The following is a 113727-nucleotide window of genomic DNA, read 5'->3' on the forward strand; positions in this document are numbered from 1 at the left end:
AAAACCAGCAAATCCAGTGCCTCCAATTGTGAGTTTTCCCGCAAGGCGGCTGCGCGCGCCTATGGGATCAGCCGCGCCCAGGTCACCGCCCTATTGGCCAAGGCAGAACGCCTGACCATCTTGAAGAGGGACGGATCCCGCATACTTCTGAGCGATGGGACATTGCAGAATGTACAAAGGGATATCGCCCATCAACTGGCATTCATTGTCGTGTGGTTAGGGATTTTGAGGGCCTGACGATATCAGCGATTGTTCACGATAGCGACGCCACTAGGAAAACCGATGCCGCCGGGTTAGAAGAAGCGATACCGGATGCGTGACATGACCCTGCCAGAAAAGACCCCAGCCGTGGATGCCACAATCGAGGATCGCTCGCTTTTGATCCGCGAATCCCTGCGCAATGCCATCATCGACCGGCGGCTGGCGCCGGGAACCAAACTGTCGGAAGCCGAGGTTGGGGCACTCTTCGATGTCAGCCGCACCGTGGCGCGCGCCGCGTTGCAGATTTTGGCCTTCGAGGGGCTGGTGAAGACCGAGCGTAACCGTGGGGCCTTCGTTTCCACGCCTTCACCGGAAGAAGCGCGCCAGATTTTCGCCTCGCGCCGCCTGATCGAACCGGGCATCATCGCGGCGGCGGTGGAGCGCATCACGCCGGCAGATATTGTGCGGTTTCAGCATCACCTCGTCGAAGAGGCGCAATATATGAATGAACGCGGCCCGGCGGCACGCCGGGCGGAAATAAAGGCCTCGGGCGATTTCCATCTCATGCTGGCGGCCCTGTCCGGCAATGTCATCCTCCAGCGGTTTATGGATGAGCTGGTCGCCCGCTCCTCGCTGGTCGTCGCCCTTTATGGCCGTTCGGGTATTTCGAGCTGCGGCCACAACGAACATCTCGCCATTCTCGAGCTTGTCGCAAAGGGCGATGCAAAAGGCGCTTCAGATCTCATGCTCCATCACCTCGATCATATCGAGGCCGATCTCGATCTGCAGCCGAAGCAGGGTGTCAGCCTGCGAAATGCGCTGGCACCGCTCCCCTGATCGCCGGCGGAATCGATGGCGGACAATGTCCGCCGCTCCCGCACGAGTGCTCTAGTTGGCCTTGAAGCGGTCGAAGGCTGTGAGGTGCTTGACCGGGGGATCGGCCTCCCAGCGGTAAATCTCGGTCCGCAGGAAATGCAGCTCCTCGTCGAGCTTTTCTTCGGCCACTTCCACCCACCAGGCTTTGGGTCGGCCATCGGAGCCATCTGACCAGCGGTAGCCGCGCTTTTTCAGATGATCCTTCATGTCGAAGGGGCTGTTTTCCGCATAAATGCGGACACGGGAGCGCTGGCTTGCCTGATGCAGTTCTGCGAAGGGCGCTTCGCCCTGCCCCGCACGGGCATGACCCAGCACTTCCAGAAGCGCAAAACAATCATCGACGGCGCGATGGCCGTCGTGGAAATAGCCGGACTGCCCGATCAGATAGGCAAGTTTGCTGCCCTCAAAACCGCGCGCCCGCCAGTCGATCTCGGAAACCGAACAGGCCCATGCCTTTTCACGGAAAATCGGTGAGAAAGCCTCGCAGAACGGGCGGTCGAAGCCGGCATTATGGGCGATGATCAGATCCGCCCTGGCAACAAGTGCGCTCAGGCGGTCCATGTCTATTACCTGTCCTTCGACCATCTCGTCGGTAATACCGGTCAGGCGCGTGATCTCTTCCGGGATAGTGACGCCGGGCTGCCGCAGGCCACCATAAACACCGGTAACGTCGCCGATCGCGCCGTGATCGTCGAATGTGAAGGCGATGACGCCGATCTCGATGATCTCGTCGGTTCGATGATTAAGGCCTGTGGTTTCGGTATCGAGGATGATGCCCTGACGCGGAAATTCCGGCCGCGGTTTGTCGACGACCGCGCGTGGCATGAGCCGGCGTGAAACACGGTAATTGCCGGTGGATTCAAGATATCCGGCAAGCGTCTCATCATCCGCAACGTTTTTCTGCACCGTTTCGCGGCCGGCCGCTTTTCGCCCCCGTTCACCCTGGGGGAGACGCGCTGCCGCGGAACCGAAAAAATCCAACTGGGAGCTCATTATGCGCCTGTCCGCCGTATCCGGAAATCGTGATTTAAGTAGTCCAACATATGTGCAGAGGCTCACGGTAACAACAGCGGTTGCTGTCATCCACAGAAACTGACCCACACAGGTTGCGGGTTGCACCTTCTCGTTGCGGTGTTAGAAGGGAAATACCGTTCCGTGTTCAAGGAGAGAAAACGAATGCCGATCCCATCGCTTTCCAACCCGAAGACGCTCGCTGACCAGAGCCGGTTGAAGCTGTTTCCGCTGCAAAGCGGCCCGCAATTTGCCAATGTGAACATTTCCACCGGCGCAAGCGGCATCGTCTTCACCGGTTATACGAGAGATGCGAGTGCGGATAACGACGCCTTCTCCTGCTGCGGCAGCTATACGCTGCGCAACTCCGTCCACGCTGCCATTGCCGGCATGACCAGCGACAATTGCACGCTGTTTGCTCTTAAAAGCGTCATCAATCAGCGCCCCTGCCTCGCCGTCGGTGGTTTCGATGCCGAAGGCAAGCCCGTCCGGCTGTCGCAGACGGAATTTGAACAGGTCACCAGACCGCTCTTTAATTTCGCCGACAAGGTTTCGCCGATCCTCGGCAGCGAACCGGCACCTGGCATCCAGGTGCGCAGCGGCGACGCCTCCTACAATTATCAGGTCGATGCGCGCAGCGGCCGTTTCCGCTTCACCTATAAGGACAGCATGAACGGCGGGCTTTTCGGACCTTCCGCCGACGGCAATGTTTCGCTTGAGCACGACGGGCACCGACTTGCCAGAATAAGCGCGGGCGGCAGCTACAGCCAGTCCGACAATTCGATCAGCGGCTCCGCCTATCGCGACATCGATTCCCGTGGTTTCGATGCGACTGTGCGCAGCGGGCAGGCTTCCGCCATGTTCGGAAGAACCTATACGGAAAACGCCATCACGCGCAAAATCGGCATTGGTTATGGCAATACCTCATTGCGCCGTGAGGACACGCCCGGCGGAACGATCAAGGAAAGCCTCGAACACAAGCTGGAAAAAGTCACCCTAGAAGTGTCCCGCACCCGCGACCGGGCGAAAGGCACCGAATATATGCTGACGATCAAGATGCAGCTGTAAGGCCTGCCCAGGCCGGGGCGGCTCGGACATGCACGTCCGCCGCGATCACGGCCTGCCGGCTTTAACATGATTATTTAAGTTAAGTATTGAATTCGCATCTGCCACGGGGTATCGCCTGAAGTCCAATCTCCAGGTCGGTCATGACGCAGCGCGACGACAAATTCCTTTCGGCATTCCTGAAAACCCAGACGGATATCAAGCGATATCTGACGCGGATGACGGGCTCGCGCGAGGATGCCGAGGATCTTGCCCATGAGGCATGGATCAAGCTGGCGAGAAACAGCTCGAATGCATCCGCAGCACCAGTGCCTTATCTGAAGCGCATCGCCAGGTCGCTGGCCATCGATCATGGGCGGGGACGCAGGCACCGGGCCACGACCGAACAGATCGAGGATGCCCTTTCCATTCAAGACGAGCGCCCGGGTCCTGACCAGCAGGTGATCGACCGCGACCAGATCCGGCAGCTTATGCGGGTCATCGGTGAACTGCCGGATAGACAGAGAAAGATGCTGGTCGCGGCGCGGCTGGAATTTCGTCCCTATGCCGAGATCGCGGAAGAGTTCCATGTCTCCACCCGCACGGTGGAAATGGAAATTAATCGCGCCCTCAGCTACTGCATCGAGAAAATGGGACATGAGCGGCGCAGATAATTTTCGGATTTACCGTTTGTGATCGTTAGAGCTAATGAGGTTCATGTGAAATTCCGGTATCGGGGCGTATTTTTGATAGGGGTTGCGTGTTGAACGAAGGATCCGATGCGCTCAGGAAGAAGGCCACGTCCTTTATCGTCAGGCTGTGCTCCGGCGCGGCCACGGTTGAGGATACAGAGGCGCTCCGCCACTGGCGCAGCCTCAGCGCCGATCATGAGCGCGCCTTCGTCGAGGCCTCGGCGCTCTGGCGCGATCTTGGCCCGGCCCTGGAGGCGCAGGCGAAGCCCCCCGTGAAAGCCACATCCAGACGATCTTTTCTGGTGGGCGGCAGCCTTGCCGCCGGCCTTGCAGGCATTGCCATCGCCCTGCCGGAACTCGGTTACCTGCCATCCATCGGCGCAATGCTTGCGGATTTTTCGACTGGCGTCGGCGAGCAACAGAATGTCAGCCTGCCGGACGGATCGACCGCCTTTCTCGATGGCGGCTCCGCCCTGTCGCTGGACAGCGGCGAACGGCAGTTCGATCTCACGGCGGGTGCAGCGGTTTTCACCGTCCAGCAGGCGGCGAACATTCCTTTTGTGGTCAAAGCCGGCAATGGCCGCGTGCAGGCCTCCGGCGGCGCCTTCAGCGTCACCCATAATGCCAGCGGCGTGACCGTGGAATGCCTGTCCGGCCCGCTCAGCGTCCACTGTCTTGGCGATGCGCAGCTGCTTCCCGGAGAGGCAATCGTCTATTCGGACGCTGGCCTTGGGGAAAAATCCGCAATCGACCTCGAGACGGCATCGGCATGGCGTGAAGGCATGCTGGTCTTCAACAACCGTCCGCTGGAAGACATCGTCGCGAGCCTGAACCGCCACCGGCGCGGCAGGATCATCATCACCCGTCAAAGCCTGCGCTCCCTGCACGTCTCGGGCGTCTTTCAGCTCAACCGGCCGCAGGACATTATCGCCCATCTTGAAGAAACCCTGCATCTTCATGCGGTTGGCGCAGGCGGAATCCTGCTGCTCGTCTAAGCCCTTTCGAACCGGAGACAGCGCTGGATTCCGGACGATCCGAAAATATTACAAAAAAACTCCACAAATCTTTTCGGGTTCATGCGCCTCGGTCGTCTTCCCTATCAGAGGCCGCAGCAAGGCGGTGAAATGGAAGGGAATACGGGGATGACTTTATTGGCGACGGGACATAAATCCGGTGGTCGCGAACGGCGTTTGAGGCTCGCAGCATTCTGCGCATCACTGGCCTGCTCCGTATCCTTAGTTGCCCATACCCAGGCCGCTGCGCAGGAGCTGCGCCAATTTTCCATTCCCGCCGGGTCCCTCGATGTGGCGCTGACGCGTTTTGGCGCCGCGAGCGGCATCCAGATTTTCTACGACGCATCCTTGACGAGAGGGCTCAAAACCTCCGGAGCAGCCGGCTCCCTGCCGCCGCGGGAGGCACTCGGCAGGCTGCTTGACGGCACCGGCCTCAGCTTCCGCTTCACCGCACCGGATCGCGTGACGGTCTCCAATGCCTCACAGGCACCGGAGGCAACCTCTGCGGATGGCTCGCTCGTTCTCGAAACGATCACCGTCACCGGCAAGACCGGACGATATGGCAGCCCGGACGCACCTTATGGCAACGATGCCCCGACCGCCTTCATTTCGGGCGAGGATATCGAGCGCTTCCGCGGCTCAAGCCCGGCCGACATGTTTCGTGGCACGGCCGGCGTCATGTCCGGCGAAGCGCGAAACGGCGCCGGCGCCATCGACGTCAACATTCGCGGCATGCAGGGAATGGGCCGCGTCGCCACGACGATCGACGGCGCCGAAAATTCCGTGACTGTCTATCAGGGTTATCAGGGCGTCTCGAACCGCACCTATGTCGATCCCGATTTCATCGCCGGTGTCGACATTACCAAGGGGGCCGATGCTGCTTCCTTCGGCAATGCCGGATCAGTGGCGATGCGAACGGTCGGCGCCGACGACATCGTCAAGCCGGGCGAAAAATGGGGGCTGAAGGTCAAGGGCGGCTTCGGCACCAATTCATCAAGCCCGACCGAAGGCGCATTGAGCGGCTATAGCTATCAGTCCGGCGCAGGCACCGCGACACCGTCCGCTGACGGCATGGACAGGCCCGCCTTCCTCAAGCCGACGACCGGTTCCGGCAGCGTCATCGGCGCTTACAAGGGCGAGGACATCGATGTCGTCGCCGGATATGCGCATCGCCGTCAGGGCAATTATCACGCCGGCAGCCACGGTCCTGTCGCTTCCCCGAAAAACATCGGCGACACGAAATATTGGGGCGGCACTTTGCCCAACACGATGATCAATGAAGGTCTGGTCAACTATCGCGGCGGCGAGGAAATCCTTAATACCGAGCTGGAAACCCAATCGCTTCTGGCGAAGGTCACGGCGCGTCTGTCAGACGATCAGACATTCCAGATCGGCTACATGGGATACAGAAGCGAGGCCGGCGACCGGCTTGCATCACGGCTGACGTCGAATACCGGACAGGCGCAGCAGCAGGAACAGACCGTCAGCACCAGCCTCGACACATTTACCGCCAGATACAACTGGGACCCCGAAGACAATGACCTCATCGACTTCAAGTCGAATTTCTATTTCAACCATCTCGAAGTCCGCAATCCCGTGCGCGGCGGGCGTGGCCTGACGCCAGAGAAGATCGGCCTGCCATCAGGCTTCCGGGTCGGCACCGATACCAATATGTGGGGAGCGGAGATTACCAACCGCTCGCAGTTCAGCCTGGATTACGGCGATTTCGACCTGAATTACGGATTTTCCTACCGCGCCGAAGACACCAAGGGTAGCAACCACACCGCCGTTCTGGAGGGCTGGCTGACCCCGCGCGACGCCATTCGCCATGAAGGTGCGGCCTTCGCCAAGGCAGCTTACAAACCGGTGGACTGGCTCACCCTCAATGGCGGGTTGCGATACTCCCATTATTGGGTCGAAGACAGGTTCGATCCCTATGAGCGTTATCAGGCGCGGGACAAGCCGGTTGGCCTGAAAGTGGATGACGGCGGGTTCAGCCCATCTGCCGGAGTGACGCTGGAACCGTTCGACAATACCCAGTTCTACATCAATTATTCGAATACGCTGCGCTCGCCATCCATCATCGAATCCGTCTCGGCCTTCAACAGCGTCATCGCGAATTCGGGTGTCCTGCCGGAACGCTCCAGCAACTGGGAAATCGGCACCAACATCATTCGCGACGGCATCCTCTCCGACGATGACACCGCCATGATCAAGTTCGGTTATTTCAACTGGGATGTTAAGAACTACATCTCGCGCACCGTCGTGACCGAACCACAGTTGACGCTGAATATCGGCAATATTCCACGCGCCAAGTTTTCCGGTCTCGAACTTTCCGGCCGATACACCAATGGTGGATTTTCGGCAGATCTTTCCGCCAACTACTTCCTGAATGTCGAATATTGCCGCACGACCCAGACCTGCGACAGCAAGTCTCTCTATGGCGACTATGCGACGAACCATGTTCAGCCGGAATATACGGTCGACCTGACGCTTTCGCAGAAATTCCTCGAGGACCGGCTGACGGTCGGGGGCCGCATCTCCTATGTCGGCCCGCGCGCCATCGGCCACGGCGACGTCACCGCGCAGGGTGCGTCGGAATTCATCGCGCTTGTCGACTGGGAACCCTATACGCTGGTCGATCTGTTTACCGAATACAAGATCAACGACAACATGACCGCGAGCCTGCGGGTGGAGAACCTGTTCGACCGTTTTTATGTCGATCCGCTCGGCCTCGTCACGCAACCCGGTCCCGGCCGCACCATCTATGCCAGCCTTACGGCAACGATCGGCGGCGGCGAGGCCCTGCCCGGCCTTTCCCCCTTCAGCCGCCCGACGGACGCATCCTTCGTGCGTGACTGGACCGGCTTCCATGTGGGTGCCCATGCCGGCGGCGATTTCCTGAATTTTGCAGGAAATACGACGTCGCTGGATGGCACATTCAACGATGCGGCCGCACGGGAATCCGCCGATTTCAACCTGCGTGGCGGTGCGTTTGGACTACAGGCCGGTTATGACCGGCAGCTGGAAAACGGCTTTGTCGTCGGCGTCGAGGCCGATTACACCAAGACCTATCTTCGTGGCCTCGAAAAGTTCGGTTCCACCGATCCGGTGCTGGCAAAGAGCGGCCACGTGGACGCAACGACCAGCTACGATATCGACTGGACGGCCGGTCTGCGCGCAAAGCTCGGTTACGCCGTGAATGACAGGCTGCTCGTTTACTCCACCGCCGGCCTTGCGCTGGCGAAAGAAACCCAGTGGCGCGACCAGTATATTTCAGACGGCGCGAGCGGGACCAATCCTCTCGGCTCCGAAACGACGGCATTCTTCGTGGAAAAGGCTTCCGGAACACGTGCCGGCTTCACAATCGGCCTCGGCGCGGAATATGCGCTGAACGACAATTGGTCGATCCGTGCGGATTACAGCTACAGCCATTTCCGCGCCAAATCGTTCAAGTTCAAGAACGCCCGCGCCGGCACCGGCAAGGATTATCGCACCAGTGAGCAGACGGGCACGGAGATGGTCGATCCCGGCTTAAAGAATGATCCGAACATGGCTTGGCTCTGCGATTCCATGCCGGAAGTCTGCGAGCCCTATGAATCACCGATCTACGAATATGTGGACCATGTGGGGACATCCGGAATTGCCAACGGCCGCAATGCCTCGAACTCGCTGAACATGCATGCCATCAAGGTTGGGCTGAACTATCGCTTCTGAGGAAACTTTCCACAAGCTTTCGAGCCGTGCGCCTACCTGGCGCGCGGCTCACCGAAACATGAGATTGCTCACGAAGCCGGACGATTGAGAATGGTTTCGCAACTCGCCGGATTGCCGATGATCTCACTGGTCTTGATGATGGAGCCGGCATCCGCAGTGATCTTGATGATGCAGTCGCGGCGGTGTTCCTTGATTTTCATGCCCTCCGTCTGCGTCATCTGGGTCTGTCCATCCACGGACTTGTATTCACGCCGGTTGCTGAGCCCGGCATAGGTCTCCACATCGACCTTCAGCCAGTAGGATTCGGTTGCGCCGTTGTCGATAACCACCTTGTTGGGTCGACCAAGCCTGGCAATGGCCGCATCCCGCGGCTGCCCCACGAAGGCTGCGACTGTGCGGGAAATATCGGTTTCTCCGGTTGAGGTGCAGGCGGTGACGATGATCAGCGCAGCCGCCAGACATCCGGTTTCAATCCATCTCATTTTCAATCGTCCCCTCGCAAAATATCGCCAGCCGCATAGGTTGCCTACTGCCGCTGCGGCGCAAATCTAGGGTCAATGATTTTATGCTGAAAGGCGCGCGGACCGAAATCCCGATCAACTTGTTATGATCGACGGGTGTTGCGCTTCTCTATCTGTTGCGGAACACGGTGCAGGGGACGCCGGCCTGCCGGATCTCTCCGCAGAGCCTGTTGGCTTCGGCGCGGGTCTCACGACCGATGCGGGCGGCATAACGCGGGCGCGAGCCGAAATTCCCGCCTCTTTGCCTGACGATGAGGGCACGTTCCGCATTGAGGGGTTCCGACAATCCGCCGATCGCGCGGGTGAACAGCCGGTTCGCCACCGCCGGATTGTAATGCGCCGCAAGCTGCACACCCCAGGGCGCCCAGTCAGCCGAGGAAATGAGAACGGGATCGTTCATGGTGCGGGTGTCGGCCAGACGCAGGCAGGCATCGAGGAAGGACCGGCCGTCATCCAGCGCCGGGGCGGCCTTTTCCGGCGGGTTGTCTTTCCAGTTCTCGACAGGATATCCGGTGATGGCAAACACGTAATCGCGGGTTTCCATTGGCAGGCGGCCGGTGGCGATGAAGGTTCGCAACCCCGCCTCGCCGGCATTATAGGCCGCGGCGGCAAGCCCGAAATTGCCGAATTGACCATTCAGCTCGGAGAGATAACGCGACGACGCCTCAAGCGCGGCAATGATGTTGAAACTGTCCTCGAGACCACGCAGCCTTGCCGTTCCGGGCATGAACTGGGCGATGCCCTCGGCCCCTTTCGGGCTGACCGCATCGGCGCGGAACAGGCTTTCGCGCCAGATCAGCCGGGCGAAATAATCCGGCGGGACGGCGTAACGCCCGGCCAGCACCTCGATGGCATGACACAGATCGCTATTGTAGCTGCCGACCCGAATGCACAGTTCCGGCGCAACGGCATGGCTATAGGCACAGGCATTTTTCCCCTCCGCCGGCTTCTCAGCCCGGGCGGCACCGCCGGCTGTCACCAGCAGGCAGAAGACGAGAGCGACACGGCCTGTCCATATCCCTGTCCATATCCCTGCCAAGCAAACGACCCCACACTTCCAGACGCAACGCACCGATCATCGGGCAATCGCGAAAATATGCCCCGAGCTTCGGCCTTGTTCAATGGAAGTTTCGGTTTCACGCTGTCGATACGCATCCGCGCTATCAAAGGGCTCGGCGCAAAAGATCCAGCCGGCCCGATTGCCGGACCGGCTGGACGCTCTGATTTTACCCGCTCTGGCAAGAAGCCTTCTAGAACTCCTGCCATTCATCGTGATTGAGGGCAACCGCGGCGGAACCACGCGCCGCAACGGGCAGGGATACGGGACGACGGGGAGGAGCCGGTGCCGGCCTCACCTCCGGGCTGCTGCGCAGGGAGGATGCCGAACGCGGCGCTTCATCGAACCTGAATTGCCCCAGAAGTTCGAACAGGGCGGCGGCTTCCCGTGCAAGGCTGTGGCTGGCGGCAGTCTGCTCCTCCACCATCGCAGCGTTCTGCTGTGTGCCCTGATCGACGGTATTGACCGCCTGATTGATTTCGGCAAGTGCGGTGGACTGTTCGCGAGCGGCTTCGACAATCGCCACGACATTGCTGTTGATATCACGAACCTGCGCCGCGATTTCCTGCAGCGCCGATCCCGCCTTGGTAACCAGACCGACGCCGTTTTCCACCTGCGAGCCCGAGGCATTGATGAGGCTCTTGATTTCCTTTGCAGCCGTTGCCGAGCGCTGCGCGAGTTCGCGCACTTCCTGCGCGACGACTGCAAAACCCTTGCCCGCTTCACCGGCACGCGCCGCTTCCACGCCGGCATTCAGCGCAAGCAGATTGGTCTGGAAGGCAATCTCGTCGATCACGCCGATAATGTTCGAAATCTCGCGGGACGATTTTTCGATCTGATCCATGGCGCCGATCGCGTCGCGTACCACCTGGCCCGAATGTTCGGCATGGTCACGGGCACGGGCGACGATCGTGCCGGCCTCTTCGGCGCGGCGGCTGGAATCGTTGACGGCAGTGGTGATCTCCTCCAGCGCGGCGGCAGTCTCCTCAATCGAAGCGGCCTGCTGTTCCGTGCGTTTGGCAAGATCATCGGCAGCGGAGCGTATCTCGTTGGAGCCCGAGGAAATCGCGCCGGCATTTTCAGATACCAGCGTCATCGCTCTCTTCAGCTTTTCCGAGGCTGCATTGAAATCCGTCCGCAATCTCTCAAGCGAGGGGATGAATGGCTTGTCAATGCTCTGCGACAGATCGCCATCAGCCAGGTCAGTAAGACATTGCGCCAGCTTTTCGACATTCTCGACGCGGCCGGTCACGTCGGTCGCAAATTTGACGACCTTGAACACCTTGCCGTTCAGATCGAAGATCGGATTATAAGAGGCCTGAATGAAGACCTTGCGGCCGCCCTTGCCGAGGCGCATGAATTCATCCGCCACGAGATCACCGCCGGCAAGCCTTTCCCAGAACTGCTTATAGTGCGCCGACTGCGTATAGGCCGGTTCGCAGAACATCGAATGATGCCGGCCCTGAACCTCCGGCAGTGAATAACCCAGTGCCGCCAGAAAATTCTCGTTGGCCGTCAGGACATCGCCATCAGGTGAAAACTCGATGATGGCCTGCGCCCGCGACAGGGCGTCGATCTTGCCCGCATCTTCCGCCGCCTTCAGCTTGCGCTGCGTGATGTCGGTGGCGATCTTGATCACCTTCACCGGCTTGCCTCGGCGAAACACCGGGTTATAGGAGGCCTCGATCCAGACCTCCCTGCCGCCCTTGCCGATGCGCTTATATTGCTGCTGGTCGAACTGACCGGCTGAAAGTTTTGCCCAGAAGGTCTTGTAGTCCTGCGAAGACACAACGGCGGGCTCGACGAACATGCTGTGATGCCTGCCGATGATTTCCGCCAGCTCGTAACCGAGCGCACGACAGAAATTCTCGTTGGCGGTCAGAATTTTCCCGGAAAGGTCGAATTCTATAATGGCCTGGGATTTGGAAAGCGCGGCAAGAACCGCGAAAGCATTGGCACCCCGATCAAGAAAACTCACGCACAATCCTCCGATGTCAGACAGATGATTCCCTATCAAAATCATTCAGTAATATTACTGTTACAATATTAAATAATATTTAAGGATAAACTTGACGTCCGTCGCGCGGGTTGCAAAATTCAGACTGAATTTAAACCGGCCATCTTTTCTTTCCCCAGCCCCATCACCCGCGTCAGCGCCATGGGACCGGCATAACAATCATGCATTATCGCTGTTTATACTCCGGGCATCACGAATCGGATAAGGCTGCCCTTCGCCGATACGTTGCGGCCTGCCACTGTTTTCGGGAGAAACCATGATCGACGTCGCAACCGCACTCGCCGTGTGGGTCTATATTGCCGGATTTCTATTTTTGACGGCGCGGCTGGCGCGGCAGACGGGAGAACCGATCTGGCTTTTCGCAAAAGGCCGCGAGCGGCAGGCCGTTCCCGCCATGCTCTTTCGCCTCGCTTTTCTCCTCGGCGCCCTGCTTCCGCTCGTTACCCTGTGGCTGGAGCCGCAAAATCCGGTCTGGCTTCTGAACCGCAGCGATCTTGGTGTCGCATTCCGGATTGGCGGCATGGCGATGGTGCTGGCTGGCGGCCTGATCGCGCTTTATGCGCAGAACCATATGGGCAGGTCATGGCGCATCGGCGCGGCCGAGGGCCATCTTGGCGCAATCGTCGATAGCGGTCCTTTCGGCCGCTCCAGAAATCCCGTCTTTGTCGGTCAGATCGTGCTGTTTACCGGGCTGGTGCTGGTATTTCCATCGGTTCTGCAGCTTGTTGTCGCCATCGCTCTTGTCATCGCCGTGTCGCTGCAGGTGACTATTGAAGAACGTGTGCTGACGAAGGAGCTTGGACCGGCATATGACGCCTATCGGCGCCGGGTGAGGCGCTGGCTGTAACGACAGTCGAACCTGAGCCGTGGCGTGGCCTTCAGCTTTTTCGGAACATTCATCCGCCACAGGCATTTTATGCCGAATGGGGGGCCGGCCACGGGCCGGCAAATTTCCTTGCCTGTTCAGGCAAGATGAAGATCAGTTCCAACCTGGAGGAGCACGCAGATGAAAAAGAACACGATCTGTATCTGGTACGACAAGGACGCCGAGGCCGCCGCCAGATTTTACGCCGAGACCTTTCCCGACAGCGCGGTAACCGCGGTTCACCACGCGCCGAGCGATTATCCTTCCGGCAAGAAGGGCGATGTGCTGACGGTGCAGTTCACCGTCGCCGGCGTATCCTGCATCGGTCTCAACGGCGGTTCTGCCTTCAAACAGACAGAGGCCTTCTCGTTCCAGATATCGACCGAAGATCAGGAAGAAACCGACCGCTACTGGAACGCCATCGTCGGCAATGGTGGCGAGGAAAGCGCCTGTGGTTGGTGCAAGGACAGATGGGGTGTGTCCTGGCAGATCACCCCACGCGTGCTGATGGACGCCATGGCCGCTGGCGGCGCTGAAGCCAAACGTGCCTTCGAGGCGATGATGGACATGAAGAAGATCGACGTCGCCGCCATCGAAGCCGCACGCCGCGGTTGACGCCAACGGACTATTCAGCAGCAAGTAGCGAAATTAACTTGATCCCGGAAACACCCGAAACATAAGGGAAAATCCGATTTCATGAAATTAATCGCCTTTCCCCGCCGCGCAGATCGCCCTGCGCGGCAAGTCATCATAAAACGTTCAACAAAGTGTAAGCGATCCGTCAAAGACGGCTGTTAGCAGAGCCCGTGGCTTCGTGCTGGGAACATGATGTCCTTGCCGATCATGCCATCATCCATCAACGGGGCTCAACTCATGAAATCTTCCGCTCTGACCTCTTTCGTGGCCGGCGTCGCCATTGCTGCCGCCTTCGGCGCCACGGCCGCCCATGCAGAAAAGACCAAGTTCGAATTCTGGTACGGCCTTTCCGGCGATCTTGGCGATCGCGTTCAGGAAACCTGCAAGAAGTTCAACGATTCGCAGGCTGAATTCGAAATCGTCTGCACCTCGCAGAACGATTACGACGCCACGCTGCAGAACACCATTGCCGCTTACCGCGCCAAGAAGCAGCCCGCCATCACCCAGATCTATGACGCCGGCACGCTGGACATGATGCTGTCCAAGGCTTTCGTTCCCGCCAAGAAGCTGATGGCCGACAACGGCTACAAGATCGACTGGGACAATTATTTCCCCGGCATCGCCAACTATTATGCCACCGCTGCGGGCGAGCTGAATTCTTTCCCCTATAACTCCTCGACCGCGATGTTCTATTACAACATCGACGCTTTCGAAAAAGCCGGCATCACCTTCAAGCCGGACACCTGGGAACAGGTTCAGGAAGCCGCCACGAAGCTCAAGGCTGCCGGTTTTGAATGCCCGCTGGCCTTCAACTTCGACACCTGGATGCTGATGGAGCAGTTCTCCGCCATCCACAACCAGCCGATCGCCACCAAGGGCAACGGTTATCAGGGCCTCGACGCCGAACTGACGATCAACAAGACGAAGTTCGTCGATCACGTCAAGTTCTTCAAGAAGATGCAGGACGAGAAGCTGTTCGTCGTCAAGACCAAGCAGCTCGGCATGGACATCCTGCCCGCCTTCACCTCGCAGACCTGCCAGATGTTCATGACCTCGATCGCCAATCACGGCACCGTCGCCAAGACCATGCCGGAAGGCGTGAAGTGGGACGTTGCCATGCTGCCGGTCTGGAAAGGCACCGAGCGCCATAACTCGCTGGTCGGCGGTGCGTCGCTGTGGGTCATGGCCGGTCGCCCGGATGCCGAATACAAGGGTGCAGCCGCATTCCTGAACTTCATCGCCCAGCCGGAGATGGTTCAGTGGTGGTCGACGGTCACCGGTTACATCCCGGTCACCAAGACCGGCTTCGACGCCATGAAAGCCAATGGCTTCTATGACAAGGCTCCCTATAAGGGCCGCGAAAAGGCAATCGAAAGCCTGACATTCACGCCGCCTTCGGAATATACCCGCGGTATCCGCCTTGGCGGTTTCACGCAGATCCGCAAGGAAGTCGCCACCTCGCTCGAAGCCATCTTCATGCAGAATGCCGACGTCCAGGCTGAACTCGACAAGGCCGTCGAGCGCTCCAACGCTGGCCTGCGCCGCTTCGAAAAGACCTATGCCGGCGCGAAGCTGAACTAAGTTTCCTAAAATTTCCAATGGCTTGCCCGAATCGCTTCACGCTTTACGGGCAAGCCCGCCCATTTCTCCAGTATTGCCGGTTTTTTATGGAAAAGCGCGCCGTCTTCAAAAGCACGTGGTTGCCCGTGCTGTTCGCCCTGCCGCAGCTTCTGCTGATCTTCCTGTTCTTCTATTGGCCCGTGGCAGCGGTCATCAACTGGGCCTTCACGCTGGAGCCGCCCTTCGGCGGCGCTGCGGAATTTGTCGGCCTTGCCAATTTCGAGGAGACCTTCCTCGATCCACTCTATTGGCAATCCGTGCTCGTCAGCATGGTTTTCGCCATTGCCGGCCCCTTCTTCACCATCCTCATCGGCCTCGTTCTGGCGCTGTGCGTCGATCGTGCGCTGCCCGGCTCCGGCTTCTTCCGGGTGCTTTATATCCTGCCTTATGCCATCGCGGGTCCTGCCGCCGGCATGGCCTTCCGCTTCATCCTGTCACCCGAGCGTGGTCTCGCCGCCTCCCTCAACGCCTGGTGGCCGGACATCTGGAACCCGGCCAAATATGGCGAACACGCGTTGATCCTTGTCATCGTCATCTTCATCTGGAAATGGGCGGGTTACACCTTCATCTTCCTGTTCGCAGGGCTGCAATCCGTGCCGCGCTCGCTGACGGAAGCGGCCGCCATGGACGGTTCCGGCCCCATTCGCCGCGCCATAGACATCCAGGTGCCGCTGCTCGCACCTACCCTGTTCTTCCTGACCGTCATCATGATGACCGAGGGTTTCGTCGGCGCCGATACGTTCGGCATCGTCGCCACCACCACCGAAGGCGGCCCCAACCGCGCCACGGAGGTGATGGTCTACCGCATCGTCAGCGAAGCCTTCGAGGGGCTGAATTATTCCGGCGCCTCGGCGCAGAGCCTCGTCCTCATCGGCCTCATCATGGTTTTCACCTTCATCCAGTTCCGCTTCGTCGAGCGGCAGGTCCATTACAAGTGAGGCGGCGATGATCCAGCGCACCCCCTATGCCGACGCCCTGACCTATATCCTGATGGTTGCCGGCTTTCTTCTGCTCATCGGCCCCTTCGTCGTCATCATCGCCGGAGCGAGCCAGACGATAACCCAGGTCAACAGCGTACCGTTTCATTTCATGCCGCAGGGCGAGTTTCTCGCCAATGCCGAGACAGCCTGGAAACGCGCCAATCTCGGCAATGCGCTGTGGAACAGCATGATCATGGCGACGCTCGTCACGATCGGCAAGGTGGCCCTTTCGGCATTTACCGCCTTCGCCATCGTCTTCTTCCGCTCGCCGCTCAAACATCTGTTCTTCTGGACGGTGTTCATCACCCTGATGCTGCCGCTCGAAGTGCGTGTCGTTCCCACCTATTCGGTGGCCGCCGATCTTTTCCAGCCGTTCCGTTCCATTCTCGGCCTGTTCGGCATCGAGGTGACGGTGGAGTGGAACCTTCTCAACTCCTATGCGGGCCTCACCCTGCCGCTGGTCGCCACCGCCACCGGCACCTTCCTCTACCGACAGTTCTTCATGACCATCCCGGACGAGCTGGCGGAAGCCGCGCGTATGGATGGTTCGGGCGCGATACGCTTCTTCGTGGAGATGCTCCTGCCGCTGTCTCGCACCAACATGGCGGCGCTCACCACCATCATGTTCGTTTATGCCTGGAACCAGTATCTCTGGCCGCTGCTGATGGTCACTGACCCTTCCTACAAGACGGTGATGATGTCGCTGCGTGCGCTTTTGCCCGCCGAAGACGGCACGCCGGACTGGAACGTCACGCTCGCCGGCTCGCTCATCATCATCACACCGCCGCTTCTCGTCGTGGCCTTCCTGCAACGCTGGTTCGTCCGCGGTCTCGTTTCGTCCGACAAGTGACGGCGCGCGGCTTTCAACAACAAGGTTTCCCATCATGGCTCAGATCGATATCCGCCAGGTCCGCAAATCCTACGGCAAGACACCCACCCTGCATGGCGTGGATCTCTCTTTCGAATCCGGCGAATTCGTCGTTATCCTCGGCCCCTCGGGCTGCGGCAAATCCACGCTTCTGCGCATGATCGCCGGGCTGGAAGACATTACATCAGGTGAAATCGCCATTGGCGGGCGCGTCGTCAACAAGCTCGAGCCGCGCGAGCGCGGCTGCGCCATGGTGTTCCAGAACTACGCGCTTTATCCGCATATGTCGGTCGCCGGCAATATCGGTTATGCGCTGAAAGTCGCCGGTGTCGCCAAGGCCGAGCGCCTGCGCCGCATCGAAGAAACCGCAAAGATCGTCGGCCTTACCGATTTTCTGGAGCGCAAGCCGGCCGCCCTTTCCGGTGGCCAGCGCCAGCGCGTCGCCATGGCCCGCGCGATCATCCGCGAACCGCAGGTTTTCCTGTTCGACGAGCCGCTCTCCAACCTCGACGCCAAGCTGCGCGTTACCATGCGCGCCGAAATCCGCAAGCTGCACCAGCGCCTGTCCGCGACCTCGGTTTTCGTCACCCATGACCAGGTGGAAGCGATGACGCTGGCCGACCGGCTGGTGGTGATGAACAAGGGCAATGTCGAACAGGTCGGCCATCCGCTCGATATCTATCATCGCCCCGCCACCACCTTCGTCGCGTCCTTCATCGGTTCCCCGGCGATGAACCTGTTCACCACAAGGGTCGAAGTCGAATCGCCTGCGGTGATGCTGGGCGGCGCGGCCGTCAAACTCTTCCCTGAAACCGGTCTCGAACTGCGCGGCCGCGACGTGACGGTGGGCATTCGCCCGGAACAGTGCCTTGTCAGCACGGAAGAAGGCCCAGGCGTACCGGCAATCGTCGATTTCGTCGAAGAGCTCGGCTCCGGCCGCATCGTGCATGCCGAGATCGCCGGCGAAACCTTCTCCGCCGCAATCGGCGAAGACCTTTCTGTCAAACCCGGCCAGCGCATCCACCTCACCATGCCGCCTGCGCACCTGCATTTCTTCGACCCTGCCACCGGCAAGCGGATCGAAACGGAAGGGGCAACCGAGACCAGTAACCTCGGCAAGGAGGCATTGCTGGCAGTCTAGAAGACAAGGCCTTTCGGCTTAGCCCTTCACGCCTGACGAAATCATGATGGCCTCCGTCACGCGGCGCTGGAAGATGACGTAAGCGATGATGACCGGCAGTGCAGCCAGCATCGCAACGGCCATCAGGCGCGCATAGGCGACACCGAAGGCGTCGTTGACCTGAGTAATGCCGACGGGGATCGTCATCATGTTTTCCGAGGTGACGACGAGGAAAGGCCAGAAGAAGGCATTCCACACGGAAATGAAGGTCACGATCGCCATGGCGGTCGTGATCCCCCAGTTGAGCGGCAGATAGACCCGGAACAGGATCGTGTATTCGCCGCCGCCATCCAGCACCACCGCTTCGCGCATCTCCTTCGGCACGCTGTCGAAGAACTGCTTGTAGACGATGATGACGATGGGGGTGATGAGCTGCGGCAGGATGATGCCGGCCCAGGTGTTGATGAGGTTGAGGTTCTTCATCAGGATGAACTGCGTGACGACAAGTGTCTGCGCCGGCACCATGAAACTTGCCAGCACGATGCCATAGAGCAGCCGCCGTCCCGGAAAGCGTATCTGCGACAGCGCATAGGCGCACAGCATCGAAATGAACAGGACGGAGACCGTGACGATGACGGCGGTGCCGATGGAATTGACATACCAGGTCAGCAGCCGCGTGTTGAATATCGCGTTCACATAGGCGCCCAGCTGGAACTCATCCGGCAGCAACGATGTATTGCCGGCAACATTCTCATCGGAACGAAGCGACGTGACGAAACTCCAGTAGAGCGGAAAAATCCACACCAGCGCCGCCGAAAAGGTCAAAAGGGTGAGAACAATATTCTCAAGTTTTCGGGTCGGGCTCATGAGTTCCTCCGGATGCGCAGCAGCTGGAACTGAAGAACGGAAACGATGACAATCAACAGGAAAAGCACGGTCGCGACGGCCGAGGCGTAACCGCCATTGTTCATCTGGAAGGCCTCGCGATAGACCTTGAGGAGGAGCACGAAGCTGGAATTGAAAGGGCCGCCGCCGCTCAGAAGGTAGATCTGGTCGAATATCTTCAGTTGCAGGATCAGTTGCAGCGTCAGGACAAGTGCCGTCACGGGCCACAGGAGCGGCCAGGTGACGCGGCGGAAGCGTTGCCAGGTCGTCGCGCCATCCAGCGCCGCCGCTTCATAAAGCTCGGTCGGAATATTGCGCAGGCCGGCAATGAACAGCAGCACGTTAAAACCGTTCGTCCACCAGATGGTGACGACAGCGACCATCGGCATCACCCAATAGGGGTTCTTGAAGACGGCGACGGGCTTGCCCGCCAGCAGCGAAATGACCGGCTGGAGAACACCGAACTGCAGATCGAGCATCCATGCCCAGATTTCCGTCACCACCGAGACCGGCAGCACGTAAGGCAGGAAAAACAGGCTCATGGCGATTGTCTGCCCGATACCCGACAGCCGGCTGACGGCGAGTGAAATCATCAGCGCGATGATGGTGGTCGGCACCACGGTCAAGAGAACGAAATAACCGTTGTTCTTGAGCGAGGTGACAAACAGCCGGTCGCCCAGCAGCTTCGCGTAGTTCTCAAACCCAACCCAGTTTCCCTCACCGATCAGCGGCGCATCGGTAAAGCTGATGCGCACCATCTCGATCAGCGGATAAAGGAAGAAAGTGGCGAAGACGACGATGAATGGCGTCACCATCGACAGCGCGATCAGCGACTTCTTCCGCCGGTTTTCAATCATTGCCATGGAATGCCTCCGGGCCTCTGCGCATGCGCGATGCCCTCCAGCCATTGGGGCCGGAGGGCAGGCGTGGATTACTTGAGTTTGCCCTGAAGTTCGGACTGGATCTGCTCGACGGCTTCCGCGCTGCCGACAAAACCCTGAATGGCCGGCGCGATGACGTTGAGTGCCGCGTCATAGGCCGGAGAGGCAACCCCGGTAATTGTGGTCTTGGGGTCAAACACCGCCGCCTCCGCCAGCGTGGCATAGGTGGCGTTCGGCTGCATGGCCTTATATTCGGCACTTTCGGTGATCGATTTATAGGCTGGAATATGCCCGGCATCGGCCCAGCTGATGGCGTGTTTTTCCATCCAGCCGATCACCGTCATGACTGCGGCACGTTTTTCGCCGGAAACCGTCTTGTCGCCTTCATTCGGGATGGCGAAAGCATGGGAATCCGCCCAGGTGGCGCGTTTGCCCATCAAAGGCGGCACTTCCACCGCACTCCATTTGAACCCGAGCTTGCCGTTCTTTTCCAGATCCTTGTAGGTCGGCACTTCCCAGACGCCATTCAGCTGGAAGGCGGATTTGCCGGCGGAAAACAGCGCCACCGAGGCCTCATATTCCGCCTGTTCCGGCGCCCAGCCGTTTTCCCGCCATCTGGACAGGGTGTCTATGGCTTTTGCGGCCTTTTCGGCATTGTCGCCGGCCAGAACCTCCTTACCGGTGACGAGTTCGCCACCCTGCTGCGACAGCAGCGTGTAAAACACCCGCCAGACCCCGCCTTCACCGCCCGACTGATAGGTGATCGGCGTTTCGACGCCATTTTCCTTCGCCCAGGCGAGCGCCTTTTCGAAATCCTCGATCGTCTTGATGCCGGTCAGCTTGCCTTCGGCATCGAGATAGGGAGAGCCCTTCAAAAGATCGGCGTTGTAATAAAGGACAAGGGCGTGAATATCGAACGGCACGGCGTAAAGCTTGCCGTCCTGCGTGGCCGCCTCCACCGGCGCGCTGAAGAAGTCTTCCGTCTTCAGCCCGGCATCCTCAAGATCCTTTGCGGTGATTTCGCTCAGCACCTTTTCTTCAAGGCCAAGCGGCGCGCGCGACAGGTGATAGGTCATGATATCCGGCCCTGAACCGACCGCGGAGGCCGTTCTGACCTTGGTGTAAAAGGGAACGCCCCATTCCAGCGTCGTGCCCTTGATCTGGATATCGGGATGTTCCTTGTTGAAGGCCTCGATCAGCGCTTTCATGCGCACGCCGTCACCACCGGCCAGAAAGTCCCACCAGATGATATCCTGCCTGGCAAGCGCCGGCATGGCGGTCAAACCCAGAACCGTGCCGATAAGCAATGTCTTGATCAATCGCATCGTTATTCCTCCCGTTTCTTGAAACACCCCGTCAGGGGATGGTTTGCTGCATCGAAAGGCGCCTCCTCGCGCCTATCGCAACCTTTGGCCGTCGCCGTCGAAAACCAGGATCCTGTCGGGCGAGGCGCTGAGCGAGACGGACCGGCCATCCAGCTGTTCCCGGGAGCCCTGCCGCTGCACGATAAGCTCCTTTCCCGCCCTGGTGCGGGTGTAGAGGTAAGACAGATCGCCAAGCTCCTCGGCCACCTCGACGATGACAGGCAAGACGCCTTCATCCGTGATCGCCAGATGTTCCGGCCTGATGCCAATCTCGAGCCGCTGGCCGGGCGACACCGGCTGCGACAACCGCGCTTCGAGAGGCCGCTCACCGCCTTCGAGCGCCAGCGTCACCTGGCCATCACGCTGCTCCACAACATCGGCCTGCAGGAAATTCATCGCCGGCGATCCGATAAAACCCGCCACGAAACGATTGTCGGGATCGTCATAAAGCGTGAGCGGCGCGCCCGCCTGCTGCACGATGCCGCCCTTCAGCACGAAAATCCTGTCGGCAAGTGTCATCGCCTCCACCTGATCATGCGTGACATAGATCATGGTCGCGCCGAGCTTGCGGTGCAGCCGGGTCAGTTCCAGCCGCATCTGCACACGCAACTCGGCGTCCAGATTGGACAGGGGTTCATCGAACAGGAACACCTTCGGCTGCCGCACGATAGCGCGGCCGATGGCCACACGCTGCCTCTGGCCACCCGAAAGCTGCGAAGGCCTTTTGTGCAGATGCTCGTCAAGCTGCAGGATACGGGAGGCCTCGCCCACCCTCTCATTCACCTCCGCCTTCGGCCGGCGGGCAAGCCGCAGGCTGAAAGCCATGTTCTCGAACACCGTCAGATGCGGATAGAGCGCATAATTCTGGAAGACCATGGCCACGCCGCGATCGGCCGGTTCGACCGCGGTAACATCGCGGTCGTCAATGGCGATGCGCCCGCCGCTGGTTTCCTCAAGCCCGGCGATCATGCGCAACAGGGTGGATTTTCCGCAACCGGAAGGCCCCACGAACACCGCGAAGCTGCCGGTCGGGATTTCCATCGAGACGTCCCGGATCGCTGCGAACGATCCGAAGGACTTGGCGATATTGTTGAGACGGACACCCATCACCGCCTCACTGAACCTTCAGGCGCAGCACGTGATAGGACAACGCCGGCACGGAGCCTTTGAGCGCGCCATCCTCGACGGCAACGCCACTGCCCGGTACCGGCACGACGCGGTCGGGCTGGTCGGGGCCGTTTCCGACCCGCAGGTCATATCCCGCCATCGCAAGATGCAGGCTGAGGCTGGCTGATGAAAATCCGTTGAGGCTGACATTGATATCCGCCGCCTCGGTGAGATGGCGGTTGAGGACGAACAGCGTCACCACGCCTTCTTCCTCGCTGAAGACCCCTGCAACATCGAGATATTTGACATCGTCAGCCGCGTTGCAGTCGTAAGTCGGGCAATCGACCGCGACATTCAGCGCAACACCACGGCCATAAAGCGAGGCGAACTGATAGGGATAATAGATTGTCTGACGCCAGGCCGGGCCGTTCTTTTCTGCCCGGATCGGGGCGATGACGTTGACGAGCTGGGCGATGCAGGCGATGCGCACGCGGTCCGAGCGGCGGATGAATTCATTGAGCAGACCGGCAACGAAGAGAGCATCCTCGAAATTATAGGTCTCTTCCAGCAGGGCGGGCGCTTCCGGCCAATCCCAGCTCTTGATGCGTTTGCTGTCGTCTTCGCGGATGTGATACCAGACGTTCCATTCGTCGAAGCAGATGGAAACATCGTTTTTGGCGCGCTTCTTGGCTTTCACATAATCGATGACGCCGGCAATGGTCTGGATGTAACGCCCGGTTTCCTCGATCTTGCCGAAATAATTCAGCGTGTCGCGGCTGTTATTGCCGAAATATTTGTGCAGCGAGATGTGGTCGACATTCTCGTAGCATTCTTCCAGCACTTCGCGTTCCCACTCGGGATAGGTCGGCATGCCATCATTCGAACTGCCGCAGACGATCGCTTCAATTGTCGGGTCGAAGCCTTTGAAAGCCTTGGCGGTTTCGTTGGCCAGCCGGCCATATTCCACCGCCGTCTTGTGGCCGATCTGCCAGGGGCCGTCCATCTCGTTGCCGAGGCACCACATCTTCACGCCATGCGGTTTCTCGGTGCCGTGGCTGCGGCGCAGATCGCTAAGCTCGGTGCCGCCGGGAAAATTCACATATTCAAGGAAGTTGCGGGCATCATCCAGACCGCGGGAACCAAGATTGACCGCCAGCATCATCTCGATGCCGGCCATCTGCGCCCAGTCGGCGAATTCATTGATGCCGATCTGGTTGGTTTCCTTTGACCGCCAGGCAAGGTCCAGACGAATAGGCCGCTTGTCGCGCGGGCCGATACCGTCTTCCCAGCGATAGGCGGAAACGAAATTGCCGCCGGGATAACGGATGGCGGGAATTTTCAGGTCCTGCACGAATTTCAGGACATCCCTGCGAAAGCCGTTCTCATCCGCCTGCGGATGGCCGGGCTCGTAAATCCCGCCATAGATCGCACGCCCCATATGCTCGATGAAGGCGGAATATAGGCGATCGTCGATACGCCCAATCCGGAAATCCCGGTGGACTGAAACCCGCGCTTTCATAGGCTCTCCTCCCTGCGCATTTATATCTTAAAATATGGTATGAACCATATTTGATAATATAGTTGCCGAGGGAATCCGCGCCTGTCAACCGCGAAAATCATACTTTTAAAATTTGAAGGCTCAGTCTGCCGTGCGCAGGCGCAGGACGATGTCCTGATCGTAATTTCCGAAACCCCGGCCGAAGATATTCAGCCCGCCCGGATGTTTCGCGTCGGCCTTGACTTCGATGCGCAGGCGGATGGAACGATGGCTCACCAGATCGATATCCGCCAGCGTCACATCCGAAATGCGGGTACCATCGACATAGGTTCCCTGCGCGGTGATGCGCCAGGTTTTGAGCATGCCATATTGGGAACCGGAGAGTTTCCACCAATCGGGCGTGAACACCCCTCGCTTGTCACCGAAGTCACCCGGCGAGGTCCACACGCCGATTTCCCTGCCGTTGACGGAGAGGGTTATGTCCGACGGCCAGTTGCTGTGCGTTCCCGGCACCTCGGAACTGACCTCCATCGAAAACTCGATTTCTTCGACGTTTCGGCCCTGAATCTTGGCATTATTGGGGAATTGATATTCCACGAAGCCGGATGTCAACCATAAGAGCGCCGTCTTCATGCGATCAGGATCCATGAAGGTATCGGGCACATCCAGAAGCCCGATAATACCATCAGGCGAACAAATGCCGCAGGGTGCCGTCACCGAACTCTGGGTATAAAGACCAAGCGGCATGGCCACCGCAATGTAATTGGAAGCCGCCGGCGCCTCGGGTCTTCGGAAGGAAACGATGAGTTCGTCGCAGGTGGCGAAGCAGATTTTCTGGCTGCCCTTGCGCGCCTTGCGCGTCTCGGTTCGCAGCAGCCCCGCCTCTTCAAGAACGGCCACACCGGCGGAAACGGTGGACTGGGGTAACTCCAGCCGCTGCGCGATCTCGTTGACATTCAGACCGCTCGTCTCATGCAGCAGCTTCAATATCTGCACGCGGATCAACGAAGCAGCCGCTTTCAGGACATCGAATTCTTTTTCAGCATCAACCAGGAGGAAATTGGGGGCCATTCTCTAATCTTCAGATTTATCGATCCAGATCAGGATTTCTGGCTTAAATACCCTATACTTGTCCAGTGTTGTTTATCGTTCAGGCACATCTGAAAGTTAAAGGCATGAAAAAGGCATCGCCACGCAGCCTTGAGACCACGTGGCGATGCCCCTTTGTCGTCAACCGCGCTTGCGCAGGGTCCGCGTGCCGGTGTCGACAAGATTCTGCGCCGCTTCATCCACGCTGGCGCGACCGAAGGCGAGCGAATCGGCAATCGGACGCATCACGCCACGGTCGAACTCATTGGCACCGATGGGGGCGGGCTCCGGATAGGCATCGGTCTTTCCGGACAGGCTTTCGATATAATCCACCGATTTGCGCTCAGTCTCATTGAGGCTCGGCAATACTGCCTCACGCACCTTCTTTGCCGGCGGCACGCCGCGTTCCACGCCAAGTACCTTGCCGGCCTCCAGATCGTTGACGAAGAAGTTGATGAACTTCGCCGCCGCTTCCGGATTGGTGGAGGTGGACGAAATGGACCAGATAAGTCCCGGCCGGTAATAATGCCCGGTCGGCTTGCCGGCCCCCTCACCCGGCAGCATGCCGATGGACAGCGTTTTCTTGTTGAGCGCCTGATAACCCACAAGCTGGTTGGAATAGGCAAAACCGGTGGCGGAATTGCCAAGCGTCAAGGCATTGGATTCGATGGTGTTGTCATCACGCGTCTGGATATCGGCGGAAACGCAGAGCTTGTCCTCACGCAGCTTTTCCCAATAGGCGAACCATTCCTTGGCGTCTTCCTTGTTGAAGCCGATGGTGCCATCCTGAAACAGCAGCTTGCCGCGCTGGCGAAGCCAGACATCGAAGACGTAATGATAACGCGCACCATAGGGAATGGCCCAATAATTGCGCCGCGCCGGGCCGTTCTTCTTGAAATCGCGCGCCAGTTCCGCAAGCGCCGTCCAGGTGATCTGCCCTTCCGGCATGGAAACGCCGGCTTCCTTCAACGCCTCGGCATCATACATCATGCAGAAGGAATTAAGCCCGAGACCGACACCGTAAAGCTTGCCGTCGATGCGGCAAAGATCGATCTCGCTCTTGCCGAAGCTGGAAAGATCAAGCGCCGAGCCGACGAACTGATCTAGTTCCATGCAGGCGCCACGGCCGGAATAATCGGCGATGGTGGATGGTTCCAGCTGGAAGATATCGGCGACATTGCGTCCAGCCATCGAGGTCGCAAGCTTGGTCCAGTAGTCGGAGCCGGCGATCATTTCGCCGCTGACCACCGTTTGCGGATCGGCCTTCTGGTAAAGGGCGATAACGTCATTGGTGCGCTTGTTGCGATCGGCTGATCCCCACCACACGCAACGAAGACGGGTGGTCTCGGCCGCCAGCGCGCGGAAACCGCCCGCCGCAACCCCAAGACCGGCCAGCGCCGCCGTCACCAAAAATCCACGTCTGTCGATAGTTTGCATCTGCTCCTCCCGCGTTTTGCAAATTTTTCACTGACTACTTAATTCTTGCAAATTTTCTGTATTTGCAATATTTGCATCATAATAGATTTTTTTGCAAGCGCAGGAGACGACATGAACGATACGCCCGACATCAGCCGCCCGCGCCAGTCGGATATCGCCCAGCGCGCCGGTGTCTCCATCAGCACCGTCTCTCGTGTTCTCGCCGGGGAAAAAGGCATCAGCGCTTCGATCCAGACCAAGGTTCTGGGGGTTGCGGCGGAGCTCGGTTATCCGCTGCGGCCGGTCACCAGCCAGGCCGGCGGTGTGCCGCTGGAGGGCAAGAAGGTTCTCGCCCTGATGTCCGCCGAAAGGGCAACCGGCGATATCGGCGCTTTTTATCACGATATTTTCGACATGCTGCGCAGCCTTGCCCAGACGGACGGGTTTGAACTCGATATCCGGCTGTTGCACCAGAAACAGGTGGATGACGCCCTGACACAGCGGGTCTGCGAAGCGGACGGCCTTCTTGCCATCGGCCTCGACCCTGAAGAGGAGATCATTCACCGCATCACGCAGGGTGTGCTGCAGCCGGTTCTGGTCAACAGCGCCGACCCCTCGATGACGCTGGATTGTGTTTCGCCCTCCAATTTTTACGGCGGTGCAATGGCAGCGCGGCGGCTTCTGGAACTCGGCCACCGCAAGGTCGCCTATATCGGCCCGCACCACCGCCACACCATACGCGAGCGCATGCGCGGCTTCCGCCACACCATCCTTGAGGAAGAAGGCACGACCTATGAGGAATTCCTGCTCTCCACCGTGGATAGCGGCTTCGGACAGGCGGGTGATGCGGTTCGCCAGCTACTGGCCAAGAACCCTGACCTGACCGGCATTTTCTGCATGAACGATGCGATTGCGCTCGGCGCGCTGGGGGCGGCGCAGGAGCTTGGCCTTGCCGTGCCGGACGATCTTTCCATCATCGGCTTCGACGACCTGCCCTTTGCCGAACTCTCCACCCCTCGCCTCAGCACCATCCGCGTCGACCGCCGCGAAATCGCCCGCGAGGCAGTGGAACTGATGCGCCGCCGGCTGACGGAACCTTCCGCCAATGCCCGGCAGGTGCAGCTGGGTGTGCAGCTGGTGGAAGGACAGACCGCCGGACAGGCGAAAAAGACGGGAAAGGCGATACGTAATGCATGATGCGGCAAACAATGATCCGATGACCCGTTTCAATCCGCTCTATGGTAATCCGCTCAAAACCCGCGCCGATGTCAGAAAGGCGCTGGATGACAGTTTCGCACCGCTTCTGCCCTATTTTTCGCAAAGCGGCGCAAGGGTGACACTCAGCGGCACTGCCGCGCATTTTGACCGGGCGGCGGCCGATCTGGAAGGATTTGCCCGGCCGCTCTGGGGCATCGCGCCGCTGGCGCTCAGCGGCGACAGTTTTGAGCATTGGCCGCTTCTGGCAAAAGGCATCGCCAACGGCACCGATCCCGCCCATCCCGATTATTGGGGCGACGTGCGCCAGAAGGATCAGCGGCTGGTGGAACTTGCAGCTCTGGGCTTTGCGCTTCGGCTTGCACCGCAACATCTTTGGGAACCCCTCTCCGACGCGCAGAAAGACAATGTCCGCCGCTATCTGCTGACGGCGCGCGAGCGCAATTATGCCGACAATAACTGGAAATTTTTCCGGGTGATGGTCGACATGGCGCTCGATCATCTGGGCGTAGATTTCGATCGCAGCCTGACGGAGACCTTCCAGACGGAGCTGGACGGTTTCTACATTGCCGACGGCTGGTATCGTGACGGCGATTATCGCCGCATCGACCACTATATCGCCTTCGCCATGCATTTTTACGGCCTGATCTACGCAAAACTCAGCAAGCCTGGTGATGCTTACGCCGAACGTTACCGCGAACGCGCCCGCCTGTTTGCCGGCGATTTTGCCAACTGGTTCGATGAGGATGGCGGGGCGCTGGCCTTCGGCCGGTCCATGACCTATCGTTTCGCCTGTGGCGGTTTCTGGGCCGGCCTTGCCTTTGCCGATGAAGAGGCTCTGCCCTGGGGCGAAATCAAGGGGCTTTATCTGCAGCATCTGCGCTGGTGGGCACAAAAGCCGATTGCCGATCGCGACGGCGTTCTCTCCATCGGTTACGCCTATCCGCAGCTGACCATGTCGGAAAGTTATAATTCGGCCGGTTCTCCCTATTGGGCCTTCAAGGCCTTCCTGCCGCTCGCCTTGCCGGAAAGCCACCCCTTCTGGCAGGCGGAAGAAAAGTTGCCCGAAACCTCCACCAAACCGCGGCCGCTCCTTCATCCCGGCATGGTGATGATGCGAACGAAAGGCAACGTCACGGCACTTTCCAGCGGGCAGGAAACCCTGTCGATGCGCGGCGGGTCGGAGAAATATGCCAAATTCGCCTATTCCTCCCGTTATGGTTTTGGTGTGGAGGTGGATGAGCGCGGCTTCAGGACCAATGGTTTTGACAACATGCTGGCCTTCTCTGATGACGGTTTGCATTACCGGGTGCGCGAAACCAACGAAAAGGTTCTGCTGGCGGGCGAAAACCTGCGGGCGACATGGAAAGCGTTCCCGGATGTCGAGGTTGAAACGACGCTGGTTGCCGCCGGCGACTGGCACATCCGGCTGCACCGGATCACCTCCGGCCGGCCACTTTCCGTCACCGAAGGCGGCTTCGCCATCAATCGCAATGACGGCGACAGCGATGCCGTAACCGAGACAACCGGCCATGCATCGGCTGATTGCGGCACCGACATCTCCGCGATCATCGATCTCGGCTCCGTCATATCCCGCCAGGGCATCGCACTGAAGGCGCTACCCAATACCAACCTCGTCAATGCCAAAACCACGGTGCCGCAACTGCGCGGCGACATTCCAGCCGGCGAAACTCTGCTTGCCTGCGCCGTCTTTGTGGGGCTGGCCGGACCTGAAAGCAAAAAAGCCCTGGCAGCTATTCCCGTTCTCCCTGACATCAGGGCGCTCGACCGCCTGTTTGCGGAACGCGGCGTCCCGGTCAGCAGCATGGCGGCGACGGGAGAGCCACGATGACGAGCCCGCTTCCGCGTCTCAGCCTTGCCATGGACCCGGAGCGGACGCAGCATGTGCTGACACCACAGGCGCTAGAAAGACTGTCGCAGAGCGTCGATATCATCGACATCAACCGCATCCGCGACTTTCACGATCCATCGATAAAAGACCAGCTGGAACGGACGGATATTCTCCTGACCGGCTGGGGCTGCCCCGATATTGGCGCACGGGAACTGGCGTTGATGTCACGGCTGAAGCTGATTTCCCATGCTGCCGGCACGGTGAAATATTTCCTCTCGCAGGCGGTCTTTGAGCGCGGCATCACCGTGTGCAGTGCGGCGGAGGCCAATGCGCAGCCGGTCGCCGAATTTACGCTGGCGATGATCCTGCTTGCCGGCAAGCGCACATTCAGCTTCCGACGCATTTATGGAAACGATCGCGGACGGGAAAACGTCGATCACCTGCAATCGCAGGCCATCGGCAATCTTGGCCTGACGGTCGGCGTGGTCGGCGCATCGCGCATCGGGCGTCGGGTCATCAATCTGCTGAAACCCTTCGATCTCGACATCATCCTTTTCGACCCGTTTTTAAGCGCTGCGGAGGCGGAGCGCCTTGGCGTGCGGCTGGTATCGCTTGATGCGCTGATGGCAATGAGCGACGTCATTTCGCTGCATGCGCCGTCGCTGCCGCAGACCCGGCATATGATCGGCGCGGAAGCACTCGCCCGGATGAAGGACGGCGCAACCCTGATCAACACGGCGCGCGGCGCGCTGGTGGATGAGGAAGCACTGCTGACTGAGCTAAAAACCGGGCGTATCGAAGCCGTCATCGATGTGACCGATCCGGAAGTGCCGCCGCCGGACTCTGCCTTCTACAGCCTGCCCAACGTCTTCCTGACGCCGCACATCGCCGGCGCCGTAGGCCTAGAACGCGCCAGGCTGGGCGACATGGCAATCGCGGAAATCGAACGTTTTTGCCAGGGCGCGGCACTTGAACAGCAGGTGCGGCCGGAACATCTGGAACTGATTGCATGAGAATTTTCGAGCCGGGCCTCTGCTCCGTCACCTTCCGCTCCCTGTCGCCGCAGGCGGTCATCGACCTTGCCGTCGCAAACGGCATCAAGGCAATAGAGTGGGGCGCGGATATCCATGTGCCGTCAGGCGGTCTCGAAAACGCCAGGGATGTGGCCGAGCGGACCGCTAAAGCGGGCCTGACCGTCTCTTCCTACGGCTCCTACATCTTCGCGCCGGATTTTACGCGGCAAGATTTGACCGCCGTTCTCGAAACTGCCAAGGCCCTCGGCACCGGCCATATCCGCATCTGGCCGGGCCGACGCAAACGGCCCTCCACCGACTACTCTCCCGCCGAGCGCCGCAGGGCCACCGAGGCGCTGGCAGAAATCGCCCGCCATGCGCAAGATTACGGCATGACGATCGGCCTCGAATATCACCCCAATTCACTGACGGACACCCTGCCCTCGACCCTGCAACTGGCGCAGGATTTGGCCGTGCCTAACCTGTTTTTCTACTGGCAGCCGGCACCCGGCCTGCCGCTCGAAAAGGCTCGCGCTGAAATATCGGCAATCGGCTCACGCATCTGCCATCTGCACGTCTTCGCCTGGCTTGCCGACACCAGCCGCCTGCCGCTTGCCGACCGTGCGGATTATTGGCGGTCGTGCGTCGAGGCGTTGCCGGAGAGCGGCTGGACGAAGACGGCTTATGCGATGCTGGAATTCGTCAAAGGTGATGATGTCGGCCAGTTTGCGGAAGATGCGGCGGCGCTCAACCGGATTCTTGGCAGATCATAGATCTCGCGCGGCTACCTACGCAGTAAAAATAAGCTCTATCCCTTCACTTCACATAGTGAAATTTATGCACTATATTTCTTTAGTGTCACGGGTGATGCATGGGCAAGCTTGTTCAGATCGGGAACATCATCATACGCGTCTACGCGAACGATCACTTGCCGCCGCATTTTCACATCATAACACCGGATGCCGATGCGCTCGTAGACATCGAAACTCTGGAAATTCTGCGTGGCAAGCTGCCCCGCAGGGCCGAAGCCGAAGCTTTGGCGTGGGCGAAAACCAACCGGAGCCTGATTGTCGATGAATGGAATCGCACAAACCCGCGTTTTCCCATTGTAGAAAAGGAAAACTAGCCATGACACCGCGCGTCAAAGCCGTAGTGCCTAATCTGCCCAGCTTTCTCATCATCGACTGGGTCGATGGTAGCCAATCAACCGCCGATCTGACCGGATGGATAGCTACCGGAGGAGAATTGCTAAATGCGCTCCGCTCGGCAGATATCTGGAACACCGCGACAGTCACCGACTATGGCGCCAGCGTTGAATGGGAAGGCGAAGATCTGGCGATCGATGCCTATCATCTCTACCAGATCGCAGAAGACCAGCGGGACTTCGATGTCGAGGATTTACGCAAATGGCAGGAGGAAATCGGCCTTTCCAACAATGAAGCGGCGGATTTTCTCGGTGTCACTTTACGGACTTGGAACAACTACCGTGCCGGTGCACCGGTAAGCCACGCGGTCAAGATGCTGCTGCGGGCCACCCAGCGCGACCCGCTTCTGATGCATGCGCATTTTCGTCCCCGCCGGCCCGGACGCCCGAAACACGCCGCTTAGGACACACCGGCCACCCACTCACGAAATGCGAAGGTTAGCTGACTATATCCGCCGCCCATCCGCCCCGAACAGATGTGTCTTGGCCAGATCGAACGCAAAGGGAATGGTCTCGCCGATGCGGATCTGGCGCTGGCCGTCCAGCAGCACGGTGGCCGGTTGGCCGTCCGGGGTATTGGTGTAAACCACCGTCGAGCCGCCGAGATGTTCCACGAGCTGGATGGAAGCTTCGCCGAGCGAGGATTGCGCCTGCGGGTTGACGTGTTCAGGGCGCACGCCAAAGGTCAGCGGTTCGCCTTCGCCGGCCGCAACCGGCTTTTCCAGCACGATGCGCTGCCCGGCCACCTCGATGGTGCGGTTGGAACTATCGCCTGAAATCACTTTGGCGGAGAGGAAGTTCATCTTCGGCGAGCCGATGAAACCGGCCACGAACTGGTTGGCTGGATTATTGTAAAGATCGAGCGGCCGGCCGACCTGCATGATGCGGCCGTCGCGCAGCACAACGATCTTGTCGGCCATGGTCATGGCCTCCACCTGGTCATGCGTCACATAGATCATGGTGCTGCCGAGCGTCTGGTGCAGCTTGGCGATTTCGACGCGCATCTGCACGCGCAATTCCGCATCAAGGTTGGACAAAGGCTCGTCGAACAGGAAGATTTTCGGCTCGCGCACGATAGCCCGGCCAATGGCGACACGCTGGCGCTGGCCGCCCGAAAGCGCCTTCGGCTTGCGCTGCAACAACGGGCCGATCTGCAGGATATCGGCGGCCTTCTGCACCCGCGCCTCGACTTCCGGCTTCTTGTAGCCCGCCGTTTCCAGCCCGAAGGCGAGGTTCTTGTAGACACTCATATGCGGATAAAGGGCATAGGACTGGAAAACCATGGCGATGCCGCGCTTGGAGGCGGCTGTTTCGTTGACCCTTTCGCCATCGATGCGAAGATCACCCTCGGAGATTTCCTCCAGTCCGGCAATCATGCGCAAAAGCGTGGATTTTCCACAGCCCGATGGGCCGACAAAAACGGTGAACTCACCCGGCTCGATCTTCAGATCGATACCATGAACGACCGGAAAAGCGCCGAACCGCTTGACGATTTTTTCGAGCGTAATGCTGCTTGCCATGCTGTTTCTCCCGACTGTCGCGCCGCATGCAGGGCGGCAGCGACAGTGTTGATTGTCTTAAAATGCGTTCCCGATCCGGGTTCCGTTCAGCGTTTCATTCCCGTCGTGGCGATGCCTTCGATCAGCAGCCGCTGGAAAAACAGGAAGAACAGGAAGACCGGCACCAGTGACAGGTTGGACATGGCGAAAAGCGAGGTCCAGTCCGAGCTGCCGGTGGAATCCACGAAGGATCTGAGGCCGAGCTGCACGGTGTAGGTGTTGATGTCGTTCAGATAGATCAGCGGACCGAAGAAATCGTCCCAGGTCCAGATGAAGGAAAAAATGGCGGCCGTGGCCAGCACCGGCAGCGATAGCGGCAGCATGATCTTCCAGTAGATGCGGAAGGGCGAGCAGCCGTCCATGACAGCCGCCTCGTCCAGTTCACGCGGTATACCGCGGAAGAACTGCACCATCAGGAAGATGAAGAAGGCGTCCGTCGCCAGATATTTCGGCACGATCAGCGGCAGCGATGTGTTCACCCAGCCCATTTCCAGAAACAGGATATATTGCGGGATGAGCACCACGTGATAGGGCAACATCAAGGTGCCGAGCATCAGCGCGAACCAGAAATTGCGCCCGCCGAACCGCAGCCGGGCAAAAGCAAAGGCCGTGAGCGAGCAGCCGACCACGTTTCCTATGGTGGCGAGCACGGAGATAAAGAAGGAGTTCCAGAAGAACTGCCCGAAACTCACCTGCAGCCCCGTCCAGCCGCGAATATATCCGCCGACATCGACCGCCGAGGGAATGAGCGAGGAAGAGCCGAACAGCTCATCCTGCGGCCGGAACGAACCTGATATCATCCACAGGATCGGATAGAGCATCGCGAAGGAGGCGATGATTAGCGCCGTGTGGAGCATCACCGATTTCAGCGGCGTGCGTTGCGGGCCTTGTCCCGGCCGGGGAGCGGTAACAGCATCAGTCATCGTAATGTACCCAGTATTTCGCGCTGAGGAACGAGAAGGCCGTGAACAGCGAGATGATGATCACCAAAATCCAGGCAAGCGCCGAGGCATAACCCATGCGGAAGAAACCAAAGGCTTCCTGATAGAGGTAGAGCGTGTAGAACAGTGTCGAGTTGATCGGCCCGCCGGTACCTTCGGAAATGATGAAGGCGGGCGTGAAGGCCTTGAAGGCGTCGATCGTCTGGATAACGGCGTTGAAGAAGATCACCGGGGTCAAAAGCGGCAGGGTAATGCGGAAGAACTGCCGCACCTTGCTTGCACCGTCGATTTCGGCGGCTTCATACATATCCTGCGGGATTTGTCTCAGACCCGCGAGGAAGATGATCATCGGCGAACCGAACTGCCAGACCGACAGGATGACCAGCGTGTATATCGAATAATCCGGATTGGAAATCCAGCTCGGCCCTTCATAACCGAAAGCCTGCCAGAGGATCATGTTGACGAGACCGTCAGAGGCGAATAGCTGGCGCCAGAGCACGGCAATCGCAACGCTGGAACCCAGCAGCGACGGCAGATAGAATATCGCCCGGTAAAGCGTCAAACCCTTGATGCCGCGATTGAAGGCAAGCGCCACCAGCAGCGCGAAGATGAGCTTCAGCGGCACCGACAGCAGCACATAGGTAAACGTCACCTGCATGGCGGCTGCAAATTTCGGATCATCGGTGGCGATGCGCACATAATTTGCCGCCCCCACCCAGTCCGGCGACTGCAACAGGTCGTAATTGGTGAAAGACAGGTAAAGCGACGCGAGCGCCGGACCCAGCGTCAGGCCGAAGAAGCCGATCAGCCAGGGCAGGAGAAACAGGTAGGCGTGAATATTGCGGTCGAACATCCGCTTCACGCTGCCCCGCTTCGGGAGAGCCGCGCCACGGCTCTCCCCCACAAGAGTTTCAGATCGAAATGCCATACGCCATCACTTCCGTTTGATAACGGTTTCAGATTCCTTGACGAGACGGTCACCGCCCTCTTCCGGCGAAATCTTGCCGAAGCCAACTTCTTCCGCCGTGCGTTTCAGGACGAAGGCGAACTCACCCGCACCCGGAGGTGGCGCCGGCGGCAGATCGCCGACGCCGGGGGTAATCTCGGCAATATATTCCACCATGCTCTTGCTGACCTCATCGAGCTTGGGGGTCAGCGCGTTGCGCATGGCTTCCGAGGCCGGAACGCCACGTTCGACGCCGAGAATATCGATGCCCTGCGGGTCGGCGACCAGGAAGTTGATGAACCCAACCGCCTGCTCGATGCCGGCGCTGCCATTGGCGACGCTGATGAGCATGGAAGGCTTCAGATAATGGCCGGAAGGGCCATCCTTCGTGCTCTTCGGATAGGAGCTGATGGCAAGCTTGGCCTTGTTGAGCTTCTGATACCCGACGAACTGGTTGGAATGGGCGAATGCGGTTGCCGCCTTGCCCGTCGTCAGCGGGTTGGTTTCGATATTGAGCTGGTCGAGCGCCTGCACATCGGCCGGCACACAGGCGCCGCTCTTGCGCAGATCCGCCCACAGGGTGAACCACTTGGTCGCATCCGTCGGATCGAAACCAATGCCGCCATCCTGTGTATAAAGCGATTTGCCGTTCTGCCGCAGCCAGTTTTCAAAGCTCGGCTCCACGCCGCTGGCATCGGCCGTGGCGTAATAACCGGGCTTCGGCTTGTTCTTGCTCAGCTTGGCGGCGTTTTCGGCAAACTCCTCCCAGGTCTGGCCGATAGACGGCGGCGTCGCGCCGGATTTTTCCCAGGCCGCCTGATCGAAGAAAACGGCACTGGAATTGACGCCGAGATTAATGCCGTAAAGCTTGCCATCGACTCGACCGGAATCGATGTTCATCTTGCCGAAATCTTCGATCTTCAGGCCCTTGCCGATATATTCATCTAGGGGTGCCAGCGCGCCGCGACGGCCATATTCGAAGATGTAACGATAATCCATCTGGATAAGATCAGGCGCATTGCGGCCCGCCACCTGCGTGGCAAGGCGCGGCCAGTAATCACTCCAGCCGGCAAATTCACCGGCAATGTCGAGATCGGGCTTGACCTGTTTATAGGCCGATATCGCCTTGTTGGTGCGATCGGCGCGTTCCTGCGACCCCCACCACAACATGCGAAGGCGCGCGGCCTGCGCCTGCGCCGACCCTCCTCCCAATGTTGCAAGCGACAGGGCCGCAAGCCCTGCTGAAAGCACACCTCTCCTGTGAAGCATCATGGGCATTGGCAACTCCTCCCTATTGACTGCCAATTGATGATGAACGTAAACGACACTTGCCGTTTTATAACTAATTGGTTACATGGGAACACTGATCGCAAACATTGTCAAGCGGGTGTTGAAATGGAAGAAACCACGAAAAACCATCAACCCGATCCGGCTCCGGAAAAAGCGCCTGCCCCCAAGCGCAAACGCGCCACCGCACAGGTTCGCAACCCGGAAAGAACCCGGGCCGCCATCCTTGAAGCCGCCCGCCGCGAGGTGGCCGCCAAGGGGCTGGCAGGCGCAAGAATAGATGTCGTCGCCCGCCGCGCCGGCACGAACAAGCGCATGATCTACCATTATTTCGGTGACAAGGATGCGCTTTATCTCGCCGTTCTGGAAGACGCCTATCGCCATATTCGCCACACTGAACGGCGGCTCGATCTCACCCGCAAGCCCCCATCGGAAGGGTTGCGGGAACTTGCGCTTTTCACCTGGCATTATTTTCTCGACCACCCGGAATTCCTGAGCATCCTCGCCACCGAAAACCTCAATAAAGCCCGCTATCTCAAGCAATCTCCGACGATTGCAGCCATGCACTCGAATTTCATTTCCGAGCTTGAGGACGTGCTGCGGCGCGGCAGCGATACGGGCGAATTCCGCGACGGTCTCGACCCGATCGACGTCTATCTGACCATAGCGTCGCTCGGCGCGTTCTATTTGTCGAACCGGTTTACGCTGTCGACGATCTTTCAGCGCGACCTGACCGACCCTGCCGAGCTGGAACGCTGGGGCCAGCACATCGTTGATACCCTGCTTGCTGCAGTGCGGCCGATCTGAACCAGCAGAACCGGATTATCCTTTAACAACAGTGACGACGCGCCATTCGCATCCGCGAAGCGCGTCGTTTCCTTTTGCGACGCGGCACAAAGCCGTTATTCCGGCCACCGCCACGGCATGTGATTTTCCTGCCAAAAACATCTTGACAGATCGCATCCTTCACGACCACAAATAACCAAATGGTTACAAATTGCCATGTTTGACGGAAGCGGCTTTCGGGAAAAGGCCGCCTTGGGAGGAAATTCATGAAACGTATCGGCGTCATCATGCACGGCATCACCGGCCGCATGGGTTACAACCAGCATCTCGTGCGCTCCGTTCTCGCTATTCGCGATCAGGGCGGCGTCCTTTTGAAGAACGGCGAAAGGGTCATGCTCGATCCCATTCTGGTCGGCCGCAATGGTGCGAAGATCGAGGAAATCGCCAGGAAGCACAATGTCGCCCGCTGGACGACCGATATCGATGCGGCGCTGGCAAACCCTGACGATACCCTGTTCTTCGATGCCGGAACGACGCAGATGCGCGGCAGCCTGCTGGAGAAAGCCATCAAGGCCGGCAGACACGTTTATTGCGAAAAGCCGATTTCCGACACGATGGAAGAGGCGCTGGCGATTGCCCGGCTGGCCGAAAGCGCCGGCATCAAGCACGGCGTGGTGCAGGACAAGTTGTTCCTGCCCGGCCTGCGCAAGCTGGCCATGCTGCGCGACAGCGGCTTTTTCGGCAAAATCCTCTCGGTGCGCGGCGAGTTCGGTTACTGGGTTTTCGAAGGCGACTGGCAGCCGGCGCAGCGTCCATCGTGGAATTACCGCCTGAAGGATGGCGGCGGCATCATTCTCGATATGCTCTGCCATTGGCGTTATGTGCTCGACAATCTGTTCGGCCCGGTGAAATCGGTGAGCTGCCTTGGCGCCACCCATATTCCGGAGCGTTTCGATGAGCAGGGCAAAGCCTATAAGGCGGATGCGGATGATGCGGCCTATGCCACCTTCGAGCTGGAAGGCGGTGCTATCGCCCACATCAACTCCTCATGGGCGGTGCGGGTGCGCCGCGACGATCTCGTGACCTTCCAGGTGGACGGCACCCACGGCTCGGCAGTGGCGGGCCTGACCAAATGCTTTACCCAGCATCGCACCAACACGCCGAAACCGGTGTGGAACCCCGACCAGCCGCAAACCATCGATTTCTACAAAACCTGGCAGGAAGTGCCTGATAACGTCACCTATGACAACGGCTTCAAGGCGCAGTGGGAAATGTTCGTGCGCCATCTCGTCGACAACGACCCCTGGCCCTACGGCCTCATGGAAGGCGTCAAGGGCGTGCAGCTGGCGGAACTGGGGCTGAGATCGTGGAAGGAACGCCGCTGGCTCGACGTTCCCGCCATTTCCTGAGGAGGCTGACGTGAGCGAACTCAAGCTTCCGAAGGAAGACCGCAGCATCGAGGTCTACAGCCTATCAGGCACGCCGGTCGCGGTTGAAAAACGCAGTGCGGCGGATTTCAACCGCGTCGCCTTCGCCGCCGCCCATGTGGTGGCCGATCCGTTTGCCGATAACGACCCGTGGCTTAACCCCGCCATCAACTGGGACGCCACCCTGCGCTTCCGCCATCGCCTGTGGGACCTCGGCCTCGGTGTCGCCGAGGCCATGGACACGGCGCAGCGCGGCATGGGGCTGGCATGGCCGCAGGCGCAGGAACTGATCTCCCGTTCGCTGAAGGAAGCAGCCAGTCGCAAGGATGCGCTGATTGCCTGCGGTGTCGGCACGGACCATCTGAATGGCAGCGGTTACGATCTAAACCAGATTATCGATTCTTACCTGGAACAGCTTGATTTTGTTCAGGGAGAAGGTGGGCGCGTAATCCTGATGGCAAGCCGCGCGCTGGCCGCCGCCGCCGGCTCGCCGGATGATTATCTCAAGGCCTATGCCAGAGTTTTATCCCATGCCGACCAGAAAGTGGTGATCCATTGGCTGGGCGAAATGTTCGATCCGGCGCTTGAGGGTTATTGGGGTTCTGCCGACCACATGGAGGCGATGGAAACCTGCCTTGCCATGATCGAGGAGAATGCCGACAAGATCGACGGCATCAAGATTTCGCTTCTTTCCAAGGAAAAGGAAATCATCATGCGCCGCCGCCTGCCGGCAAGCGTGCGCATGTATACCGGTGACGATTTCAACTATGCCGAACTGATCGCCGGTGACGAAAAAGGTCACTCGGACGCACTGCTCGGCATTTTCGACGCCATTGCGCCTGCCGCCTCCAAGGCGCTCGCCAGCCTGAAGCGCGGCGCGGACAATGAATTCTTCGACATTCTGGAACCGACGGTGGCGCTGTCGCGCCATATCTTCAAGGCGCCGACCCGCTTCTACAAGACCGGCGTGGTGTTCCTCGCCTATCTCAACGGGTTGCAGGATCATTTCACCATGGTCGGCGGGCAGGAAAGCACCCGCTCCACGCAGCATTTCGCCGAACTTTTCCGGCTGGCGGACAAGGCCAATGTGCTGGCCGAACCGGATCTCGCCACACATCGCATGAAGGCATTTCTGGCCGTCAGAGGCATCGCTTGAGGCGAGACGTTGGAGTAAAGAAGGGGAGATACAAAGATGAGTCTTGAAGGCCTTTCCATCAATTTCGCCACCGTGCGCCAGGGCGGCGCTTTCGGTGCCATTGTTGATGCCTGCCTTGCGCATGGCATCACCGCCATTTCGCCCTGGCGCGAACAGGTGCACGGCGTCGGGCTTGCGGAAGCCGCCCGCATTGTCGAGCAGAACGGCCTGCGCCTTTCCGGCCATTGCCGGGGCGGCTTTTTCCCCGCCCCTGATGCGGAAGGCCGCCGCCGCGCCATCGAGGACAATAAACGCGCCGTCGATGAAGCCGCCGCCATGAAGGCCGATTGCCTCGTGCTGGTCGTGGGTGGCCTGCCCGCCGGCTCACGGGACCTCAAAGGCGCGCGACAGATGGTGGAAGACGGCATGGCCGAGCTTCTGCCCTATGCGCGGGACGCCGGCGTGCCACTGGCCATCGAACCGCTTCACCCCTTTTACGCCGCCGAGCGCGCCTGCTTCAACACACTGAAACAGTCGCTTGATCTCTGCGACCGGCTGGGGGAAGGCACCGGCGTTGCCATCGACGTCTACCACGTCTGGTGGGACCCGGAACTGGAGGAACAGGTGGCGCGTGCGGGCAGAAACGGGCAAATTCTCGCGCATCATATCTGCGACTGGCTGGTGCCCACCACCGATCCGCTCAATGACCGCGGCATGATGGGTGACGGCGTGATTGACCTGAAGGCATTTCGCGCCATGATCGAGGCCGCCGGCTTCCACGGCCCGCAGGAAGTGGAAATCTTTTCGCATCGCTGGCAGGCGCGGCCGATGGACGAGGTTCTCGCCACCGTGGTCGAGCGCTTCAAGACTGTTTGTTGAGATATCCGGGAGAGAGACAATGCCTGAAAGGGTGAAACGCAAACGTTATGCGCTGGTCGGAACCGGCAATCGCGGCACCACCATGTGGGGCCGCGAACTGCTGGCCGGCTGGAGCGACTATGTCGAGCTGGTCGCCATTTGCGACCTGAACCTGATGCGCGCCGAACGCGCCCGCACCATGATGGGATCGAGCGCACCGCTCTACGACGATTTCGACCGGATGATGCTGGAACAGCGCCCGGAACTGGTGATCGTCTGCACGCCTGACGACACGCATGACGACATCATCATCCGCGCGCTCGAAGGCGGGGCCGATGTCATCAGCGAAAAGCCCATGACCACCACCCCGGAAAAGATCGATCGCATTCGCGCGGCGGAGGCCAAAAGCGGCCGCCGGGTCGACGTTTCCTTCAACTATCGTTTCTCTCCCACCGCCGCGCGTATCAAGGAACTGATTGACGAAGGCGCCATCGGCACGGTCACGTCAGTCGATTTTCACTGGTATCTCGATAATCAGCACGGCGCGGATTATTTCCGCCGCTGGCACGCCTTTACCGAACATTCCGGCAGCCTGTTCGTGCACAAGGCCACCCACCATTTCGATCTGCTGAACTGGTATCTCGATTCCGACCCTGTGGAAGTGAAGGGTTTCGGACAGCTGCTGCATTATGGCAGGAACGGTCCGTTCCGCGGAACGCGCTGTCGCACCTGTCCGCACAAGGATGAGTGCGATTATTTCATGGATCTCGGCGCCGATCCCTTCCTCGATGCGCTTTATGAAGATCCTTCGAGCATTGACGGTTATATGCGCGATGCCTGCGTTTTCCGCGAGGAGATCGATATCCCGGATACGATGAGCGCCTCGATCCGTTATGCGAGCGGCGTGCAGGTTTCCTATTCGCTCAATACCTATATGCCGATCGAAGGTCATCATATCGCCTTCAACGGCCATAAGGGCCGCATTGAAATGCGCCAATATGAAAAGCAGCCCTGGACGGAGCCACCGGCGGACGAAATACTGCTGGTGAAAAGCTTCGGCGGCGGGGTCGAGCACATCTGGGTGCCGCATGAGCCGGGCGGCCATTATGGCGGCGACAACCGCATGCGCGACATGATCTTCAAGCCGGGTTCGAACGACCGGCTGCGGCAGCGGGCCGGTTCGCGGGCCGGTGCGATGTCGGTTCTCTGTGGCGTGGCGGCGCTGAAGAGCGCCCGCGAGGGCGGCTCCGAAGCGGTGAAATCACTGCCGCTCTAGAGAATCTTCGGCGCGCGGCCCCTTCGATAGTGGGACGCGCGCTGCAACTGGCAAAAAGAACGGACGATATTCCGCAGATTACGCGCTTCTTCCTTACCGGTAAGATGATCACCGGGGGAAGAGAGAGTGAATTATGTCCAGTTTTGAATCCTTCGTTCCGCTTATCATCATCGGCTTCAGCCTCTTTGTTTTCTTCAAATGGGTTGGGCGCGACATGAACAGGGACGAGAAAAAACCGCGATCCCGCCGCTGACGGCTTGGCACCTGCCCACAGCCGGGCACTGCTGCGGAACCTCGCGCTTCTCCCGGCGTTTTCCCTGCAAAGGAGAACAAGCCATGACGCAGCAGAAAAAGCCGAAAACAGACGAAAAAGGCCCTTCCAAGGCCAGTGACATTCCGCCTGCCGGCCCACACGCCAAACCCTCCCTCACCGATTATGACAAGACGCCGGGCGCGGGCAGCCTGCCGGACAGCGACAACTCGAAGGATGTTTCGCCGGGCGCCGGTTGACACGTATTCCGTGCGGCGTGCGGCGGTAAAGCATCGGAGAAAATGTTTTAAAATAATTACTTACAAGAAATACTAAGATGAACTAACGTATTTTCCGCCGCGCCCTCGTTGCAAAATTGAAAATTCCGGCTATATTTGCCCAATCGACCATTGCTTGTGACCGACGCTCCAGCCTCCGTGCTCTCGTTGGATTTCCTCTCAAATAATCGATCCAATCCCGCAAGGTATCGCGGGAACCACAACGATTGCTACGAAAGGAAATCGTTATGAACACTGGTACTGTAAAGTGGTTCAACGCCACCAAGGGCTTCGGCTTCATTCAGCCTGACAACGGCGGCACGGACGTTTTCGTTCACATCTCCGCAGTTGAGCGCGCTGGTCTGCGTTCGCTGAATGACGGCCAGAAGGTCACCTACGACATCGTTCAGGACCGTCGCTCGGGCAAAAGCTCCGCCGACAATCTGCGCGCTGCCTGATTTTTCATTCGCGCCGCTGGCGTCAATACGACAGCGGAGCGGAATGATTCTGAGAGGTCGGGTTCAGCCCGGCCTTTTACTTTTTTTGGCCATGGGAGGCCCTCATGCGCAAAAATCTTTACCGCTCCGGCGATGCGATTGTCCTCAAGGCGGGCGTCCTTGGCAGCAATCAGCCCAGCGGGCCTGGCCGGATCATTATGGTTTTGCCGGAAACGCAGGGTTTGGTTCGTTTCAGGGTTCGTTTTCAGAACGAGAACTTCGAACGGAACATTGCATCCGATGAAATCGATACCGCTTCGTCCTCATCAAAAGGACTGGACGCGGAAAGTTTAGCACCCCGTGCTTCGGGATCCAGCTGGATCAACTCGAACACGATCAAAGTCAGAAAATAGCAGCAACGGCTGCTTTAAGGAGATATTTTGCAGGTCATCGTCAGAGATAACAATGTCGAGCAAGCGCTTCGCGTCTTGAAGAAGAGAATGCAGCGCGAGGGTATTTTCCGCGAAATGCGTGCTCGTGAAGCTTACGAAAAGCCGTCGGCAAAGCGCGTTCGTGAAGAAGCCGAAGCCGTACGCCGCCACCGCAAGCTGGCGAGAAAAAAGATGCAGCGCGAGGGACTGCTGCCGGCTCCTAAAAAGGCTGCCCGCACCCGCTAATTGCTAATCCTGCCTTCCCGCAAAGGAGAACGTCATGACCGAACCCAAAGAGGCTGTTTTCAAACCCGAAAAACTGTCCTCTCAGGATAAGGCATCGATGACGGACAAGGCGGCAAGACAGATTATCACTGCCGAATCCGACCAGCGTGCGCGCAAGACGGAACGGCTTCGCCAGCTTCGCGAAGCGCAGGAGGCGGCAACCGCCGCCACTCCGCACCCACCCGCCAAAAGGCCATCCGGTAAAAAATAGCGCTGCTGCGCATTTTGCCGCCGTCCACTCGAAAAACCTCTTGAACCTTATACGCAACAGGCGCACCTTTCGCCTGTCAGCAACCTGTCGAAGGGCGCTGGTGATTGAGGGTAGACAGCCCTTGCCCCAAACGAAAGGAGGACGTCATGTCTTCCGAGTTTTATTCACCAAGTCTTTCACGCAACCTCGTCCGCACCGGCGGCACGGGGTATCGGGAAAATGCCTCGCTGCGCCTGCTGCTGAACGCAGCTGAAGAAACGGCCATTCGCCAGGATCGCGACGCTTATTTTGCAGCCTTTCCGGATTTCGGCGTCCAAACCGACGTGTCGAAGAGAACCGTTCCAGCGGGCCGCATCCGCCTGTCCAAACCGACCCTGTCCTTCGGGAAACATTCACTCTCGGGACCTTGCCTGTCCTGACGGTGAAACCGCTTCCCACCCCTGCCCGCCTTGAGCGACGATGCCCAGGCGTCACATCAGATACTGCTTCAACACGAGGAGAACACCATGGCCAAGGGTCAATTGCGCAGCAACAAGGAAGTCCGCAAACCGAAGAAGGACAAGACCAAAGCCGCGGCGGCAGCACCGACCGGTTCGCAGGTCAAGTTCGCAAACGCCACGACGGCGGACGGCAAGAAGAAATAACGAGGAGGTCTCAGCTGGCCGCCGGCAAATTATAGAGGGTAAAACATCCTTTTTGCTGCCGGACTTGTTTTGGCCACATTGCCCACCTATATAGCTCATATGGCAACTGCTGGTGAGCGCGAATGAAATTGTCGTTCGCAGTTGTTTTTGTCGCTTTAGACTTTTGACCACGGATGTACTGGCACTGGTGTTGAAAGCGATATGAGGAAGGTCGGTGCAATATTGCCCCGGCCTTTTTTGTTGCCCGCAATACCGCAGATTACAAATATCTCCGAACGGGTCACCGGCATTCGAATTAACTTGCCTATCAGCCCCAAAGGGCGCACGATTCCCCATCGGTAATTTATGGGCGTTACCGCCGTCAGGCTGATATGCCGTCCCAAAGCCCCCGTCCTGCGCATGTCGTTGACCGACAGGACCGTTTTGCAATTTTACACGACATGCACGGCAGCATCGTCCGGGACACCGGAAATGGTTTTCTTTGGAAGAGCCCGTCGTTTCAAAACGTTGAAGCGTCCTTTGCACAGCGTCCGGATGGACGCGTGACGCTCCGGCTTTGTGTACTCCACAGAAAGGAGGACGTCATGTCTTCCACATGCAACAATTGCATCATCTCATCAAGAGACCTGAAAATGCTTCAATCGGTGCTCGAAGGTCTCGGTTATGACCACCACCTCGTCGATGATGAGGCCCTTCTTTATAATAATGCGGCTCGCAAGGTGATCCAGCTGTTTCAGGACGGATTGACCGACCCTGCCGATCTTTCCGAGGAAATGCTTTTTCTGTTCGGCGTTCACAAGCATGAACGCGTGAAAGCCTGGAAGCCGCTGCCGCGTTACGCGATCCAGGGTTTACCGCCGCTTTACCGGTGAGGAAAATGCTGCCTCGCGCCTTGCAGGAAGAGCAACCTTCAAAATCACCGATGAAAATAACGGCTTGGCAAATGCTGTATATCAGGCAAGACTGAAATGGAGCGTCCTGCGTGCGTTCAAGCGCAACACGGGACGCTCCCCGTATGGAATTTGCAGCATCGGACATTGGGGAACCGCAACTGGCTTGCGGCGATGCCCGAGCGGGGTTTCATATCGGCAAGTTTTGCGTCTGCGTGGAGGGTGGAGTATGACGTATGACTGGAGCGGCCGCAGGATGCGGCGCATGCGAGCGGCGAAACTGACGATCATCAGCCTCGTCGCGGCTTTCGTGCTGACGGCTCCGATCTTTGCCCATTACTGACGCCGTAGAAATTTAGCCTTTGATCAAACCGTCCGGCTGATTTCGGGCGGCTTTTTTCAGACGGTTCTTCAGCCATTTTTGAACGGGTTGATCATAATTCACCGTCAGCCACCATGACAGGCAGGTCGTCCCGACCAGGAAAGCGATGCCGGCCGGCAACGCCATGTTTGTCCCATCGACCGCGGGCATCAGAAGCTCCGTCCAGGCCAGAAGCGGAATATGCAGAACATACACCGCATAGGACGCCGTGCCCAAAAACACCGACACCAGCGCCGTCCTGCGCCCCGGAACCGTCTGGCTTGCAACGAACAAAAGCAGCGGCCAGATGAGCAGCACGACCGTAAGATCGAAAAACGGCCGAAGCTCCCGCGTCATCGGCACGGCGAGGATGAAGCAGACCAGCAGAAGACAAAGAGCAGCCTGTACCGGCCGCAGCTGCGGCACGCGGTTACGGTAACGATAAATCAGCACGCCGACGAAAAACGAGAAAAATACCCGTCCCATGCCGGCATACATTTCATGCCAGCGAAAACCCGCATGCAGCCGGCCAAACTCAGCGGCGGCCACCATCAGCACAATGGCGCTGACGGCCAGCACCGCAGCCGTCTGTTTCGTCGTCGCCCGCACGCCCCAGCGGGCATAAAACGCATTCACCACTAGCTCATTGAACAGCGACCATGCCGGGCTGACGAGAAACAGCGCGCCGTTGAGGGTGAGCGTGAAGGGAGCGGGCAGAAAAAGAAGCCCCGTCACCAGAGCGAAAGCCAGCTCGCCGGGATCGATATGGCGATGGAGATCATCGATCGGCGTTGGCAGGCCCAGCACATAAAGACAGATGAAATAGGCAGCCATCAGGGCCAGCCCCAACCCGTAAAGCGGATAAAGACGCGCAAAGCGCGCCTTCATGAAAAAACCGGGGGCAATCGACCCCTCGAGCAACTTCCTGCTATAGGCATGCGCCAGCACGAATCCGCTCAAGGCAAAGAATAGATCCACCGCAAGATAGCTCGACGCGGTGCTTTTTCCGAAAAGCTGCTCGGCGTGACGGTGAACGATGAAGAGGGCAGCCACACCCCTTATGCCGTCGAGCAATATGAAGCGTTCCGGGGACGATTGGACCATGGCATTGAGGCTCGGTGGGGCTGAACGATATTATTCCACAAAAACGAGGTTTATCGCGCAACGGTTCATCGCTTCCAGTCACAAACTGTTTAACGCAGCATACATTGCGCAATATTATGAAACACGTCCCCTTGGCCGACACTCTTCCGCAGACGTTAAAGGCATGCTACGTCCGGATGTCATCGATGCTTTGCCCCTTTGACTTTGCGCATCACGCCCCGCGAAAACCGGCTTCGATTTTTGTGAGGGATGCTCTGGCGCAAATTCAGATCGGGCGGATCGGAGACAGGCAACTTTCGCGGAGTCCCATTATGTCCAGCATTGCAGACCGTATCAGAAAAATCATCGTGGACCAGCTTGGCGTAGATCCCGCCACGGTCGTCGATGACGCCAATTTTGCTGACGATCTCGGTGCTGATTCCCTCGAAGTCGTCCAGGTCGTCATGGAAATCGAAGAGGAATTCGGCGTGGAAATTCCCGATTCCGCCGCAAACACCATCCTGACCGTGGGTGACGCCATCCGCTTCATCGAAAAAAACAAGGCTTGATTTGAGGCTTGGTTTTGGGGCCCGCCCGGCAGCGGCGGGTTTAGCCCCGCTAACAGCGCCGCAACGGGTCGAGTTTCGACGCAGGCGGCGCGGCCTGTGCCAGACCGTGATATTCACCAGAGCGACGTCTAGAAATACGGCCGGGCGTCATCCTCCCGGCGTATCTTTCGCCGGGCGCAAAAGATATATGATAAAATTAGTCATGTTTATTGCCACGGGGTGATTTTTCACCTATGCAGCCCGGGATCGCTCAATCCTTCCGACCGGGAACCCGCCTCATGTGGAGCAAGCCCACGTCCCGCGCACTCATCGATGATGCCGTACAGCTCTATTATGAGGAACTGTGCAAGGCCATGAACCGGCGTGGACACACGACTGCCATTTCGCAGGAGATCGTCCACGATCTCTACGTGCGGCTGACCGGCAAACCCCGGCTCCCGGAAAATACCTCGCTCATCCGCGCCTTTCTGGTGCGCGCCTGCGCCAATCTCGGCATTGACCGGCGTCGCCGCGAACAGTTCGAGCGCAGGCTGTTTTCCGGCAGCATGGAAGAAGCCCTTATTGCCCCGCAGCCGGTCACCGATGCGGACAGCCTGGCCGACCGGGAACATCGCCTGAAAGTGCTGCGCCGCGCCGTCATGTCCATGTCGCTGCAGCGCCGGCAGGTCTTTCTTGCCAGCAGCATCGGAAACCTGAATTCGGTCGATATCGCCGCTCGAAGCGGCATCAGCAAGAACATGGTCGATCGTCATCTGCGCAAGGCCTATCTGCATTGCCTGGAATGCCTGGAGGAAACGCTGTGACGGGATTGGCAAAAAGCGCCTCGACGTTGCGCGAAGAGGCCGTCGACTGGTTCCTGCGACGGCGGGAAAGCCCGGACGACCCCATGCTCGCCGCGCATTTCGATGCCTGGATCGCCGGGGATGAACGACATGCCAAGGCCTATGAGCGTGTCCGATGTCTTATGGGCGACGCCGGCGCCCTTCTGGCGGGTGATCCGGCGTTTCTGGCAAAGGCAACGCGCAGGCGCGGCAGCGGCAAAGCCAAAGCGGCAGCGGCGGCCATTGCCGGCGTCTCGCTGCTTTCCGCCTTTTACCTCGCCGACATGCCCATGCGTCTGCGTTCCGACCATATGTCCGGCACGGCGGAACGGCAGGTCGTCACCACTCAAGATGGCTCGACCATCACCCTGAACGCCCACTCCGCCATTGCACTCCGTTTCTCCAAAGAGGAGCGGCGCGTTGTGCTGCTGCGCGGGGAAATCTTCGTGGAAGTCGCTCCCGATGCGGCGAGGCCTTTTTCAGTCGAGGCGGCAGGCGGCGCGACCACCGCGCTCGGGACGGCCTTCGACGTCGATATGCGCAATGAAGCGACGAGCGTGACGGTGCTGGAACACAGCGTGCAGGTGGAAGCGGGCAAGCAGGGCCAGAATGGCCGGGTTCATGAAAACCAGCGCGTCGATTATTCGCCCGACGGCCAGCTTGGCAGCATCGAAACGGTCGACCCCTCCTCCGTTGCCGCATGGCGCAACGGCCGCTTCATCTTCGAGGACAGGCCGCTTGCCGAAGTGGTGGAAACCTTCGAGCGTTATCTGCCCGGCCGCATCGTCGTGACGCGGCCGAGCCTGCGGCAAAAGCGGCTGTCGGGCAATTTCGACCTTTCCAACCCAAATGCCGCTCTTGCGGATCTGGCCGCCGCGCTTGAAATCGGCGTCGTCAAAGCCGGCCCTTATCTGACGGTTCTTTATTGAGTGAAATTTCTTCGCCGGGGGTGTCCTTAAAAAACGGGCCCATTCGTTCGTGGAGCAGAACAATATCTGCCGCCCCGGAGAGGTGCCCGAAATGACCAGACCACAATCCGCTTTTCGCCACAGGACACGCGCCCGCGCATCGTTGTTTTCGCTTTTGCTTGCCAGCGCGGCCGTGGCTGCTATTCCCGCACAGGTCTCCGCACAGCAAACCCAGAAGGTTGCGATCAACCTGCCCGCCGGCAACATGGCGACCGCGCTCAATCGTCTCGCCAGCCAGTCCGGCCTGCAGATGGTCTATGACGCTTCTGTCGCCAGGGGCCTGAAAAGCGCTTCCGTATCTGGAACCATGACGCCGGCCGAGGCGCTGGAGCGGCTGCTTTCGGGAACCGGCATTCGTTACCAGTTCATCGGCGAAAAAACCGTCCGTATGGAAATGGCCAACCGTTCCGCCACAGCCTCCGAGAGCGGTGAAAGCACCGTGCTTCAGCCAATTACACTCAAGGGCGGACGCGTCTTCAACGGCGATGCCCCAAGCGTGGTCGAGATCGATCAGGCCGCCATCGAGGCCGCACAGTCCAACTCCCTGCCGCAACTTCTTCAGAAAACCCCGGGCGTCAGTTCCAGCGGTGGGGTGCGCTCGCAAGGGCAATCCACGTCCATTCGCGGCTTTGCCCGGCAGTCCGATGTGCGGCTGCTGCTGGATGGCGCACCGAAGAATTTCGAGCGTTACGACCAGGGCACCGTCTTCATCGACCCGGAACTGCTCAAGCGCGTGGAAATCCAGAAAGGCGCGACATCCGTCCGCTACGGCAATGGCGGTTTCGGCGGCACCGTCATCATGGAAAGCAAGACAGCTTCCGACATGCTGAAGCCGGGCCAGAGCTTCGGCGCATGGGGCAAGACCAGCTTCCAGTCGGCCAACAAGCAGAAGCTCGGATCGGCGGCGATTTACGGCAAATCCGATTTCGGCGGCCCCGTGACCTATGACGGGCTTGCCTCGGTGATCTGGCGCAAGAGCGACAATATGCGCGTCGGCGGCGGTCAGGTCTATGACGCTTCCAACGACAAGATCACCTCTTTCTCCGCCAATGCCGGTGCTGCCTATGACGGCCATGAGCTGCGCGCTTCGGTCATCTACGGCAAATCTGGCGATTACGGCCCGCTTGCCGCCAATCGCGGTGATCTCGGCCTGACGGCCTATTCCATCAAGACCTATGGTTATGATCTGGCGCGGCTGAGGGCACTGGCCTGGCGTGACATGGAGGATTTTTCCTCAACGCTGAAATATTCCTATGACGGCGACAGCGACCTTGTGAATTTCAAGGCAATGGCGAGCTTTTCAGCCACCAGCCTCGATATGACCCGTCCGGCCATTCCGGGTTTCGTTCCGACAGGCTCGCTCGGCGGCATGCAGGACGACACGAAATATACCGACTTCAAGCTGGAGGCGGAAAACACGTCCAATTTCGAGCTCGGCGGCGTGTCCCACGTCGCCAATTATGGCGTGCAATATATGCGCCACGAGCGGGACTCGTGGATGTATGACATCGCCAACCGCACCAGCGCCCAATATAATTACGGTCGTTATGCCTCATGGATCAAACCGGAAGGCAAGCAGGAAACCATCGCCGCCTTCTTCCGCGACGAGATCAGCCTGACCGACACGTTCAAGGTAACGCCGGGCATCAGGTTCGACCATATCCGCTCGCAAGGCGTGCCCAATGCCGCGCCGCGTTACAACACGCCGGCCGCCGGTCACGATTATTCGGCCGTGTCCCACAGCGGCGCGACGCCGGCTCTCAGCATGCGCTGGGAAGCGGTGCCCGGCACCACCTTCTTTGCCGACTGGGCCTATGCCATGCGCGCGCCGGTCATTGACGAACTCTATTCAAGCCAGAGTCTCGCAACCACGGCGTCGGGAACCTCGCGTAACCTGAAGGTGGAGCGCAATAACAACTTCAATCTGGGTGTTTCCCAGCGTTTCGATGACGTGTTCCAGAACGGCGACAGCCTGACGGCCTCGATCGGCGGCTTTTACAACAACGTCACCAATCCCATCACCCGGCGGTTCGGCAGCGCCAACCTTGCCCGCGTCAAGAATGTGCCCTTCTACTGGAACACACCGTCCTACAAGATTTACGGCCTCGATTTCTCGGCAAGTTACGATTCCGACTACGTCTTCGGCAATCTCGGCCTCTCCTGGATGAACGGTTCCCGCAACGGCGCGATCAACGACGTCTATGGTCCCGATACCTATATGAATGACCTGTCGCCGCTGACCGCCAACCTTCAACTGGGTTACAAGCTGCCGGACTGGGATCTGGCGCTGAGCTGGAACGGGCAGTTCGTGGCCCATCAGGAGCGTACGCCCGTCAATCAGGGCACGGGCTCTTTTTATGCCCGGCCGGAAAGCCTTGGTTACGCCGTGCATGGCATCGCTCTCGACTGGACACCGAAGGAAGGCATGATGGCCGGGCTGGAAGTGCATGCCGCAGTCGAAAACCTGTTCGACAAATATTACTTCCCTTATCTCAGCGATGGCATCGCTGCCCAGCCGGGCCGCAATTTCAAGCTGTCGATCAGCCGCAAATTCTGATCCCCATAAAAGGCGGAAAACCAAGGGGCGGAAACCGTTTCCGCCCCCTCGCCCGTTTTTCAGTCCACAAGCAGACTTTCAGCGTAGGCCATCATCAGCGGCCCGACGCCTTTGGCGTCATCGGAGACAACCGGCTCGGTCAGGTAATAGTTCGGGGTGCCATCACGATAATTGCCCTCGAAGCCGCCAAGGCCGGCGACATGGACGATGCCGGTAAGGTGGACGACACCCTCCCCGTCAGCCTTGAGCCGCGTCTCCAGCAATACATCAAGCGCGCGACGGCCAGCCGCGCGGGCGGCATTCGCCTCTTTACCTGATAGAAGCCGCAGCCGGCTCGCCCGCAGCAAGGCATAGGCGAACATGGCGGAGGCGGAGGTTTCCTCGTAATTGCCGGCAAGGGCCGGATTATCGAGCACCTGCATCCACAAACCGTTTCGCGTCTGCCGCGCAACAAGTCCGGCCAGAAGCAGACGCGTCTTTTTCCGAAGCTCCGCCGTCCTGTCATCATCCGGCAGGATGACCAGCGCATCCACCAGCGCCATGGCAAGCCAGCCCACCGCACGCGCCCAGATGGCCGGCGATTTGCCGCTTGCAGGATCGGCCCAGCGCTGGTCGCGGCTTTCATCATAACCATGGACGTAAAGTCCGCCGGCATCGGCCGTCAGCGCAAGCGCGGTTGTGAATTGCCGAAGCGCATCATCGATCAGTTCGGTGCGGCCAGTTGCCTGCGCATATTCAATCTGGAAAGGCAGCCCCATATAGAGCCCATCCAGCCAGACCTGATGCGGGTAACGCTTCTTGTGCCAATAATTGCCCGCCTTGATGCGCGGATGGCTGCGGAGCTGGCCTGCCAGATGTTCTGCGGCAGCCAGATAACGCGCCTCACCCGTTTCCGCCGCCAGCGGAAAGAGGACGCGCCCGGCGAGAACATGATCGATATTATATTCCTCCGGCACGTAGCCGGCGAGCATTCCATCGGCCGATATCTGGGCATCAGCCAGACGATGAAGATGATCGCTCCAGCGCCGGTCCCCGCTCGCCTGAAACAGAAGCTGCAGCCCCCGATAGATACATCCATCCTCGTAACACCAGCTACCACCCTTGTAGTGCCGATATCGTTTCGAGAATTGGTCAAAATAATCAGTGGCCTTCATAAGTTTTCTCAACAAGATTACAACGTCTGCCAGCCCGATATGCCAAGACCCTTCAGTCAGGGATGATGGGTTTGCCTTCCCATCATCTCAACGGAAATTATGCCGCAGCGAATGGTGGCAGCTTGAACAGGGCCTCAGGATTATCCACCAGTGCACGTTGGCGCGCAGCGTTATCCGGCAGCCAGCCAAGAACCAGCTCCGCAAGCCTTGCATCATCCGGATAGGCTGAGGTCTCCCTGATGGAGTTATGTGGCCAGTTGGTGCCCCAGACGATGCGTTCCGGCGCATGGGCCGCAATCACCCGCGAAAAGGCGGCGACGTCTTCATAGGGCCAGCTCTCACGCGAACTTTCGTAAACGCCGGCAAACTTGAACCAGAGATTGCCGCGATCGATGAGTTTTAGAAGTGCTGCCATTTCCGGGCCATCGGTTTTGATGCCCTTGAAGAACTTGCCATGGTGATCAAACACCCAGCGCGAGCGGATTTTCTGAAGGCGCGACAGGTGATCGAGCAGCGTATTGCCATCAAACTGCACCGCCACCATCCAGTCTGCGGCGTGCGCCCGCTCATCCACCACTTCCAGTTCGGACAGGTTCACCGCACCACCCGGCAGGTCCATGATGCGCGCCCCGACGGTACCGGCAGCGGTGAGGATTTCCATGTCCTTTTCCGTGGTGCTCGCATCGATGATGACCACCGCGCGGGCCGCCTCGCCGATTTCAGCAACGCAGGCAAGCGTATTGGCATTGTCGCGCTGGTGGGCATTGCCCTGGGTGATGATGACCCGGTCGATGCCGAGCCATTGCATCAGCTTGCGATAGTCGGCGGGACCGGGAAGCGAGCCCGGCGGCAGGCCCGGCCCGCCCGGCAAGGCGGGGTAGCCGGGCAGATAAAGATGCATCTGCGTATCGACAGCGCCCTTCGGAAAAGCAGGCTTCGGCGCTTCACCCGTCAGCTGGCGTTCAAGCTCACTCATGCGTCCGGCATCCTGAATTCGGTGAGGGCATCACGGTTGATTTCTATGCCGAGACCCGGACCATCGGGAATGGCGACAACGCCATTGATCGCCTCGATCGGCTTGCTCAGAACCGCCTGCCGGAACGGATTATAGGTGCGGTCGAATTCCATGATTGGTTCGATGGGGTTGACGCGCACCGGATCGGGCGTCATCGCCGCCATGAATTGCAACGCGGCGGCAATCTGCACACCGGTGCCCCATACATGCGGCACGATGCGCACGCCATGCAGCGTGGCGAGCGTGGCGATCTTCTGCGTTTCGGAAAAACCGCCGCAGCCGCAGAGATCGGGCTGGAGAATATCCACGGCACCGGCGGAAAGCGCCTGCCACATGCCATAACGCCCATGCCAGGTCTCACCGCCCGCAACCGGGATCGGCTGACCGGCCCGCACGCGGGCATAGGCATCGAGCTGTTCGGGAACAACAGGCTCTTCGAACCAGTCGATGCCATATTCGGCAGCGCGGTTGCCGAGCATGATGGCTTCGGTGACGGTATAACCGTGATTGGCGTCGATCATCAGCCGCATATCCGGCCCGATCGCCTCGCGCACGGCGGCGATGACCCTGAGGTCTTCTTCAATGCCGAAGCCGATCTTGATCTTGCAGGCATGAAAGCCTTCCGCCCGCCGCTCCGCCATCTCCGAGGCATTGTCGGAAACGCGGTCGACACCATCACGCTTGAAGCTGCCGGTGGCATAGGCGCGCACGCTTTCGCGCCAGCGCCCGCCAAGCAGCATCGAGATGGAAGCACCGTAGTGTTTGCCCTTGATATCCCAGAGCGCGATATCGATGCCGGACAAAGCGGTGAGGCTGAGGCCGCGCTGGCCCTGATCGCGCAGGGCATTATAAAGCACGGCCCAGAGCTTCTCATTCTCACGCGGGTCCTGGCCGATGAGCCAGCCGGCGTAAGCCTGAACCACGGCGGCGTTCGGTCTGGCCGGGCCGAGGCATTCACCCCAGCCGACCGTTCCGTCATCGCATTCGATCTCCACCAGAATATGGGCGCGGCGGTCGAAGCGCATGGAAGCGCTTTCAAACGGCGTGTCCAGCCGGTGTTCGAGCAGATGCGTGCGCACCGCAGTGATTTTCATGGCTCCCCTCCCGTTATGCCGTGATCAGGCCCCCGTGTGATCAGGCTTTACGCTTGTGCGTGCCGATCAGGGCTTCGAGCATGCCGATTTCCTCATTGGTCAGGTCCTTCAGCGGCGCACGCACCGGACCGGCATTGAAGCCCTGCAGGCGAACACCGGCCTTGACGGCGGAGACGGCATAACCCTTGGCGCGGTTGCGGATCGCCATGAACGGATAGAAGAAATCCGTGAGGATACGTTCGCAGGTGGCGCGCTCGCCGGCGCGCAGCGCCGCATAGAACTCATTGGCAAGGCCGGGTACGAAGTTGAAGACCGCCGAGGAATAGGTGGTGAAACCGGCGCCGAGATAGGCTTCGGCAAACAGTTCCGCCGTCGGCATGCCGCCGAGATACATCAGGCGGTCGCCCATCTTGGCGGTGATCTGGCGCACGAGACCGATATCGCCGGTGCCATCCTTGAAACCGACAAGGTTCGGGCACTCGTCACAAAGACGCGCCAGCGTATCGGCCTGCAGCACAGAATTGTCGCGGTTATAAACCATGACGCCGATGCCGACCGACTGACAAACCTTCTTGATGTGGGCATAGAGCCCTTCCTGCGGCGCATCGATGAGATAATGCGGCAGAAGCAGGATGCCATCGGCACCGACCTTTTCGACCGAGCGGGCAATGTCGACGGCGATCTCGGTGCCGTAACCGCAGCCCGAAACGATGGCGGTTTCGCCGGCCACTTCCTTGGCGGCGGAAACGATGGTGGGGATTTCATCCGGCTTCAGCGAGAAGAACTCGCCCGTGCCGCCGGCGGCAAACAGCACCGGGGCTTTATAACCGGCGAGCCATTCGACATGCTCCCTGTAGCTATCGGCCGCAAAACGACCCTCGGCATCAAAATGGGTGACCGGGAAGGACAAAAGACCGGAGCCGAGCGCCGTCTTGATTTGTTCAGGGTTCATCATCGAAATTCCTCTGCAAGTTCACTGACTGAAAGCCACCTAAGCCGCTTGCCGCATCTTTGTCAACAACTCATCATACATCTTGTATGATGAATTTCGAAAATCTGTCACAGATTATCGCGCCAGCCAGCCACCATCGACATTGAGAATGGCGCCATGCACGTAATCCGCCGCCGGCGACGCCAGAAATACCGCCGCGCCGGCAATATCCTGCGAGTGCCCCCAGCGGCCTGCCGGAATGCGCTCGAGAATGGCCTTGTTGCGGGCGGCATCCGCACGCAACGCCTCGGTATTGTTGGTTTCGATATAACCGGGTGCAATGGCATTCACATTGATGCCCTTGGCGGCCCACTCATTGGCCAGAAGCTTGGTGAGACCGGCGACGCCATGTTTTGCCGCCGTATAGGACGGCACGCGAATGCCACCCTGAAACGACAGGAGCGAGGCGATATTGACCACCTTGCCGGAGCGGCCTTTCGCCAGCAGCTCTTTTGCGAAAGCCTGCGTGGTGAAAAACAGCGCCTTCAGATTGACGTCCATCACCTCATCCCAGTCGAGTTCGGAAAACTCGACGGAATCGGCGCGGCGGATGATGCCGGCATTGTTGACGAGAATATCGAAACCGGCGTCAGCAAAACTGTCCTTCGCCGCCAGCGGATCGGCAAAATCGATGAGCAGCGCACTCGCATTGCCGCCATCCTTTGCGATGAGATCAAGGGTTTCATCCGGCGCGCGACGGGCGGCGCAGACCACCTCTGCGCCAGCGGCCGCGAGACCCACCGCAATCGCCTGGCCGAGACCGGTATTTGCGCCCGTCACAAGCGCCTTGCGCCCTTCAAGCGAAAAGGGGTTTCTCATTTCAGATCCCCCGGCTGAATGAAGTCCATGTCGGTATAATCGACATTGTCGCCCGCCATGGCCCAGATGAAGGTGTAAGAGCCGATACCGGCGCCCGAATGGATGGACCAGGGCGGCGAAATCGCACCTTCTTCATTGGAAATGAACAGGTGGCGGGTCTCCTGCGGCTCGCCCATCAGATGCAGCACACGCGACTTTTCATCCATGCCGAAATAGAGATAGGCCTCCATGCGGCGGTCATGAATATGCGAGGGAATCGTGTTCCAGACCGAGCCGTCCTCCAGCATCGTATAGCCCAGCACCAGCTGGCAGCTTTCCATGACCAACGGATGAATGAACTGGTTGATGGTGCGCTTGTTGGAGGTTTCCGTCGCGCCCAGCTTGACTTCCTTGCTATTGGCAAGCGTGACGAGCTTGGCCGGCAGGCTGCGATGCGCCGGGCAGGAGGTGATGTAGAATCGGCCAGCGCCATCAAAGGTGACAGCACCGCTGCCGGCACCGAGATAAAGCACATCGCCGCGATTAAGCGTGTAGGTCTGCCCGCCCGCGCTGACGGTGCCGCTCTCGCCGATATTGACGATGCCCATTTCGCGCCGGTCGAGGAAGGACGGCGTCTTGGTTTCCTCCACCTTGTCCAGCGTCAGCGCCGCGCCATTTGGCACCGCACCGCCCATGACGAACCGGTCATAGTGTGTATAGATCAGCCTGATTTCACCGGAACGGAACATGTCGTTGGCGAGGAAATGCCGGCGGAGCCCTTCGGTATCCAGCGTCTTTGCATATTCCGGGTTCACGGCCTGCCTTGTTTCGACGGTCAACATCAAACTCATCCTTCATGATTGTTGCGTATGGCACATAATATATGTTATCCGCTTTTTGTACGATCTGTATGACAAGGTCAAGAGGCACGCCATATCTCGACCGCGTTGCAGACGGCAAAGCTCAGGGAGAATGGCAATGAAACGGCTTCTTGTTACCGGTGCGGCGGGCCAGCTTGGCCGCGTCATGCGTGAGCGCCTCGCACCCATGGCCGAGCTATTGCGTCTTGCCGATCTCTCCCCGCTCGATCCGGCAGGGCCGAACGAGGAATGTGTGCAATGCGACCTTGCGGATGCGGATGCCGTGAATGCGATGGTTGCCGGTTGCGACGGCATCGTTCATCTGGGCGGCATATCGGTGGAAAAGCCCTTCGAGCAGATCCTTCAGGGCAATATCATCGGGCTTTATAATCTTTACGAGGCCGCCCGCGCCTACGGCCAGCCGCGGATCGTCTTTGCCAGTTCCAACCATACGATCGGTTATTACCCGCAAACCGAGCGGCTCGGCCCCGACGTTCCCGTGCGGCCGGACGGACTTTACGGCGTCTCCAAATGTTTCGGCGAAAACCTCGCCCGCATGTATTTCGATAAATTCGGGCAGGAGACGGCGCTGGTGCGCATCGGCTCCTGCACGCCGGTGCCCAACAATTACCGCATGCTGTCCACCTGGTTTTCCCACGACGATTTCGTGTCGCTGATCGAGGCGGTGTTTCGCGCACCCGTTCTCGGCTGCCCGGTCGTCTGGGGCGCGTCGGCCAATGATGCGGGCTGGTGGGACAATTCGCATCTCGGCTTTCTGGGCTGGAAGCCGAAGGACAATGCCGAGGCCTTCCGCCAGCATATAGCCGAGACGACCCCGCCGCCGGACCCGAAGGATGCGTTGGTGCGGTTTCAGGGCGGCACGTTTGTCGACAACCCGATCTTCAAGCAGAGCTGAGTGATCAGCGGGATTGCAAGCCGGGCCGCGAATAACGTATCGAGGACTTCCGGAAGCAACCCCGCATCCTTTTTAGAACGGCGACACAGATGACAAAAGCGACAACCTCCGAACCGGCAGCTCCGCAAGCCAAGACGCTTGTGGTGAAGGTTTCGGAGGAACTCCGCAGCCAGATCGCCAAGGGCCGTTACAAGACGGGCGACCGCCTGCCATCGGAAGCGCAGCTGACGCAGGAATTTGGGGTGAGCCGCACCGTGGTGCGCGAGGCCATCGCCTCGCTGCGCTCCGACGGTCTGGTCGAGCCACGTCAGGGCGCCGGCGTCTTCGTGCTGGAGCCCGCACCCGTCGAGCGGCGGCCGTTTCACAATATCGATCTCGCCCGGGTTTCCTCGCTGATTGAAATGCTGGAACTGCGCACCGCCGTGGAAGGCGATGCCGCCGGTCTTGCTGCCATTCGCCGCTCGCCGGCGCAGGAAGAAAAGATCATCGAGGCCTTCGATGCCTTCCGCGCCAGCGCCGCCAGGGGCATTCCGACAGCCGAGGCCGACTTCGCCTTTCATCTTGCCGTGGCCGAAGCGACCAACAATCCCCGCTTCAGCGAGTTTCTGCAGGTGCTTGGCCCAACCGTCATTCCGCGCCGTGCCGTAGCTGATAATGGCGCAGAAACCGTGCTTTCACCCGCCGATCTCAGCCGTCTCGTCGGCGAGCATGAAGCGATCCTGATAGCCATACAGGATGGCAACGAGGATGCGGCGCGAAGCGCCATGCGCAACCACCTGAAAAGCAGCCAGACGCGTTATCGCGCCATGCTGCGCGCACCGCGCTGAGACGACCGGCCTCAACCGCATTCAAAGACCAAGGAGAACGACATGCAGCAGCTTCCCAAATTCCCCACCGTTTCGCCCGATGACGGCGTGGAACGCACCGTGCTTTCCGAAGCGCCCAAGCTGATGGTCGTGTCATTCCGGTTCAAGACCGGCGCGGAAGGCAAGCTGCACAGCCACCCGCATGTGCAGTCCACCTATGTCGCCAGCGGCAGTTTTCGCTTTTACCGCGACGGTGACGCCTATGACCTGCAGAAAGGCGACAGCCTTGTCGTTCCCGGCCATATCGAACATGGCTGCCTGTGTCTGGAAGAGGGCGAGCTGATCGACTGCTTCACCCCGCGTCGCGACGACTTTCTCTGAGCCGGCGCTTAGTTCGCGGATAAATCCCTGAGAGTGCGTGGCAGGTTGTTCATGCACTCCGCACCTGATGATGTGACGAGGAACTGATCCTCGATCATCAACGCCCCCAGCCCTTCGCCATAGAAGGGCGCTTCAAGTGCGACCACCATGCCGGGAAGGATGATTTCCGGATTGTCATGGGAAAAGAATGGCCATTCCTCGATACCGACCCCGCCGCCGACGGAATGGCCGAAATGACCGCGATAATATTCGCTGAAGCCGTCCTTGCGCATGGAAGCCAGCATGGCGGCGTGCACCGCGCCGAATGTATTGCCGGGACGGAGCGCTTCCAGTCCACAGGCGAAGGCTGCCTCCAGCGCCCTGAAAATATCGGCAGCAAGAGCCGAGACCGGCCCCCATGCGAAGGTTCTTGCGCCATCCGACGAATAACCGTCTACCAGCGTGCCGACATCGGCCTTGATCAGTGCGCCCGGTGTGACTGCCGCCGTCATATCCGACAGGGCCGGACCGACGGAAATATAGTCCCAATGCCCGCTCAGCGAAAAACCGGATTTTGCGGCATGTGCCTGCGCGCCGGATTTCCAGGCGGCGGAAAGTTGAACAAGCGCTACTCCCGGTCGAACGGCGGCTGCCATCTCGACCAACCCGGCCTCGGCGGCGGCTGCCGCCTGCTTCAGAAGTCTGATCTCGCGTTTGGATTTCACCGCCCTCAGACGTTTCAGCACAGTCGAACCATCAATCCAGTTCACGTCGGGCAGCGCCTGCCGCAGCGCTGAAAAATCGGCGGCGGGCATGAATTCAAGGTCCGCACCAATGCGCGCCGCAGACAGCCCGCGCTCCCGCAAAAGATCGGAGAGCAGGCCGAAACAGGCGGCACGATCGAATGTCTCCGGCCGCGGCCCACCAGAATTGTTGCGGCGATAAGCATCATCCACCTGCGCGACAGTTTCCACACCCGAAAGATCGACCATATCGATCCAGATGCGATGGCAACGCAGATCGATATCAGGCGCCGCCTTCCCGACGAGCGGGGCGGCATGATCACTGACGACAGCGGCAATCCCCGCCCCGACATCGGCCGGCACCAGCGCGATTGCCGAACCCGCCCTGCCCCACATGGTCGCCACGCCGGCATGCGCACCGACGGCATAACGAAAGGCTTCGGGCTGGAACAGCACCAGCGCGTCGATATCCGCCTCCCGCATCAGCTGCTGCGCACGGCTTCGGTCGATATCGCTCATGGGAACCCCGGTGATTGTTTGGCGGCAGGTTTGTGAACCTACGCTTTAGCAGTCACCGGGAGAGGAAAGAAGGCGGAAGATGACATCTCCACCCTGAGAATCGTCAGTGGAAGCGAGCGCTTACCGCTTGTTTCTTCTCCCTGCCGGGGAGAAGTCCGCGGCAGCGGGATGAGGGGGCGACGGTAGAGATATTCGTCAACGTTACCCCCTCATCCGACCCTTCGGGCCACCTTCTCCTCCTCGGGGAGAAGAAATATGCCGCAATGCCTTGCCCTATCCGAACGAGCGGCGGATAAATCCGCCGCTCATTGTCGTTCAAGCCTCCAGCCACTTCACCTGCTCACCGGTCAGCACGATATCAAGTGCCGAAAGGCTATCCTCCAGCTCGGCGATGGTGCGCGGTCCGATCAGCGGGATGACAGGGAAAGGCTGCGCGATGACATAAGCGAGCGCGATGTGGATCGGGTGGCGGCCCAGTTTCTGCGCAAGCTCGATTGCCCGATCACGGCGCACGAAATTGCGATCTGAATACCAGACGCGGACGATTTCCTCATCGTCATGCTTGTCGCGCCCTGCCCGGTCGGTGAAGAAACCGCGCCCCTGGCTGGACCAGGCAAAATTGGGGATCTGGCGCGATTGCAACCATGCCTTCCATTCATCGTCAGATGCCGCAACGCAACCCGCCCAGATGGGATCAAGCATTTCGGCAAGCGAGAAGTTGTTGGAAAGCGCGCCGGGCGCCTGTTTGCCGTTCTTCTGCGCGTAAGCCGCGGCCTCGTCCATGCGCTCGCGCGTCCAGTTGGAACCGCCGAAAATGCCGCGAATGCGCCCGCGCCGAACTTCGGCATCCATGGCATCGACGAACTCGCCGACCGGAATGTCCAGATTATCGCGATGCATGAAATAGGCATCGACATAATCCGTCTTCAGCCGCTCAAGCGACTGATCGAGCTGCTTTGCGATCATGTCAGGATAGCAGAGCGGCGAATGCGCACCCTTGCCGATCAGAACGATCTCCTCACGCGGCACCTTGCGGCTGGTGTGCCAGTCGCCGAAAATCGCCTCGGTCCTTCCTGCGCCATAGACATAGGCCGTATCGAAGAGATTGCCGCCCGCCTCATAGAAGGCATCCAGTGTCAGCGATGCGGAAGCGAAATTGGGGAAGAATTCGAAACCGAGCGCGACCACGGAAGCGGGTTTGGCAAGGCCCGGAATCTGCCGCTTCGGCACTGCGTTTCCGGCCACGACCTTGCCGCCGGTAATATTGGCAACGCGCGACGTTGCCTTTTCGACGCTGTATTCCAGCCCGACGGAAGCCCGCCATTGATCCATGACACGCAGATTGCCGAGGCTGTCGGCCCAGGCCATGCCGGGTGCATCAAATTCCTTTTTGCCCTGCCGTATCGCTTCGCCCGCCGCATCGACCTCGAAGGAATAAAGCCAGCGATCCTCCGGCAATTCGATGGTTTCGACCTTGTCGCCCCTGACGATATCGATCCGCCCGGTGCCGCCCTTGTGGCCGGCAGCAAACCAGAAATCCTTGACCTCGATGCGCCCTTCCGAGCCGATGATGCGCAGCACATTATCCTGCGCCGCCATGATAGAGCATGAGACTTCGGCGACGATGCCGTTTGCGAATTTCAGTACGGCGGAGGCCCATTCATCGACGCCCGACTGGCCGAGATGGGCGGCGCCCGCCACCTTTTCCGGCTCGGCAAAGGGTTTTCCGTCCACGGCGCCGGCGATCATCCGCACCATGGAAACCGGATAACCGCCGACATCCAGAATGCCGCCGCCCGCCATTTCATTGGCGAAAAGCCGGTGATCGGCCCGGAACGAGCCCATGTTGAAACCGAAGCTGGAGCGGATGATGCGGATATCGCCAACCGCACGGCTCTTGACCAGTTCCAGCAATTTCGCCGTCTGCGGGTGCAGGCGATACATATAGGCTTCGCCCGCGAAGACGCCGGCCTTTTTCGCCTCGTGGAAAATGGCGTCGGCATCATAGGCGGAAAGCGCGATGGGCTTTTCCACCAGTACGTTTTTACCTGCCCGGATCGCCTTGATCGCCCATTCGGCATGGCCGGTATGGGGTGTGGCGACATAGACGGCATCAATATCGGGATCGGCCAGCAACGCGTCGTATCCATGGATGATGCGCGCACCGGGGAAGGCCTCCGCAAGGCCGGGCTTGTCCGGGTTGCGGGTGGCGATGGCCTCTAACCTGCCGGTGCGGGAATGGGCTATGCCATCAGCAAAAGTCCTGGCGATAGTGCCCGGGCCGATGATGCCCCAGCGGATCGGTTGTTCGGTCGTCATGAAATCCTCGTCCTTCATATCAGTCTTGGGTGCTTGGGAAAGGGTTCAGCGCAGGCGTTCGCCCTTGCTGTCGAAAAGAAAGGCCTTGCGGGCGGAAAGGCCGACCGTCAGCCGGTCGCGATTGCCGACATCGCGCGATTCCGGCCGTTCGATGATCAGCTGCTCGCCGCCTTCGGTTCGGGCATAGACATAGCTGGTATTGCCGAGATGCTCGGCGACATCGACATGAACGGTGAGATCGGCATCACCTTGCCCCGCATCGCAAAAATGCTCCGGCCGGACGCCAAGCGAGACCCTGGTGCCGTCGTTCAAACGGTGTCTTATCGGCAGGTTGAGCCGCACCGCCGGATCGCTGTCGAGCGCGAGCGTGACGTTCTCCGCGCCGCTGCCAATGATGGTAGCGTCGAGAAAATTCATCTTTGGCGAACCGACGAAACCGGCGACAAAACGATTGGCGGGGTCGTCATAGAGATCGAGCGGCGCTCCGACCTGTTCGATATTGCCCGCCCGCAGCACCACGATCTTGTCGGCCAGCGTCATCGCCTCGGTCTGGTCGTGGGTGACGTAGATCATCGTCGTGCCCAGCTGCTTGTGCAGCCGCGAGATTTCCACGCGCATCTGCACCCGCAGTTCCGCATCGAGGTTCGACAAAGGCTCATCGAACAGGAAGACCTGCGGTTCGCGCACGATGGCGCGGCCGATGGCGACACGCTGGCGCTGGCCGCCGGAAAGCTGTTTCGGCCGGCGCTCCATCAGCTCGTTGATCTGCAGGATTTCGGCGGCGCGGTTGACACGCTTTTGCGTATCGGCCTTCGGGTTGCCATTCATCCTGAGGCCGAAGGAGAGGTTTTCGGCCACCGTCATGTGCGGATAAAGCGCATAGGACTGGAATACCATGGCGATGCCGCGGTCTGCCGGATCAGCATCGTTGACCGTCCTGCCGCCGATGCTGACATCGCCATCCGATATGTCTTCCAGCCCGGCGATCATGCGCAGCAACGTGGATTTGCCGCAGCCGGAGGGGCCGACGAAGACGACGAACTCACCATCGGCAATATCGAGGTCGGCGCCATGGATGACTTCGAGCGCGCCATAACGCTTGACGACGTTCTTGAGCGAAAGTTCCGCCATGCGGCCTCCCTTACTTGACTGCCCCGGCGGAAATGCCGGCGATGAAATGACGTTGCAGAGCCACGAAAACCAAGAGGATGGGCGCTGTGAGCAGCACCGCCCCGGCCATGATGCCGCCCCATGACACTTTGGTGAGCCCGATGAGGGTGCCAAGCGCCACGGGTGCGGTCATCATTCCTGGGCGGGAATTGATGAGAAGCGGCCAGAGGTAATTGTTCCACGAGGCCAGGAAGAGAATGATGGACAGCGCCGCCATGGTGGGGCGCGCCAAGGGCAAAGCGATGCGCAGGAAGATCTGCCACTCCTTGACGCCTTCCACCCGTGCCGCATCGAAAAGCTCGGTCGGCATCATCGAGAAGGATTGCCGCATGAACAGCACGCCGAGCGAGTTGAACAGCGGCGGCACGATCAGCGCCACCCAGGTATTGGCGAGCTTGAATTCACGCGCCACCATGATGAATTGCGGAATGACGACGACCGCGAAAGGCAAAGTGATGGTGCCGAGAATGATGGCGATTACCACCCCGCGCCCGGCGAACCGGTAACGCGCCAGCGCCCAGCCGGCCATCGAGGTCAGGAACACCGAAAGAACCGTGTAGATGACGGCGACGGTGATCGAGATGAACATGGCCCGCAGGAAATTGGTATCGGCCTGCAGGTTATTGAAATTCTCGATGAAGTTGGTGGAGGGCACCAGCACGATATCAGGGCTGAAAATGCCGTAATCCGGCATGGTCGAGAACACGAACATCATCCACAGCGGAAACAGCCAGATGATGGCAAGCGGTGTCAGCGCCGCGTGCAGCGCGATCTTCTGCCAGAAAAGCGATCTCGATTTCGATCTCATTTCGGCTCCCTCCCGACCCAGAGATTGAGAAGTGAAATGGCGATGGCGAGCGCCGCCATGGTGTAGGCAATGGCCGAGGCGTAACCGAAATTGAGCGAGGTGAAGCCCTGGCGATAAAGGAACAGCCCCAGCGTTTCCGTGCCGCCGCCCGGCCCGCCCCTGTTGGTAATGAGGAAGGGTTCGGCAAAAAGCTGCATGGTGCCGATGACCGAGAGCACAACGCAGAACAGGATGATGGGTTTAAGCAACGGCAGGGTGATATAAAAGAACTGCTGGCGCTTGCTGACCTTATCCAGCGTCGCCGCTTCATAGACATCGCCAGGAATGGATTGCAAGCCGGCCAGAATGATGATGGCGTTATACCCCGCCCAGCGCCAGGTCACCGCGATGATGACGAGCGCCATGGCAGCATTGGCATTGTCGAACCACGAGATGGGCGAAAGACCAACTGATGTGATGAGCTTGTTGATGATGCCGAAATCGGCGCTGAACATCAGCCGGAAGACAGCCGCATAGGCCACCTCGCCGACAACGACAGGCGCAAAAAAGGCAAAACGATAAAGCGGCCGCGCCTTCAATAGCGGCGAGTTCAGCAGCACCGCCATGACGGTGGCAAGCGCGATCATCACCGGCACCTGAATGACCAGAATGATCAGCGTATTATAGAGCGCGTTATAAAAGGCCGGATCGGAAACCAGCCGCCCCCAGTTCATGGAAGGCGCGAACCGCCACGGGTTTATGCGCGTATTCTGGAACGACAGCATGAACGAGCTGATGATCGGCCAGACCCAGAAGGTGGCGAAAATCAGGAGATAGGGCGCAAGGAACGCATAAGCGATCCTGTTCCTGGACGGCATGACGACCTCCATATGCCGGGCGATGGCCGGATAAATGGAAAAGCTTCAGAAAGAGCGCGCCCCTATGAGGGGAATGCCTTTGCAAAACGGCGCGGCCTATTTCTTCTCCCCGAGGGGGAGAAGGTGGCCCGAAGGGTCGGATGAGGGGGCTGGCTCTCCGGATATCGCTACCCTCGCCCCCTCATCCCGCTGCCGCGGACTTCTCCCCCTCGGGGAGAAGAAACTTGTGGCACCCGCTCGGCCCTAACCGCTGGCTTACTCCGCGACGGGCAGCCCCGTCGCCGTTTCGATCTGCTTTGCGGCAAGCCCGGCCCCGCTTCTGGGGAAGTGCCGTCGCAAAACGGTGCGGCATATTTCTTCTCCCCAAGGGGGAGAAGGTGGCCCGAAGGGTCGGATGAGGGGGAAACGTTGCCGAATATCGCTACCCTCGCCCCCTCATCCCGCTGCCGCGGACTTCTCCCCGGCGGGGAGAAGAAACGCGTGGCACCCGCTCGATCCACAAACAGCCGCCGGCTTATTCCGCCACCGGCAGACCCGTCGCCGTTTCGATCTGCTTGGCCGCGTCATCGAGCGCCGCTTTCGCATCGGGATAACCGCCCGCGAAATATTTCGTCTGCGTCGCCTTGTAGATCGCATCCGCATCCGACTGGAATGCCGTGCCGCGGCTCGGTACGATTTTCGGCAGGGTGGCGAGAATATCTGTCCACACCGCCTGCCCGCCCCAATAGGGCTGCTTTTCCTTGACGAAAGGATCGTCGATGGCGGACAGCAGTGAGGGGACGAGACCGAAGGATTTCAGCATCGTCACCTGCCCTTCATTGGTGGTGAGCGCGTAATCGATATATTTCCACGCGGCTTCCTTGCGCTCGGATGTCGAGCTGATCGCCAGCGAAGAGCCGCCGAGATTGGCGGCATGCGGACCATCCGGCGTCAGGCTCGGCATCAGATACACGCCCCATTTGCCTGAAAGATCGGGAGAGCCGGAACGCACCGTGCCTTCATACCAGGCGCCATACATCTGGCTTGCAGCCTTGCCGGCCGTATTGGCCTGGATCTTTTCATCCCAGATCGCCGCCGTGATGATGCCCGCATCCTTCATTTCCTTGACCTTTTCAAGGGTCGCGACACAGGCAGGCTTGTTGATGGTGATGTTCTGGCCATCGGTCGAAAAGTAACCGCATCCCTGCTCATTGGCGATCATGCGAAACCATTCGCTGTCGCCGTTGAAATCGGCCTGCGCCATCACGGTGCCGGGATTGGCGGCCATGACCTTCTTGCCGGCGGCGATGAAATCATCCCAGCTCTTGATGGTGGCCGGGTCGACACCTGCCTTCTCATAGAAGTCGCGGCGATAAAAAACCGCTACAGGGCCTGAGTCCCACGGAACCGCATAGGCGACGCCGTCAACCTCCAGCTCCGTGCGCTTGAAATCCGGGAAAAGCGCCTGTTTCTCAGGCGTGTAGCCAAGCTCGGTCAGATTGGCGAAACAATCGGGAAAGCGGCTCCAGAACAGTTCCGCCTCGAAATTCTCGATGGTGACAATATCCGGAAGACCATCGCCACCGGCTGCGCAGGCGGCCAGCGTCTTGTCAAAAACCTGATTGTTTCCAAGGTCTTCAACGACGATCTTGATATCCGGATTCTGCTTGTTGAAGCCCTCTACCGTGGATTTCAGCGCGGAAGCCGCGACATTCCAGCTCCAGATGGTGACGGTTTCGGTTTGCGCGAAAGCCGGGGCTGCGAGAAGCAGCATGGCTGTAGACGCGCCAAGAAATTTCAAGCACATTGAAAACCTCCCTTTTTCAATTGCCGTTCTTCAGCGAACATGGGCACATTACCGGCGGCAGGAAATCTGTCTCGTAAAAAGGGAACATCGATTTGGCGGAAAGTAAGATTGCTGAAAGAGCCTTCTACCAGCCGGGTGCAAGCAGCATCGAAGGCATGCCGACAACGCTGCAGCTTTTTCACAATCACCCGCCCATCATGCTCAGGCCCCACTGGCACGCGCAGGTGGAAGTGAATTACGTGATGTCGGGATCGGTGCATTATCGCATGGGCGGCCACGACCTGACGCTCGATGCCGGCCAGATGTGCATTTTCTGGGGCGGCCAGCCGCACCAGATGGACCATTCCTCCGACGATTCCTTTTACGCCGGCGCGCATCTGCCGCTCGTGCATTTCTTCCGCATGCGGCTGCCCGCCGCCGTTTCCAGCCTGCTGATGGGTGGTGCGACGATGGTGAGTGCTGAGACCGACCGGGCGGATGCGGAAAATTTTGGCCGCTGGTTCCGCTACGTCACTTCGGGGGATCCGGCGAAAGCCCAGCACGCGGTAGAAGAACTGCTGCTGCGGGTGGAGCGGATGTTCCTTGAACCCTACTCCGTCATGTCATCCGCCGCCGATGGCAAACGCAGAGAGGATGACGAGGGCATGGCGCCCTCCATCGGCGTGGTGCGCATGTGCGATTTCATCGCCGCCAATTTTCTCGACGATATCGACGCGACGGAAATTGCCCGCGCCGCATCGCTTCACCCGAAATATGCGATGAACCTGTTCCGCAAATCCACCGGCATGACGCTGATCAAATATCTGACCCTGCTGCGGCTTTCACGCGCACAGGCAATGCTGATGACGGGTAAGGACAATATCCTGCAGATCGCCATGGAAAGCGGCTTCGGCTCCGTCAGCGCCTTCAACAAGGCGTTTCGCCAGATCGCAGGCATGTCGCCTTCGGATTTCCGCCGCGATACGCGGGCGACAGCGGCTTAGGGTACCCTCATTCCTGTGCTCGTCACAGGAATCCAGCCGATGCGCGTCTGCGCGGCGAAAAGAGTCCTTCCAGCCCAAGGACTTGGGCTGGCTGGATCCCTGTGACGAGCACAGGGATGAGGGTGAGTGAGCACCCCAACCCTAACCACCCATCTCTTCGAAATCGGAAAAAGCAGCACTGCGCTGTCGCGCCGCGTGACGATAGGCTCGTGGCGAACTGCCCAGCATCCGCCGGAACATGGTCGTAAAGGCCGGGATGTTTTCATAACCCGCATCCAGCGCCACATTGGTCACCGCCTCCCCGGCAGCGAGCCTCGGCAATGATGCGAAAATGCAGGCCTGCTGGCGCCAGGTGACGAAGCTTACCCCCATCTCCCGGCGGAACAGGCGCGTGAAGGAGCGGCGGCTGATGCCCATGACTTCGGCCCAGTCATCGATCTCCACCCGCGCCACCGGCTTTTTCAGGAAGTCACGGCAAAGCGCGGCCAGACGCTGGTTATCGGGGAAAGGCAGCCCCAGCGGCCGTTCCGGCAGGCGGTTTACCTCATCCAGCAAAAGCGCCCGCACAAGACCCTGCCGGTGGAAAGCCGACGGCTGGTGCTCCTCGGCCAGCAGTTCCGAAATCAGGCTGGAGGCGAGATCGGTTATTTCCACCACCCTTGGCGCACCGGCATGGAAAAGGTCCGGGTGCACATAGATCGAGTGCATCTCCACCGTCGAGATGGTTTCCGCTTCATGTTGCAGCCCGGCGGGAATAAGCAATCCATGACCGGGCGGTATCATCCAGCGGCCATCCGCGGTGCTGACCAGCACGACACCCCGTCGGGCGCACCAGATCTGCACGCGGCTATGGCTGTGGGGCGGGGTCCGGTGTCCGGTGGGGTAAACACGGCAAAGCGCCAGCACCGGCTCATTGGTGCCGTCGATCAATTTCAGACTGCGTTCATGCTCGTCAAGCGTCAGTCCCGAAGGTTGCCGCGATTTGATTTTTGCCATTTGGCCCACTCACAAAGAAAATCGTCCAGAACACAAATGCAGGCCAGAAACAATATGAATAAAAGCGGGAAGAAATAAAGACATGTTTCCCGTCTTCCGCCGGGAGCCAAAGAGGACTTCATCATGGCCACTGTCACCAGCGCCAGCACCAGCTTCAACCCGCAACGCACGGCGTTTTCAATCATCGCAGCCGCCAGCTTCTGCCATATGCTGAACGACATCATGCAATCGCTGCTGACGTCGCTTTATCCGCTGCTGAAAGCCAATTACGCGCTCGACTTCATGCAGATCGGCCTGCTCACCTTCGCATTTCAGGTCACAGCATCGCTGCTGCAGCCGGTTGTCGGCATGGTGACGGATCGCTGGCCCATGCCATTCTCGCTGCCGGTGGCCATGCTGTCCACCTGCGCCGGCCTCATCACGCTTGCCTTCGCCCATAGTTTCGAGGTTCTGGTGATCGGCGCCTGCCTCATCGGCATCGGTTCGGCGATCTTCCATCCGGAAGCCTCCCGCGTCGCACGTCTGGCATCCGGCGGTCGCCACGGTCTGGCGCAATCCTTCTTCCAGGTGGGTGGCAATACCGGCACGGCCATCGGCCCGCTGCTCGCCGCCTTCATCGTCATCCCGCTTGGCCAGTCCAGCCTCAGCTGGTTCTCGCTGATTGCGCTCGTCGGTTTTGGCGTGCTTTCCTGGGTCGGCGTCTGGTACACCCGCCACCGCCGCGCAACCGTCGGCAAGGCGCCGGCCAGCCGCACCCTTCCCCTTGCCCGTGGCACAGTCATGATGACGCTTCTGGTACTGGTGGTTCTGACCGCCACCAAGAATGCCTATCTCGCCAGCCTGTCCAGCTACTTCACCTTCTACACCATCGACAAGTTCGGCCTTGGTGTTCAGGATGCACAGGTTCTGCTGTTCCTCTTCCTCGGGGCTTCGGCGCTCGGCGTGTTCTTCGGCGGCCCGATCGGTGACCGTTTCGGCTCGCGCGTCGTCATCTGGTTCTCGATCCTCGGCGTCATTCCCTTCGCGCTGCTGCTGCCCTATGCGAACCTGTTCTGGACCGCCATTCTCGTCGTCGTCATCGGCTTCGTGTTCTCCTCCGCCTTCTCGGCCATCGTCGTCTTCGCGCAGGAACTGGTGCCGGGCCGCGTCGGCCTCATCGCCGGCATGTTCTTCGGTTTCGCCTTCGGTTTCGGCGGCATCGGGGCTGCGGTTCTCGGCATCTATGCGGATAAGGAAGGCATCGAATTCGTCTACCGCATCTGCTCCTATATGCCGCTGCTCGGCCTGTTGACGGTGTTGCTGCCAAAACTGCCGAGCCATCGGTAAAGGCCTTTCGCTGCAAACGTTTCATCGCGGCAGTCACCTGTGCTAATCAGCAGGTGACTGCCGTAATCCGTTCAGCGAAGACTTAAGCCATGCAAATCCCGATAAAATCGATCCTGGTCTTTCACGCCGCCGCAAGGGCCGGCAGCATTTCGAGGGCGGCGGAAGAGCTGAGCGTGACGCCTTCGGCCGTTTCGCAGCAGATCCAGCTACTGGAAGGCCAGCTTGGCACGACCCTGATGGCCCGCACCGGCCGCAAGGTGACGCTGACCGAGGCCGGCGAGCGGTATTTCTCGATGATCACCGCCCAGATCGAGCAGATTTCCGACGCCACCGACAGCATTCGCGGCTTCCGTTCGGTCACGACGCTGACGATCAGGGCGACGCCGACCATTTCCAACAAATGGCTGCTGCCGCGCCTCGGTTCGTTTCTGGAGGAGCACCCCGAACTGGAAGTGCGCCTTGACGGCACCAACGAGCCGACCGATTTTTCGCAGGAACTCGTCGACATAGAGCTGCGCCACGGCGATGGCCGCTGGCCGGGTCTCTTCGTGGAAGGGCTGGTGGAGGAGGAATTCCTGCCGGTCTGTTCACCAAACCACCCGGGCGCGGGTAAATTTCTGCCCGAGGAATTGCAGAGCCAGCGGCTGATCCATTCGGTGAAGGCGCAGGCGCAATGGAACCACTGGTTCCCGCTGGCCGGCGTGACAGCCGAAAAGCGCTGGCGGCGCGTCCTGTTCGATCGCAGCCACATGGCCATCGACGCCGCCGTTCTCGGCATCGGCGTGGCGCTGGAAAGCACCTTGATGATGGAGCGGGAGCTGCAGGACAAAATGCTGGTCCCGGCCGTGGCCGATGCGCCGCGTATCAAGCTCGTCACGCAATGGATCGTTTGTCCGCATTCCCACCTGCGGCAGAGAAAAGTCATGCTGTTTCTGGAGTGGATGCGAAAACAACGCGACGAGTGGCAAACCCGTCGCGTTGTCTGATGTTTCAGGCTTTCCGTTTCCGCGTCAGTAAAGACCCATCAGCCTGATCGGCGCCAGCGTCAGATCCGGGAACAGCACCAGGGCCAGGATCGCGGCGACAAGAATGGACATCGGCGCAAGCGATCCCTTGATCACATCCTCGATCGACATTTTCGCCACCTGCGCCACCGCAAACAGGCATACACCAACCGGAGGCGTGACGAGCCCAAGCGTCAGGGTGATGACCATGACGATCAGGAAGTGGATCGGATCGACCCCAAGCAAGACGGCCGGCGGCATAAGCACCGGGATCAGAATGAACATGGCGGCAATCGCATCCATGAACATGCCGACGACGATGAGGAACAGGAAGATCAGAACCATCGCCATGGTCGGCCCGGTGCTGATATGGCCAAGGAAAACCGCAACCTGCGCCGGCAGGCCATCAAAGGTGAAGACCCAGGCCGCCAGTTTTGCCGTCGCCGCGATGAACAGGATCGAGCCGGAGGTCCGTGCCGTTTCCATGAAGATGCCGAGCAGCGCCGAAAAAGGGATCGTGCGGTAAAGTATGACGGCCAGAAACAGCGTGTAGACAACGGCAATGCCGGCCGCTTCCGTGGGCGTGAAATAGCCATCGACAATACCGATCAGCAGGATCACCGGCGTCAGCATCGGCAGGATGGCCGCAAGGCCGGTCGTCACCACACGCCGGACATTGAAAGGCGTGGGCGGATTGAACCCATTTCGCACCGCATAGATGTGATTGTAGACCATGAAGACGAATGCGAGGAACAATCCCGGCACCAGCCCCGCCACGAGCAGGGTTCCGATGGAGGCATTGGCGACGGAACCGGCGATGACGATGAGGATCGATGGCGGGATGATCGAGGAAAGGGTGGAGGTGCAGAGCGTCAGGCCGACGGCATATCCCTTTGGAAAACCGTGGCGCTCCATGGCCTTGATCTCGATGGCGCCGATCGAAGCGATATCGGCGACCGACGAACCGGAGACGCCGCCGAAAATCACCGACGAGGCGACATTGACGTGGCCGAGACCGCCGGGAAGCCAGCCGACAATCGCCTCGGCAAAGTCGAACAGCCGTTCGGCGACCTTGCCCCGTTCCATCAGGACGCCGACAAGAATGAAAAGCGGCACCGCAACCAGAAGGAAGGAGTTCATGCCCGAAAACATGGTTTGCGCCAGAAGGTCCATCGGCATCGACGTATAAAGCGCGATGGACGCCAGGCTGGCGAGACCAAGTGCAACGGCAAGCGGAACGCCGAAAGCGCTCATGAGAAGGAAAAGTCCAAGCAGCGTCAGGCTCATGGCCGTTTCTCCATATTTCCAACCACCAGATCGGCATCGGCGAGAGGCTGCAGGCCTTCCGGCAGTTCGATGCGGTCGCGATGCTGGCGCAGGGATTCCACGATGGCGGCAATGCCGAGAGCCGCGCTGAGCGGAATGATGATGCCGATCATCCACATCGGCGTTGCAAGCGTCGCGGCGGCTTCATTCATCACATATTGCTGGCGCACCAGCGTCCAGCCCGTCCAGATCATCAGGCCGAAAAAGACGACCGACGACACGACGTAGATGGGCAGCGCAAGACGCCGCACACAGGCCGGCATCAGCGCGATGAACACCGTTACCCGCGCCATGTCGGCGGTGCGGAAGCTGCCCGCCACGCCCAGGAACACCATCCATATGAAAAGATACCGTGTCGCTTCCTCGGTCCAGGAGACCGGAGTGCCCCACATTCGGGTCGACACCTGCAAAAGCACGACGGCCAGAACCCCGATAGCGGCCAGACCGGCCAGCACGTCGGTCGCCAATCTGATGACCCTGCCGAAAAATGATGACGTTTCGTCCATAAACCTGTCCTCCCAACCGGACCGGCTGCGCGCCGGCCCGGAAGACCTGATGGCCTTACTTCTTGCCGACGGCGGCAATGGTCTTGTCAAAGAAAGCCTGATCCTTCACCAGCCCGGCAAAGACGGGATAGAGGCCCTTTGAGACTTCCACGAACGCCTTCTGCTGCTCCGGCGTCAGGCGATTGATCTCCATTCCGTGTTTCTGCAGTTCGGCGATCGTCGCTTCGGCGCTCGAGGCGTCATTTTGCACCTTCCACACTTCCGCTTCCTTCGCCGCCTCCTCGACGGCCGCCTTGTGCGCATCGCTCAGGGCGTTGAACTTGGCGGGGCTGATGCCCAGAACCCAGCCGTCACCCATATGGTTGGTGACCGAGACGTATTTCTGCACCTCGTAGAATTTCGCCGACAATGGGACATTGATGGGGTTTTCCTGGCCGTCGACGACCTTCAGCTGCAGGGCGTTATAAACCTCGGCAAAGGCGAGCGGCGTCGGTGCGGCGCCCATCTTCTTGAAGAATTCCACCCAGAGCGGATTGTTGGGAACGCGGAACTTCAAACCCTTGAGATCATCCGGCGAGGTTATCGGGCGCTTGGAATTGGTCATCTGGCGGAAGGGGCGCGGCCACAGATCCACCGCCTTGATGCCGATCTTTTCCAGCCCGGCAATCAGCTCCTTGCCCTGCTCACCTTCCAGATAGGTGCGAAGCTGTTCTTCATCGTCAAAAAGATAGGGAATGGAAATCGCCGAAAAACGCGGGTCGAAATTCGCATAAAGCGATGTCGCCAGAAGCAGCATGTCGAGCGATCCGCCAGCCAGCTGCTTGACGGCGCCCGATGGATCACCGCCGTAAAGCGAGCCGTTCGGGAAGACCTTGACGGTGACTTCGCCATTTGTTTTGGCGGACACCAGCTCGGCGAACTTGTTGGCCGCGAGCGTAATTTCGGAATTGTCCGGATCCGGCGTCGAAAGCGTGAGCGTTTCCGCCTGCGCGATCGATGCAACCAGCATGGTGGCGGCAAGAGCCAGCCCGTAAAGTTTTGAAATTTTCATGTGTTCCTCCCTTTGTTGTCTCTAGACTGTTTCGAGCGTTCCTCCGAACGCATTCATGCGCTTAATTTCAAGGATCACACCGCTGTGATCAAGCTCGCCCGCGCCATGCTCGACCATGGAACGGAACAGCCGGTCAACCTCCTCGCCGACCGGTAATCTGAGGCCACGGCTCTTGGCGAAAGCCAGCGCCGTGGAGGTATCCTTCACCTGATATTTCGCCGGCCCGCCGGGGCGAAAGTTGCTCTCCACCATGCGTTTTCCGTGCTGCCGGAAGACGGTGGAGTCGGCAAAACCGCCAAGCAGGGCCTCGCGCACCTGCGCCGGGTCGGCTCCCCCCGCTTCAACCAGCGTCAAGGCTTCGGCGACGGCGCAGATTGTCGAGGCGACGATCAACTGGTTGGCAAGCTTGGCCAGAGAACCGCAGCCCACCGGACCGACATGGGTGACGCGGCCAAGGCAATTGAAGAGTGGCCGCAATGCATCCACATCCCGCTGCTCACCGCCGGCCATGATGGCGAGCGTTCCTTCGATCGCTCCCTTTTCTCCGCCCGAGACCGGCGCATCGATATATCTGATGCCGCGGGCCTTGGCCGCTTCCGCCTGTTGCCGTGCGCTATCGACTGGGATGGAACTCATCACCAGCAGGATAGCACCGGGCTTCATGGTGGAAACGACGCCCGAGGCACCGAGCAGCACCTCGTCGCAGACCGGCCCGGAACTCAGCATACAGAGCACGACATCGGCTTCGGCCGCAGCTTCGGCAGCCGTTGCCGCCGGCTGCACACCCTTTTTCGCCAGAACCGCAGCCTTGTCAGCGCTGCGGTTCCAGGCCTTGACGGAAAACCCGGCCTCCGCCAGACGCCCCGCCATGGGGGCACCCATGATACCCGTTCCGATAACGGCGATCTGGCGAATGTCAGCCATCGTTTCCATCTTTCAGAGCCATTGCCGGTTTAAAAAACGTACCGGCAGTTCTTCTTCGATGAGGGCGGGAAAAGCCGCGCGGAACCGGTCGAGATGCGGTGTTTTCAGATGGTCGTCGAAAGCCTCTCTGCTGTCATAGACCTCATAAAACACCACATTGTTTCCGGTTTCCGGCCGCACCACGTCGAATTGCCGGCAACCCGGTTCGTCCTCGACCGAATGCTTGGCGTCATCGCGCGCGGCGTCGAGAAAGGCATCCATCGCATCGGGCTTAACCCGAAATTCCGCGATCACCACGAAGGCTCCCTTTGACATGTCCTCTCCCCCGCCCATCAAGCCGCGGCGTCTTTTTGCGGACGGAAGCGGTTTTCCATGTCTTGACGCAGCTTCACCACATCAAGGTCATTGATGAGCTCCACATCGTCGAAACTGACGATCTGGTCCTTCTTGATGGCGCGCTTCAGCTTGACATTGTGGGCAAGGCCAATCGGCAGCGCCTTGATATCAAGGCTGCGGGTGGCGGGAATGGCGTTTGCCCAGACCGCGTAACCGCCCTCACCGTCCAGCATTTCGCCCGGCTGCATGTCCTTCTTTGCCGTGGCGACGGCATCACCGCGGAACTCCTTGGAGCAACCGGTGGCCTCGTTGCGCAGGACGGCGGAAAGCACGCTGATCGATGTTTCAAGGCCGATGATGTGGAACGGACGCCACATGGAGGCGTACCAGCCCGACGGATCGGTCAGCAGGCCATATTGCTTGAAGCAGGCGCGGGCATATTCATTATGCGCCTTGAAGGTGACGAAAACACCGTAGCGGATGTTGTTGAACACCTCGCGCCCATCCGGCTCCTGGCTCGCGGCGATGTCCACAAGACCGGAGCGCGCCATGCGGCCGCCATCGGCAGCGGGGCGGAAGACGCGGGCCAGATCGTGCAGGCCGGCGGGCGGGAAGGCCAGACCGTCATCCGGGCAATCCAGCCCCGTGCCGTTGGCGACGGCCGCCATTTCGATGGCCGCCTTGGTGCCGTCGGTGAAGGAATTGTACATTTTCGGATTGAAGTCGCCCTTGGCCACTTCCTCGTCCGTCCAGCCGAAATAACCCCAGACCGTGTCCGGCGTCGAATAACGGTAACGCGGCTCGAAATTCATGCCCTTGCCGGCGGAGACGACCTCGAAACCGGTGGCGCGCGCCCAGTCAACCAGCTCGCAGATCAGCGCCGGCTGGTCGCCGTAAGCCATCGAATAGATCAGGCCCTTGGCGCGGGCCTTTTCGGCAAGGATCGGCCCGACCATGACGTCGGCTTCGACATTGACCATGACGACGTGCTTGTTGTGGTCGATGGCGCCCAGTGCATGGCGCGCACCGGCCAGCGGATGGCCGGTGGCCTCGATGACACATTCGATTTCGCCGCAGGCGAAAAGCTCGTTCACATCGTCGGTCACATAGGTCTTGCCGCTTTTCAGCGCATCGGCGCAGCTCGTCGCGTCATAACGCTCTTTCGGCCAACCGACGCGGTCAAACGATTCCCTCGCCTTGCCGACATTGAGGTCTGCGACGGCGACCATGTGGAAACCGGCGATGCGCTGCGCCTGCGCCAGCACCATGGAGCCGAACTTGCCGGCGCCGATGAGACCGACCCTGACAGGTTTGCCACCGGCTGCACGCGCTGACAGAAGAGAATAGAGATTCATGTTTTGACATCCTTCGCTGGGGAAATTGCTGGCGAGAGTGTCCAGTCTGCCCGGCGAAGGCCATGCGATACCGAGGCTGCGAAGGTGTGACCTTCGCGGCGCTGGCCACATGACGTTTCTGCGTTCCTCCCGGATCCCGGCACGCCTTTGCGCCGGCTCTCGCGGTCGCCTCCCAAAGCAACCTTGGGAACAGAGTAGGAGCGTTCAAATATTAGTTCTATTTAGAAAATCAGATTTTTTGTTTAGTTTCTCTAACAAGTCATCAGGCCGATTTACGCAGCATCAGATCGGCGCTGAGCAGGATGCGTTCCCGCATCCGGGTGGCGGCATCATCCGCCTCTTCGTTCAGCTTCTGCAACAGAAGCTCGATCGACAGCCTGCCGATCTCGTTATAATTCTGCGCCACCGTGGTAATCGGCGGGCAGGCATAACGCGACAACGGATGATCGTCATGACCGGCAACCCTGAGATCGTAATCCGCGCCGTGACCAACCTTGATGCCCTTCTGGAAAGCGGCGGCGATGACGCCGAAGGCGATACGGTCATTGGCGCATAAAATGGTGCGGGATGGCAAATGCCCTGCCCCATCCAGCAGCCGGCTCGCTTCATCAAAAGCGAAACGCTCGAAATCCCAGGTGACGATGCCGGGCACATCGATCACATGCGGTTCGAAACCAAGACGCTGCATCGCCTCCTCATAGGCCGTGCGGCGTGTCGCGGCATTGGTGTTGACCTGCGGCATGTCGAAGAAACAGGGCGGCTCGCCCGAACGGCAGAGATAATCCACCATCAGCCCGACGCTCTGGCGATTGTCGGTGCCGACAAAGGCCGATGTCTCATCCAGCGGCGAATCGACATAAACGATGGGAATGCTGGCTGCGAGTTGCTCCAGCGTCGCGCGATGGGATTTGACGCCAAGCGGGGCGATGATCGCACCGGCGACATTCATCGACTTGAAGGTGCGGATGGCCCGGTCTTCGATTTCCGCCTTGCCATCCGAAGACAGCACGAAGGCAAGGAACCCAGCCTCATTGGCGATCAGTTCGATACGGCTCGTCAGCGCCATATAAAACGGGTCTGTGGAGTTCGGAATGATGATGCCGATGATATTGGAGCGGCGGCGGTTGAGGTTGACGGCGAAGATATTGGGCCTGAAGCCCGATTTCTTCAGCGCATCCTCGATGGTGTCCCGCGTCTTCTTGCGGACCGAGGCCGGATCATTGAAGTATTTCGAAACGGTCGGGCGGGAAAGGCCGACGAATTCCGAAAACTCTTCCATCGTCCTGATAGATTTGGCCAAAGTGCTTGCCCCCATGAAATATTACATGTGGTACTTTATATCGACCGGCCTTCGCACGAAAAGCCGGTCGACTGCGGTTATCAACCACCAAACGATCATTCGGCTGCAAATTGCACTTTCATCGTGGCCGGATCGGATGGTTTCTTCGTAAAGAACGGCAGCATCTCCGAAAGCGGCAACCGGTGCGAGACGAGCCGCGCCATGACATCGCCATCCGTTTCCAGAATGGCGAGCGCCTGCGGTATGTTACGGTTCAGCGAATGCGAGCCGACAAGCTTCAGCTGCCGCCGGAAGATTTCGAAAGGCGCCACCGAAATGCGGGCATCCGGCGCGCAGACGCCGAAAAACAGCGCGGTGCCGCCATCCGCAACCAGCGGGATCATCGCTTCCGCAACGGGGGCAATACCCGTCGCATCGGCCACAAGATCAAAAGACTTCTGCTGCCGCAGGAGCGCTTGCGAGCCGGAAACCGCCACCTTGAGCCCGAGACTTTCGGCAAAGGCCAGCCTGCTTTCATTGATATCGGCCATCGTTACCGTAGCAATGCCGCGTGCTTTCAGCGACAGGGCCAACAGCAGGCCGATGGGACCGGCACCAAATACAAGCGCACTCTCCGGCACCACGCCACTCTCACCGACGCCAGCGCTCCGCATGCCGTTGACGACGCAGGCGAGCGGTTCGGCCAGCGCTGCGACATGATAGGGCATGGAACCGATGCCGTGCAGGTGATCCGCACGCACCACGCTGAATTCCGCGAAACCGCCATTGTGGGAAACGCCATAAGCCTTCAGCGTGCTGCAAAGATTGGTCAGCCCCTTCCTGCAACTGGCGCAGGTGCCACAGGGCAGATTGGGGTCGACCACCACCCGGTCACCGGCCTTGATATCAGTGACATCGGAAGCCACGGCCGCAACTTCACCGGCATATTCATGGCCGGGAATGACGGGAAACGCACCGTCACCATAACGCGCGTGCAGCACATCGATATCGGTGTGGCAAAGCCCCGAAGCCTTGACCCGCACAAGCGTGTGGCCTGGCGGCAGATCGGCGACGGGGAGTTCCGCCAGCACGGCGCGTCCCTTCTCGACGAATTGAATGGCATGCATGGTCATCTCCAGCTTTTCAGCTCATCCAGTTGCCGCCGTCGACATTATATGTCTGGGCGAGAATATAGTCGCTGTCGGCGGAGGCGAGGAAAACCGCCAACCCCTTGATGTCATCAGGCGTCGCGAAACGGCCGATCGGCACGGATTTGGCCACCGCCGCCTTCTTCTCGCCGGGCTTCAGGCCTTCCCATTTGGCGAATTCCGCATCGACCACTTCCCAATGCTCGCCATCCACCACGCCGGGTGCAATGGCGTTGACATTGATGCCGTGCTTGACGAGCGCCAGCGCCGCCGACTGCGTGGCGGAAATGATCGCCGCCTTGGAGGCGCAATAAAGCGTCACGAGCGCCTCGCCGCGCCGTCCGGCCTGGCTCGCCATATTGATGATCTTGCCGCCGCGCGCCCGCTCGATCATCACATTCGAGACCGCCTTCATCATGAACAACGGTCCCTTGAGATTGATGTCGAAGACCCGCTCATAACTCTTTTCGGTAATGCCGTTGATCGGCGCCATGTCGAAGATCGCGGCATTGTTGACGAGAATATCGATACCGCCGAACTCCTCATCCACCGCCTTCACCACGGCGTCGATCTCGGAAAGATCGGTGACATCCAGCTTCACGGCCTTGGCGGCAGGGCCGATGGCGGCGGCGGACGCCGTCGCGCGGGCGATATCGATGTCAGCGATGATGACCTTTGCGCCCTCAGCAGCGAAAGCCTGCGCGAAACCAAGGCCGATACCGCGGGCGGCGCCGGTGATCAGCGCGACCTTGTTCTTCAATCTCATGTCGATCTCCGTGATGCATGGCGGGGAATCTGGCCATGCCCGTTTGTTGTTAGATGCTTTTCCTCACTCGCCTCATTCCTGTGCTTGTCACAGGAATCCAGCCGACGCGCGTCTGCGCGGCGAGAGAGTCCTTCCAGCCCAAAGACTTGGGCTGACTGGATTCCTGTGACAGGCACAGGAATGAGGGAAGAACTGGCCCTTAATCCCCGCCCATGCCGCCCGCTGCCAAAAGGCGAACGGGCGGCACGCCGGGAGGACGCGGCTACTTGATGTAGCCCGCGCGGGTCATGTCACGTTCGACCTGCTTCTGCGCGCCTTCGAGCGCCGCATCGACGGTCTGCTGGCCGGAAAGGGCGGCCGCGATCTGCTGGCCGACAACCGTACCGATGGACTGGAATTCCGGTATGGCGACGAACTGCACGCCGGTATAGGGCACCGGATCCTTGGTCGGCTTGGACGGATCTGCCGACATGATCGCCTTCAGCACCGTATCCGCAAAGGGTGCGGCCTTCTTGTATTCCGGCAGCTCGTAGGTGGATTTGCGCGTGCCCGGCGGCACGGCCACCCAGCCTTCGCTTTCACCAACCGTCTTCACATAGGACTTCGAGGTCGCCCATTTGACGAAGGACTTGGCGGTTTCAAGCTTCTTCGTGCTGTTGGGAATGGCAAGGTTCCACGACCACGACCAGCTCGAACCGTTCGGCGTTACCTCGACCGGAGCACGGGTAAACGCGGTCTTGTCGGCGACCTGGCTCTGCTTGGGGTCATAAACGCGGCCCGCCGCCGAGGTGGCGTCGATCCACATGGCGCAGCGGCCGGATGAAAACAGCGTCTGGTTTTCGTTGAAGCCGTTGGCGGCCGCACCGGGCGGGCCGTAAGAGGTCATCAGCGCCACATAATCCGCAATCGCCTTTTTCCACGGCTCGCTCGTCAGCTGCGGTTTCCAGTCCATGTCGAACCAGCGGCCGCCATAGGTATTGATCATGGTGCCGAGGAAGGCCATGTTTTCGCCCCAGCCCGGCTTGCCGCGCAGGCATATGCCATATTGCTGTTTCGACTTGTCGGTCAGCTTGGCGGCGAAATCCTTGATCTGGTCGTAGGTCGGATTGTCAGGCATTTTCAGGCCGGCGGCGTCGAACAGGTCCTTGCGGTAAAGCGTGAACGAGCTTTCGGTGTAGAACGGCACGGCGTAAAGCTTGCCGTCCACCGTCAGGCCCTTTTTGATCGGGTCGAGCAGATCGGCATAGTCATAATCGTCGCCGAGATCGTCGACCGGCGCCAGCCAGCCCTGCTTGCCCCAGATCGGCGCTTCGTAACCGCCGATGGTCATGATGTCGAACTGGCCGCCATTGGTGGCGATATCGGTGGTGACACGTTCGCGCAGAACATTCTCTTCCAGCACGATCCAGTTGATCTTGTTGCCCGTTTCCTTCTCCCAGGCGCTGGAAAGCTTCTGCATGATGATCATGTCGCCATTATTCACGGTGGCGATGTTGATTTCTTCCGCCTGCGCCAGCCCGGCCAAAAGGCCCGCTCCCACCACAGACGACGACAGAATTCCAATGAATTTGCTCATGAGACCCGCTCCTCCTTTACGGATGTCCACGCATAACAATACATGCGTAAATTTTTTATCTCGCAAAACCACACCGATTGTCAACATCCAAAATAAATGATGGCGCCGCCATGCTGGCTCGAAATGTATACAATACTTTGTTTATAAAAACATATTTTTACGATCATTTATTATTTCACCTATTTCTCTTGCTGCATTGCAGCAGATTTTTCATCAATTAATATCTTGACGCGCGTAAACTTTAATTGATATTCGAAAAATCAACAGACCGAAATGCACCCGCCCGGCAGGACGGCAGCACACGCTTATGGAGGAAACGATGAGGCAGGCATCTGCACTGGCGCCGCAGACCCAGGGCCCGACCATCACGGCCGGGGAAATCCTCGTGGAGATCATGGCGACGACGGTGGGAAACGGCTTTCTCGAGCCGCAGACGCTGATCGGCCCTTTCCCGAGCGGCGCACCCGCCATCTTCATCGATCAGGTGGCGCGCTGCGGCGGAACCGCCGGCATCATCGCGGCAGTCGGTGACGATGATTTCGGCCGCCTCAATGTCGAAAGGCTGCGCCGTGACGGCGTCGACGTCTCGGCCATCGCCACTATTCCAGATCGCCCGACCGGCAGCGCCTTCGTGCGCTACCGCGAGAACGGCGCGCGCGACTTCGTTTTCAACATCGCCCATTCAGCGGCCAGTGAAACGCTGATGACGGTCGAGGCGCAGGCTCTCATCAAGAAGGCGGGCCATGTTCACGTCATGGGATCGGCCTTCGCGATAGCCGGCATTGGCGAAATCATTCTCGAAGCCATCAAGAGCGTCAAGGCACGCGGCGGCTCGGTCTCCTTCGATCCTAACATCCGCAAGGAACTGGCGCAGGGCGATGCCGGCCGCAGGCTGATCGACGATCTGCTTGCCGTCACCGATCTCCTGCTGCCGTCAGGCGAAGAACTTCAGGCAGCCTCCGGTCTGGACGATGAGGAAGCGGCGATAGAAAAGCTGCTCGCCTCCGGTGTCGGCGAAATCGTGCTGAAACGCGGTGCGAAGGGCGCAAGCCATTTCAGTCGCGCCCATGGGCGCATCGACGCCCCCGGCCTGAAGGTCACGGAAATCGATCCGACCGGTGCGGGCGACTGTTTCGGCGCAACCTACCTCACCTGCCGCCGCCTCGGCATGCACCCCGGACAGGCGCTCGCTTATGCCAACGCCTCCGGCGCCCACAACGTCATCCGGCGCGGCCCGATGGAGGGTGCTGCCAGCCTTGCCGAACTCGACGCCTTCATCGCCGCGCAATTGTCGGAGGAAGTCCCATGACCGCCATTCTGGAAAATCTAGCCGCCGCGCGCCGCGCCGGTAAACCTGCGGGCATCACGTCTGTCTGTTCGGCCCACCCCGTTGTCCTGCGCGCCGCAATCCGCCGCGCCGCCGCCAGCAAGACAGCTGTGCTGATCGAGGCGACCTGCAATCAGGTCAATCATCTCGGCGGTTATACCGGCATGACGCCGCTGGATTTTGTTGCCTTCGTCAACAGCATCGCCTCGGAAGAAGGGCTGCCCGCCGAACTGCTGATCTTCGGCGGCGATCATCTCGGCCCCAACCCCTGGCGCCGGGAAAAGGCCGAGGACGCGCTGACAAAAGCCGCCGTCATGGTCGAAGCCTATGTTTCAGCTGGTTTTCGCAAGATCCACCTCGATGCATCCATGGGCTGCGCCGGTGAACCGGCGGCTTTAGACGACGTGACGATTGCCAACCGCGCCGCGAAACTCGCAGCCGTCGCCGAAAAGGCCGCCACCGATGCCGGCCTGCCCAAACCGCTCTACATTCTCGGCACCGAAGTGCCGGTGCCCGGTGGTGCAGACCATGTGCTCGACACGGTTGCACCGACCGAACCACAGGCGGCGCGCAACACCATCGATCTGCACCGCGAAATATTCGCGCAGCACGGCCTTTCGCAAGCCTTCGAACGGGTTATCGCCTTCGTCGTACAGCCCGGCGTGGAATTCGGCAGCGACAATGTCGTCGCTTATGATCCGCAGGCAGCGCAGAGCCTGAGCGCCGTGCTGGACGGCGAACCGCAACTGGTCTTCGAAGCCCATTCGACCGATTACCAGACGGAGACAGCACTTACCGCACTCGTGCATGACGGATATCCGATCCTCAAAGTTGGCCCCGGCCTCACCTTCGCTTACCGGGAAGCGCTTTATGCACTGGACATGATCGCCTCCGAAATGGTCGGCACCTATGGCGACCGGCCGCTGGCGCGGACCATGGAAAAATTGATGTTAAGCGCACCGGGCGACTGGCAGGGCCATTACCATGGCGACGACATCACGCTCCGATTGCAGCGCCATTACAGCTACAGCGACCGCATCCGTTATTACTGGACGCGGCCGGAAGCGCTTGCAGCCGTTTCCGCCTTGCATAAGGCGCTGGATGGGAAGACAATTCCCGAAACCCTGCTGCGCCAGTATCTCGGTGAGTTGCCGCTCGCGGCAGTTGCGGGCAGGACGATGGAGGAGGTTCTGGTCGCGGCGGTGGATCAGGTGCTGGCGACCTACCATGCAGCGACGGGCGAAGCCCGCCACTAGAGCGGCTTTCCGTCCTTCCAGACGCACAAAGGACGCTCTAGCCCTTTTAATCTGCGCATCGTTACGCACGAAAATCGAATACGATTTTCTGCCCGATGCACCAAGACAATCGTTAAATCCGGCTGCACCGGCGGGCAACGCCGCGGCTATCGGTCAGGGAGGGGACTACCAATGGCAACCCGAAACACGAGCGGTCTTGCGCGGGTGATGCTAGCGCCATCGGTGCTGTTATTGCTGGTGTGGATGATCGTGCCTCTGGCGATGACCCTGTGGTTCTCGTTCCAGAACTACAATCTCCTCAACCCGACCAATGTCAGCTTTGCCGGTCTGTTCAATTACCAGTATTTCTACACCGACCCGGCCTTCTTCCAGTCGATCTGGAACACGCTTTTGATCGTCAGTGGCGTGCTGTTGATCACCGTCATCGGCGGCATCGCCATTGCGCTCTTGCTCGATAATGACATTTTCGGCCAGGGCATCGTCCGCATCATGATCATCTCGCCATTCTTCGTCATGCCGCCGGTGGCCGCATTGGTGTGGAAGAACATGATCATGCATCCCGGTTACGGCGTGCTCGCCGATCTCTCACGCTTCTTCGGTTTCCAGCCGGTCGACTGGTTTGCGCAGTTTCCGCTGCTGTCGATCATCATCATCGTCGCCTGGCAATGGCTGCCTTTCGCGACGCTGATCCTGCTCACGGCCCTGCAGTCGCTCGATGGCGAGCAGAAGGAAGCGGCCGAGATGGATGGCGCCAACTTCGTCAACCGCTTCGTCTATCTGACCCTGCCGCATCTGTCGCGCGCCATCACCGTCGTCATTTTGATCCAGACGATCTTCCTGCTTGGCGTCTACGCGGAAATCCTCGTCACCACCAATGGCGGGCCGGGTTATGCCTCGACCAACCTCGCCTTCCTCATCTATCGCACCGCACTTCTGGGCTACGACGTCGGCGGCGCATCGGCCGGCGGCATCATCGCCGTCATCCTCGCCAATATCGTCGCCATCTTCCTGATGCGCGCCGTCGGCAAGAACCTCGACCGGTAAAGGGGAAACATCATGGCCCGCAAGACAACCACTCGTGCGAAGATCGGCTTTTCCATCGCGGCCTGGGCCGTGGCGCTGCTGCTGTTCTTCCCGATCCTCTATGCCTTCCTCACCTCGCTCAAGACCGAGCCGGAGGCAATCGCCGGCTTCAGCCTCATTCCCTCGGGCACGCTTGAGAATTACGTGACGGTCCAGACCCAGCGCGATTACTTCAAGCCGTTCATGAACTCGGTGGTGCTGTCGCTCGGCTCGACGATCATCGCGCTGATCATCGCCATTCCCGCCGCCTGGGCCATGGCCTTCTCGCCGACCAAACGCACCAAGGACATTTTGATGTGGATGCTCTCCACCAAGATGATGCCGGCGGTGGCCGTTCTGGTGCCGATCTATCTGATCTTCCGCAATGCCGGCCTGCTCGATACCCGCATTGGGCTCACCGTCATGCTCACCTTCATCAACCTGCCGATCGTCGTGTGGATGCTCTACACCTATTTCCGGGAAATCCCCGGCGAGATTCTTGAGGCAGCCCGCATGGATGGCGCATCGCTGTGGAACGAGATCGTGCATGTGCTCACCCCGATGGCGGTGCCCGGCATTGCCTCGACGCTACTTTTGAACGTCATCCTTGCCTGGAACGAATCCTTCTGGACCATCCGGCTGACGACCACCAATGCAGCCCCGCTGACGGCCTTCATCGCCTCTTTCTCCTCGCCGCAGGGGCTGTTCTGGGCAAAACTCTCGGCCGCCTCGATGATGGCGATCGCCCCCATTCTCGTCATTGGCTGGTTCTCGCAGAAACAACTCGTGCGTGGCCTGACCTTTGGCGCCGTGAAATAAGGAACGACAAACATGGGCAGCATTTCCCTTCAGAACGTGTCCAAGCTCTTCGGTGAGGCGAAAGTCATCCCGTCGATCGACCTCGATATCAACGACGGCGAGTTCGTCGTCTTCGTCGGCCCCTCCGGCTGCGGCAAGTCGACGCTTCTGCGGCTGATCGCCGGGCTGGAAGACGTCTCCGGCGGCAAGATCGTCATCGACGGCAATGACGCCACCGAAAAGGCGCCGGCCGAGCGCGGCCTTGCCATGGTGTTCCAGTCCTATGCGCTTTATCCGCATATGAGTGTCAGGAACAACATCGCCTTCCCGCTGAAGATGGCCAAGCTCGACAAGGCGGTGATCGACAAAAAGGTCGAGGATGCCGCCCGGGTGCTGAACCTTACCGATTATCTCGAACGCCGGCCCTCGCAGCTGTCGGGCGGCCAGCGCCAGCGTGTCGCCATCGGCCGCGCCATCGTGCGCGAACCGAAAGCCTTCCTGTTCGATGAGCCGCTCTCCAACCTCGATGCGGCGCTGCGCGGCACCATGCGACTGGAAATCTCAGAACTGCACAACACGCTGAAGACGACGATGATCTACGTCACCCACGACCAGGTGGAAGCGATGACCATGGCCGACAAGATCGTTGTCCTCAACCGCGGCAATATCGAGCAGGTCGGCTCGCCGATGCAGCTTTACCGCACCCCCGCCAACCTCTTCGTCGCCGGCTTCATCGGCTCGCCGCGCATGAACCTCATCACCGGCGACTTCGCCCGCAGCAAGAACGCCGCCACCGCCGGCGTGCGACCGGAGCATCTGGCGCTGTCGAAAGAAAGCGGGCTGTGGCAGGGCAAGGTCACCGTCGCCGAACATCTCGGATCGGATACCTTCCTGCATCTCGAGGTGTCAGGTATCGGCCCGATTACCGCAAGGACCGATGGCGAGTTCGAATGCAGGCATGGCGATACCGTCTTTATCACCCCGGACGAGACAAAGATCCACAGGTTCGATGACAAGGGTGGGGCGATCTAGGTGCTGGCTTTCACAAGGTTTTTCATTCACAGCGGACCCGCAGGCGCGTGAATGGAAAATCTTGTGAAAGCTCACTTCCAGCCGGAGCCTCCACAATAGACGACCGAAGGGCAATCTGATGCCACGGTTGGCGCGTTTGCGAAGGTTCTCAACGTCTCCAGCTTTTCGTCGTTCCGGCTTTAGCCAAAATGACGGAGGGGGCATACAACGGCACAGGAAACCCTCCCGCCGAGTACTATGCCAAACCTCACGCCTCCCCGACCCTCACGCCACTCCTGTCGAAGACATGCAGCCTTTCCTGCGGGAAACCGACCCGCAGGGACTTGCCCGGCTGCAACAATGCCCGGTCCGACGAAAACAGCTTGAAGGGCAATCCATGCACGGTGAGGTGCAGGATGACGCCGAGGCCGGTCGGTTCGACGAGATCCACCGTCGCCTCAACGCTGCTTTCGGCGGGTGAGACGGTGACATGTTCCGGCCGGATGCCGAGCGTAACCGGCTCGCCATCGGCAAGCTTCACATCACGGCCGAGCGCCAGGCGCGTGCCGTCACCCAGCACGACGAAACTGCCGCCATTCTCCCGTTGCAGCCGTCCTTCGAGGAAATTCATGCCCGGCGAACCGATGAAACCGGCGACGAAAAGATTGGCGGGACGGTCGTAGAGATCAAGTGGCGCGCCGATCTGCTGCACGTGGCCGGCATTCATGGCGACGATACGCGAGGCGAGCGTCATGGCCTCGATCTGGTCATGGGTGACGTATACCGAGGTCGCGCCGAGATCGGCATGCATGCGCTTGATTTCGGCGCGCATCTGCTCGCGAAGCCGGGCATCGAGGTTGGAGAGCGGTTCATCGAATAGGAAGGCTTTCGGCTGGCGCACGATGGCGCGGCCCATGGCGACGCGCTGGCGCTGGCCGCCGGAGAGCGCCTTCGGGCGACGGGCGAGATAGGGATCGAGGCCGAGCTTTGCCGAAGCACCTGCCACCGCCGCCGCGATGGTTTCCTTGGTGCTGCGGCGCAGGCGCAGGCTATAGCTCATATTGTCGGCGACGCTCATATGCGGATAGAGCGCATAGGACTGGAAGACCATGGCGATGTCGCGATCCTTCGGCCGACGATCATTGACGCGTTCGCCGTCAATGGACAGGTCGCCGGATGTTATCTCTTCAAGCCCGGCGATCATGCGCAGCAGCGTCGATTTTCCGCAGCCGGATGGACCGACGAGGACGATGAACTCGCCATCCCTAATATCAAGATCGACGCCATGCAGCACGGCGAGATCGCCATAGGTCTTGCCGACATTCTTCAGCTCGATGGAAGCCATGGGATTATCCTTTCACCGCGCCAGCCGTCAGGCCCTGCACGAGATAACGTTGAATGAGCAGGAAGAAGAGGCAGGCCGGTATGAGCGCCAGAACGCCCGCCGCCATCATCTGCCCGAAATCCACGGAGAATTTTGAAACGAAGGTCAGAAGGCCGACCGGGAAAGTGGCGCTCTGGTTGCCGGAAATCAGCATCAGTGCAAACAGAAGCTCGCTCCACGCGGCGGTGAAGACGAAACCGAGCGTCGCAGCGATACCCGGCAACGTCAGCGGCAGGATGATCTGGCGGAAGGCCGTAAACCGGCTCGCCCCGTCGATCATCGCCGCCTCCTCCAGATCCTTCGGAATGCCGTCGAAGAAGGACTGCATGAGGAAGGTGGCGAAGGGCACGTTGAAGGCGGTGTAGACGATGACCAGACCCGTCAGGCTGTTGGTGAGGCCGAGCGGCGACAGCATCTTGAAGATCGGCGCGACCAGCATGACCAGTGGGAACATCTGGGTGATCAGCATCAGGGCGATGATCCAGTATTTGCCCTTGAAGCGGAATCGCGACAGGGCATAACCTGACAGCGAGGAGAGTACCGTAACGGCAAGCGCAGTTGAGCCGGCGACGATGACGCTGTTCTTAAAAAACGTCGGGAAAGCACTGTTTTCTATGACGAAACGATAGTGATCCCATGTTGCCCGCGATGGCCACATCCTGACGCCTTCGCTGTAAAGCAGGTCATTCGGCGTCACGGACACCTTGAGCAGCCAGAACAGCGGAAACAGCGCGAAGGCGATATAGGCGAGGATGGCGAGGCGATGCGCAAGGGTGAGAAATATCCTTGATGTCATCGGTCAATCCTTCTCGATCAGGCGCTGGCGCAAAAGCACGATCAGCATGGAATAGGCGAGCAGCAGCACCAGAAGCACCAGCGCAATGGCCGAGGCATAACCGAAATCCAGACGCCGGAAGGCCTGGGTGAAGATGTAGCTGGCGACGATCTGCGTGCGGTCGGCCGGCCCGCCATTGGTCATGACGATGATGAGATCGGCGAAATTGGCGATCCAGACGGTGCGCAACAGAATGGTGATGGCGATGGTGGGCGCCAGGAACGGCAGTGTGATGGAGGTGAAACGCTGCAGCGGGTTTGCCCCGTCAATTTCCGCCGCCTCGTAAAGATCGCGCGGGATAGCCTGAAGCGCGGCCAACAGGGTAATGGCGAAGAAGGGAATGCCCCACCAGACATTGGCGATGATCGGCCCCCACATGGCAAGCTGCGGATCGGCGAGAATATTGTTGGGTGCGGATAACAGCCCGAGCGACACCATCCAGTGTGGCAACGGCCCGATGACCGGGTTGAACAGCCATGCCCAGTTGAGGCCCGCGAGAAAGGTCGGCACCGCCCATGGCAGGAATACCAGCGCCTGCGCCAGCCCCCTGCCCGCAAAGGGTTTATCGAGCAGCAGCGCCAGAATGAGACCGAAGAAGAATTGCAGGAAAACCGAAGCGCCGGTCCACCACAGCGTATTTTTCAACGCCCGGTAAAAGGCCGTGTCCTGCGACAGAGCCTCAAGATGTTTCAGGCCAACGAAACCGCCGGAAAACGGATTGAGCAGCTGCACATCGCGAAAGGCATAAGACAGGCCAAGCACCAGCGGCACGAGCATGACGGCGACGATGAGCACCAGCACGGGCGCGCTGTAAAGCCACGGTTCGGCCCAATCAGCAAAGCGCCGCATCGCGGGCTTGCCAGCCGGTTTGCGCGCGGCCACCGGCCCGGCGCCATGGGCATAGGACATTGTATCGCTCCCTGATCGGACGACGGAACGGATGGGTTTCCAGCCTTTCGGCCGGCCGATCCGAAAAATTTCTATGAAAAGGCCTGTCGCAGCGAAGGCCGGCAAGACCCGCCGCACGGGCATTTGCGCCCGCGCAGCCGGTCAATGTCGTTACTTCGAGGCCAGGAACTTCTGCTGCGCCTTGGTCATGTAATCAGCCCATTGCTTGGCGAGGTCTTCCGGCGTGATATCGCCGAGCAACGCTTCCTGCGATGTCTTGATGACAAGCGAATCCTTGAAGAAGGCGAATTCCTCAAGATAGGTCGGCATCGTTGTCGGCACGGCGTTCTTGTCCGCCAGCTCGTCGAACCAGCCCTTGAACTGCTCGCTGGCATAGAAGGGGTCCTTCTCCGCCGACTTGTGCACCGGCAGCGCACCGGTCTTCTTGTTCCACTCGATATTGCCTTCCGGCCCTTCGAGCGTCTCGATCAGCTTCCAGGAAAGGTCCTTGTTTTCGGATTTCGACATCATCGACCAGCCTGCGAAACCAATCGTCGGGAAGGTCTTGCCATCAGGTCCCTTCGGCATGGTCATGACGCCGAAATCTTCCGGCTTCATGCGCTGGGCAATGGCGATAAGCGCATCCGGATCCTGATCGAGGAAGGCGCAGGTGCCGGAATAAAAGCCGGCAACGATTTCGTTGAAGCCCCAGTTGACGCTGTCCTTCGGCGCGTAACCGTTCTTGTAGAGGTCGATCACATAGGTCAGGCCCTTCACCCAGCCGGGGCTATCGAAGGTGGAGGTGCCGTCCTTGGTGAAGAACTCGTTCGAGCCTGCCATGGATGCGCCGAACATGACCCAGCCGTTGAGGCCACCCGGGCCGCCGCGAAGGCAATAACCGTATTTGCCGGGAAGTGCCGCGACCTTCTTGGAAGCATCGGCGAATTCGTCAAGCGTCTTCGGCGGCTCCTTCACGCCGGCTTCGGCCAGCAGTTTCTTGTTGTAGAACATGGCTCTCAGATAAAAGCCGTAGGGCAGCATATAGGCCGTGTCCTTCACGTCACGGCCGAGTTCCAGCGTGCGCTCGCTCAGGCCCGCGGTGTGTTCCCACTTTGCGAGATAAGGCTCGAGGCTTTCGAGCATGCCATTATTGGCGTAAAGCGACAGCCATGTGTCGGGCATTTCCATCACATCAGGCACATCACCGGCCGAGACCATGGTGGCGAATTTCTGGAAAGCTTCACTCCACGGCAGAGAGATGATTTCCACCTTGGTGCCGGGATTGGCCGCCTCGAATTTCGAGACGATGCCCTTCAGCGTTTCGGTGCGTTCCGGGCTGGTGATGACTTCCACCAGCTTGAGGGTCGTGTCCGCCAGCGCCGTTCCGGTCATCAGGGCGGTGAAGATTGCTGCTGTTACCAGTTTTTTCATGTCGTTCTCCCCTTTTTTGTCGTCAGTTTAAAAACACGTCAGGCGGCGGAGGCCGCCTTGATCGCGGGTTCGAGATCGTTCCAGAGGGCTTCCGTGCCCTCCAGCCCGACATGCAGGCGCACCGAACGCGCGCTGATGCCGAAGGTATGGGCGGAGTTTGGCTGCGCCTTCTGTTCGAGCACCACTTCGCCGGGGACGATGAGGCTTTCATGCCCGCCCCAGGAAACACCCAGTTTGAAAAGCTTGAGGCGGTCGGCAAAAGCGCGCACATCCACCCCGTCCTTGAAGATGAAGGAAAACAGGCCCGAGGTACCGTGAAGGCCGGGCGGCAGGCGGTTCGCCAGCCCCGGATGGCAGACCTTCTCCACCACATCCAGCGCCTGCAGGCGGGTTGCGATGTCCAGCGCCGAGGCCTGATGCGCCTTCATGCGCAGCGGCAGGGTGCGAAGCCCGCGAATGAGCAGCCAGGCATCGAAAGGCGACATCTTGCCGCCGAGATAGGGATAGGTCTCCGCCCGGATGCGGTCGATCATCGCCTTCGATCCCGCCACCACGCCGGAGACCACATCGCTGTGACCGCCGAGATATTTCGACGCCGAATGCACGACCAGATCGACGCCGAGCGAAATCGGCTGCTGGAAGACCGGGCTTGCCCAGGAATTGTCGATGACGGTGACGGCACCATGTCGCTTGCCGATGGCGGCGAGCGCGCCGACATCATGCGCTTCCATCACCCAGCTCGTCGGGCTTTCCATGTAGAACAGCTTCGCGCCGGGCATCGCCTTTTCAACCGCCGCTTCATCACGGCCGTCGACATAGACCACCTCGATATTCATGCGCTGCATGAAGGTGCCGAACAGGCGGAATGCATCGGGATAGACATGGCGCACGGCGACGATCCGGTCGCCTGGCGAAACGAAGGAGAGCACGGTGGAGGAAATGGCCGACATGCCGCTTGCAAAACCGAGCGCATCTTCGGCCCCTTCGAGCTTCGCCAGCATCTCCTCAAACAGCCGCACGGTGGGGTTCAGCCCGCGCGTATAGACCGGCCGCACCTTTTCGCCGCGATAGGTGGAAACCATTTCGTCATAGCTGGAAAAGGTGAAAAGCGAGGTCTGCACGATGGGCGGCACCACGGCCTCGAAGGCGTGGGCCTCGTCATGCGCAACGATAAATGAGGCGGGATCGAAGAGATCGTTGCCATGGTTCATTTCGACATGTCCTTGATATCCTCCTCGACGACGGCGAGGATTTTCAGTGTTTCTTCACGGGCGGTCTCCGCATCGCCGGCGGCGATGGCGTTGAACAGCGTGCGGTGAAAGGGGAAGGAGCGGCCGGCGAAATCCGGGCGGTCGAAGGGTTTCGACCAGAAACGTTCGAAACCTTCGCGCATCTGCTCCAGAAGCTGCTTGAACAGCGTATTGTGGGTGGCGTCGTAGATCGACAGATGGAAGGCAAGGTCGGCCTTGCCGGAGGTTCCCTCGGCGAGATGCACCCGCTCCATCTCATCGAGCCGCGCTTCCATCGTGGCGATGTCTTCCGGAGTGCGACGGCGCGCAGCGGCCATGGAAGCTTCCACCTCGATGCCGCGCCGTACTTCCAGCGTCATCAGCAGCGCATCACGCAGGCTTTCGGCATCGATGGAAATCGGCATATGCACGGTGGCGGCGGAAATCGGCTTCAGCAGATAATTGCCGCTGCCCTTGCGGCTGTCGATGACGCCGAGCGCCTGAAATTTACGGATAACTTCGCGAATGGTGGACCGCCCGACACCCAGCGCCGCCATCAGCTCCCGCTCGGCCGGCAGCCGCTCCCCGGCCTTCAGCCCGGCCCGCTCCACATAGTCGGAAAGCGCTGCCTCGACCTGGCGCACGCGGTCGCTCGGCGGAATAGGCTGCATCAGTTCCCGGCTGGACCTGTCCAAGACGTACCCTCTAAATTGGTCTGACATCTTACCATTTCAAAGGGCGGATCGATTGTCAACGGGCAACGCGAGACGTGCACCGGGAAGATCGCTGCCCATGCTCGTTCGTATTGGAGGTGCGGGGGGAAATTTCAGCGGATCGCAAAAAGGCGAAGATTGCCAGCACGACGTGGATGACAAAGGCCGAAAGCCTCTCTTTCGTCATGCTCGGGCCTGTCCCGAGCATCTGCTCCGTCTCGACTAAACGAGACGTGTGTGGATCCTCGGGACAGGCCCGAGCATGACGCCGCGTGCAGGGAAAGGTTCAACAAAAGGCAGAGGGTGGCCTTGAGCCACCCTCCTTTGATTCATTGAGTTCACGCAACTTACTGCGTCAGAACCGCTGCCTTGATGGTCTGGATATTGTGGTTGATCATGTCGATATAGGTCGCGGCCGGACCATCGGCGGTGGAAAGCGCGTCGGAATAGAGCGTGCCGCCAACCTTAAGGCCAGTTTCGCTGGCGATCTGGTCGATCAGTCGCTTGTCGGTGATGTTTTCGACGAAGATCGCCGATGCCTTGTCGTGTTTGACCTGATCCACGAGCTTGGCGACATCGGCAGCCGAAGCTTCGGATTCCGTCGAGATGCCCTCGGGCGCAAGGAAGTTCAGTCCATAGGCGTGCTCGAAATAACCGAAGGCATCATGCGAAGTGATGATGACGCGCTTTTCCGGCGGGATGGCGGCAATCTCGGTCTTCACCTTTTCATTCAGGGCGGCAAGCTTGGCGATATAGGCATCGGAATTGGCGGTGTATGTCGCGCAACCGGCCTTGTCGACTTCGCAAAATGCGCCGGCAATGTTCTTCACGTAGATTTCGGCGTTCTTGATCGACTGCCAGGCATGCGGGTCGAATTCACCGTGGTGATGGTGACCTTCATGGCCGTGGTCGTGATCATGGGCCTCTGCGGTCTCCTGGCTGTGGCCGGCTTCTCCCGCCTTGTGGTCGTGGCCTTCCTCTTCTTCCGCTTCCGGATGGGCATGGCCGGCCGGTTCTTCGGAAAGCTTCAGCGGTTCGACACCCTTGGTCAGTTCAACGACAGGCGCCTTGGTGCCGCTGGTGTCGATCAGCCGCTTCAGGAAGCCTTCAAATTCCAGGCCATTGACCAGCACGACGCCAGCCTTGCTGACGGCAACGGCATCGGCCGGACGTGGCTCATAAACATGCGCATCGCCATCCGGACCGACCAGCGTCGTGATCTCGACGCGGTCACCGCCGACATTTTTGGCGAAATCGGCGATGATCGAGAAGCTGGCCACGACCTTTAATTCGGCGGCGGACGCCTGGGCCATCAGGACCGGGGAGAGGGTAAGAAGGCTTGCGCAGGTGGCAAGACGGAAGGTTCTGAACATGAAGGTTCTCCTTTTTTCGAACGCTGTTTTCAGGCCGTTCTGTGGCGGCCGGAACCGAGAAGATCGCCGAGCACGCCGCGCGTGCCGACGAGAATGGAAAGCGCGTAGATGACGCCCGCGGACAGGATGATCGCCGGGCCTGAGGGCAGCGACGCGTGATAGGACAGGATGAGGCCGGCAAAGCAGGACACCATGCCGATGCCGATCGAGATGAAGCACATGGGCGCCACGCGGTTGGACCAGAAACGGCTGGCAGCGGCGGGCAACATCATCAGGCCCACCGAAAGCAGCGTTCCGAGCGCCTGAAAGCCGCCGACCAGATTGAGCACGACGATGGCAAGGAAGAGGAAATGCACCGGGCTGCCCCAGTTGCTGACCGAGCGCAGGAACAGGGGATCGAGGCATTCCGCCAGAAGCGCCCGCCAGAAAGTGATCATCACCACCAGCGTCACGATGCAGATGCCGCTGATGAGGCCAAGCGCCTCGTTGTTCAGCGCCAGAACGGTGCCGAACAACACATGCATGAGATCGACGCTGGAGCCGCGCCATGAAACGAGCAGCACGCCAAGCGCCAGTGAAATCAGATAAAAGGCGGCAAGCGAGGCATCTTCCTTCTGGACGGTGAAACGCGATACCGCGCCGGCGCCCAGCGCCACCATAAGGCCGACCACCAGCCCGCCGATCGTCATCGGCAGGATTTCCAGCCCGTAAAACAGAAAGCCGACGGCCGCTCCCGGCAGGATGGCGTGCGACATGGCATCGCCCGTAAGGCTCATGCGGCGCAGCATCAGGAACACCCCGACCGGCCCGCAGCTGATGGCAAGGATCAAGGCGCCGGCAAGCGCCCGCTGCATGAAGACATATTGAACAAAGGGTTCGATGAAGAAATCAGCCATGGGCATTCGAATTTGCGTGGGAGTGGAGGTGGGAATGGGATGACGCCGCCCGCGGCCCGACATCGAGCGCATGGGTCGTTGGCGTATTGGTCACCAGCGCATCGCCCGGCGCACACCACGGTGCATTTTCCTCCCATGCCTCGTGGAAATGCCGCGCTTGGCGCATGTTCTCCGGCTTCAGGACATCGGCTGTCGGGCCGAGGCCCACGAGACGTCGCGCGAGGAACAGGGTCTGGGGAAAATGCTGTCGCACCAGCTGATGGTCGTGGAGGACGGCGAGCACCGTGCGCCCTTCCGCAACCCATGCCTTGATCAGCACCAGAAGATCGGTGACGGTGCGCTCATCGACGGCATTGAAGGGTTCATCCAGCAGGATCAACTGCGCATCCTGCAACATGGCGCGGGCAAACAGGGCACGTTGCATCTGGCCGCCGGAAAGCGAGTCGATATTGCGTTTTTCAAAACCGGAAAGCCCGACCGCTTCCATCACCCGCCCCATCGCCGCTTTGTCTTGGGAACGGTGACGACCAAGCAGGCCGCGTTTCGGCCAGAGACCCAGCGCAACGAGATCGCGCACCTGAGCCGGGAACGACCGGTCGAGTTCCGACTGCTGCGGCAGATAGGCGACGGAAATGCCTGAACTGATCCGGCATTCACCACCGAGTGGTTTCAAGATACCGGCGATACCCTTCATCAGCGTCGATTTTCCCGAGCCATTGGCGCCGACAACCGCCGTGAGCGATCCCTTGGTGATATCGCCATCCAGATGATGCACGGCTGCGCGGCCGGCATATCCAAGCGTCAGATTTGTGAAGGTGAGGCACGGATCGCTCATCGATCCCTCCTGGGCGGGGTTTCATTCGATGGCCCTTGATATGTAATGTTATTACATTCGTCAAACGAATATGTAATGAAATAACATTAACTATCGGAAAAGGTGAACTGTGCTCCACACTCGGCGTCACCCTCGGGCTTGACCCGAGGGTCCATGGCCACACCGGTTGTGGATCCTCGGGTCGAGCCCGAGGATGACGTTGAGTGTGGAGAAGATGGCGCTTTTTACTTATCCGCGCGAGCAGCTGCCCGACCGACCCGGCACGCAATTTTTCTACCACCTGTTGACACAATGCATGCATGTAATGTTATTACGTTACATATCCAAAAACAATGTAGCAGTAAGCCGCATCGTTTTCAGATCGCCTGCGTGGCCGCCATGACGTCCACGCGACCGTTGCTATAAAACGAGGTCCCAATGTCGAAAAAACTCCCCGTCACCGTCCTCTCCGGCTTTTTAGGCGCTGGCAAGACCACCCTTCTCAACCACATCCTCGCCAATCGCGATGGCCTGCGCGTGGCGTTGATCGTCAACGATATGAGCGAAATCAATATCGATGCGGCGCTGGTGCGGGATGGCGGCGCCAATCTCTCGCGCACCGAGGAACAGCTGGTGGAAATGACCAATGGCTGCATCTGTTGCACACTGCGCGACGACCTCTTGACCGAGGTCCGTGCGCTCGCCGAACAGGGTCGCTTCGATTATCTGCTGATTGAATCCACCGGCATCGCCGAGCCGCTTCCCGTGGCCGCCACCTTCGATTTCCGTGACGAGAACGGCCGCAGCCTGTCGGATGTCGCGCAGCTGGATACGATGGTGACGGTGGTGGATGCCGCCAATCTCCTCAATGACTACGGTTCGTCCGATTTTCTTGCCGACCGGGGCGAAACGGCGGGTGATGGCGACAACCGCACCATCGTCGACCTTCTGGTCGAGCAGATCGAATTTGCCGATGTGGTCGTCCTCAACAAGATCGGCACCGCCACGCCGGAGGAGCGGGATGCGGCCCGCAAGATCATCGTCGGTCTGAACCCGGATGCGAAACTCATCGAGGCCGATTTCGGCAGGGTGGAACTGAAGGAGGTGCTCGGCACCGGTCGCTTCGATTTCGCCAGGGCCGAAGAACATCCCCTGTGGTTCAAGGAACTGCACGGCTTTAAGGACCACATTCCCGAAACCGAGGAATATGGCATCCGTTCCTTCGTTTACCGCGCCAAAAAGCCATTCGACCCCGTGCTGTTCCAGCGCTTTATCGATCGCGCCTGGCCGGGGGTGGTGCGCGCCAAGGGCTTCTTCTGGCTGGCGACGCGGCCGCGTTATGTCGGCGAGATCAGCCAGGCGGGCGCATTGGTCCGCACCGGCAAGATGGGCCTCTGGTGGTCCGCCGTGCCCAAGGAGCAATGGCCGCGTGAAAAACAGTTTCTCGACATGATGAAGCCCTATCTCGACCCGGTCTTTGGTGACAGGCGACAGGAAATCGTCTTCATCGGTTCCGATCCCATGAGCGAGGCCCGCATCCGCGCCCAGCTTGATGCCTGCCTGATCGACACCGATGCCTTCACGCCGGATGCGTGGCGACACCTGCCGGACCCCTTCGCCAACTGGGACAGACAGGCCGCTTAACCGGGCCGGGGCGACGCACTGGACATCCGGCGCCCCCTGCCCCTCACCCGACAAAAAAAGAGCCGCATTACGCGGCTCTTATCCGGAGGCCCGCACGGATGCGGGCCTTTTTGTTTGGCCGGGTTCTTATCCCTGCGACGCCTCGACCTGCGGCACCACACCACGGCGCGACGCCATGAGCGATGCGCCAAGAAGCGCTGCAATCGCCACAAAGACGAAGACCATCGTCGCCCCCTGCAGATCGATCAGCAGGCCGCCCAGAACCGCGCCGCTGGAAATGGCGATCTGGAAGGTGGTGAGCAGCAGCGCGCCGGCGCTTTCGGCCTCATCCGAAGCCACGCGGGTGATGAAGCTCTGCACACTGACCGGAAGCGCGCCGAAGGCAAAACCCCAGGAAGCGATGGCGACACCCGCAACGACGGGGGATGCGCCGGCAATCACCAGAATGGAGGCCGAAGCGGCAATCAGCGTGGCGGCGAAGGTCACCGCCCATGCCGTGTTCTTCTCGGCAAGGAAACCGCCGAACAGATTGCCGAAGAAGCCGCCGATGCCATAGACCAGAAGAACGAGGGAAATCGCTTCAACGCCGAGCTGCGGCACGTCTTCGAGGAACGGGCGAACATAGGTGAAGCCGGCGAAGTGACCCGCAACGATGAACAGCGTCGTCAGGAGGCCGATCCGGACCTGCGGCCGCTGCAACAGCCGGAACATGGTGGAGAGACCGGGTGCGCCGGCCGGTGGCAGAGACGGAATGGTGAGCAGCTGCACGGCAAGTGCGATGACACCGAGCACACCTGCAACCACGAAGGCAGAACGCCAGCCGAGCGTCGCGCCAATCCATGCGCCCACCGGTGCGGCACAGACGGTGGCGACCGAAACCCCCGTGAGGATGATGGCCATGGCGCGCGGCATCTTATCGAGCGGCACGAGTCTCAACGCCAGCGCCGCCGACATGGCCCAGAAACCGCCAAGGCCGATGCCGAGCAGAACGCGCGATGCGAACAGCATGAAAAGCCCGTTGGCAAAGGCGGCAAGCGTGCTGGAAATGATCAGCAGCGTGGTCAGCCCGAGAAGTGTCCAGCGGCGGTCGATGCCGCGTGTGCCGATGACGACGCCGGGGCCGGCAATCGCCGCAACCAGCGCAGTGACGGTGATGGATTGCCCGGCAATGCCGGAGCTGATGGCAAGATCTTCCGATAGCGGCGTCAGAAGGCTGACCGGCAGAAATTCCGCCGTCACCAGCCCGAAGACGCCGAGAGAAAGCGAAACCACGGCGGCCCACTTCGCATCCGGCTCTTTTCTGCGCGGCACATATTCGAGTTCGTTTATGGTCCGGTTATTCATGAAAATCTCCTGATGCGCATGGTCAGAATGCGCCCTGAAATGGAAAGGCAATAACGATGAAACCGCTGGGAGGCCGGTTCAGCGCCCGCAAATCGATGATCATAAGCTATGCGTGACATCCCGGCGTTTCCATGCTAGAAAATCCGTATTCCTTAACCAATCGTCCGAATTTGCGAGATGCCATGAATGATGCCCTGACGGAAATGCTGCGAGGTCTGAGGCTTGACGGCGTGGAATATGGCCGCTGCCGCATGGCCACCCCCTGGGCGACTGCCTTTCCCGAACAGGAAGCGGCGCGGTTTCATTTCATCGGTGTCGGCCAGGCGAAACTGCGAAAACCTTCCGGCGAATGGCTGATGCTGAAATGCGGCGATGCCGTGCTTTTGCCGCGCGGGCACGCCCATGTGCTTGCCAGCGGTGAGAATGTGACGCCCTCGCCCTTTGACCGTTTCGGCAAAAAGGAAGTCTGCCAGGGCATTTTCGACATGCAATGCGCCAGCGCCGGCGGCGATACCGTGGCCTTTACCGCTTCCATGCGTTTCAACATGGATAATCTGCACCCGCTGTTGCAGCTGATGCCGGATGTGATGTTGACCAGCGATCTGGCCAAAAGCGACCCGGCCATTCCCCACCTGCTGGAAGCCATGGCGCGCGAAGTGGAGCTGAACCGCGTCGGCGCCGGCGGCATTCTCGCAAGGCTTGCCGATGTGCTGACCGCGACCCTGATCCGCACCTGGGTGGAATATGGCTGCGGCGATTCCAGCGGCTGGCTGGCCGCCGTGCGCAATCCAGAACTCGGGCGGGTGCTGGCCGCCATCCATCTCAGCCCGGAAAAGGACTGGAGCGTGGAGGAGCTTGCCTCGCTGATGGGCGCATCCCGCTCCAGTTTCGCGGAACGTTTCACCCGCATAGTGGGTGAAAGCCCGGCCCGTTATGTGGTACGCGTGCGCATGCATCAGGCGCGGCTATGGCTGCGCGAAGGCATGCGCGTGACGCTGGCGGCGGAAAAGCTCGGTTACGATTCCGAAGCCTCCTTCAGCCGCGCCTTCAAACGGGTGCTCGGCGCGCCACCCAGCCAGTTCCGCCGGAAGGACGCGGCCGGGCTGGAGGATGCGGCTTAAAAGCTTCAGACAAAACGGGTAAGGATACTGTGTGAGAACAGATCCGCCTGAAGCGGAAGGGCGCCGTCCGGGGAGCATCCACCATGAGCATGGCCGACGACGCCCGTTTCTGGAACCGGTCAGCACGGAAATATGCGAAAGGCAGGATTTCAGACGAGGCTGGATATGCGCGCACGCTGGAGCGGACCCGCGCCCTGCTGAAACCCGACGACAGCATACTGGAACTGGGCTGCGGCACCGGGACAACGGCGATCCGGCTGGCAGGCGGCGTCAAAGACTATCTTGCGACGGATATTTCCGCCGCCATGATCGCAATCGCCGAGGAGAGAAAACAAGCCACCGGCTCTCTCCACAACCTCACCTTCAGCGTAACGACTGCGGAAGCGCTTGTGCCCGGCGACATGCAGTTCAACGCGGTGCTGGGTTTCAACTATCTTCATCTGGTCCGCGACCTGCCCGGCACGCTGCGGCACATTCACGCCCTGCTTGCCCCGCACGGCCTGTTCATTACCAAGACCCCTTGTGTCGGCGATATGAACCCGCTTATCCGCCTTGTCCTGCCAGCGATGCGGGCAATCGGCAAGGCGCCCTATGCCGGCGTGTTCAACGCCGCCGAGCTTGGCCGGCATATAAGCGCCAGTGGTTTCGACATTCTGGCAACGGAAATTCACGCAACGAAGGGCCATGACAACCGCCCTTACATCGTGGCGCGCAAGAGGTGAGTCGAGCCGCCCTCTCAGTGGAAATTGCGCGAAATGACCTTTATTCGCTCGACCGCATCGTCATCATGGTCGGCGGGCGGCGGACGTTTCCTGATGACGCGGTGATCATCCGGCGGCATGCCGTGATGAAACTCGTCACCACGCCCATGCGGCAGAGGAAAGGCGTGGTTGCGCTCGCCCACGCTTGCCAACGCCTCGGACAGATCGGTCAGCCGGTGGGCGACCAGATGCACCACCTCACCTTCCCGCTGGATCTTGCCGTAAATGCCGACCATGCCGGCGGACAGCACCACGCGGCGGTATTTTTCGAAGGTTTTGACCCACAGCACCGCATTGGCGATGCCCGTCTCGTCCTCCAGCGTCATGAAGATCACACCCTTTGCCGAGCCGGGGCGCTGGCGCACCAGCACCAGACCGGCCGTTTCCAGCCATGTGCCATCCCGAACGCGCACCGCCTCCGCACAGGTGACGATGCGGCGGCGGGAAAGATCGCGACGCAGGAAGGTCATGGGGTGCTCGCGCAGCGTCAGCCCCACATGGCCGTAATCCTGCACCACCTCGCCACCATCAGTCATGGGGCGGAGCGCAACGGAGGGTTCCTGAAGCTCTTCGATAACGGCATTTTCCCTGATGGCAGCGGCGGCGAAAAGCGGCAGCGGCTCATCCCGCAGGGCCTTGATGGCCCAGAGTGCCTCGCGCCTGAAAAGCGAAAGCGCCGGCAGAAAGGCATCGGCCTCCGCCAGACAGACAAGGGCGGCGGCCGGAACACCCGCCCTTCGCCACAGATCGTCAACGGAGGCAAAAGGCCGGTCCTGCCGGGCGGCGACAATTTTTGCAGCATGATCATTGGAAAGCCCCTTCACCATGCGCAGGCCAAGCCGCACGGCAAACCGCTCCTCACCCTTGCCATTCTTCTTGCCCGTAGGCTCCAGCGTGCAATCGAAACGGCTGTTATTGACGCAGACCGGGCGCACCTCGACGCCATGATCACGCGCATCACGCACGATCTGCGCCGGGGCGTAAAACCCCATCGGCTGCGAATTGAGAAGCGCGGTACAGAAAATATCGGGATGATGGCACTTCAGCCATGAAGAGGCGTAAGCAATCAGCGCGAAGGAAGCCGCATGGCTTTCCGGAAAACCATAACTGCCGAAACCTTCCAGCTGCTTGAAGATGCGTTCGGCAAATTCCTGCTCATAACCGCGCTCCACCATACCATCGATCAGATCCTGCCTGAATTTGGAAATGGTGCCGACATTCTTGAAGGTTGCCATGGCGCGGCGCAACTGATCCGCCTTGCCGGGTGAAAATCCGGCGCATTCGATGGCGACGCGCATAGCCTGTTCCTGAAACAGCGGCACGCCCAGTGTCTTGCCGAGCACGCCTCTCAGCTCCTCTTTGGGATAATGTTCCGCCTCTTTTTTGTCACGACGTCGCAAATATGGATGTACCATATCACCCTGAATGGGGCCGGGACGAACAATGGCGACCTGAATGACGAGGTCGTAGAATTTTGCGGGCTTCAGGCGTGGCAGCATCGACATCTGCGCCCGGCTTTCAATCTGGAAGGTGCCAAGCGTATCGGCCTTCTGGATCATTTTGAAGGTTGCCGCATCATCATCCGGCATGGAAGTGAGATCGTATTTCTCCCCATACCGCTCCTCCAGCATGTTGAAGCCGCGCTTCATGCAGGAAAGCATGCCAAGTGCCAGGCAATCCATCTTCATGAACTTCACGACATCGATATCGTCCTTGTCCCATTCGATGATCTGGCGATCATCCATGGCGGCGGGTTCGATCGGCACCAGCTCGTCCAGCCGGTCATGGGTCAGAACGAAGCCGCCCGGATGCTGGCTGTGATGGCGCGGTGTGCCGACAAGCTGGTTGGCCAGCTCGAAGGCGAGTTGCAGGCGGCGATCCTCCATATTGAGGTTCAGTTCCTTCACCTGCTTTTCACCCACCCCCTCGCTCCAGCGCCAGACCTGCGACGAGAGGAGTTTCGTCAAGTCTTCCGGCAGGCCCAGAACCTTGCCGACATCGCGCAACGCCCCACGCCCGCGATAACGGGTGACGACCGAACACAGTGCGGCCTTGTCGCGACCATAGGTATCATAAACCCACTGGATGACCTCCTCACGCCGCTGATGTTCGAAATCCACATCGATGTCAGGCGGTTCGCGCCGTTCTTCCGAAACGAAACGTTCAAACAGAAGATCGACCTTGAGGGGATCAATGGCGGTGATGCCGAGCACGTAGCAGACAACCGAATTGGCTGCCGAGCCGCGACCCTGGCAGAGAATATCCAATGAGCGCGCATGGCGAACAATGGCGTTCACCGTCAGGAAATAGGGGGCATATTCCAGCCTTCCGATCAGGCCAAGTTCATGATGCAGCGCCCTTTCCACCTTTTCCGGTGCACCATGCGGATAACGATCCGACACGGCATCCCAGACCATCTTCTCCAGCGCCTGCTGCGCCGTCAGCCCCGGCAGGGTGCGCTCCTCTGGATATTGATAGACCAGTTCCTTCAGCGAAAATTTGCAGCGTTTCGCAATTTCAAGGCTGCGGGAAAGCGCTTCAGGGTAACGGGCAAACAGCCGGTGCATCTCTTCCGGCGGTTTCATATAGCGGTCGGCGTGGCGCTCGCGGCGGAAACCGGCCTCATCGATGGTGCAATTGTGCCTTATGCAGGTGACGACATCCTGCAGCATGCGCCGCTCCGGCACATGAAACAGCACATCATTGGTGACAACAGTCGGTACACCTGCGACCTGCGCCATCTCTGACAGTTCGAAAAGCCGCATCTGGTCGTTGGGGCGTCTTCGGAGGCTGAGTGCCATATAGGCCCGGTCGGCAAAGGCGGCTTTGAGCCGCCGCAGGCGAAGCGCGCAGAGATCATCCGCGAGGTCAGCGAGCAACACGACGATCAGGCCTTCGCCATAGGCAACGAGATCATCCCATGCCAGCCGGCATTTGCCCTTGCCACCCCTTTTCTTGCCGACGGAAAGCAGCCGGCAGAGCCGCCCGTAAGCCGGACGATCCATGGGATAGGCAAGCACGGAAAGATCGTCATCCAGATCGAGCCGGCAGCCGATGATGAGGCGGATACCATGATTATTGGCGGCTTCGTAAGCGCGGGGAATGCCCGCAAGGCTGTTGCGGTCGACAATGCCCAGCGCCTCGATGCCGAGGCTTTTGGCCTGTTCGAAAAGCTCTTCACAGGAACTCGCTCCGCGCAGGAAGGAAAAATGCGTGGTCACCTGAAGCTCGGCATAATGCGGCGCGCTCATGCGAAAACCCCGTGGATGAACCAGCCCTGCGAGCCGGTTTCGGCATGTTCGCCATCACCGGAGCGGAAAATCCAGAAGCGTTCACCGCCTTCGTTTTCCACCATGAAATAATCGCGCACGGCGGCTTTTTCCCGGTCGCGTTTCCACCATTCCCCGAACACCCGCTCCGGCCCATCGGCGCGGCGCACATTGTGGCGCACGCCTTTCCAGAGGAAATAACGCGGCGGATGGTCCGGCAGCAGCGCCAGCGTCTCGATGGCTTCCGGCCTTGAAAAAAGCCTGACCGGGCGTGGCCAGTGGCCGGGCCAGCCAAGCGTATCATCAGGCGCAAGCGCCGCAACTGAAGCAAGGGAGCGTTCCGGCACATCGCTTGCCACCGCCGCATAACGATAGACCTTATGACCACGATTGAGGATGACATCGACCGTATCGGCGATGTCCGCACGGCCTTCCTCCAGAAGCGAGGAACGGGCCTGCGCGGCGACAAGCGGCTCGGCATGGGTGGCGGTCAAAACCATCATCTCGATGCCGAAGCCGGGATCGATGGTGTCGATACGATCAGTCAGAAGCCGGACAAGCTGTTTGACATCGCGCACCGGCCTGGACGTGCCGGCCCGTATGGCCTGCAGGCCGCTATCCACCCGGTGCAACACCAGATCGACCCGGCGCGCGCCGAGGCCGCGCCTTTCCAGCGCGGCGCAAAGGCCTATAACCAGCTTTTGGCTATAACGGGCAATCGTCTCCGCCGCAGCAATCGGCTCGGGAAATGCGCGCCGCACCTCCACCAGTTCAGCCACCCGCACCGGTTCGATGGGTTCGCCGATCTCCCCGAGCGCCTGGGAAAGACGGCGGACGAGTTCGGGGCCGAAACGCAGGGTCAGCGGCGCGCGCGGGGCTTCGGCAAGCTCGCCGATGCTGCGAAAACCGAGCACCTTCAGCCCGGAAACGATACGCTCCTCCAGCCGGAGCGCGGAAAGCGGCAAACCGCTGATCGCCGCACGCTGCCCGCCCGGCGGCACGATGCTGATCGCCTCACGGCTAAAACGCGCCAGCGCATGGGCCGCGCCCCAGCTATCGGCAATGGCGGCGCGGGCGGCAAAACCGGCGGCATGCAGGCGGTTGACCATGCCGCTCAGCATCAGCGTCTCATTGCCGTGCAGATGGTCCGCACCCGCCGTGTCCAGCACCAGCCCGTCCGGCGGGTCGGCGGCGACGATCGGGGCATAGATGCGCAGGAAATGAAATGCCAGCTGCTGCAGGGTGCGGGCATCATCAGCCGCATCCAGATCTTCAACGAGAAGACCCGGCACCAGCGCCTGCGCCTTGCTGACCGGCGTGCCCGGCCGGATGCCCGCCGCCTTTGCCGCCTTGTCGAGCGCCAGCACCAGCCGGCGGCTGCCCTGACGACCAATCATGACCAGCGGCTTTTCAACCGGCGGCGCGTCCTTGCCCGAAAGACGCCGGAAGCGATCCGTCGGCCATGTCGGCAGGTAGAGCGAGACGACCCTTTGCATCACAGGCTTCCACTTCAAATTCAGCACTTTCGCCGCCGCGACATCGCAAAAGCTCAAGCAACCAGCGCGGCCTGCCCACCCCCGGCACCGGCAGGGGTGATGAAGGCCGCACGGAAATGCGCCAGCGGGTCACCGCCGCCGTCGGCTCCCCGAACAGCGCCGCATCGGCTTGACGCCGGAAGCGGCGGATGGCGATGCCGGTAACCCCTGAGGTTTCCGCTGCCAGTTGCAGCCGCCGCGAGGCATTCATCGGCAGTTTCGCCAATTCGCCCATCACCGCGCCGAAACCATTGCAGCGCAAACCCTCCTCAAAACAGTCGAGCACGCCTTTCTCATCGCGGCATTCAACGATGATGAGCCGGTTCTGCGACAGGCCGGCCTGTGTCAGGCCCGGCATGAACAGATCCCGCCGGGTGACACACCACAAAACCTTGCCGGAAAGCCGTGCCGCCACACCGGCTGCAAACAACGCTGCCGCCGCACCATCGGCAGCGCCATTGCCGCCGCCGCTCACCTCATGCAGGCAACCGAGCTTCAGCCCGCCTCCCGGCAAGTGATGGTCGATGGCATCCACGCCGAAAGGCAGGCTCTCGTGCAGGCGATGAGGGCCGTTACCGATCCTTTCCAGCCTTTCACGCAGCTCTTCGACAACGAGCAACTGGTCCGCGCGCTTTTGCATGGCATGACGGTTTTCAATTCCGGATTTTTAATCTTACTGTTCTTGTTTTGTTCCTATTTCAGCAAAGAGTCAAGCAACAGGCTGCCGCTCATCAACAGTTTGCATGGGAAGAGAAGATTCAGCCCTTGCAGCGCTTCGTCCCGCCGTTAAAACGGAATTGTCCGCTCGCTGCCGTTCTTCTTACGAGAACCGATGCGCCACGGACATCAGGGTTTTGGAGGAAACCGCCGATGATCGCCAGCATTCTGATTGCCGTGGTTGCGGCCATCCACATTTACATCGTCATTCTGGAAACGCTGCTGTGGGAAAAACCAGCCGGACGCAAGGCCTTCGGCCTTTCAGCGGAGTTTGCCCGGCAGACAAAAGTGCTCGCCGCCAATCAGGGGCTTTATAACGGCTTTCTGGCGGCCGGGCTGATCTATGGGCTGGCGCAGGGCGATACCGGGCTGAGCTTCAAGGTCTTCTTCCTTATCTGCGTTCTGGTGGCCGGTATTTTCGGCGCCGTTACCGCCAATACCATGAAGATCCTGTTCATTCAGGCACTGCCCGCCCTTTTGGCGCTTGGCGCGCTCTGGATTGGAGTATGAACCGATGACCGCATGGAATGACAGCCGCGCCAAAGACGCCCTCAACCGGATTTTCCTGGCGGCAGTCGCAAGTGCCGATCCGGCAAAGGTGCTGCAACACCACCTTCCCTCCCCACCCGAAGGCCGCTGCGTGGTGGTTGGGGCCGGCAAAGCCTCGGCCGCCATGGCCGCAGCGCTCGAAGCGGCATGGCCGCATGTCGATCTTTCCGGCGTGGTGGTGACGCGTTACGGCCACGCTGTTCCGACCAGTCGCATCGAAATCATCGAGGCCTCGCATCCCGTGCCTGACGACAGGAGCGCGGAAGCAGCAAAACGCATTCTCGCCGCCGTTGTTGGCCTGACCGCCGACGACATGGTCATCGCGCTGATTTCCGGCGGTGGTTCGGCGCTGATGGTCGCCCCCGCCGAAGGCATGACGCTTGCGGACAAGATGGCCGTCAATCGTGCCCTTTTGGCCAGCGGTGCGACGATTTCCGAAATGAACGCCGTGCGCAAGCACCTCTCCCGCATCAAGGGCGGGCGGCTGGCGCTGGCCGCCAAACCGGCCAAGGTCGTATCGCTGCTGATTTCCGATGTACCGGGCGACGACCCCTCCGAGATCGCCTCCGGCCCGACGGTTGCCGATCCAAGCGACATTGAAACCGTGCGGGAAATCGTCTCGCGTTATGAGCTCGATCTTCCCGAAACCGTACGCAAGGTATTGGAAAAGGGCGAGGAGACACCGAAGGCCGGCGATATCGATGAGGATGTCAGGATGATCGCCGCCCCCTCGCTTGCCCTGCAGGCGGCGGCGGAAGAGGCGGTGAAGCTCGGCCTTACGCCGCTCATCCTCGGCGATTCCCTTGAAGGCGAATCCAGGGATGTCGGCGCCGTCATGGCCGGCATCGCCCTTTCCGCCAGCCGCAAGGGCCTGCCGGTCAAAGGCCCGGCCGTGCTGCTTTCCGGCGGCGAAACCACTGTCACGCTGAACAGGGGAGTTGGCGGCAAGGGACCGGCCGGCAAGGGCGGCCGCAATACGGAGTTCCTGCTGAGCCTTGCGCTGACGCTGAAGGGTGCAGACGGCATCTGGGCCATTGCGGGCGACAGCGACGGCATAGACGGCGTGGAGGATGCGGCGGGTGCCGTGGTGACACCGGATACGCTTGCCCGCATGCGGGCTGCCGGTTTCGATCCGCGCCAGTCGCTCGTAAACCACGACAGCTATACCGCTTTCAAAGGGGTCGGTGATCTCGTGGTGACGGGGCCGACGCTGACCAATGTGAATGATATCCGGGCGATTTTGATCGGCTGAAATCGGCAGCGTTCGAGGCCATCAGCTACGTCCATCCTCAGGCAAGACCATTTTGACTATATTCTCGGAGAGGTATAATCTGAGGGCATGTCCTTTGGAGCCTCAGCCATGCGTTCTGGAGTGCTCATAGCCGGGCTGATCATGGCCCTCATGCCCACCTTGGCGGATGCTCACAATTGCAAATGCCGAAATCGCGGCACCATGTTCGAACTCGGCCAGACATCCTGCCTGAAGGTTGATGGCGGCTCTTATCTCGCGCGCTGCGAGATGAAGCTCAACGTCTCGTCCTGGACCAAGGTGCAGGACGGCTGCCCTGTAACACAACGGATGCCGCAGCAGTCGACACGCATCAATTGATTGTCGTCTTATGCCCCTGCCCGAAGTGCAAATAGCGGCGCGTTCTGCCCTTCGACCATGATGGTGATGTCTTCAGCGGCCACGGGCTTCGAAAACAGGTAACCCTGCAACTCATCGCAGCCGCACAGATGCAGGATGGCGGCCTGTTCCTCGGTCTCGATGCCTTCCGCCGTCACCGGAATATCGAGCGATTTGGCCAGCGCCACGGTTGCCTGCAGCATTTCCAGCGACCTGCCGCCGTGTTCCAGCGCCATGACCAGCGAGCGGTCGATCTTCATCCGGTCGAACCCGAAGCGGCGCAGATATCCGACGCTTGCAAATCCAGCGCCGAAATCATCAAGCGCAATATGCAGGCCAAGCTGTTTCAGCTTGTCGATTGCAGCACTTGCCCGCTCCGGATGCTGGATGAAATAACCTTCCGTCATTTCCAAGCGCAACCTTTCGGATGGCGTCTGCGTGGCCGCGAGAATATCCGCCACATAACCGGAAAAGGCGGGATTGCGGAATTGCACCGGGGAAATGTTGACCGATAACTTGATGGACGGCCATTGCTGCGCCGTCTCGCAGGCCTTGTGCAGGACGAGAAGGCCGAGCCGGTCGATAAGGCCGCTGGTTTCGGCAGCGGCAATGAAGATATCCGGCGGCACGAAACCATATCCCGGCCGCTGCCAGCGGGCCAGCGCCTCCACCCCGGTGATGCAGCGCGTGGCAGCACTGACGACCGGCTGGTAGACCACCTGTATCTCGTCGTTGAGGATGGCGGAGCGAAGATCGGCTTCGAGCTGCAGCTTTTCCTCGCGCAGCGCATCCATCTTCAGCTCATAGGAAACGTAACGCCCGCGCCCGTTCTCCTTGGCCTGATACATGGCCATATCGGCACGGCGCAGCAATTCCTCGCCATTGATATCACCGGCACGGGAGACCGAAGTGCCGATGCTGCAGCCGATGCTCGCCACCCTTTCACCGATGCTGAAAGGTTCGGTGAAAAGTTCGAGCAGCGCCAGACACAGCTTACGGCCTTCCGACCAGACATCGTTGCCCTGAATGGCGATGGCGAATTCATCGCCGCCGAGCCGCGCCAGCACCGCGCCTTCCGGCATCAGCACCCGAAGCGCCGCCGCCACGCCCTTGATCAGCCGGTCACCGGCAGCATGGCCGTAGGAATCATTGATTTCCTTGAAACCGTCGAGATCGAGGTACAGCAGCTTGATATCGGTCTTGTCGTGACGGGCCTTGCCAACCATGCGGTTCAATTTGGCAAACAGGCCGGCGCGGTTGCTGAGCCCGCTCAGGCGGTCGCGCAGCGCCTCTTCCCTTGCCGCCGCCTCATCCGCCTTCAGCCGGTCAAGCGTGGCCGAACCGATGATGAGCAGCACCAGAAAGAACGTGCCGGCAATACCGAGTGCCGTGAAGACGATCGGCCTTGCCTCGCTGAAGCTGACATCGCCCGGCAGGTGCGAACGCCAGGCGAGCCGGGCCAGCACATTGCCCAGCGGATTGACGATATCCACATGGTTCTCCACCGGTCCATCGCCATATTGCAGTTCCAGGCCGTCGATGACGTAGTTGCGGGCAAGCTTGTCCACGGTCGCCTGCCGGAGATGGCGGGCGAAAATCAGATAGCGCCGCTCAGCGCCAACCGGTGGCAGAACGCCCGATTTGAGCCGCACCAGCGCCACACCGGCGGCGGCGATACCGTCTTCGGTCTTCACGAAACCCGTGACCTGCGAAGCAATGCCGGGACGCATGGCCTGCACGCGCTCAACCATCTCTCTCAGGCCACTACCAAAATAGATGTCATGCGCCCATTTGACCGGCTTGCCGTTCTGATAGGCCATGCGAATCCTGCCATCCTCATCGAGAATAACGGCGGTGTCGAAAAGCTCGTTGTTGACCGTCATGTCGCCGTAATTGCTGGCTACCCAGTCGAACCTGTCAGGCGCATAGACATATTCGGCGGCGTCGTCCCAGGCGGCGTAGTCATTCAGCGTAGCGCCAAGCTGCTCGCGGAAGGTGACCAGAGCGCCCGCCGTGGTCTCGCGTGAGCGGGCATTGTCAAGCAGGTTCGCCTTTTCCCGGACCTGGCTGAGGGCGGACAGCACCAGCGCGGTGACGATGAGAAGCACCAGCGCAAAGGTGGACAATACGATGCCGACGGCGGTTCTGCGCCCGACCGGCAAATATTCCCCAATGTTTCGCGGCGCAATCCGCATAAATTCCCCTTCGAAAGCATCATCTTGCGAAGGAAACATTCAAAAGCCGTTAAACGGCATTGTGACGCCGCCCCAAAAAGATACGGGTATAAAACGACAGTCTGGCCACGAAGCTGAAAAATCCTTCCCTAAAATGGCGGGGGTTTTTCATGAAAAACGGATTTCCCGCCCAAAGGAAAAGAAAAAACCTCCCCCGCGAACGGGAGAGGCCAGAACTTTTGCACTTGCGAACCGGATTACCAGGAGGGGATGACCGTGCCGTTGTACTTTTCCAGAATGAAGGCCTTCACTTCCGGGCTGTGGTAGGATTCCACCAGCGTCTTCACCCAGGGCTTGTCCTTGTCCTGCGCACGGACGGCGATGATGTTGGCGTAAGGGGACTTTTCGCTTTCGACGGCGATGGCGTCCTTCTTCGGGTTCAGGCCGGCAGCCGTCGCATAGTTGGTGTTGATGACCGAAGCGTCGGTGTCGTCAAGCGAACGCGGCAGCTGGGCGGCGTCAAGCTCGACGATCTGGATGTTCTTCGGGTTTTCGGTGATGTCGGCAGGCGTTACCTTCAGGCCGGCTTCTTCCTTGACCTTGAGAACGCCCTTGGAGGCGAGAACCAGAAGCGCACGGCCGCCATTGGTCGGGTCGTTCGGAATGCCGATGGTCGCGCCGTCCTTCAGCTCGTCAAGGTTCTTCACCTTCTTCGAATAAACGCCCATCGGGGTGGTGATGGTGGTGCCGACGCTGACGAGATCGAACTTGCGGTCAGCGATCTGGTTGTCGAGGTAAGGCTGGTGCTGGAAGGAATTGGCCTGCAACTCGCCATCGTTCAGCGCCTGGTTCGGCACGACATAGTCGGAGAATTCGATGATATCGATATCGAGGCCCTTGGCGGCTGCGATCTTCTTCACCTGTTCCATGATCTGCGCGTGCTCGGCGGGGGTGACGCCGATCTTGATGGTCTCGGCCAGCGCCTGACCGGCGGTGAAGAGAGCGGCGAGCGAAGCCGCGAGGATGAGTTTTTTCATGGGTGTCTCCTTGGGTTGTTATTATAAACGCAGTTAATTCTTGCGGGTCCGCTTGTCGAAGCTGCGCGCCAGCCGGTCGCCGGCGCTCTGCACCAGCTGCACCAGCACGATGAGCACCAGAACCACCGCCAGCATCACGTCGGGCATGAAGCGCTGGTAGCCATAGCGGATGCCGAGATCGCCCAGCCCGCCGCCGCCGACCGCGCCGACCATGGCCGAATAACCGATGAGGCTGACCAGGGTGAGCGTGAGCGCCAGCGTGATGCCGGGCTTGGCTTCGGCGAGCAGAACCTTGGTGACGATCTGCAGCGGGGTAGCGCCCATGGCGCGGGCAGCCTCGATGAGACCCTTGTCCACCTCGCGGATTGCCGCTTCCACCAGCCTTGCGATGAAGGGCA

Annotated in this window: 107 protein-coding genes (2 of these 107 running past the window's edge); 52 read left to right on the forward strand and 55 right to left on the reverse strand. The window is 59.9% G+C overall.

Annotated elements, in window-relative coordinates:
- Together ACQZ5F_RS13280 and ACQZ5F_RS13285 are read left to right on the forward strand one after the other, a co-directional pair.
- Positions 1–237, forward strand: the 3' portion of a protein-coding gene (locus ACQZ5F_RS13280) for a hypothetical protein (RefSeq protein ID WP_448731259.1). The gene continues 591 nt to the left of window position 1, outside the view; only the last 237 of its 828 coding nucleotides appear in the window; its start codon lies beyond the left edge, outside the window; its stop codon occupies positions 235–237.
- An 84-nt stretch (positions 238–321) separates the two neighbouring features.
- Complete coding sequence (locus ACQZ5F_RS13285; protein WP_137086191.1) at positions 322–1038, forward strand: GntR family transcriptional regulator; 717 nt, start codon at positions 322–324, stop codon at positions 1036–1038.
- 51 nt (positions 1039–1089) lie between these two features.
- Here ACQZ5F_RS13285 and ACQZ5F_RS13290 read toward each other — a convergent pair whose 3' ends face one another.
- Positions 1090–2070: a 3'-5' exonuclease gene (locus tag ACQZ5F_RS13290; protein WP_052820051.1), complete on the reverse strand. Its 981-nt coding sequence runs from the start codon at positions 2068–2070 to the stop codon at positions 1090–1092.
- 183 nt (positions 2071–2253) lie between these two features.
- Here ACQZ5F_RS13290 and ACQZ5F_RS13295 point away from each other — a divergent pair, with 183 nt between their 5' ends.
- From ACQZ5F_RS13295 to ACQZ5F_RS13310, 4 genes are all read left to right on the forward strand, one after another.
- On the forward strand, positions 2254–3156 hold the full coding sequence (locus ACQZ5F_RS13295; RefSeq protein WP_046800444.1) for a hypothetical protein: 903 nt from the start codon (positions 2254–2256) through the stop codon (positions 3154–3156).
- A gap of 140 nt (positions 3157–3296) precedes the next feature.
- Positions 3297–3806: an RNA polymerase sigma factor gene (locus ACQZ5F_RS13300; protein ID WP_448731258.1), complete on the forward strand. Its 510-nt coding sequence runs from the start codon at positions 3297–3299 to the stop codon at positions 3804–3806.
- A gap of 86 nt (positions 3807–3892) precedes the next feature.
- Positions 3893–4819 carry a FecR family protein gene (locus ACQZ5F_RS13305; protein WP_448731257.1) on the forward strand — a complete coding sequence of 309 codons (927 nt, stop codon included), beginning with the start codon at positions 3893–3895 and terminating at the stop codon, positions 4817–4819.
- Positions 4820–4975: 156 nt separating this feature from the next.
- On the forward strand, positions 4976–8554 hold the full coding sequence (locus ACQZ5F_RS13310; protein ID WP_448731256.1) for a TonB-dependent receptor domain-containing protein: 3579 nt from the start codon (positions 4976–4978) through the stop codon (positions 8552–8554).
- 68 nt (positions 8555–8622) lie between these two features.
- Here the strand turns inward: ACQZ5F_RS13310 and ACQZ5F_RS13315 are convergent, their stop codons facing one another.
- From ACQZ5F_RS13315 to ACQZ5F_RS13325, 3 genes are all read right to left on the reverse strand, one after another.
- A complete protein-coding gene (locus ACQZ5F_RS13315) occupies positions 8623–9036 on the reverse strand; it encodes a hypothetical protein (protein ID WP_448731255.1) in 414 nt (137 codons plus the stop codon).
- 148 nt (positions 9037–9184) lie between these two features.
- Complete coding sequence (locus ACQZ5F_RS13320; protein WP_225339085.1) at positions 9185–10060, reverse strand: lytic transglycosylase domain-containing protein; 876 nt, start codon at positions 10058–10060, stop codon at positions 9185–9187.
- 265 nt (positions 10061–10325) lie between these two features.
- On the reverse strand, positions 10326–12110 hold the full coding sequence (locus ACQZ5F_RS13325; RefSeq protein WP_225339049.1) for a methyl-accepting chemotaxis protein: 1785 nt from the start codon (positions 12108–12110) through the stop codon (positions 10326–10328).
- Positions 12111–12405: 295 nt separating this feature from the next.
- On the opposite strand from ACQZ5F_RS13325, the gene ACQZ5F_RS13330 reads away from it, so the two are divergent.
- The 6 genes from ACQZ5F_RS13330 (at position 12406) to ACQZ5F_RS13355 (ending at position 18259) form a co-directional block, all read left to right on the forward strand.
- Entirely contained in the window at positions 12406–12996 is a 591-nt protein-coding gene (locus tag ACQZ5F_RS13330) for a methyltransferase family protein (protein WP_448731254.1), read from the forward strand.
- A 159-nt stretch (positions 12997–13155) separates the two neighbouring features.
- On the forward strand, positions 13156–13629 hold the full coding sequence (locus ACQZ5F_RS13335; RefSeq protein WP_052820045.1) for a VOC family protein: 474 nt from the start codon (positions 13156–13158) through the stop codon (positions 13627–13629).
- A gap of 258 nt (positions 13630–13887) precedes the next feature.
- On the forward strand, positions 13888–15231 hold the full coding sequence (locus ACQZ5F_RS13340) for an extracellular solute-binding protein (RefSeq protein ID WP_046800504.1): 1344 nt from the start codon (positions 13888–13890) through the stop codon (positions 15229–15231).
- Between the two features lie 86 nt (positions 15232–15317).
- Positions 15318–16208 (forward strand): carbohydrate ABC transporter permease, encoded by an 891-nt coding sequence (locus tag ACQZ5F_RS13345; RefSeq protein ID WP_046800436.1) that lies wholly within the window; start codon positions 15318–15320, stop codon positions 16206–16208.
- Positions 16209–16215: 7 nt separating this feature from the next.
- Positions 16216–17100 (forward strand): ABC transporter permease subunit, encoded by an 885-nt coding sequence (locus ACQZ5F_RS13350; protein ID WP_046800435.1) that lies wholly within the window; start codon positions 16216–16218, stop codon positions 17098–17100.
- A gap of 34 nt (positions 17101–17134) precedes the next feature.
- Positions 17135–18259 (forward strand): sn-glycerol-3-phosphate import ATP-binding protein UgpC, encoded by a 1125-nt coding sequence (locus ACQZ5F_RS13355; protein ID WP_444562306.1) that lies wholly within the window; start codon positions 17135–17137, stop codon positions 18257–18259.
- An 18-nt stretch (positions 18260–18277) separates the two neighbouring features.
- On the opposite strand, the gene ACQZ5F_RS13360 is transcribed toward ACQZ5F_RS13355, so the two are convergent.
- The 7 genes from ACQZ5F_RS13360 to ACQZ5F_RS13390 form a co-directional block, all read right to left on the reverse strand.
- Entirely contained in the window at positions 18278–19105 is an 828-nt protein-coding gene (locus ACQZ5F_RS13360; protein ID WP_046800433.1) for a carbohydrate ABC transporter permease, read from the reverse strand.
- Positions 19102–19986, reverse strand: a complete 885-nt coding sequence (locus ACQZ5F_RS13365; RefSeq protein WP_046800432.1) for a carbohydrate ABC transporter permease — start codon at positions 19984–19986, stop codon at positions 19102–19104. Before ACQZ5F_RS13365 ends, ACQZ5F_RS13360 begins: the two co-directional genes overlap by 4 nt.
- A gap of 68 nt (positions 19987–20054) precedes the next feature.
- Positions 20055–21329 carry an extracellular solute-binding protein gene (locus tag ACQZ5F_RS13370; protein WP_137086209.1) on the reverse strand — a complete coding sequence of 425 codons (1275 nt, stop codon included), beginning with the start codon at positions 21327–21329 and terminating at the stop codon, positions 20055–20057.
- Positions 21330–21401: 72 nt separating this feature from the next.
- Positions 21402–22475 carry an ABC transporter ATP-binding protein gene (locus ACQZ5F_RS13375; RefSeq protein WP_225339052.1) on the reverse strand — a complete coding sequence of 358 codons (1074 nt, stop codon included), beginning with the start codon at positions 22473–22475 and terminating at the stop codon, positions 21402–21404.
- Between the two features lie 7 nt (positions 22476–22482).
- On the reverse strand, positions 22483–23994 hold the full coding sequence (gene arfA, locus ACQZ5F_RS13380; RefSeq protein ID WP_225339053.1) for an arabinosylfuranosidase ArfA: 1512 nt from the start codon (positions 23992–23994) through the stop codon (positions 22483–22485).
- Positions 23995–24114: 120 nt separating this feature from the next.
- Positions 24115–25044 carry an ArsR/SmtB family transcription factor gene (locus ACQZ5F_RS13385; protein WP_046800428.1) on the reverse strand — a complete coding sequence of 310 codons (930 nt, stop codon included), beginning with the start codon at positions 25042–25044 and terminating at the stop codon, positions 24115–24117.
- A gap of 159 nt (positions 25045–25203) precedes the next feature.
- On the reverse strand, positions 25204–26499 hold the full coding sequence (locus tag ACQZ5F_RS13390) for an ABC transporter substrate-binding protein (RefSeq protein WP_448731253.1): 1296 nt from the start codon (positions 26497–26499) through the stop codon (positions 25204–25206).
- A gap of 111 nt (positions 26500–26610) precedes the next feature.
- Between ACQZ5F_RS13390 and ACQZ5F_RS13395 the strand changes: the two genes are divergently transcribed.
- The 6 genes from ACQZ5F_RS13395 (at position 26611) to ACQZ5F_RS13420 (ending at position 32166) form a co-directional block, all read left to right on the forward strand.
- Positions 26611–27675: a LacI family DNA-binding transcriptional regulator gene (locus ACQZ5F_RS13395; protein ID WP_046800426.1), complete on the forward strand. Its 1065-nt coding sequence runs from the start codon at positions 26611–26613 to the stop codon at positions 27673–27675.
- On the forward strand, positions 27668–29545 hold the full coding sequence (locus tag ACQZ5F_RS13400) for a DUF2264 domain-containing protein (RefSeq protein ID WP_225339054.1): 1878 nt from the start codon (positions 27668–27670) through the stop codon (positions 29543–29545). Before ACQZ5F_RS13395 ends, ACQZ5F_RS13400 begins: the two co-directional genes overlap by 8 nt.
- On the forward strand, positions 29542–30558 hold the full coding sequence (locus tag ACQZ5F_RS13405) for a hydroxyacid dehydrogenase (RefSeq protein WP_225339055.1): 1017 nt from the start codon (positions 29542–29544) through the stop codon (positions 30556–30558). Before ACQZ5F_RS13400 ends, ACQZ5F_RS13405 begins: the two co-directional genes overlap by 4 nt.
- Positions 30555–31331 (forward strand): sugar phosphate isomerase/epimerase family protein, encoded by a 777-nt coding sequence (locus tag ACQZ5F_RS13410; RefSeq protein WP_225339056.1) that lies wholly within the window; start codon positions 30555–30557, stop codon positions 31329–31331. The genes ACQZ5F_RS13405 and ACQZ5F_RS13410 overlap by 4 nt, the downstream gene beginning before the upstream one ends.
- A 98-nt stretch (positions 31332–31429) precedes the next feature.
- Positions 31430–31684 carry a DUF4160 domain-containing protein gene (locus ACQZ5F_RS13415; RefSeq protein ID WP_225339057.1) on the forward strand — a complete coding sequence of 85 codons (255 nt, stop codon included), beginning with the start codon at positions 31430–31432 and terminating at the stop codon, positions 31682–31684.
- A 2-nt stretch (positions 31685–31686) separates the two neighbouring features.
- On the forward strand, positions 31687–32166 hold the full coding sequence (locus tag ACQZ5F_RS13420; RefSeq protein WP_225339058.1) for a helix-turn-helix domain-containing protein: 480 nt from the start codon (positions 31687–31689) through the stop codon (positions 32164–32166).
- Positions 32167–32208: 42 nt separating this feature from the next.
- Here ACQZ5F_RS13420 and ACQZ5F_RS13425 read toward each other — a convergent pair whose 3' ends face one another.
- The 4 genes from ACQZ5F_RS13425 to ACQZ5F_RS13440 all read right to left on the reverse strand — a co-directional run bounded on the left by ACQZ5F_RS13425 (position 32209) and on the right by ACQZ5F_RS13440 (position 36486).
- Entirely contained in the window at positions 32209–33282 is a 1074-nt protein-coding gene (locus ACQZ5F_RS13425; protein WP_046800421.1) for an ABC transporter ATP-binding protein, read from the reverse strand.
- Between the two features lie 86 nt (positions 33283–33368).
- A complete protein-coding gene (locus ACQZ5F_RS13430; RefSeq protein ID WP_046800420.1) occupies positions 33369–34244 on the reverse strand; it encodes a carbohydrate ABC transporter permease in 876 nt (291 codons plus the stop codon).
- Complete coding sequence (locus ACQZ5F_RS13435) at positions 34237–35115, reverse strand: carbohydrate ABC transporter permease (protein WP_225245840.1); 879 nt, start codon at positions 35113–35115, stop codon at positions 34237–34239. The genes ACQZ5F_RS13430 and ACQZ5F_RS13435 overlap by 8 nt, the downstream gene beginning before the upstream one ends.
- A gap of 81 nt (positions 35116–35196) precedes the next feature.
- The gene (locus ACQZ5F_RS13440) at positions 35197–36486 is read right to left on the reverse strand and encodes an ABC transporter substrate-binding protein (RefSeq protein ID WP_046800418.1); all 1290 of its coding nucleotides are present in this window, start codon (positions 36484–36486) and stop codon (positions 35197–35199) included.
- Positions 36487–36603: 117 nt separating this feature from the next.
- On the opposite strand from ACQZ5F_RS13440, the gene ACQZ5F_RS13445 reads away from it, so the two are divergent.
- The 13 genes from ACQZ5F_RS13445 to ACQZ5F_RS13505 all read left to right on the forward strand — a co-directional run bounded on the left by ACQZ5F_RS13445 (position 36604) and on the right by ACQZ5F_RS13505 (position 45385).
- Positions 36604–37302 (forward strand): TetR/AcrR family transcriptional regulator, encoded by a 699-nt coding sequence (locus ACQZ5F_RS13445; RefSeq protein WP_046800417.1) that lies wholly within the window; start codon positions 36604–36606, stop codon positions 37300–37302.
- A gap of 245 nt (positions 37303–37547) precedes the next feature.
- Positions 37548–38690 carry a Gfo/Idh/MocA family protein gene (locus ACQZ5F_RS13450; RefSeq protein WP_046800416.1) on the forward strand — a complete coding sequence of 381 codons (1143 nt, stop codon included), beginning with the start codon at positions 37548–37550 and terminating at the stop codon, positions 38688–38690.
- Between the two features lie 10 nt (positions 38691–38700).
- A complete protein-coding gene (locus ACQZ5F_RS13455) occupies positions 38701–39864 on the forward strand; it encodes a dihydrodipicolinate synthase family protein (RefSeq protein ID WP_448731252.1) in 1164 nt (387 codons plus the stop codon).
- Positions 39865–39900: 36 nt separating this feature from the next.
- On the forward strand, positions 39901–40722 hold the full coding sequence (locus ACQZ5F_RS13460) for a sugar phosphate isomerase/epimerase family protein (protein WP_046800414.1): 822 nt from the start codon (positions 39901–39903) through the stop codon (positions 40720–40722).
- 19 nt (positions 40723–40741) lie between these two features.
- Positions 40742–41977 carry a Gfo/Idh/MocA family protein gene (locus ACQZ5F_RS13465; protein ID WP_225339060.1) on the forward strand — a complete coding sequence of 412 codons (1236 nt, stop codon included), beginning with the start codon at positions 40742–40744 and terminating at the stop codon, positions 41975–41977.
- Between the two features lie 336 nt (positions 41978–42313).
- Positions 42314–42487 carry a hypothetical protein gene (locus ACQZ5F_RS13470; protein ID WP_167379178.1) on the forward strand — a complete coding sequence of 58 codons (174 nt, stop codon included), beginning with the start codon at positions 42314–42316 and terminating at the stop codon, positions 42485–42487.
- 266 nt (positions 42488–42753) lie between these two features.
- The gene (locus tag ACQZ5F_RS13475) at positions 42754–42963 is read left to right on the forward strand and encodes a cold-shock protein (protein WP_046800412.1); all 210 of its coding nucleotides are present in this window, start codon (positions 42754–42756) and stop codon (positions 42961–42963) included.
- 104 nt (positions 42964–43067) lie between these two features.
- A complete protein-coding gene (locus tag ACQZ5F_RS13480; protein ID WP_052820030.1) occupies positions 43068–43355 on the forward strand; it encodes a hypothetical protein in 288 nt (95 codons plus the stop codon).
- Positions 43356–43382: 27 nt separating this feature from the next.
- Entirely contained in the window at positions 43383–43619 is a 237-nt protein-coding gene (gene rpsU / locus ACQZ5F_RS13485; RefSeq protein WP_046800410.1) for a 30S ribosomal protein S21, read from the forward strand.
- Positions 43620–43653: 34 nt separating this feature from the next.
- Positions 43654–43869 (forward strand): hypothetical protein, encoded by a 216-nt coding sequence (locus ACQZ5F_RS13490; protein WP_046800409.1) that lies wholly within the window; start codon positions 43654–43656, stop codon positions 43867–43869.
- Between the two features lie 146 nt (positions 43870–44015).
- Positions 44016–44288, forward strand: coding sequence for a hypothetical protein (locus ACQZ5F_RS13495; protein ID WP_225339061.1), 273 nt, complete (start codon positions 44016–44018; stop codon positions 44286–44288).
- Positions 44289–44375: 87 nt separating this feature from the next.
- Positions 44376–44513, forward strand: a complete 138-nt coding sequence (locus tag ACQZ5F_RS13500; RefSeq protein WP_167379179.1) for a hypothetical protein — start codon at positions 44376–44378, stop codon at positions 44511–44513.
- Between the two features lie 584 nt (positions 44514–45097).
- Positions 45098–45385, forward strand: a complete 288-nt coding sequence (locus ACQZ5F_RS13505) for a hypothetical protein (RefSeq protein ID WP_225339062.1) — start codon at positions 45098–45100, stop codon at positions 45383–45385.
- A 373-nt stretch (positions 45386–45758) separates the two neighbouring features.
- Here the strand turns inward: ACQZ5F_RS13505 and ACQZ5F_RS13510 are convergent, their stop codons facing one another.
- On the reverse strand, positions 45759–46868 hold the full coding sequence (locus ACQZ5F_RS13510; protein ID WP_052820029.1) for an acyltransferase family protein: 1110 nt from the start codon (positions 46866–46868) through the stop codon (positions 45759–45761).
- A gap of 311 nt (positions 46869–47179) precedes the next feature.
- On the opposite strand from ACQZ5F_RS13510, the gene ACQZ5F_RS13515 reads away from it, so the two are divergent.
- The 4 genes from ACQZ5F_RS13515 (at position 47180) to ACQZ5F_RS13530 (ending at position 51762) form a co-directional block, all read left to right on the forward strand.
- Positions 47180–47416, forward strand: a complete 237-nt coding sequence (locus tag ACQZ5F_RS13515; protein ID WP_046800405.1) for an acyl carrier protein — start codon at positions 47180–47182, stop codon at positions 47414–47416.
- A gap of 278 nt (positions 47417–47694) precedes the next feature.
- Positions 47695–48219, forward strand: coding sequence for an RNA polymerase sigma factor (locus ACQZ5F_RS13520; protein ID WP_175414575.1), 525 nt, complete (start codon positions 47695–47697; stop codon positions 48217–48219).
- Positions 48216–49166, forward strand: coding sequence for a FecR family protein (locus ACQZ5F_RS13525; protein WP_225339063.1), 951 nt, complete (start codon positions 48216–48218; stop codon positions 49164–49166). Before ACQZ5F_RS13520 ends, ACQZ5F_RS13525 begins: the two co-directional genes overlap by 4 nt.
- A gap of 91 nt (positions 49167–49257) precedes the next feature.
- Positions 49258–51762: a TonB-dependent receptor gene (locus tag ACQZ5F_RS13530; protein WP_225339064.1), complete on the forward strand. Its 2505-nt coding sequence runs from the start codon at positions 49258–49260 to the stop codon at positions 51760–51762.
- A 59-nt stretch (positions 51763–51821) separates the two neighbouring features.
- Here ACQZ5F_RS13530 and ACQZ5F_RS13535 read toward each other — a convergent pair whose 3' ends face one another.
- The 6 genes from ACQZ5F_RS13535 to kduI all read right to left on the reverse strand — a co-directional run bounded on the left by ACQZ5F_RS13535 (position 51822) and on the right by kduI (position 57656).
- Positions 51822–52916, reverse strand: coding sequence for a glycoside hydrolase family 88/105 protein (locus ACQZ5F_RS13535; protein WP_225339065.1), 1095 nt, complete (start codon positions 52914–52916; stop codon positions 51822–51824).
- Positions 52917–53013: 97 nt separating this feature from the next.
- Positions 53014–53892 (reverse strand): amidohydrolase family protein, encoded by an 879-nt coding sequence (locus ACQZ5F_RS13540; RefSeq protein ID WP_225339066.1) that lies wholly within the window; start codon positions 53890–53892, stop codon positions 53014–53016.
- Positions 53889–55025, reverse strand: a complete 1137-nt coding sequence (locus ACQZ5F_RS13545) for a mandelate racemase/muconate lactonizing enzyme family protein (protein ID WP_225339067.1) — start codon at positions 55023–55025, stop codon at positions 53889–53891. The genes ACQZ5F_RS13540 and ACQZ5F_RS13545 overlap by 4 nt, the downstream gene beginning before the upstream one ends.
- Before the next feature lie 40 nt (positions 55026–55065).
- Complete coding sequence (gene kdgD / locus ACQZ5F_RS13550; protein ID WP_052820088.1) at positions 55066–55977, reverse strand: 5-dehydro-4-deoxyglucarate dehydratase; 912 nt, start codon at positions 55975–55977, stop codon at positions 55066–55068.
- Between the two features lie 114 nt (positions 55978–56091).
- Positions 56092–56835 (reverse strand): 2-dehydro-3-deoxy-D-gluconate 5-dehydrogenase KduD, encoded by a 744-nt coding sequence (kduD, locus tag ACQZ5F_RS13555; RefSeq protein WP_052820023.1) that lies wholly within the window; start codon positions 56833–56835, stop codon positions 56092–56094.
- A complete protein-coding gene (gene kduI / locus ACQZ5F_RS13560; RefSeq protein ID WP_052820022.1) occupies positions 56832–57656 on the reverse strand; it encodes a 5-dehydro-4-deoxy-D-glucuronate isomerase in 825 nt (274 codons plus the stop codon). The genes kduD and kduI overlap by 4 nt, the downstream gene beginning before the upstream one ends.
- A 136-nt stretch (positions 57657–57792) precedes the next feature.
- On the opposite strand from kduI, the gene ACQZ5F_RS13565 reads away from it, so the two are divergent.
- The 3 genes from ACQZ5F_RS13565 to ACQZ5F_RS13575 all read left to right on the forward strand — a co-directional run bounded on the left by ACQZ5F_RS13565 (position 57793) and on the right by ACQZ5F_RS13575 (position 59777).
- Positions 57793–58590 carry an NAD-dependent epimerase/dehydratase family protein gene (locus ACQZ5F_RS13565; protein WP_225339068.1) on the forward strand — a complete coding sequence of 266 codons (798 nt, stop codon included), beginning with the start codon at positions 57793–57795 and terminating at the stop codon, positions 58588–58590.
- Positions 58591–58679: 89 nt separating this feature from the next.
- Positions 58680–59417 carry a FadR/GntR family transcriptional regulator gene (locus ACQZ5F_RS13570; RefSeq protein ID WP_046800397.1) on the forward strand — a complete coding sequence of 246 codons (738 nt, stop codon included), beginning with the start codon at positions 58680–58682 and terminating at the stop codon, positions 59415–59417.
- Positions 59418–59459: 42 nt separating this feature from the next.
- Positions 59460–59777, forward strand: coding sequence for a cupin domain-containing protein (locus ACQZ5F_RS13575; protein WP_225339069.1), 318 nt, complete (start codon positions 59460–59462; stop codon positions 59775–59777).
- Positions 59778–59785: 8 nt separating this feature from the next.
- Here ACQZ5F_RS13575 and ACQZ5F_RS13580 read toward each other — a convergent pair whose 3' ends face one another.
- The 6 genes from ACQZ5F_RS13580 to ACQZ5F_RS13605 all read right to left on the reverse strand — a co-directional run bounded on the left by ACQZ5F_RS13580 (position 59786) and on the right by ACQZ5F_RS13605 (position 67958).
- Complete coding sequence (locus ACQZ5F_RS13580) at positions 59786–61018, reverse strand: M24 family metallopeptidase (protein ID WP_225339070.1); 1233 nt, start codon at positions 61016–61018, stop codon at positions 59786–59788.
- A gap of 315 nt (positions 61019–61333) precedes the next feature.
- Complete coding sequence (locus ACQZ5F_RS13585; RefSeq protein ID WP_225339071.1) at positions 61334–63337, reverse strand: aldo/keto reductase; 2004 nt, start codon at positions 63335–63337, stop codon at positions 61334–61336.
- A 45-nt stretch (positions 63338–63382) separates the two neighbouring features.
- Complete coding sequence (locus ACQZ5F_RS13590; RefSeq protein ID WP_225339072.1) at positions 63383–64468, reverse strand: ABC transporter ATP-binding protein; 1086 nt, start codon at positions 64466–64468, stop codon at positions 63383–63385.
- Between the two features lie 10 nt (positions 64469–64478).
- Complete coding sequence (locus tag ACQZ5F_RS13595) at positions 64479–65315, reverse strand: carbohydrate ABC transporter permease (protein ID WP_225339073.1); 837 nt, start codon at positions 65313–65315, stop codon at positions 64479–64481.
- On the reverse strand, positions 65312–66172 hold the full coding sequence (locus ACQZ5F_RS13600; protein ID WP_003523586.1) for a carbohydrate ABC transporter permease: 861 nt from the start codon (positions 66170–66172) through the stop codon (positions 65312–65314). The genes ACQZ5F_RS13595 and ACQZ5F_RS13600 overlap by 4 nt, the downstream gene beginning before the upstream one ends.
- A 514-nt stretch (positions 66173–66686) precedes the next feature.
- Entirely contained in the window at positions 66687–67958 is a 1272-nt protein-coding gene (locus tag ACQZ5F_RS13605) for an ABC transporter substrate-binding protein (RefSeq protein WP_225339074.1), read from the reverse strand.
- A 92-nt stretch (positions 67959–68050) separates the two neighbouring features.
- Here ACQZ5F_RS13605 and ACQZ5F_RS13610 point away from each other — a divergent pair, with 92 nt between their 5' ends.
- On the forward strand, positions 68051–68941 hold the full coding sequence (locus ACQZ5F_RS13610; RefSeq protein ID WP_225339075.1) for a helix-turn-helix domain-containing protein: 891 nt from the start codon (positions 68051–68053) through the stop codon (positions 68939–68941).
- Positions 68942–69082: 141 nt separating this feature from the next.
- Here ACQZ5F_RS13610 and ACQZ5F_RS13615 read toward each other — a convergent pair whose 3' ends face one another.
- Positions 69083–69937, reverse strand: a complete 855-nt coding sequence (locus tag ACQZ5F_RS13615; protein WP_137086255.1) for an AraC family transcriptional regulator — start codon at positions 69935–69937, stop codon at positions 69083–69085.
- A gap of 123 nt (positions 69938–70060) precedes the next feature.
- On the opposite strand from ACQZ5F_RS13615, the gene ACQZ5F_RS13620 reads away from it, so the two are divergent.
- Together ACQZ5F_RS13620 and ACQZ5F_RS13625 are read left to right on the forward strand one after the other, a co-directional pair.
- Positions 70061–71263, forward strand: coding sequence for an MFS transporter (locus ACQZ5F_RS13620; protein ID WP_046800390.1), 1203 nt, complete (start codon positions 70061–70063; stop codon positions 71261–71263).
- 89 nt (positions 71264–71352) lie between these two features.
- Positions 71353–72249, forward strand: coding sequence for a LysR substrate-binding domain-containing protein (locus ACQZ5F_RS13625; RefSeq protein WP_225339076.1), 897 nt, complete (start codon positions 71353–71355; stop codon positions 72247–72249).
- A gap of 24 nt (positions 72250–72273) precedes the next feature.
- Here the strand turns inward: ACQZ5F_RS13625 and ACQZ5F_RS13630 are convergent, their stop codons facing one another.
- The 10 genes from ACQZ5F_RS13630 to ACQZ5F_RS13675 all read right to left on the reverse strand — a co-directional run bounded on the left by ACQZ5F_RS13630 (position 72274) and on the right by ACQZ5F_RS13675 (position 82534).
- Positions 72274–73554, reverse strand: a complete 1281-nt coding sequence (locus tag ACQZ5F_RS13630) for a TRAP transporter large permease (protein WP_046800388.1) — start codon at positions 73552–73554, stop codon at positions 72274–72276.
- On the reverse strand, positions 73551–74099 hold the full coding sequence (locus ACQZ5F_RS13635) for a TRAP transporter small permease (RefSeq protein WP_052820014.1): 549 nt from the start codon (positions 74097–74099) through the stop codon (positions 73551–73553). The genes ACQZ5F_RS13630 and ACQZ5F_RS13635 overlap by 4 nt, the downstream gene beginning before the upstream one ends.
- A 55-nt stretch (positions 74100–74154) precedes the next feature.
- A complete protein-coding gene (locus ACQZ5F_RS13640) occupies positions 74155–75150 on the reverse strand; it encodes a DctP family TRAP transporter solute-binding subunit (RefSeq protein WP_225339077.1) in 996 nt (331 codons plus the stop codon).
- A 21-nt stretch (positions 75151–75171) separates the two neighbouring features.
- On the reverse strand, positions 75172–76074 hold the full coding sequence (locus tag ACQZ5F_RS13645; RefSeq protein ID WP_225339078.1) for an NAD(P)-dependent oxidoreductase: 903 nt from the start codon (positions 76072–76074) through the stop codon (positions 75172–75174).
- 12 nt (positions 76075–76086) lie between these two features.
- The gene (locus tag ACQZ5F_RS13650) at positions 76087–76389 is read right to left on the reverse strand and encodes a putative quinol monooxygenase (protein WP_046800497.1); all 303 of its coding nucleotides are present in this window, start codon (positions 76387–76389) and stop codon (positions 76087–76089) included.
- Positions 76390–76406: 17 nt separating this feature from the next.
- Positions 76407–77765, reverse strand: a complete 1359-nt coding sequence (locus ACQZ5F_RS13655; protein ID WP_175414577.1) for an NAD(P)H-dependent oxidoreductase — start codon at positions 77763–77765, stop codon at positions 76407–76409.
- Positions 77766–78027: 262 nt separating this feature from the next.
- Positions 78028–79044, reverse strand: a complete 1017-nt coding sequence (locus tag ACQZ5F_RS13660) for a LacI family DNA-binding transcriptional regulator (protein ID WP_046800384.1) — start codon at positions 79042–79044, stop codon at positions 78028–78030.
- 116 nt (positions 79045–79160) lie between these two features.
- Positions 79161–80171: a D-altritol 5-dehydrogenase gene (locus ACQZ5F_RS13665; protein WP_052820085.1), complete on the reverse strand. Its 1011-nt coding sequence runs from the start codon at positions 80169–80171 to the stop codon at positions 79161–79163.
- Positions 80172–80187: 16 nt separating this feature from the next.
- Positions 80188–80958 carry a galactitol 2-dehydrogenase gene (locus ACQZ5F_RS13670; RefSeq protein WP_137086265.1) on the reverse strand — a complete coding sequence of 257 codons (771 nt, stop codon included), beginning with the start codon at positions 80956–80958 and terminating at the stop codon, positions 80188–80190.
- 262 nt (positions 80959–81220) lie between these two features.
- Complete coding sequence (locus tag ACQZ5F_RS13675; RefSeq protein WP_046800382.1) at positions 81221–82534, reverse strand: ABC transporter substrate-binding protein; 1314 nt, start codon at positions 82532–82534, stop codon at positions 81221–81223.
- A 319-nt stretch (positions 82535–82853) separates the two neighbouring features.
- Here ACQZ5F_RS13675 and ACQZ5F_RS13680 point away from each other — a divergent pair, with 319 nt between their 5' ends.
- The 5 genes from ACQZ5F_RS13680 (at position 82854) to ACQZ5F_RS13700 (ending at position 88009) form a co-directional block, all read left to right on the forward strand.
- On the forward strand, positions 82854–83843 hold the full coding sequence (locus ACQZ5F_RS13680; protein ID WP_448731251.1) for a tagatose kinase: 990 nt from the start codon (positions 82854–82856) through the stop codon (positions 83841–83843).
- The gene (locus tag ACQZ5F_RS13685; protein ID WP_448731250.1) at positions 83840–85117 is read left to right on the forward strand and encodes a D-tagatose-bisphosphate aldolase, class II, non-catalytic subunit; all 1278 of its coding nucleotides are present in this window, start codon (positions 83840–83842) and stop codon (positions 85115–85117) included. Before ACQZ5F_RS13680 ends, ACQZ5F_RS13685 begins: the two co-directional genes overlap by 4 nt.
- A 171-nt stretch (positions 85118–85288) precedes the next feature.
- A complete protein-coding gene (locus tag ACQZ5F_RS13690) occupies positions 85289–86161 on the forward strand; it encodes a carbohydrate ABC transporter permease (protein ID WP_225337896.1) in 873 nt (290 codons plus the stop codon).
- A 12-nt stretch (positions 86162–86173) separates the two neighbouring features.
- The gene (locus ACQZ5F_RS13695; protein WP_225337895.1) at positions 86174–86998 is read left to right on the forward strand and encodes a carbohydrate ABC transporter permease; all 825 of its coding nucleotides are present in this window, start codon (positions 86174–86176) and stop codon (positions 86996–86998) included.
- A 12-nt stretch (positions 86999–87010) separates the two neighbouring features.
- The gene (locus tag ACQZ5F_RS13700; RefSeq protein WP_448739319.1) at positions 87011–88009 is read left to right on the forward strand and encodes an ABC transporter ATP-binding protein; all 999 of its coding nucleotides are present in this window, start codon (positions 87011–87013) and stop codon (positions 88007–88009) included.
- A 247-nt stretch (positions 88010–88256) separates the two neighbouring features.
- Here the strand turns inward: ACQZ5F_RS13700 and ACQZ5F_RS13705 are convergent, their stop codons facing one another.
- From ACQZ5F_RS13705 to aztA, 9 genes are all read right to left on the reverse strand, one after another.
- Positions 88257–89333 (reverse strand): ABC transporter ATP-binding protein, encoded by a 1077-nt coding sequence (locus ACQZ5F_RS13705; RefSeq protein ID WP_225338491.1) that lies wholly within the window; start codon positions 89331–89333, stop codon positions 88257–88259.
- A gap of 4 nt (positions 89334–89337) precedes the next feature.
- Positions 89338–90168 (reverse strand): carbohydrate ABC transporter permease, encoded by an 831-nt coding sequence (locus tag ACQZ5F_RS13710; RefSeq protein ID WP_046800889.1) that lies wholly within the window; start codon positions 90166–90168, stop codon positions 89338–89340.
- A 3-nt stretch (positions 90169–90171) separates the two neighbouring features.
- On the reverse strand, positions 90172–91116 hold the full coding sequence (locus ACQZ5F_RS13715; RefSeq protein WP_046801101.1) for a carbohydrate ABC transporter permease: 945 nt from the start codon (positions 91114–91116) through the stop codon (positions 90172–90174).
- A 150-nt stretch (positions 91117–91266) separates the two neighbouring features.
- Positions 91267–92526 (reverse strand): ABC transporter substrate-binding protein, encoded by a 1260-nt coding sequence (locus tag ACQZ5F_RS13720; protein ID WP_174022843.1) that lies wholly within the window; start codon positions 92524–92526, stop codon positions 91267–91269.
- 38 nt (positions 92527–92564) lie between these two features.
- Complete coding sequence (locus ACQZ5F_RS13725) at positions 92565–93737, reverse strand: PLP-dependent transferase (RefSeq protein WP_225338492.1); 1173 nt, start codon at positions 93735–93737, stop codon at positions 92565–92567.
- Positions 93734–94426, reverse strand: coding sequence for a FadR/GntR family transcriptional regulator (locus tag ACQZ5F_RS13730; RefSeq protein WP_225338912.1), 693 nt, complete (start codon positions 94424–94426; stop codon positions 93734–93736). The genes ACQZ5F_RS13725 and ACQZ5F_RS13730 overlap by 4 nt, the downstream gene beginning before the upstream one ends.
- Before the next feature lie 389 nt (positions 94427–94815).
- Positions 94816–95841: a zinc ABC transporter substrate-binding protein AztC gene (gene aztC, locus ACQZ5F_RS13735; RefSeq protein ID WP_046800885.1), complete on the reverse strand. Its 1026-nt coding sequence runs from the start codon at positions 95839–95841 to the stop codon at positions 94816–94818.
- A gap of 29 nt (positions 95842–95870) precedes the next feature.
- On the reverse strand, positions 95871–96737 hold the full coding sequence (gene aztB, locus ACQZ5F_RS13740; RefSeq protein ID WP_046801100.1) for a zinc ABC transporter permease AztB: 867 nt from the start codon (positions 96735–96737) through the stop codon (positions 95871–95873).
- Positions 96730–97572, reverse strand: a complete 843-nt coding sequence (aztA, locus tag ACQZ5F_RS13745; protein ID WP_046800884.1) for a zinc ABC transporter ATP-binding protein AztA — start codon at positions 97570–97572, stop codon at positions 96730–96732. Before aztA ends, aztB begins: the two co-directional genes overlap by 8 nt.
- A gap of 417 nt (positions 97573–97989) precedes the next feature.
- Between aztA and zigA the strand changes: the two genes are divergently transcribed.
- The gene (zigA, locus tag ACQZ5F_RS13750; RefSeq protein ID WP_225338493.1) at positions 97990–99195 is read left to right on the forward strand and encodes a zinc metallochaperone GTPase ZigA; all 1206 of its coding nucleotides are present in this window, start codon (positions 97990–97992) and stop codon (positions 99193–99195) included.
- Between the two features lie 126 nt (positions 99196–99321).
- On the opposite strand, the gene ACQZ5F_RS13755 is transcribed toward zigA, so the two are convergent.
- Positions 99322–100539 (reverse strand): MFS transporter, encoded by a 1218-nt coding sequence (locus ACQZ5F_RS13755; protein WP_225338494.1) that lies wholly within the window; start codon positions 100537–100539, stop codon positions 99322–99324.
- A gap of 182 nt (positions 100540–100721) precedes the next feature.
- On the opposite strand from ACQZ5F_RS13755, the gene ACQZ5F_RS13760 reads away from it, so the two are divergent.
- A complete protein-coding gene (locus ACQZ5F_RS13760) occupies positions 100722–101660 on the forward strand; it encodes an AraC family transcriptional regulator (protein ID WP_046800881.1) in 939 nt (312 codons plus the stop codon).
- Positions 101661–101743: 83 nt separating this feature from the next.
- A complete protein-coding gene (locus tag ACQZ5F_RS13765; protein ID WP_225338495.1) occupies positions 101744–102382 on the forward strand; it encodes a class I SAM-dependent methyltransferase in 639 nt (212 codons plus the stop codon).
- A 14-nt stretch (positions 102383–102396) separates the two neighbouring features.
- On the opposite strand, the gene ACQZ5F_RS13770 is transcribed toward ACQZ5F_RS13765, so the two are convergent.
- From ACQZ5F_RS13770 to ACQZ5F_RS13780, 3 genes are read right to left on the reverse strand one after another with little or no spacing between them, the layout of a single operon-like run.
- Entirely contained in the window at positions 102397–105672 is a 3276-nt protein-coding gene (locus tag ACQZ5F_RS13770) for an error-prone DNA polymerase (protein ID WP_225338496.1), read from the reverse strand.
- Positions 105669–107186: a Y-family DNA polymerase gene (locus tag ACQZ5F_RS13775; RefSeq protein WP_225338497.1), complete on the reverse strand. Its 1518-nt coding sequence runs from the start codon at positions 107184–107186 to the stop codon at positions 105669–105671. The genes ACQZ5F_RS13770 and ACQZ5F_RS13775 overlap by 4 nt, the downstream gene beginning before the upstream one ends.
- Complete coding sequence (locus tag ACQZ5F_RS13780; protein ID WP_137086285.1) at positions 107101–107865, reverse strand: ImuA family protein; 765 nt, start codon at positions 107863–107865, stop codon at positions 107101–107103. The genes ACQZ5F_RS13775 and ACQZ5F_RS13780 overlap by 86 nt, the downstream gene beginning before the upstream one ends.
- Before the next feature lie 230 nt (positions 107866–108095).
- Here ACQZ5F_RS13780 and ACQZ5F_RS13785 point away from each other — a divergent pair, with 230 nt between their 5' ends.
- The 3 genes from ACQZ5F_RS13785 to ACQZ5F_RS13795 all read left to right on the forward strand — a co-directional run bounded on the left by ACQZ5F_RS13785 (position 108096) and on the right by ACQZ5F_RS13795 (position 110100).
- Positions 108096–108452 (forward strand): DUF1304 domain-containing protein, encoded by a 357-nt coding sequence (locus ACQZ5F_RS13785; RefSeq protein WP_225338498.1) that lies wholly within the window; start codon positions 108096–108098, stop codon positions 108450–108452.
- A gap of 4 nt (positions 108453–108456) precedes the next feature.
- Entirely contained in the window at positions 108457–109743 is a 1287-nt protein-coding gene (locus ACQZ5F_RS13790; protein WP_225338499.1) for a glycerate kinase type-2 family protein, read from the forward strand.
- Between the two features lie 108 nt (positions 109744–109851).
- Positions 109852–110100 carry a hypothetical protein gene (locus ACQZ5F_RS13795; protein WP_046801099.1) on the forward strand — a complete coding sequence of 83 codons (249 nt, stop codon included), beginning with the start codon at positions 109852–109854 and terminating at the stop codon, positions 110098–110100.
- An 8-nt stretch (positions 110101–110108) separates the two neighbouring features.
- On the opposite strand, the gene ACQZ5F_RS13800 is transcribed toward ACQZ5F_RS13795, so the two are convergent.
- The 3 genes from ACQZ5F_RS13800 to ACQZ5F_RS13810 all read right to left on the reverse strand — a co-directional run.
- Positions 110109–112352, reverse strand: coding sequence for a putative bifunctional diguanylate cyclase/phosphodiesterase (locus tag ACQZ5F_RS13800; protein ID WP_225338500.1), 2244 nt, complete (start codon positions 112350–112352; stop codon positions 110109–110111).
- Positions 112353–112549: 197 nt separating this feature from the next.
- Positions 112550–113329 (reverse strand): MetQ/NlpA family ABC transporter substrate-binding protein, encoded by a 780-nt coding sequence (locus tag ACQZ5F_RS13805; protein WP_046800873.1) that lies wholly within the window; start codon positions 113327–113329, stop codon positions 112550–112552.
- 33 nt (positions 113330–113362) lie between these two features.
- Positions 113363–113727 carry the 3' portion of a methionine ABC transporter permease gene (locus ACQZ5F_RS13810; protein ID WP_046800872.1) on the reverse strand. The gene runs 304 nt beyond the window's last position, so 365 of the gene's 669 nt are visible here — the last part of the coding sequence; its start codon lies beyond the right edge, outside the window; its stop codon occupies positions 113363–113365.

The sequence above is a fragment of the Agrobacterium sp. 22-210-1 genome, from assembly GCF_053522525.1.

Bases quoted from the DNA above. Each gene is read 5' to 3' on its own strand.
- ACQZ5F_RS13285 (WP_137086191.1), top strand. From the start codon at position 322: ATGACCCTGCCAGAAAAGACCCCAGCCGTGGATGCCACAATCGAGGAT.
- kduI (WP_052820022.1), bottom strand. From the start codon at position 57,656: ATGTTGACCGTCGAAACAAGGCAGGCCGTGAACCCGGAATATGCAAAG.
- ACQZ5F_RS13515 (WP_046800405.1), top strand. From the start codon at position 47,180: ATGTCCAGCATTGCAGACCGTATCAGAAAAATCATCGTGGACCAGCTT.
- ACQZ5F_RS13480 (WP_052820030.1), top strand. From the start codon at position 43,068: ATGCGCAAAAATCTTTACCGCTCCGGCGATGCGATTGTCCTCAAGGCG.
- ACQZ5F_RS13520 (WP_175414575.1), top strand. From the start codon at position 47,695: ATGTGGAGCAAGCCCACGTCCCGCGCACTCATCGATGATGCCGTACAG.
- ACQZ5F_RS13690 (WP_225337896.1), top strand. From the start codon at position 85,289: ATGGCAACCCGAAACACGAGCGGTCTTGCGCGGGTGATGCTAGCGCCA.
- ACQZ5F_RS13370 (WP_137086209.1), bottom strand. From the start codon at position 21,329: ATGCGATTGATCAAGACATTGCTTATCGGCACGGTTCTGGGTTTGACC.
- arfA (WP_225339053.1), bottom strand. From the start codon at position 23,994: ATGAAAGCGCGGGTTTCAGTCCACCGGGATTTCCGGATTGGGCGTATC.
- ACQZ5F_RS13655 (WP_175414577.1), bottom strand. From the start codon at position 77,765: ATGAATCTCTATTCTCTTCTGTCAGCGCGTGCAGCCGGTGGCAAACCT.
- ACQZ5F_RS13670 (WP_137086265.1), bottom strand. From the start codon at position 80,958: ATGAGATTGAAGAACAAGGTCGCGCTGATCACCGGCGCCGCCCGCGGT.
- ACQZ5F_RS13395 (WP_046800426.1), top strand. From the start codon at position 26,611: ATGAACGATACGCCCGACATCAGCCGCCCGCGCCAGTCGGATATCGCC.
- ACQZ5F_RS13425 (WP_046800421.1), bottom strand. From the start codon at position 33,282: ATGGCAAGCAGCATTACGCTCGAAAAAATCGTCAAGCGGTTCGGCGCT.
- ACQZ5F_RS13625 (WP_225339076.1), top strand. From the start codon at position 71,353: ATGCAAATCCCGATAAAATCGATCCTGGTCTTTCACGCCGCCGCAAGG.
- ACQZ5F_RS13695 (WP_225337895.1), top strand. From the start codon at position 86,174: ATGGCCCGCAAGACAACCACTCGTGCGAAGATCGGCTTTTCCATCGCG.
- ACQZ5F_RS13590 (WP_225339072.1), bottom strand. From the start codon at position 64,468: ATGGCGGAACTTTCGCTCAAGAACGTCGTCAAGCGTTATGGCGCGCTC.
- ACQZ5F_RS13630 (WP_046800388.1), bottom strand. From the start codon at position 73,554: ATGAGCCTGACGCTGCTTGGACTTTTCCTTCTCATGAGCGCTTTCGGC.
- ACQZ5F_RS13605 (WP_225339074.1), bottom strand. From the start codon at position 67,958: ATGTGCTTGAAATTTCTTGGCGCGTCTACAGCCATGCTGCTTCTCGCA.
- ACQZ5F_RS13730 (WP_225338912.1), bottom strand. From the start codon at position 94,426: ATGCAGCCTATTCCGCCGAGCGACCGCGTGCGCCAGGTCGAGGCAGCG.
- ACQZ5F_RS13620 (WP_046800390.1), top strand. From the start codon at position 70,061: ATGGCCACTGTCACCAGCGCCAGCACCAGCTTCAACCCGCAACGCACG.
- ACQZ5F_RS13720 (WP_174022843.1), bottom strand. From the start codon at position 92,526: ATGAAAAAACTGGTAACAGCAGCAATCTTCACCGCCCTGATGACCGGA.
- ACQZ5F_RS13685 (WP_448731250.1), top strand. From the start codon at position 83,840: ATGACCGCCATTCTGGAAAATCTAGCCGCCGCGCGCCGCGCCGGTAAA.
- ACQZ5F_RS13540 (WP_225339066.1), bottom strand. From the start codon at position 53,892: ATGAGTGAGCTTGAACGCCAGCTGACGGGTGAAGCGCCGAAGCCTGCT.
- kdgD (WP_052820088.1), bottom strand. From the start codon at position 55,977: ATGAACCCTGAACAAATCAAGACGGCGCTCGGCTCCGGTCTTTTGTCC.
- ACQZ5F_RS13335 (WP_052820045.1), top strand. From the start codon at position 13,156: ATGAAAAAGAACACGATCTGTATCTGGTACGACAAGGACGCCGAGGCC.
- ACQZ5F_RS13770 (WP_225338496.1), bottom strand. From the start codon at position 105,672: ATGAGCGCGCCGCATTATGCCGAGCTTCAGGTGACCACGCATTTTTCC.
- ACQZ5F_RS13345 (WP_046800436.1), top strand. From the start codon at position 15,318: ATGGAAAAGCGCGCCGTCTTCAAAAGCACGTGGTTGCCCGTGCTGTTC.
- ACQZ5F_RS13570 (WP_046800397.1), top strand. From the start codon at position 58,680: ATGACAAAAGCGACAACCTCCGAACCGGCAGCTCCGCAAGCCAAGACG.
- ACQZ5F_RS13640 (WP_225339077.1), bottom strand. From the start codon at position 75,150: ATGAAAATTTCAAAACTTTACGGGCTGGCTCTTGCCGCCACCATGCTG.
- ACQZ5F_RS13330 (WP_448731254.1), top strand. From the start codon at position 12,406: ATGATCGACGTCGCAACCGCACTCGCCGTGTGGGTCTATATTGCCGGA.
- ACQZ5F_RS13385 (WP_046800428.1), bottom strand. From the start codon at position 25,044: ATGGCCCCCAATTTCCTCCTGGTTGATGCTGAAAAAGAATTCGATGTC.
- ACQZ5F_RS13460 (WP_046800414.1), top strand. From the start codon at position 39,901: ATGAGTCTTGAAGGCCTTTCCATCAATTTCGCCACCGTGCGCCAGGGC.
- ACQZ5F_RS13665 (WP_052820085.1), bottom strand. From the start codon at position 80,171: ATGCATGCCATTCAATTCGTCGAGAAGGGACGCGCCGTGCTGGCGGAA.
- ACQZ5F_RS13780 (WP_137086285.1), bottom strand. From the start codon at position 107,865: ATGCAAAAGCGCGCGGACCAGTTGCTCGTTGTCGAAGAGCTGCGTGAA.
- ACQZ5F_RS13755 (WP_225338494.1), bottom strand. From the start codon at position 100,539: ATGAATAACCGGACCATAAACGAACTCGAATATGTGCCGCGCAGAAAA.
- ACQZ5F_RS13535 (WP_225339065.1), bottom strand. From the start codon at position 52,916: ATGAAGGCCACTGATTATTTTGACCAATTCTCGAAACGATATCGGCAC.
- ACQZ5F_RS13795 (WP_046801099.1), top strand. From the start codon at position 109,852: ATGCGTTCTGGAGTGCTCATAGCCGGGCTGATCATGGCCCTCATGCCC.
- ACQZ5F_RS13680 (WP_448731251.1), top strand. From the start codon at position 82,854: ATGAGGCAGGCATCTGCACTGGCGCCGCAGACCCAGGGCCCGACCATC.
- ACQZ5F_RS13510 (WP_052820029.1), bottom strand. From the start codon at position 46,868: ATGGTCCAATCGTCCCCGGAACGCTTCATATTGCTCGACGGCATAAGG.
- ACQZ5F_RS13405 (WP_225339055.1), top strand. From the start codon at position 29,542: ATGACGAGCCCGCTTCCGCGTCTCAGCCTTGCCATGGACCCGGAGCGG.
- ACQZ5F_RS13290 (WP_052820051.1), bottom strand. From the start codon at position 2,070: ATGAGCTCCCAGTTGGATTTTTTCGGTTCCGCGGCAGCGCGTCTCCCC.
- ACQZ5F_RS13295 (WP_046800444.1), top strand. From the start codon at position 2,254: ATGCCGATCCCATCGCTTTCCAACCCGAAGACGCTCGCTGACCAGAGC.
- zigA (WP_225338493.1), top strand. From the start codon at position 97,990: ATGTCGAAAAAACTCCCCGTCACCGTCCTCTCCGGCTTTTTAGGCGCT.
- ACQZ5F_RS13410 (WP_225339056.1), top strand. From the start codon at position 30,555: ATGAGAATTTTCGAGCCGGGCCTCTGCTCCGTCACCTTCCGCTCCCTG.
- ACQZ5F_RS13420 (WP_225339058.1), top strand. From the start codon at position 31,687: ATGACACCGCGCGTCAAAGCCGTAGTGCCTAATCTGCCCAGCTTTCTC.
- ACQZ5F_RS13315 (WP_448731255.1), bottom strand. From the start codon at position 9,036: ATGAGATGGATTGAAACCGGATGTCTGGCGGCTGCGCTGATCATCGTC.
- ACQZ5F_RS13800 (WP_225338500.1), bottom strand. From the start codon at position 112,352: ATGTTTCCTTCGCAAGATGATGCTTTCGAAGGGGAATTTATGCGGATT.
- ACQZ5F_RS13445 (WP_046800417.1), top strand. From the start codon at position 36,604: ATGGAAGAAACCACGAAAAACCATCAACCCGATCCGGCTCCGGAAAAA.
- ACQZ5F_RS13580 (WP_225339070.1), bottom strand. From the start codon at position 61,018: ATGAGCGATATCGACCGAAGCCGTGCGCAGCAGCTGATGCGGGAGGCG.
- aztA (WP_046800884.1), bottom strand. From the start codon at position 97,572: ATGAGCGATCCGTGCCTCACCTTCACAAATCTGACGCTTGGATATGCC.
- ACQZ5F_RS13415 (WP_225339057.1), top strand. From the start codon at position 31,430: ATGGGCAAGCTTGTTCAGATCGGGAACATCATCATACGCGTCTACGCG.
- ACQZ5F_RS13400 (WP_225339054.1), top strand. From the start codon at position 27,668: ATGCATGATGCGGCAAACAATGATCCGATGACCCGTTTCAATCCGCTC.
- ACQZ5F_RS13530 (WP_225339064.1), top strand. From the start codon at position 49,258: ATGACCAGACCACAATCCGCTTTTCGCCACAGGACACGCGCCCGCGCA.
- ACQZ5F_RS13585 (WP_225339071.1), bottom strand. From the start codon at position 63,337: ATGACGACCGAACAACCGATCCGCTGGGGCATCATCGGCCCGGGCACT.
- ACQZ5F_RS13675 (WP_046800382.1), bottom strand. From the start codon at position 82,534: ATGAGCAAATTCATTGGAATTCTGTCGTCGTCTGTGGTGGGAGCGGGC.
- ACQZ5F_RS13725 (WP_225338492.1), bottom strand. From the start codon at position 93,737: ATGAACCATGGCAACGATCTCTTCGATCCCGCCTCATTTATCGTTGCG.
- kduD (WP_052820023.1), bottom strand. From the start codon at position 56,835: ATGAGAAACCCCTTTTCGCTTGAAGGGCGCAAGGCGCTTGTGACGGGC.
- ACQZ5F_RS13495 (WP_225339061.1), top strand. From the start codon at position 44,016: ATGTCTTCCGAGTTTTATTCACCAAGTCTTTCACGCAACCTCGTCCGC.
- ACQZ5F_RS13765 (WP_225338495.1), top strand. From the start codon at position 101,744: ATGAGCATGGCCGACGACGCCCGTTTCTGGAACCGGTCAGCACGGAAA.
- ACQZ5F_RS13715 (WP_046801101.1), bottom strand. From the start codon at position 91,116: ATGTCCTATGCCCATGGCGCCGGGCCGGTGGCCGCGCGCAAACCGGCT.
- ACQZ5F_RS13545 (WP_225339067.1), bottom strand. From the start codon at position 55,025: ATGAAAATCACTGCGGTGCGCACGCATCTGCTCGAACACCGGCTGGAC.
- aztC (WP_046800885.1), bottom strand. From the start codon at position 95,841: ATGTTCAGAACCTTCCGTCTTGCCACCTGCGCAAGCCTTCTTACCCTC.
- aztB (WP_046801100.1), bottom strand. From the start codon at position 96,737: ATGGCTGATTTCTTCATCGAACCCTTTGTTCAATATGTCTTCATGCAG.
- ACQZ5F_RS13450 (WP_046800416.1), top strand. From the start codon at position 37,548: ATGAAACGTATCGGCGTCATCATGCACGGCATCACCGGCCGCATGGGT.
- ACQZ5F_RS13600 (WP_003523586.1), bottom strand. From the start codon at position 66,172: ATGCCGTCCAGGAACAGGATCGCTTATGCGTTCCTTGCGCCCTATCTC.
- ACQZ5F_RS13470 (WP_167379178.1), top strand. From the start codon at position 42,314: ATGACGCAGCAGAAAAAGCCGAAAACAGACGAAAAAGGCCCTTCCAAG.
- ACQZ5F_RS13435 (WP_225245840.1), bottom strand. From the start codon at position 35,115: ATGTTCGACCGCAATATTCACGCCTACCTGTTTCTCCTGCCCTGGCTG.
- ACQZ5F_RS13440 (WP_046800418.1), bottom strand. From the start codon at position 36,486: ATGCCCATGATGCTTCACAGGAGAGGTGTGCTTTCAGCAGGGCTTGCG.
- ACQZ5F_RS13390 (WP_448731253.1), bottom strand. From the start codon at position 26,499: ATGCAAACTATCGACAGACGTGGATTTTTGGTGACGGCGGCGCTGGCC.
- ACQZ5F_RS13635 (WP_052820014.1), bottom strand. From the start codon at position 74,099: ATGGACGAAACGTCATCATTTTTCGGCAGGGTCATCAGATTGGCGACC.
- ACQZ5F_RS13615 (WP_137086255.1), bottom strand. From the start codon at position 69,937: ATGGCAAAAATCAAATCGCGGCAACCTTCGGGACTGACGCTTGACGAG.
- ACQZ5F_RS13340 (WP_046800504.1), top strand. From the start codon at position 13,888: ATGAAATCTTCCGCTCTGACCTCTTTCGTGGCCGGCGTCGCCATTGCT.
- ACQZ5F_RS13490 (WP_046800409.1), top strand. From the start codon at position 43,654: ATGACCGAACCCAAAGAGGCTGTTTTCAAACCCGAAAAACTGTCCTCT.
- ACQZ5F_RS13350 (WP_046800435.1), top strand. From the start codon at position 16,216: ATGATCCAGCGCACCCCCTATGCCGACGCCCTGACCTATATCCTGATG.
- ACQZ5F_RS13710 (WP_046800889.1), bottom strand. From the start codon at position 90,168: ATGACATCAAGGATATTTCTCACCCTTGCGCATCGCCTCGCCATCCTC.
- ACQZ5F_RS13565 (WP_225339068.1), top strand. From the start codon at position 57,793: ATGAAACGGCTTCTTGTTACCGGTGCGGCGGGCCAGCTTGGCCGCGTC.
- ACQZ5F_RS13645 (WP_225339078.1), bottom strand. From the start codon at position 76,074: ATGGCTGACATTCGCCAGATCGCCGTTATCGGAACGGGTATCATGGGT.
- ACQZ5F_RS13430 (WP_046800420.1), bottom strand. From the start codon at position 34,244: ATGACTGATGCTGTTACCGCTCCCCGGCCGGGACAAGGCCCGCAACGC.
- ACQZ5F_RS13475 (WP_046800412.1), top strand. From the start codon at position 42,754: ATGAACACTGGTACTGTAAAGTGGTTCAACGCCACCAAGGGCTTCGGC.
- ACQZ5F_RS13360 (WP_046800433.1), bottom strand. From the start codon at position 19,105: ATGAGCCCGACCCGAAAACTTGAGAATATTGTTCTCACCCTTTTGACC.
- ACQZ5F_RS13300 (WP_448731258.1), top strand. From the start codon at position 3,297: ATGACGCAGCGCGACGACAAATTCCTTTCGGCATTCCTGAAAACCCAG.
- ACQZ5F_RS13355 (WP_444562306.1), top strand. From the start codon at position 17,135: ATGGCTCAGATCGATATCCGCCAGGTCCGCAAATCCTACGGCAAGACA.
- ACQZ5F_RS13785 (WP_225338498.1), top strand. From the start codon at position 108,096: ATGATCGCCAGCATTCTGATTGCCGTGGTTGCGGCCATCCACATTTAC.
- ACQZ5F_RS13465 (WP_225339060.1), top strand. From the start codon at position 40,742: ATGCCTGAAAGGGTGAAACGCAAACGTTATGCGCTGGTCGGAACCGGC.
- ACQZ5F_RS13575 (WP_225339069.1), top strand. From the start codon at position 59,460: ATGCAGCAGCTTCCCAAATTCCCCACCGTTTCGCCCGATGACGGCGTG.
- ACQZ5F_RS13775 (WP_225338497.1), bottom strand. From the start codon at position 107,186: ATGCAAAGGGTCGTCTCGCTCTACCTGCCGACATGGCCGACGGATCGC.
- ACQZ5F_RS13375 (WP_225339052.1), bottom strand. From the start codon at position 22,475: ATGGGTGTCCGTCTCAACAATATCGCCAAGTCCTTCGGATCGTTCGCA.
- ACQZ5F_RS13365 (WP_046800432.1), bottom strand. From the start codon at position 19,986: ATGGCAATGATTGAAAACCGGCGGAAGAAGTCGCTGATCGCGCTGTCG.
- ACQZ5F_RS13500 (WP_167379179.1), top strand. From the start codon at position 44,376: ATGGCCAAGGGTCAATTGCGCAGCAACAAGGAAGTCCGCAAACCGAAG.
- ACQZ5F_RS13705 (WP_225338491.1), bottom strand. From the start codon at position 89,333: ATGGCTTCCATCGAGCTGAAGAATGTCGGCAAGACCTATGGCGATCTC.
- ACQZ5F_RS13760 (WP_046800881.1), top strand. From the start codon at position 100,722: ATGAATGATGCCCTGACGGAAATGCTGCGAGGTCTGAGGCTTGACGGC.
- ACQZ5F_RS13790 (WP_225338499.1), top strand. From the start codon at position 108,457: ATGACCGCATGGAATGACAGCCGCGCCAAAGACGCCCTCAACCGGATT.
- ACQZ5F_RS13595 (WP_225339073.1), bottom strand. From the start codon at position 65,315: ATGAGATCGAAATCGAGATCGCTTTTCTGGCAGAAGATCGCGCTGCAC.
- ACQZ5F_RS13650 (WP_046800497.1), bottom strand. From the start codon at position 76,389: ATGTCAAAGGGAGCCTTCGTGGTGATCGCGGAATTTCGGGTTAAGCCC.
- ACQZ5F_RS13805 (WP_046800873.1), bottom strand. From the start codon at position 113,329: ATGAAAAAACTCATCCTCGCGGCTTCGCTCGCCGCTCTCTTCACCGCC.
- ACQZ5F_RS13505 (WP_225339062.1), top strand. From the start codon at position 45,098: ATGTCTTCCACATGCAACAATTGCATCATCTCATCAAGAGACCTGAAA.
- ACQZ5F_RS13700 (WP_448739319.1), top strand. From the start codon at position 87,011: ATGGGCAGCATTTCCCTTCAGAACGTGTCCAAGCTCTTCGGTGAGGCG.
- ACQZ5F_RS13660 (WP_046800384.1), bottom strand. From the start codon at position 79,044: ATGGAAGAGTTTTCGGAATTCGTCGGCCTTTCCCGCCCGACCGTTTCG.